Annotated in this window: 117 protein-coding genes, 7 tRNA genes and 1 rRNA gene (1 of these 125 only partly in view); 76 read left to right on the forward strand and 49 right to left on the reverse strand. The window is 53.1% G+C overall.

Translation table 11 applies throughout. The annotated features are described in order from the left end of the window. From M1158_00715 to M1158_00725, 3 genes are all read left to right on the forward strand, one after another. Positions 1-1166: ribosomal RNA gene (locus tag M1158_00715) — 16S ribosomal RNA — on the forward strand; the annotation flags it as partial. Between the two features lie 143 nt (positions 1167-1309). Further along, on the forward strand, positions 1310-2032 hold the full coding sequence (locus M1158_00720; protein MCL5099630.1) for an SIMPL domain-containing protein: 723 nt from the start codon (positions 1310-1312) through the stop codon (positions 2030-2032). 125 nt (positions 2033-2157) lie between these two features. Beyond that, a complete protein-coding gene (locus M1158_00725; GenBank protein MCL5099631.1) occupies positions 2158-4140 on the forward strand; it encodes a sodium-translocating pyrophosphatase in 1983 nt (660 codons plus the stop codon). 27 nt (positions 4141-4167) lie between these two features. Here the strand turns inward: M1158_00725 and M1158_00730 are convergent, their stop codons facing one another. Next, the gene (locus tag M1158_00730) at positions 4168-5967 is read right to left on the reverse strand and encodes an alanine--tRNA ligase (GenBank protein MCL5099632.1); all 1800 of its coding nucleotides are present in this window, start codon (positions 5965-5967) and stop codon (positions 4168-4170) included. 23 nt (positions 5968-5990) lie between these two features. Next, positions 5991-6857: an exonuclease V gene (locus tag M1158_00735; GenBank protein MCL5099633.1), complete on the reverse strand. Its 867-nt coding sequence runs from the start codon at positions 6855-6857 to the stop codon at positions 5991-5993. Positions 6858-7028: 171 nt separating this feature from the next. Here M1158_00735 and M1158_00740 point away from each other — a divergent pair, with 171 nt between their 5' ends. After that, positions 7029-7490 carry a hypothetical protein gene (locus tag M1158_00740; protein ID MCL5099634.1) on the forward strand — a complete coding sequence of 154 codons (462 nt, stop codon included), beginning with the start codon at positions 7029-7031 and terminating at the stop codon, positions 7488-7490. Between the two features lie 33 nt (positions 7491-7523). Here M1158_00740 and M1158_00745 read toward each other — a convergent pair whose 3' ends face one another. Beyond that, positions 7524-8147 (reverse strand): DedA family protein, encoded by a 624-nt coding sequence (locus M1158_00745; protein MCL5099635.1) that lies wholly within the window; start codon positions 8145-8147, stop codon positions 7524-7526. Between the two features lie 105 nt (positions 8148-8252). On the opposite strand from M1158_00745, the gene M1158_00750 reads away from it, so the two are divergent. Next, the gene (locus tag M1158_00750; protein MCL5099636.1) at positions 8253-9281 is read left to right on the forward strand and encodes an mRNA surveillance protein pelota; all 1029 of its coding nucleotides are present in this window, start codon (positions 8253-8255) and stop codon (positions 9279-9281) included. A gap of 147 nt (positions 9282-9428) precedes the next feature. Further along, the gene (locus M1158_00755) at positions 9429-9569 is read left to right on the forward strand and encodes a hypothetical protein (protein ID MCL5099637.1); all 141 of its coding nucleotides are present in this window, start codon (positions 9429-9431) and stop codon (positions 9567-9569) included. Between the two features lie 7 nt (positions 9570-9576). On the opposite strand, the gene M1158_00760 is transcribed toward M1158_00755, so the two are convergent. From M1158_00760 to M1158_00775, 4 genes are all read right to left on the reverse strand, one after another. After that, positions 9577-10509 (reverse strand): hypothetical protein, encoded by a 933-nt coding sequence (locus M1158_00760; GenBank protein MCL5099638.1) that lies wholly within the window; start codon positions 10507-10509, stop codon positions 9577-9579. Positions 10510-10782: 273 nt separating this feature from the next. Beyond that, on the reverse strand, positions 10783-11229 hold the full coding sequence (locus M1158_00765) for a hypothetical protein (protein ID MCL5099639.1): 447 nt from the start codon (positions 11227-11229) through the stop codon (positions 10783-10785). Positions 11230-11289: 60 nt separating this feature from the next. Further along, positions 11290-11529 (reverse strand): hypothetical protein, encoded by a 240-nt coding sequence (locus M1158_00770; GenBank protein ID MCL5099640.1) that lies wholly within the window; start codon positions 11527-11529, stop codon positions 11290-11292. Between the two features lie 96 nt (positions 11530-11625). Then, positions 11626-11877, reverse strand: a complete 252-nt coding sequence (locus tag M1158_00775; GenBank protein MCL5099641.1) for a hypothetical protein — start codon at positions 11875-11877, stop codon at positions 11626-11628. Between the two features lie 118 nt (positions 11878-11995). Here M1158_00775 and M1158_00780 point away from each other — a divergent pair, with 118 nt between their 5' ends. After that, positions 11996-12538, forward strand: a complete 543-nt coding sequence (locus M1158_00780; protein MCL5099642.1) for a hypothetical protein — start codon at positions 11996-11998, stop codon at positions 12536-12538. 2 nt (positions 12539-12540) lie between these two features. On the opposite strand, the gene M1158_00785 is transcribed toward M1158_00780, so the two are convergent. Beyond that, entirely contained in the window at positions 12541-13713 is a 1173-nt protein-coding gene (locus M1158_00785) for a DDE-type integrase/transposase/recombinase (protein MCL5099643.1), read from the reverse strand. Positions 13714-14120: 407 nt separating this feature from the next. Between M1158_00785 and M1158_00790 the strand changes: the two genes are divergently transcribed. From M1158_00790 to M1158_00800, 3 genes are all read left to right on the forward strand, one after another. Next, positions 14121-14915: a hypothetical protein gene (locus M1158_00790; protein ID MCL5099644.1), complete on the forward strand. Its 795-nt coding sequence runs from the start codon at positions 14121-14123 to the stop codon at positions 14913-14915. A 418-nt stretch (positions 14916-15333) separates the two neighbouring features. Then, positions 15334-15717: a hypothetical protein gene (locus M1158_00795; GenBank protein MCL5099645.1), complete on the forward strand. Its 384-nt coding sequence runs from the start codon at positions 15334-15336 to the stop codon at positions 15715-15717. A 178-nt stretch (positions 15718-15895) separates the two neighbouring features. Next, positions 15896-16819, forward strand: coding sequence for a branched-chain amino acid transaminase (locus M1158_00800; protein MCL5099646.1), 924 nt, complete (start codon positions 15896-15898; stop codon positions 16817-16819). Positions 16820-16823: 4 nt separating this feature from the next. On the opposite strand, the gene pth2 is transcribed toward M1158_00800, so the two are convergent. Together pth2 and M1158_00810 are read right to left on the reverse strand one after the other, a co-directional pair. After that, positions 16824-17180, reverse strand: a complete 357-nt coding sequence (gene pth2 / locus M1158_00805) for a peptidyl-tRNA hydrolase Pth2 (GenBank protein ID MCL5099647.1) — start codon at positions 17178-17180, stop codon at positions 16824-16826. 44 nt (positions 17181-17224) lie between these two features. Further along, on the reverse strand, positions 17225-17989 hold the full coding sequence (locus M1158_00810) for a hypothetical protein (protein MCL5099648.1): 765 nt from the start codon (positions 17987-17989) through the stop codon (positions 17225-17227). A gap of 42 nt (positions 17990-18031) precedes the next feature. Between M1158_00810 and priS the strand changes: the two genes are divergently transcribed. The 20 genes from priS (at position 18032) to M1158_00910 (ending at position 31558) form a co-directional block, all read left to right on the forward strand. After that, positions 18032-19198 carry a DNA primase catalytic subunit PriS gene (gene priS / locus M1158_00815; GenBank protein ID MCL5099649.1) on the forward strand — a complete coding sequence of 389 codons (1167 nt, stop codon included), beginning with the start codon at positions 18032-18034 and terminating at the stop codon, positions 19196-19198. A 9-nt stretch (positions 19199-19207) separates the two neighbouring features. Next, positions 19208-19747, forward strand: a complete 540-nt coding sequence (gene pyrE, locus M1158_00820) for an orotate phosphoribosyltransferase (protein MCL5099650.1) — start codon at positions 19208-19210, stop codon at positions 19745-19747. Positions 19748-19765: 18 nt separating this feature from the next. Further along, on the forward strand, positions 19766-20245 hold the full coding sequence (locus M1158_00825; GenBank protein MCL5099651.1) for an NUDIX hydrolase: 480 nt from the start codon (positions 19766-19768) through the stop codon (positions 20243-20245). Between the two features lie 77 nt (positions 20246-20322). After that, the gene (locus tag M1158_00830) at positions 20323-21540 is read left to right on the forward strand and encodes a DUF373 family protein (protein MCL5099652.1); all 1218 of its coding nucleotides are present in this window, start codon (positions 20323-20325) and stop codon (positions 21538-21540) included. 11 nt (positions 21541-21551) lie between these two features. After that, positions 21552-21890, forward strand: coding sequence for a ribonuclease P protein subunit (locus M1158_00835; protein ID MCL5099653.1), 339 nt, complete (start codon positions 21552-21554; stop codon positions 21888-21890). A gap of 114 nt (positions 21891-22004) precedes the next feature. Continuing rightward, complete coding sequence (locus tag M1158_00840) at positions 22005-22301, forward strand: 30S ribosomal protein S17 (protein MCL5099654.1); 297 nt, start codon at positions 22005-22007, stop codon at positions 22299-22301. After that, on the forward strand, positions 22298-22696 hold the full coding sequence (locus M1158_00845; protein ID MCL5099655.1) for an uL14 family ribosomal protein: 399 nt from the start codon (positions 22298-22300) through the stop codon (positions 22694-22696). Before M1158_00840 ends, M1158_00845 begins: the two co-directional genes overlap by 4 nt. Then, the gene (rplX, locus tag M1158_00850) at positions 22696-23172 is read left to right on the forward strand and encodes a 50S ribosomal protein L24 (protein MCL5099656.1); all 477 of its coding nucleotides are present in this window, start codon (positions 22696-22698) and stop codon (positions 23170-23172) included. Before M1158_00845 ends, rplX begins: the two co-directional genes overlap by 1 nt. Then, positions 23165-23845 carry a S4 domain-containing protein gene (locus tag M1158_00855; GenBank protein MCL5099657.1) on the forward strand — a complete coding sequence of 227 codons (681 nt, stop codon included), beginning with the start codon at positions 23165-23167 and terminating at the stop codon, positions 23843-23845. The genes rplX and M1158_00855 overlap by 8 nt, the downstream gene beginning before the upstream one ends. 5 nt (positions 23846-23850) lie before the next feature. Then, positions 23851-24384 (forward strand): 50S ribosomal protein L5, encoded by a 534-nt coding sequence (locus tag M1158_00860; protein MCL5099658.1) that lies wholly within the window; start codon positions 23851-23853, stop codon positions 24382-24384. A 2-nt stretch (positions 24385-24386) separates the two neighbouring features. Further along, the gene (locus M1158_00865; protein ID MCL5099659.1) at positions 24387-24545 is read left to right on the forward strand and encodes a 30S ribosomal protein S14; all 159 of its coding nucleotides are present in this window, start codon (positions 24387-24389) and stop codon (positions 24543-24545) included. 5 nt (positions 24546-24550) lie between these two features. Continuing rightward, on the forward strand, positions 24551-24931 hold the full coding sequence (locus tag M1158_00870) for a 30S ribosomal protein S8 (GenBank protein MCL5099660.1): 381 nt from the start codon (positions 24551-24553) through the stop codon (positions 24929-24931). A 7-nt stretch (positions 24932-24938) separates the two neighbouring features. Next, a complete protein-coding gene (gene rplF / locus M1158_00875) occupies positions 24939-25460 on the forward strand; it encodes a 50S ribosomal protein L6 (protein ID MCL5099661.1) in 522 nt (173 codons plus the stop codon). Positions 25461-25465: 5 nt separating this feature from the next. After that, the gene (locus M1158_00880) at positions 25466-25849 is read left to right on the forward strand and encodes an eL32 family ribosomal protein (protein MCL5099662.1); all 384 of its coding nucleotides are present in this window, start codon (positions 25466-25468) and stop codon (positions 25847-25849) included. Further along, the gene (locus M1158_00885; protein MCL5099663.1) at positions 25846-26319 is read left to right on the forward strand and encodes a 50S ribosomal protein L19e; all 474 of its coding nucleotides are present in this window, start codon (positions 25846-25848) and stop codon (positions 26317-26319) included. Before M1158_00880 ends, M1158_00885 begins: the two co-directional genes overlap by 4 nt. Positions 26320-26324: 5 nt before the next feature. After that, positions 26325-26867 (forward strand): 50S ribosomal protein L18, encoded by a 543-nt coding sequence (locus M1158_00890; GenBank protein MCL5099664.1) that lies wholly within the window; start codon positions 26325-26327, stop codon positions 26865-26867. 4 nt (positions 26868-26871) lie between these two features. After that, positions 26872-27540 (forward strand): 30S ribosomal protein S5, encoded by a 669-nt coding sequence (locus tag M1158_00895; GenBank protein MCL5099665.1) that lies wholly within the window; start codon positions 26872-26874, stop codon positions 27538-27540. Positions 27541-27623: 83 nt separating this feature from the next. Beyond that, positions 27624-27983 (forward strand): 4Fe-4S dicluster domain-containing protein, encoded by a 360-nt coding sequence (locus M1158_00900; protein MCL5099666.1) that lies wholly within the window; start codon positions 27624-27626, stop codon positions 27981-27983. Between the two features lie 138 nt (positions 27984-28121). Continuing rightward, complete coding sequence (locus M1158_00905; GenBank protein ID MCL5099667.1) at positions 28122-30809, forward strand: ATP-dependent helicase; 2688 nt, start codon at positions 28122-28124, stop codon at positions 30807-30809. After that, on the forward strand, positions 30806-31558 hold the full coding sequence (locus M1158_00910; protein MCL5099668.1) for a metallophosphoesterase: 753 nt from the start codon (positions 30806-30808) through the stop codon (positions 31556-31558). The genes M1158_00905 and M1158_00910 overlap by 4 nt, the downstream gene beginning before the upstream one ends. 4 nt (positions 31559-31562) lie before the next feature. On the opposite strand, the gene M1158_00915 is transcribed toward M1158_00910, so the two are convergent. Continuing rightward, the gene (locus tag M1158_00915; GenBank protein ID MCL5099669.1) at positions 31563-33044 is read right to left on the reverse strand and encodes a site-2 protease family protein; all 1482 of its coding nucleotides are present in this window, start codon (positions 33042-33044) and stop codon (positions 31563-31565) included. 84 nt (positions 33045-33128) lie between these two features. On the opposite strand from M1158_00915, the gene M1158_00920 reads away from it, so the two are divergent. The 3 genes from M1158_00920 to M1158_00930 all read left to right on the forward strand — a co-directional run bounded on the left by M1158_00920 (position 33129) and on the right by M1158_00930 (position 35288). Further along, a complete protein-coding gene (locus M1158_00920) occupies positions 33129-33572 on the forward strand; it encodes a multiprotein bridging factor aMBF1 (GenBank protein ID MCL5099670.1) in 444 nt (147 codons plus the stop codon). A gap of 8 nt (positions 33573-33580) precedes the next feature. Further along, positions 33581-34630, forward strand: coding sequence for a flap endonuclease-1 (gene fen / locus M1158_00925; GenBank protein MCL5099671.1), 1050 nt, complete (start codon positions 33581-33583; stop codon positions 34628-34630). 82 nt (positions 34631-34712) lie between these two features. Beyond that, positions 34713-35288: an Hsp20/alpha crystallin family protein gene (locus tag M1158_00930; GenBank protein MCL5099672.1), complete on the forward strand. Its 576-nt coding sequence runs from the start codon at positions 34713-34715 to the stop codon at positions 35286-35288. Positions 35289-35434: 146 nt separating this feature from the next. Here M1158_00930 and M1158_00935 read toward each other — a convergent pair whose 3' ends face one another. Next, the gene (locus M1158_00935; protein MCL5099673.1) at positions 35435-36022 is read right to left on the reverse strand and encodes a hypothetical protein; all 588 of its coding nucleotides are present in this window, start codon (positions 36020-36022) and stop codon (positions 35435-35437) included. A 71-nt stretch (positions 36023-36093) separates the two neighbouring features. Here M1158_00935 and polX point away from each other — a divergent pair, with 71 nt between their 5' ends. Continuing rightward, positions 36094-37821 (forward strand): DNA polymerase/3'-5' exonuclease PolX, encoded by a 1728-nt coding sequence (polX, locus tag M1158_00940; protein ID MCL5099674.1) that lies wholly within the window; start codon positions 36094-36096, stop codon positions 37819-37821. A gap of 219 nt (positions 37822-38040) precedes the next feature. Then, entirely contained in the window at positions 38041-38889 is an 849-nt protein-coding gene (locus M1158_00945; protein MCL5099675.1) for a LamG domain-containing protein, read from the forward strand. Between the two features lie 541 nt (positions 38890-39430). On the opposite strand, the gene M1158_00950 is transcribed toward M1158_00945, so the two are convergent. The 11 genes from M1158_00950 to M1158_01000 form a co-directional block, all read right to left on the reverse strand. After that, on the reverse strand, positions 39431-42889 hold the full coding sequence (locus tag M1158_00950; protein ID MCL5099676.1) for a DNA polymerase II large subunit: 3459 nt from the start codon (positions 42887-42889) through the stop codon (positions 39431-39433). Continuing rightward, entirely contained in the window at positions 42886-44409 is a 1524-nt protein-coding gene (locus tag M1158_00955) for a DNA-directed DNA polymerase II small subunit (GenBank protein ID MCL5099677.1), read from the reverse strand. Before M1158_00955 ends, M1158_00950 begins: the two co-directional genes overlap by 4 nt. Positions 44410-44414: 5 nt before the next feature. Next, positions 44415-44681, reverse strand: coding sequence for a UPF0147 family protein (locus tag M1158_00960; protein ID MCL5099678.1), 267 nt, complete (start codon positions 44679-44681; stop codon positions 44415-44417). Positions 44682-44732: 51 nt separating this feature from the next. Continuing rightward, a complete protein-coding gene (locus M1158_00965) occupies positions 44733-45317 on the reverse strand; it encodes a methyltransferase domain-containing protein (GenBank protein ID MCL5099679.1) in 585 nt (194 codons plus the stop codon). Continuing rightward, a complete protein-coding gene (locus M1158_00970) occupies positions 45314-45793 on the reverse strand; it encodes a PadR family transcriptional regulator (protein ID MCL5099680.1) in 480 nt (159 codons plus the stop codon). The genes M1158_00965 and M1158_00970 overlap by 4 nt, the downstream gene beginning before the upstream one ends. Positions 45794-45879: 86 nt before the next feature. After that, complete coding sequence (locus tag M1158_00975; GenBank protein ID MCL5099681.1) at positions 45880-46800, reverse strand: hypothetical protein; 921 nt, start codon at positions 46798-46800, stop codon at positions 45880-45882. A 9-nt stretch (positions 46801-46809) separates the two neighbouring features. Continuing rightward, the gene (locus M1158_00980) at positions 46810-47226 is read right to left on the reverse strand and encodes an HIT family protein (protein ID MCL5099682.1); all 417 of its coding nucleotides are present in this window, start codon (positions 47224-47226) and stop codon (positions 46810-46812) included. Positions 47227-47321: 95 nt separating this feature from the next. Beyond that, a complete protein-coding gene (locus M1158_00985; GenBank protein MCL5099683.1) occupies positions 47322-48098 on the reverse strand; it encodes a nucleotidyl transferase AbiEii/AbiGii toxin family protein in 777 nt (258 codons plus the stop codon). Continuing rightward, positions 48095-48688, reverse strand: coding sequence for a hypothetical protein (locus M1158_00990; protein MCL5099684.1), 594 nt, complete (start codon positions 48686-48688; stop codon positions 48095-48097). The genes M1158_00985 and M1158_00990 overlap by 4 nt, the downstream gene beginning before the upstream one ends. Before the next feature lie 124 nt (positions 48689-48812). Then, on the reverse strand, positions 48813-49766 hold the full coding sequence (locus tag M1158_00995) for a VIT1/CCC1 transporter family protein (protein ID MCL5099685.1): 954 nt from the start codon (positions 49764-49766) through the stop codon (positions 48813-48815). Between the two features lie 7 nt (positions 49767-49773). Then, positions 49774-52020, reverse strand: coding sequence for a hypothetical protein (locus M1158_01000; protein MCL5099686.1), 2247 nt, complete (start codon positions 52018-52020; stop codon positions 49774-49776). Positions 52021-52171: 151 nt separating this feature from the next. On the opposite strand from M1158_01000, the gene M1158_01005 reads away from it, so the two are divergent. The 7 genes from M1158_01005 to M1158_01035 all read left to right on the forward strand — a co-directional run bounded on the left by M1158_01005 (position 52172) and on the right by M1158_01035 (position 60791). Further along, the gene (locus M1158_01005; GenBank protein MCL5099687.1) at positions 52172-52699 is read left to right on the forward strand and encodes a nucleotidyltransferase family protein; all 528 of its coding nucleotides are present in this window, start codon (positions 52172-52174) and stop codon (positions 52697-52699) included. After that, positions 52696-53034, forward strand: coding sequence for a DUF86 domain-containing protein (locus tag M1158_01010; protein ID MCL5099688.1), 339 nt, complete (start codon positions 52696-52698; stop codon positions 53032-53034). Before M1158_01005 ends, M1158_01010 begins: the two co-directional genes overlap by 4 nt. A 179-nt stretch (positions 53035-53213) precedes the next feature. Continuing rightward, the gene (locus M1158_01015) at positions 53214-53537 is read left to right on the forward strand and encodes an NUDIX domain-containing protein (GenBank protein ID MCL5099689.1); all 324 of its coding nucleotides are present in this window, start codon (positions 53214-53216) and stop codon (positions 53535-53537) included. Between the two features lie 135 nt (positions 53538-53672). Beyond that, entirely contained in the window at positions 53673-56588 is a 2916-nt protein-coding gene (locus M1158_01020; GenBank protein ID MCL5099690.1) for an S-layer protein, read from the forward strand. Between the two features lie 185 nt (positions 56589-56773). Next, the gene (locus M1158_01025; GenBank protein MCL5099691.1) at positions 56774-58876 is read left to right on the forward strand and encodes a hypothetical protein; all 2103 of its coding nucleotides are present in this window, start codon (positions 56774-56776) and stop codon (positions 58874-58876) included. 8 nt (positions 58877-58884) lie between these two features. After that, a complete protein-coding gene (locus M1158_01030) occupies positions 58885-59439 on the forward strand; it encodes a hypothetical protein (protein MCL5099692.1) in 555 nt (184 codons plus the stop codon). A gap of 65 nt (positions 59440-59504) precedes the next feature. After that, on the forward strand, positions 59505-60791 hold the full coding sequence (locus M1158_01035) for an ATP-binding protein (protein MCL5099693.1): 1287 nt from the start codon (positions 59505-59507) through the stop codon (positions 60789-60791). Positions 60792-60796: 5 nt separating this feature from the next. Here M1158_01035 and prf1 read toward each other — a convergent pair whose 3' ends face one another. Continuing rightward, entirely contained in the window at positions 60797-61996 is a 1200-nt protein-coding gene (gene prf1, locus M1158_01040) for a peptide chain release factor aRF-1 (GenBank protein ID MCL5099694.1), read from the reverse strand. Between the two features lie 63 nt (positions 61997-62059). Then, the gene (gene serS / locus M1158_01045; GenBank protein MCL5099695.1) at positions 62060-63358 is read right to left on the reverse strand and encodes a serine--tRNA ligase; all 1299 of its coding nucleotides are present in this window, start codon (positions 63356-63358) and stop codon (positions 62060-62062) included. A 221-nt stretch (positions 63359-63579) separates the two neighbouring features. Here serS and M1158_01050 point away from each other — a divergent pair, with 221 nt between their 5' ends. Continuing rightward, positions 63580-64140, forward strand: coding sequence for a methyltransferase (locus M1158_01050; GenBank protein ID MCL5099696.1), 561 nt, complete (start codon positions 63580-63582; stop codon positions 64138-64140). A 44-nt stretch (positions 64141-64184) separates the two neighbouring features. Continuing rightward, positions 64185-64269, forward strand: a tRNA-Leu gene (locus M1158_01055). 17 nt (positions 64270-64286) lie between these two features. On the opposite strand, the gene M1158_01060 is transcribed toward M1158_01055, so the two are convergent. Together M1158_01060 and M1158_01065 are read right to left on the reverse strand one after the other, a co-directional pair. After that, positions 64287-65090: an NFACT RNA binding domain-containing protein gene (locus M1158_01060; GenBank protein MCL5099697.1), complete on the reverse strand. Its 804-nt coding sequence runs from the start codon at positions 65088-65090 to the stop codon at positions 64287-64289. Positions 65091-65123: 33 nt separating this feature from the next. Then, positions 65124-65321, reverse strand: a complete 198-nt coding sequence (locus tag M1158_01065) for a protein translocase SEC61 complex subunit gamma (GenBank protein ID MCL5099698.1) — start codon at positions 65319-65321, stop codon at positions 65124-65126. A gap of 106 nt (positions 65322-65427) precedes the next feature. Between M1158_01065 and thiI the strand changes: the two genes are divergently transcribed. The 5 genes from thiI to M1158_01090 all read left to right on the forward strand — a co-directional run bounded on the left by thiI (position 65428) and on the right by M1158_01090 (position 70422). After that, the gene (gene thiI / locus M1158_01070; protein ID MCL5099699.1) at positions 65428-66567 is read left to right on the forward strand and encodes a tRNA 4-thiouridine(8) synthase ThiI; all 1140 of its coding nucleotides are present in this window, start codon (positions 65428-65430) and stop codon (positions 66565-66567) included. Positions 66568-66628: 61 nt separating this feature from the next. Further along, positions 66629-66904 (forward strand): hypothetical protein, encoded by a 276-nt coding sequence (locus M1158_01075; GenBank protein MCL5099700.1) that lies wholly within the window; start codon positions 66629-66631, stop codon positions 66902-66904. A gap of 128 nt (positions 66905-67032) precedes the next feature. Next, positions 67033-68190: a hypothetical protein gene (locus tag M1158_01080; GenBank protein MCL5099701.1), complete on the forward strand. Its 1158-nt coding sequence runs from the start codon at positions 67033-67035 to the stop codon at positions 68188-68190. Continuing rightward, positions 68187-69767, forward strand: a complete 1581-nt coding sequence (locus M1158_01085; GenBank protein ID MCL5099702.1) for a hypothetical protein — start codon at positions 68187-68189, stop codon at positions 69765-69767. Before M1158_01080 ends, M1158_01085 begins: the two co-directional genes overlap by 4 nt. Before the next feature lies 1 nt (position 69768). Further along, positions 69769-70422, forward strand: coding sequence for a 60S ribosomal export protein NMD3 (locus M1158_01090; protein ID MCL5099703.1), 654 nt, complete (start codon positions 69769-69771; stop codon positions 70420-70422). A gap of 6 nt (positions 70423-70428) precedes the next feature. Here the strand turns inward: M1158_01090 and M1158_01095 are convergent, their stop codons facing one another. The 5 genes from M1158_01095 to M1158_01115 all read right to left on the reverse strand — a co-directional run bounded on the left by M1158_01095 (position 70429) and on the right by M1158_01115 (position 75426). Beyond that, a complete protein-coding gene (locus M1158_01095; protein ID MCL5099704.1) occupies positions 70429-72318 on the reverse strand; it encodes a threonine--tRNA ligase in 1890 nt (629 codons plus the stop codon). Between the two features lie 243 nt (positions 72319-72561). Beyond that, a complete protein-coding gene (locus M1158_01100; protein ID MCL5099705.1) occupies positions 72562-73035 on the reverse strand; it encodes a hypothetical protein in 474 nt (157 codons plus the stop codon). Beyond that, positions 73035-74171 carry a CBS domain-containing protein gene (locus M1158_01105; GenBank protein MCL5099706.1) on the reverse strand — a complete coding sequence of 379 codons (1137 nt, stop codon included), beginning with the start codon at positions 74169-74171 and terminating at the stop codon, positions 73035-73037. Before M1158_01105 ends, M1158_01100 begins: the two co-directional genes overlap by 1 nt. Before the next feature lie 163 nt (positions 74172-74334). Beyond that, the gene (locus M1158_01110) at positions 74335-74913 is read right to left on the reverse strand and encodes an NAD(P)H-dependent oxidoreductase (protein MCL5099707.1); all 579 of its coding nucleotides are present in this window, start codon (positions 74911-74913) and stop codon (positions 74335-74337) included. Positions 74914-74985: 72 nt separating this feature from the next. After that, entirely contained in the window at positions 74986-75426 is a 441-nt protein-coding gene (locus tag M1158_01115) for an archease (protein ID MCL5099708.1), read from the reverse strand. A 133-nt stretch (positions 75427-75559) separates the two neighbouring features. On the opposite strand from M1158_01115, the gene M1158_01120 reads away from it, so the two are divergent. From M1158_01120 to M1158_01130, 3 genes are all read left to right on the forward strand, one after another. Then, entirely contained in the window at positions 75560-77071 is a 1512-nt protein-coding gene (locus M1158_01120) for an exosortase/archaeosortase family protein (GenBank protein MCL5099709.1), read from the forward strand. A 10-nt stretch (positions 77072-77081) separates the two neighbouring features. Continuing rightward, positions 77082-78038, forward strand: a complete 957-nt coding sequence (locus M1158_01125; GenBank protein MCL5099710.1) for an NUDIX domain-containing protein — start codon at positions 77082-77084, stop codon at positions 78036-78038. A gap of 65 nt (positions 78039-78103) precedes the next feature. Continuing rightward, complete coding sequence (locus M1158_01130; protein ID MCL5099711.1) at positions 78104-78841, forward strand: class I SAM-dependent methyltransferase; 738 nt, start codon at positions 78104-78106, stop codon at positions 78839-78841. Between the two features lie 17 nt (positions 78842-78858). Here the strand turns inward: M1158_01130 and M1158_01135 are convergent, their stop codons facing one another. The 4 genes from M1158_01135 to M1158_01150 form a co-directional block, all read right to left on the reverse strand. Continuing rightward, the gene (locus M1158_01135; GenBank protein ID MCL5099712.1) at positions 78859-80247 is read right to left on the reverse strand and encodes a radical SAM protein; all 1389 of its coding nucleotides are present in this window, start codon (positions 80245-80247) and stop codon (positions 78859-78861) included. Positions 80248-80359: 112 nt separating this feature from the next. After that, positions 80360-82246 carry a Fic family protein gene (locus tag M1158_01140; protein MCL5099713.1) on the reverse strand — a complete coding sequence of 629 codons (1887 nt, stop codon included), beginning with the start codon at positions 82244-82246 and terminating at the stop codon, positions 80360-80362. 388 nt (positions 82247-82634) lie between these two features. Beyond that, positions 82635-83171: a hypothetical protein gene (locus M1158_01145; GenBank protein MCL5099714.1), complete on the reverse strand. Its 537-nt coding sequence runs from the start codon at positions 83169-83171 to the stop codon at positions 82635-82637. A 175-nt stretch (positions 83172-83346) separates the two neighbouring features. Next, complete coding sequence (locus tag M1158_01150) at positions 83347-84261, reverse strand: hypothetical protein (protein MCL5099715.1); 915 nt, start codon at positions 84259-84261, stop codon at positions 83347-83349. Positions 84262-84337: 76 nt separating this feature from the next. Here M1158_01150 and M1158_01155 point away from each other — a divergent pair, with 76 nt between their 5' ends. The 3 genes from M1158_01155 to M1158_01165 are packed head-to-tail and all read left to right on the forward strand — an operon-like array spanning position 84338 to position 87859. Further along, entirely contained in the window at positions 84338-85837 is a 1500-nt protein-coding gene (locus M1158_01155) for a glycine--tRNA ligase (protein ID MCL5099716.1), read from the forward strand. Positions 85838-85841: 4 nt separating this feature from the next. After that, entirely contained in the window at positions 85842-86765 is a 924-nt protein-coding gene (locus tag M1158_01160; GenBank protein MCL5099717.1) for a hypothetical protein, read from the forward strand. A gap of 29 nt (positions 86766-86794) precedes the next feature. Next, a complete protein-coding gene (locus tag M1158_01165) occupies positions 86795-87859 on the forward strand; it encodes a radical SAM protein (protein MCL5099718.1) in 1065 nt (354 codons plus the stop codon). 120 nt (positions 87860-87979) lie between these two features. Here M1158_01165 and M1158_01170 read toward each other — a convergent pair whose 3' ends face one another. Continuing rightward, positions 87980-88165: a DUF1059 domain-containing protein gene (locus M1158_01170; protein MCL5099719.1), complete on the reverse strand. Its 186-nt coding sequence runs from the start codon at positions 88163-88165 to the stop codon at positions 87980-87982. Positions 88166-88251: 86 nt separating this feature from the next. Next, a tRNA-Leu gene (locus tag M1158_01175) sits at positions 88252-88336 on the reverse strand. An 80-nt stretch (positions 88337-88416) separates the two neighbouring features. Between M1158_01175 and M1158_01180 the strand changes: the two genes are divergently transcribed. From M1158_01180 to M1158_01190, 3 genes are read left to right on the forward strand one after another with little or no spacing between them, the layout of a single operon-like run. Beyond that, positions 88417-89736 carry an APC family permease gene (locus tag M1158_01180; protein MCL5099720.1) on the forward strand — a complete coding sequence of 440 codons (1320 nt, stop codon included), beginning with the start codon at positions 88417-88419 and terminating at the stop codon, positions 89734-89736. Between the two features lie 19 nt (positions 89737-89755). Continuing rightward, positions 89756-90925, forward strand: a complete 1170-nt coding sequence (ychF, locus tag M1158_01185; protein ID MCL5099721.1) for a YchF-related putative GTPase — start codon at positions 89756-89758, stop codon at positions 90923-90925. A 38-nt stretch (positions 90926-90963) separates the two neighbouring features. Then, positions 90964-91119 (forward strand): preprotein translocase subunit Sec61beta, encoded by a 156-nt coding sequence (locus M1158_01190; GenBank protein ID MCL5099722.1) that lies wholly within the window; start codon positions 90964-90966, stop codon positions 91117-91119. Positions 91120-91129: 10 nt separating this feature from the next. Here M1158_01190 and M1158_01195 read toward each other — a convergent pair whose 3' ends face one another. After that, positions 91130-91870 (reverse strand): hypothetical protein, encoded by a 741-nt coding sequence (locus M1158_01195; protein MCL5099723.1) that lies wholly within the window; start codon positions 91868-91870, stop codon positions 91130-91132. Between the two features lie 174 nt (positions 91871-92044). On the opposite strand from M1158_01195, the gene M1158_01200 reads away from it, so the two are divergent. The 8 genes from M1158_01200 (at position 92045) to M1158_01235 (ending at position 98923) form a co-directional block, all read left to right on the forward strand. Then, positions 92045-93589, forward strand: coding sequence for an NAD(P)H-hydrate dehydratase (locus M1158_01200; protein ID MCL5099724.1), 1545 nt, complete (start codon positions 92045-92047; stop codon positions 93587-93589). An 11-nt stretch (positions 93590-93600) separates the two neighbouring features. After that, positions 93601-95484 (forward strand): arginine--tRNA ligase, encoded by a 1884-nt coding sequence (locus M1158_01205; protein MCL5099725.1) that lies wholly within the window; start codon positions 93601-93603, stop codon positions 95482-95484. A 55-nt stretch (positions 95485-95539) separates the two neighbouring features. Then, positions 95540-95614 (forward strand) — tRNA-Arg (locus M1158_01210). 18 nt (positions 95615-95632) lie between these two features. Further along, the gene (locus M1158_01215; protein ID MCL5099726.1) at positions 95633-96673 is read left to right on the forward strand and encodes a DsbA family protein; all 1041 of its coding nucleotides are present in this window, start codon (positions 95633-95635) and stop codon (positions 96671-96673) included. 4 nt (positions 96674-96677) lie between these two features. Beyond that, positions 96678-97154: a DUF460 domain-containing protein gene (locus M1158_01220; protein MCL5099727.1), complete on the forward strand. Its 477-nt coding sequence runs from the start codon at positions 96678-96680 to the stop codon at positions 97152-97154. Between the two features lie 59 nt (positions 97155-97213). Next, positions 97214-98005: a hypothetical protein gene (locus tag M1158_01225; protein ID MCL5099728.1), complete on the forward strand. Its 792-nt coding sequence runs from the start codon at positions 97214-97216 to the stop codon at positions 98003-98005. A 48-nt stretch (positions 98006-98053) separates the two neighbouring features. Then, a tRNA-Glu gene (locus M1158_01230) sits at positions 98054-98128 on the forward strand. A gap of 90 nt (positions 98129-98218) precedes the next feature. Next, entirely contained in the window at positions 98219-98923 is a 705-nt protein-coding gene (locus tag M1158_01235; protein MCL5099729.1) for an NAD(P)-dependent oxidoreductase, read from the forward strand. A gap of 167 nt (positions 98924-99090) precedes the next feature. On the opposite strand, the gene M1158_01240 is transcribed toward M1158_01235, so the two are convergent. From M1158_01240 to speD, 5 genes are all read right to left on the reverse strand, one after another. Further along, a complete protein-coding gene (locus tag M1158_01240; protein MCL5099730.1) occupies positions 99091-99540 on the reverse strand; it encodes a 3'-phosphoesterase in 450 nt (149 codons plus the stop codon). A 21-nt stretch (positions 99541-99561) separates the two neighbouring features. Next, positions 99562-99633, reverse strand: a tRNA-Thr gene (locus tag M1158_01245). Between the two features lie 58 nt (positions 99634-99691). After that, positions 99692-100807: a tryptophan--tRNA ligase gene (trpS, locus tag M1158_01250; protein MCL5099731.1), complete on the reverse strand. Its 1116-nt coding sequence runs from the start codon at positions 100805-100807 to the stop codon at positions 99692-99694. Between the two features lie 54 nt (positions 100808-100861). After that, positions 100862-101140 carry a CDGSH iron-sulfur domain-containing protein gene (locus M1158_01255; protein MCL5099732.1) on the reverse strand — a complete coding sequence of 93 codons (279 nt, stop codon included), beginning with the start codon at positions 101138-101140 and terminating at the stop codon, positions 100862-100864. A 71-nt stretch (positions 101141-101211) separates the two neighbouring features. After that, positions 101212-101613, reverse strand: coding sequence for an adenosylmethionine decarboxylase (gene speD, locus M1158_01260; protein MCL5099733.1), 402 nt, complete (start codon positions 101611-101613; stop codon positions 101212-101214). 227 nt (positions 101614-101840) lie between these two features. Between speD and M1158_01265 the strand changes: the two genes are divergently transcribed. Genes M1158_01265 through M1158_01275 form a run of 3 tightly spaced genes read left to right on the forward strand, consistent with a single transcriptional unit; the run spans position 101841 to position 102713 of the window. Then, entirely contained in the window at positions 101841-101993 is a 153-nt protein-coding gene (locus M1158_01265; protein ID MCL5099734.1) for a 50S ribosomal protein L40e, read from the forward strand. Positions 101994-102025: 32 nt separating this feature from the next. Beyond that, positions 102026-102247, forward strand: coding sequence for a transcriptional regulator (locus M1158_01270; protein MCL5099735.1), 222 nt, complete (start codon positions 102026-102028; stop codon positions 102245-102247). Between the two features lie 4 nt (positions 102248-102251). Continuing rightward, on the forward strand, positions 102252-102713 hold the full coding sequence (locus M1158_01275) for a DUF2666 domain-containing protein (protein ID MCL5099736.1): 462 nt from the start codon (positions 102252-102254) through the stop codon (positions 102711-102713). Here the strand turns inward: M1158_01275 and M1158_01280 are convergent. The 5 genes from M1158_01280 to M1158_01300 form a co-directional block, all read right to left on the reverse strand. Further along, positions 102710-104398, reverse strand: coding sequence for a hypothetical protein (locus tag M1158_01280; protein ID MCL5099737.1), 1689 nt, complete (start codon positions 104396-104398; stop codon positions 102710-102712). The genes M1158_01275 and M1158_01280 overlap by 4 nt on opposite strands. A gap of 381 nt (positions 104399-104779) precedes the next feature. Next, positions 104780-104923, reverse strand: a complete 144-nt coding sequence (locus M1158_01285; GenBank protein ID MCL5099738.1) for a hypothetical protein — start codon at positions 104921-104923, stop codon at positions 104780-104782. Positions 104924-105004: 81 nt separating this feature from the next. Then, a tRNA-Gly gene (locus M1158_01290) sits at positions 105005-105077 on the reverse strand. A gap of 90 nt (positions 105078-105167) precedes the next feature. Next, the gene (locus M1158_01295; protein ID MCL5099739.1) at positions 105168-105623 is read right to left on the reverse strand and encodes a hypothetical protein; all 456 of its coding nucleotides are present in this window, start codon (positions 105621-105623) and stop codon (positions 105168-105170) included. A gap of 88 nt (positions 105624-105711) precedes the next feature. Then, positions 105712-105783, reverse strand: a tRNA-Phe gene (locus M1158_01300). A gap of 89 nt (positions 105784-105872) precedes the next feature. Between M1158_01300 and M1158_01305 the strand changes: the two genes are divergently transcribed. From M1158_01305 to M1158_01335, 7 genes are all read left to right on the forward strand, one after another. After that, a complete protein-coding gene (locus M1158_01305; protein MCL5099740.1) occupies positions 105873-107435 on the forward strand; it encodes a DEAD/DEAH box helicase in 1563 nt (520 codons plus the stop codon). Continuing rightward, on the forward strand, positions 107435-108733 hold the full coding sequence (locus M1158_01310) for a cation:proton antiporter (protein MCL5099741.1): 1299 nt from the start codon (positions 107435-107437) through the stop codon (positions 108731-108733). Before M1158_01305 ends, M1158_01310 begins: the two co-directional genes overlap by 1 nt. A gap of 51 nt (positions 108734-108784) precedes the next feature. Further along, on the forward strand, positions 108785-109189 hold the full coding sequence (hjc, locus tag M1158_01315; GenBank protein MCL5099742.1) for a Holliday junction resolvase Hjc: 405 nt from the start codon (positions 108785-108787) through the stop codon (positions 109187-109189). A gap of 277 nt (positions 109190-109466) precedes the next feature. Continuing rightward, positions 109467-110981 carry a DNA primase DnaG gene (gene dnaG, locus M1158_01320; GenBank protein MCL5099743.1) on the forward strand — a complete coding sequence of 505 codons (1515 nt, stop codon included), beginning with the start codon at positions 109467-109469 and terminating at the stop codon, positions 110979-110981. Between the two features lie 102 nt (positions 110982-111083). Further along, positions 111084-111476 (forward strand): PadR family transcriptional regulator, encoded by a 393-nt coding sequence (locus M1158_01325; GenBank protein ID MCL5099744.1) that lies wholly within the window; start codon positions 111084-111086, stop codon positions 111474-111476. A gap of 7 nt (positions 111477-111483) precedes the next feature. Beyond that, positions 111484-112479: an ATP-binding cassette domain-containing protein gene (locus M1158_01330; protein MCL5099745.1), complete on the forward strand. Its 996-nt coding sequence runs from the start codon at positions 111484-111486 to the stop codon at positions 112477-112479. Between the two features lie 4 nt (positions 112480-112483). After that, positions 112484-113382, forward strand: partial view of an ABC transporter permease gene (locus M1158_01335; GenBank protein ID MCL5099746.1) — the 5' portion only. The gene runs 226 nt beyond the window's last position; only the first 899 of its 1125 coding nucleotides appear in the window; it begins with the start codon at positions 112484-112486; its stop codon lies off the right edge, out of view.

The raw sequence follows: 113382 nt of genomic DNA on the forward strand, positions 1-113382 counted from the left end.
GCCTGGGGAGTACGGCCGCAAGGTTGAAACTTAAAGCAATTGGCGGGGGAGCACACAAGGGGTGGATGCTGCGGTTTAATTGAATCCAACGTCGGAAATATTACCAGAAGCGACGGCAGGGTGAAGGCCAGACTGAAGATCTTGCCTGACGAGCCGAGAGGTAGTGCATGGCGACCGTCAGCTCGTGGTGTGAACTGTCCGGTTAAGTCCGGTAAGTTGACAGAGTGATGCTATGACACAACGATTGAGGTTGACCCCAAACACAAGCTACATGCTTGGAATGTATGTGCAGAGCACTCGTGAACGCATTGGCGTCACGTCAAAGAGAGACGAAGTTATAGAGAAGTTCGTGAAACTCTCGATGGATGAGTTCGGCGTAGAGCCGAACAAGATCCTTTTCGAGGAGCAGGCGCAGGGAACTAGCGCGTTCTTCTACAACTCGAAGCTCAAGAGGCGTTTCGACAAGGCGCTGGAAAGAAGGGATAAGCTCTTCAAGTACGGGAACGAGTACTCAGGCAGCTACATAGCCGGCATGTTCGATGTCAGCGGCGGCAAGGACAGGTACGGCCTGTATTTTGGCAGGCTTGAGCCCGTCGACGCACTGATACTCGAGAAGCTTGGGATACACACAACAGGCAGTGCGCGCGTGCGGGTCGCAAACCCGAGCGCGCTCGTGACGCTTATACGCGGTCACAGCCTAATCGTTGCGAGCATTATTCGTTGACCCGGTAACGAGCGAGACCTTCGCCAACAGTTGCAACCTTGGCAGAGATGCCGGGGGCACTCTGTTGGGACCGCCTCTGTTTAAAGAGGAGGAAGGAGAGGGCGACGATACGTCAGTATGCTCTGAATCTTCTGGGCTACACGCGGCATACAAAGGTCGGTACAATGAGATGCAACGTCGAAAGGCGAAGCAAATCCCCTAAAACCGGCCTAAGTTCGGATTGAGGGTTGAAACTCACCCTCATGAAGCTGGAATCCCTAGTAATCGCATGTCACTATCGTGCGGTGAATCTGTCCCCGCTCCTTGCACACACCGCCTACCAACTCACCCAAGTGGGGTCTTAGTGAGGCAGCGACTCTGTCGCTTTCGAACTAAGGTTCCGCGAGGAGGGGTAAGGTATAACAAGGTATCCGTAGGGGAACCTGCGGATAGATCACCTCAAAAATAATGTGTGCAAAAGCAGGCATTTCGGTACCTGCATTAATCCTCAAGACTGCGTTTTTCGCTTCCCAGCGTGAGCGCTGCGAAACCTAACGCTCTGCGCATCATATTAATATATTGAATGCGCTAGTCAAGCGTGGTAAGATGGCCAAGGTACATGAAGGCGGGCAGACGGTCCTTGTTGTAATAGCATTCCTCATCGCGATGGTCGCAATAGTATACGCGCTGGCCGTGCTCCAGAACGGGATAGGAACGCACGCGAAGGCGCGCATCATAACTGTTGGTGCGACTGGTTACGCCTCCGCGTATCCAGGCGAAGCCGATATATTCCTGCTTGTCAACGGAACTGGTGCGAGCACACAAGCTGCTGTGCAAAACATGTCAACGACCATGGCCGCCCTGAACAATACGCTGCAGCCGTACATATCCAGAAATGTCAGCAACATGAAGACCATTTCATATGCGGTCAGCAAGCCGGTGAACAGCACGCTCTACGTGGCTAGTGAGGGGCTTGAGGTGACAGTGCCGGGAATTGCCAATGCGACATCAGCGCTGCTCGCCTCAACTTCTATGGCCAACGTGTACGTAAGTGGCGTGCAGGCCGCGCTTACGCCAGCCCAGACCTCGGTGCTCAGGGTCGAAGCCGTGCAGCTGGCGCTGCAGAACGCCACAGCGCAGGCATTGGCCGTGTCTAAGAGCATATCGTTGCAGAACGTGAGCATAAGCGGCTTTTACATACACCCGTTTGCCGAGCTTACCGGGGCGGAACTTGCCGCCGGCGCCGCGCCCTCGAGCATCAACTCGCTGTTCTACGGAGGCCTTGTGGGCGTCACGGTGAGCGTCAGTGCGCAGTTCGCCTATAGCTAAGCGCAGCACGTGGATCCCGGATGGGTGCGCGCCCGCGGCCAGCAACCGGCCCGCCTGCGCTCCCCACAGAATCTTTTTAAACCTTCACAGCGAATACCAGCTGTCCTTTTTGATTCGGGGATAAAATGAGTTTCTACATATATACCCTAGCAGCCGGAGTAGCCGCGCTGCTGTTCTCGCTGTTTGCGGCGTACTTCACGCTCAGGCAGCCCGAAGGCACTGCAAAGATGCGCGAGATATCTATGGCGATACGCGCTGGCTCGAAAGCCTACCTCAACAGGCAGCTCAAGACCATAGCCACGTTCGGCGTCATACTCGCTATACTGTTCTACTTCATACCACACGGCGGCGAGATTGATATCGCGTTCGCTACCGGTGCAATCGCATCTTACCTGACGGCCTACATAGGCATGAACGTGGCAGTGCGCGCCAACGTGCGCACGGCCAAGAGCGCCGAGAAAGGCGTGAAGCACGCTTTCAGCCTCGCGGTGATTGGCGGCTCGGTAACGGGCTTCGTTGCCGTGGGCCTCGGCCTCATAAGCATATCGCTGCTTCTCCTTTACCTAACGCTTTCGAAGGTCGCCATATTGATAGGATTCGGCTTCGGGGCCTCGCTCATCTCGCTGTTTGCAAGGGTCGGCGGCGGCATATACACCAAGGCTGCGGACGTGGGCGCTGATCTTGTAGGCAAGACTGAGCTCAACCTGCCTGAGGACGATCCTAGGAATCCAGCAGTCATTGCGGACAACGTGGGCGACAACGTGGGCGACTGCGCCGGAATGAGCGCAGACGTATTCGAGAGCTACGCGGTGACGCTCGTTGCAGCATTGCTCATAGCGAACAGCATCAAGAGCGTGACAACCTCCATGTTTTCGTATCCATTGCTCATTGCCGGCGTCGGCATAGTCGGCAGCCTTATCGCGATGGTGCTCGTAAAGTCTTTCGCCAAGCCTGTCAGAGCGCTCTACGCCATAATACTCACGGCAGTTGTAGTTTCTGGCATTCTTGATCTCGTACTTACAGCCGTGATGGGCTTGCCGCTAACGTACTTCGTGTCCGTGGCATCCGGCCTGGTCATCGCAATACTAATATTCTGGATTACTGACTACTACACCGGCAACGTCAGCAAGCCGGTGATAAAGATAGCAACAGCAGCGAAGGGCGGAGCAGGGACTGACGTTATCATGGGCCTGGCTGTGGGCCTAAGGAGCACGTGGATGCCTGTGCTCATAATAGTCGCGGCCATATTCGTCAGCTACTTTGCGGTCAACAGCGTCTACGGCATAGGCATAGCCGCAGTTGGCATGCTTTCACTTACAGCAACGATTCTTACGATCGACTCGTTCGGGCCGATAACCGACAATGCCGGCGGCATAGCCGAGATGAGCGGCATGGCGCCGAGCGTCAGGAAGATAACAGATCATCTTGACGCCATAGGCAATACGACCAAGGCCACGACGAAGGGCTTCGCCATAGGCGGCGCGGCCCTGTCCGCTGTAGCGCTCTTCGTTGCTTTTTCAAGTGCTGTAGGCCTGACGTCGATAGACGCGCTCACTCCATTGGTGACGATCGGCATATTCATAGGCGCGCTGCTGCCGTTCATATTCTCCTCTTTCCTCATGGAGGCTGTAGGGCATGCAGCAAACTTGATGGTCGAGGAGGTGCGCAGGCAGGTCAAGACAATAAAAGGCCTGCTCCAGGGCAAGGCTAATCCAGACTACGCAAAGGCCGTGGACATAGCAACGGTAAACGCGCTCAAGTCGCTGATAGTGCCAGAGGTGATAGCGATAGGCACGCCAATAGTGGTGGGCCTGGTGCTCGGAAAGGCAGCGCTCGGCGGCCTGCTAGTCGGCATGATACCCACAAGCTTTGTGCTGGCCCTGTTCATGGCCAATGCGGGCGGCGCTATGGACAACGCCAAGAAGTACGTGGAGAGCGGCAACTTCGGAGGCAAGGGCAGCGATGCGCACAAAGCTGCAGTAGTGGGCGACACGCTCGGCGACCCGCTCAAGGACACGGCAGGCCCGTCGCTGAACTCGATGATAAAGGTCGTTAGCACCATAAGCATACTGCTGGCGCCGATATTCGTCGCGTACACGCTGCTCTGATTCTTCTGCCCGGCCTGCGTGCCGGGCTCATTTCTGTTCCACGACTGCCTTGATGCGCCTGATTCCCGCAGCGACAGCCTCCTGCTTGATTATCCTGAAATGGCCGAGCTCGCGCGTGTTCTTAACATGCGGCCCGCCGCAGATCTCTATTGAGTAAACGGTGCCGTCTTTCGCGATCGTATAGACCTTTACCGTGCTCTCGTACCTGCTTTCGAACACTCCCTGCGCTCCGAGCCTCTTCGCCTCATCAACGCTCATCGTGCGGAACGAGACGTCTGCACCGGCCTTTATCACGTTATTGACCCAGTCCTCTACCTTTTTTATCTGCTCGTCGGTGAGCTTCTTGTCATAGTTGAAGTCGAACCTGAGCCTTTCAGCAGTGATGTTCGATCCCATCTGGTGTATCGAAGGGTCTACGACCTTCCTAAGCGCCTCGTTGAGGAGGTGCGTTGCTGTGTGGAGCTTCGTTGTCTCGGCACTGTTGTCCGCGAGTCCGCCCTTGAATTTCTGCTCTGCCCCCTTCCGAGAGAGCTCCTGATGCTCCCTCATAAGCGCGTTGAAGCCCTCGCGATCGACCTTAAAGCCCCTCTCAGTGCATATCTCTGCCGTTATCTCAAGTGGGAACCCGAATGATTGGAATAAATCAAATGCATCCTTGGCGCTCAGTTCCTTCTGGCTGGATTTGGCGAGCTTGTCAAGTATGCTTTCGAGATGCGCGGTACCGTTCCCAAGCGCGGCAGAGAACTTGTCCTCTTCCTTATCGAGCTCGGCAAGTATATGCCCGCTGTTTCGTTTGAGTTCTGGATAGTACTCGCCCATAACATCTATCACTACCTTGGCCACCTCAGAGCAGAACTTTCCAGTGAGGCCGAGCCCCCTCGCATGCCTGATGCTCCTCCTTATGAAACGGCGCAGTATGTATCCCTGCTCCACGTTGCTCGGCACGATGTGCTTGTCTTCGCCTAGAATCATTACCGCGGCGCGAATATGATCGGTAATTATGCGCGCGCTGCGGTTGGTCCTTTCAATGCCTGGTTTTGACAGCGACAGCACCTTGCCAAGGATGGGCGCGAGCGTGTCGCATTCGTACACGCTATCAAAGCCGTTGAGCGCGGCGATCGTGCGTTCTACACCCATGCCTGTATCGACGTTTTTCTGTGACAGCGGCTCGAATTTTCCATCCTTTGTCTTGTTGTACTGCATCAGCACGTCGTTCCATATCTCGCAGAACGCTCCGTTGCCCGTGAGCTTCAAAAAGTCTTCTGTGTTTTTCTCTTGGATCTCCTGCACATGGTAGAACATCTCAGTGTCTGGGCCGCACGGCCCTGTCTCCCCAACAGGCCCCCACCAGTTGTCCTGTTTCCCGAGGAAGTGTATCCTGTTTTTTGGCATGCCCAGGCTTTCCCAGATGCGTGCGGATTCATCATCGCGCGGTGCATCATCATCACCTGCAAAGCATGTAACGCTTATCTGCTCTGCAGGTATGCCGAGCTGCTCGGTGAGGAACTCGAAGCTCATCTTTATGGCTTCGTCCTTGAAATAGTCGCCCAGCGACCAGTTCCCCATCATTTCGAAGAAGCTGAGATGCCACAAATCGCCCACATCATCTATGTCCACGGTGCGTATGCATTTCTGTATGCTGCAAATGCGCCTGCCGGAAGGATGCGGCTCGCCTGCCAGGAACGGGGCGAGAGGCTGCATTCCTGCCATTACGAAAAGCGCGCTCGGATCGTTCTCCGGTATGAGCGATGCGCTATCAATCACCTTGTGGCCATGCTTCTGGAAAAACTCAATATACTTCTTCTTCAGCTCAGAAGTTGAAATCATCTCAACACCATGGGTATATCAGATCACGAATCAAGCTTCTTCTGCGGCCACCACACCTTGCACTGCTTGCCGAAGAAGATGCAGTAGTCGCACTTCCATTTCTCTTCGAAAGGTACAGGCACGGCCTTGCGTTCCCCAGTCCAGTACTTCATCGCAAAGGCCGTTATATCATTGAATTCCTGCTCTGTATACTGCAGCCTCATGGTTTTCAGCGTCTTTCCGCTGAACTGGTCTATGTAGTGCAATTGCACCGTGTTGCTCAGCCTGCCCAGCTTCGTGCACTTCTCGAAGAACTCATTGGAGGCATGCCTTATGCTCCTCGCATCTTTGGCCACGCCGATTGCATCCAGCTGCCTGGTAAACTCGTCGGTCAGAGAGAGCCTGTCTACTCCATAGCTCCTGCAGAAATTCTCTGAAGTGTAGAGGCCGTCGCGCAGGTCCTGCAGCATCTTCCTGTAGAGCATGACCTGCACCCTGTGCGGCCTTATCTGGGGTTCGGAGAACTGGCTCCTCTCGGACTTGGTCTTGTCCTCGCTCACCATTATCCCATCATCATGAACGAGCAGCTCGTCTATCTTGCCTACTAGCTTGTAGCCGTTGACCGAGCCGTAGACCTGCACCTCGCGCGTGCGCCTGTTCTTGTGCAGGGAATCGAGCGCCATGCTGTTCGTATAGAGCATCTTGTACAGATAATCTGCATAGCTCTTCGGCTCCAAAGGCAGGGGCTCGTTCACCTCGTTCTCGAGCTCTTCGTGCATGCTGCGCCCCTTCCGCATCTCGGCCGTGACCTTCTCGCCTACGGTGTAGCCGAGCTCCATCTTGAGCTCGCACCAGTACTGCGAGGCTATGTCCGTCGCGCGTATGCTCGTCTTGTGCAGTCTCTCAAGCACGTTCATGAAAAGTCAGCCCGCCTACTTATCGTCATAGCTAAAAGCTCAGCGATTACCTCACTCATCACAATGGTAATTAACGTCATGCGTATAAATAGGTTTTGACGGGAAATTTATCCAGACGGGCAAAGCATAAATATGTGGATATAGTGAGTAGGTGCTGGTGAGGCCATGTTAGGCTCGAAGGAAAATAAGAACACTGCAACTGATGAGTACTATTCAAAACGGTCGGATGCAGCTAATGCGCGCGCAGATAACGCTCGCAATGCAGTCGAAGCGTTAAACGCAGAAAGAAGGCAGCAGCGTCTCCTAAGAAAGGAGGAGAAGAGGGCCGAAAGGGAGGAGTTTAAGCTTGAAGTGAAAAAGGCAGGATACCACACAAGAATCAGCTATCATATATCTGGGTTTATAGATGGCATTGCGAATGCAACCAAGATCTCAAAACCAACGCTAATAGCAACATTTGTTACGGGAGGGGCATTTTTAGGTTCAGTGGCTGCGATATATGCGGGGGCTGCCACAGGAAACGTGACACTGGTGAATGCTTCAATAATCTCACTTTTTGTCTCTTTTGGTACGGCAGGGCCCCTATGGGGCCGATTTCTTGGCAGCTTGCCTGTCGCATCCAATTAAATATGAAAGTAGCTATGTAAAGCTGAGACCAACCTACTTGCTAATGTGTTTCAGCGCGAATTTATACACGATATATAGTGCTATCGCGAATATGCCAACTGCTGTTAGCGTTATCACTGCGTTGTTGGTTGAGAGCGCCTTCATCCCGAAAATCAGGAGCACGGCATCGTATATCGCCGCGCCTGCAACCGAATACCCGAAGAACCTCTTCGGCTCCATCCGTGCAAAGCCCGCCGGGAAGCTCATTATCGTCCTTATGACGGGCACGAGCCTTGAGAGGAACACGGCCGCGAGGCCGTTGCGTGCGAACCATGCGTCGAAGGCATCCAGCCTTTCCTGCGTCACGTGGAAGAACCTGAGGTGCCTGTAAACTACATCCTTGCCCAGGAAGTAGCCTATGTAATAGTCTATCGCTATGCCTGCAAGGCTGCCAAGCAGCGCCGCAATGTATGCAGGCACGAAACGCAACGTGCCGTTCGCCACGAATATCCCAGCGAGCGGGAGTATCACCTCGCTCGGCACGGGAATCGAGGAGCTCTCGAGGAGCATCAGCCCGAAGACCGCAAGCAGGCCGTAATGCGACATGAGCGTTTGTATTGTGGCGTAGGCGTTGCTGAAGAGGGAAGAAATTATGCCTAAGATTATGTAACTAACCATAAGTAACACGTCTGCAATACTTGACTATCAAGGTTTATGAATGTTGGGGCGCATCTGAAACGCGCAATCTTTAATGCTAAATATGTTTCCTGAGATGGACTGTTGATGCGCATCATAAAGTTCTACGAGAACGACGGGACGCTTAAGGTCAAGGTCGACAGGCTGGAAGACCTATGGACCATACAGCGCGTCATATTTCCCGGAGATCTCGTGAAGTCGCAGAGCCTGCGCCGCTTCAAGTCCAGCGAAAGCGATGTTGGCGAGCTCAAGGAAGTGGTGGTGCGCCTGCGCACCGAGAAGACCGAGCTGGACAAGAACGCGGAGCGCCTTAGGGTGATGGGCAAGATAGTGGAGGGCAAGCCCATGGACTACATAAGGCTCAATAGCTACCACACCCTCAACGTGGCGCCCGGTGACACGATAGAGATCACAAAGCCGAGATGGCCCAGTTACATGCTGGAAGTGGTGCGCGACTCTGTATCGGACATGAAAAAGCCGAGGCTCGGCATAATAGTGGCAGATGACGAGAAGGCCCAGCCCGCATATCTGCTCGGCTACGGCATAGAGTTCAAGAAGGAGATATACAGCGGCCTGAGCAAGAAGATGACGCCCAAGGACTTCGCCGAGCAGGAGAAGAAGTACTTCAAGGCAATATCTGATGCCATAGAAGAGATGAAAGTAGACACGGTGATACTCGCAGGGCCGGGCTTCACCAAGGACGACGTCAAGAAGTACATGGACGAGAATGGCATAACAAAAAGGCTCACCAAGCGGCTAATGCTAGAGCAAGCGAGCACCCCGGAGCGTTCCGGCGTCTACGAGCTCATAAAGGGCGAGCGCGTGGCGGAGATACTGGAGAAGGAGCGCATACGCGATGAATTCCTGCTCATGGAGAAATTTCTGCAGGGCCTGGACAGCAAATCATCGCGCTATGGAGCGAATAACGTAATGGAGGCGATAGGCGCGTATGAAGCCTCGACAGTCCTCGTGAACGACAGTGTGCTGGGCGCCAGCGAAGTGCAGGAGGCGCTGGCCGCTGCCGAGGAGAAGAAGTTAACCATAAAAGTCTTCAACTCTGACGACGAGGTGGGCCAGCAGCTCCATTCCTTCAAGGACATAGCGTCTATCGTGTGAGACGCTGGCCAAACCTTGGACAGATTTTAATGCAGGGGATAGGCTCAGACAAGGCTTCTATGGCGCAATATGTTCCATTACTTCGAATACTAACAGGACGAGTTCCTTACTCACTACCACAAAAGAAGCAACGTAGAGACAACGAACATGGCTATAAAGACCAAGCTCGGCGACTTCCTCAAGAACAAGAACTACGTATCTCAGGCTAATGAACTCCTGTGCAAGCTGATAGCTTACAACATAACAGTCTTGATAAGTGCGATGTATGAGTTGGGGGATAGAAACTGATTTAGGATTAAAGCCTGTTATTAAGGTAGATTAGTCGCTCTATTAGTTCAGGTATTTTTAGTGCGTCTACCTCATTCTTATTTGAATAAAAAGTTAGAGAGTGCGCACCAGAATTAGAGGTTTCTCTTATTGGTTTAATCAACGTCAAAATAACTTCAACTACTGGCACATCTGGTGCGAAATTTGCCTTTCTTGTCTCCAATTCATCTATAAGAACAGAAAAATCCTTGAAGCGACGTTTGTTGGTAATGTAATACACATCAAGACCGTTAATTGCAACAGGATATTTTTTCCTTAAAATATCAATTAGTAAATTCTCCACTAATTTTCGTGATAACATAAGCGCAGAAGTAAACAAACTATAACTGTAAGCCTTATTTATCTCATTTTTTAGATTCTCATATAACGGTTCACCTAAATCCATCATTATAAATACATTTGATAGATACGGTGTTATAGAGATTGTAAGCGTAGTGTCTGCATAACTGAACTGCTTTGAGGTTTCGTCATATTGTATTCCATTTTCCTTTAATGACTCTATAAGCTCTGGGCGCCAATATTTAATCTGTTCGCCCTGTTCATTCCAACTGTTCCAAGTATATCCTTTTACAGTATGGTCTACCAGTACTTCTTTTGCAAACTTTAATGTATCTTCAGTAGTTAAAACTGCCATTAATGTTTTTCTCAGTTCGCCCCTCAATATGCCTCTTTTGTCCCTATCAGATAATCCCTCGTAAAGCTCGGATGGTGGATTTTCCATCTCCGACATGAATTTTTTTAAAATTGCAGTAACATCTTTTGATAATTGTAAAGACAATAGCACTTTTGCTCCAGTAGTACCTACGGTAAGCGGTCTTTCATAGTCATACCTAAAAGCTAATATTTTAATGAGAAGCTCATTTATCCTTGGATTAATTACTATGTCATTTACGTTTGGCATAAGCTCACTAATAGATAGTATCACATTCTGCTCATAAATTATTAAATCTGCTCAGTAATAGGATTTATGAGCAGCATTTATTAGCAAAGCCCTCCTGGACGGCCTTGTTTAAAAACTCTGAATCTGTCTAAAAACTCATTTGTTTGTCTAAAAAGTGTCTAAAAACCCTACCTAACTATGAGCCTGTATTTTATGCCCCTCTTCTCGCACCATTCCTTGGCTTTGTAGAAATAATACGATTAATTCTACAGATTTATGATTAAAACGACAAAATCAGTTTTCGTGTCCTTCTTTGCATATTTTATACAGTGTTTCTATGTTATTGATGGCTTTATCACCATCATTAATTATTATGTTATCCTTTTTATCCTGTTTTTTAAGTGCTTCATAATCACTTAGATTTCTATTAGCTGTGAAGATTATACTCTGAAATGGCGGGTCTTTGGAACTAACATAAAGCGTATGCTCCCATATTCGCTTTACTTCATCCTCAATAGCTTCAATATCTAATGGCTCATTCTGTGGTCTTATTGCTGGTTCTAAGATATTGATTGTAGAATCATCTATTTCATTAGTAAGCTCTGTTGCAAAACGATCAAACGATTTTTTAGAGGTTATAATTTGTTTCCTCTTATTTTGCAATGTATTTGTGTTGATATACATAAGTTTATACACAAAGTTGGCAAAAGTTGTGCCATTTAATTTCTCCTTTATCTCCATTATCCCATTAAAATCAAAAATAATTCTATACGGAATAAAAGATCTGGTCATAGAAATAGCCTACTTTAGATATTTGCTAATGAAAGTAGGGTCAATTTTTGTTATATCAACTATTTTTATAGCACCACTCCTAACTTTCTTAACTAATAGCAGATCATCTGAATTAAGACCGTCCATCTTATTGATAAGTGAATTGTCATCAAGTATCAACGGATCTATTTTTATAAGGTCTTTTATATCGGCTACACTATCAACATCGTAGAACGTAACTGATGCAGGAATAGTGGCACCATCGGTCATCATATCACCTTGATATAATTATCTCATTTAGATATGAGAAGATATGTTTATAAACCTTAACATAAGCATCAATTTGAAGAAGTTTGGATCAAACGACTATTTTCTCTCCAAGTTTGCTTTTGTGTATCCGTGTTCATTTAAGAATGCCTCGATAATGCTGGCACAGACCTTAGAATCTGAATCTGTCTTATAGACTCTATCTTTAAGATCTTGGACTATCTCATAAATACCTAAATCGAAAGTAACCTGAATTTTCTTCGAGCCTTTATCTTTCTCCATAAAGCCTTGAAGTTGTCCATAAAGTAGTAGTTTTTGAACAAGGCTCTCCTGGACAGGTATTGTCCACAAACTCGGCACCTAAATCAGGATGTCGTATTCGGCACCTTAAGTTTTGATGCTAATAAAGTGTTAGGCTATGTTTCCGCTATTATTAAACCTTTTTAAAGATAGCATGTTTAATCTGACTATGGCAATTTGGGTATTTGTATCTCTTTTTGTGCTTGCTGTATTTATTGTATCTTTTGTCTTTGTATTAGCTTACTTCATAATGGATATTTATAGAAGATTCCATAAGCGTTTTAAGAATCCACTCGAAGATATACTTAGCATCTTGATTGTCATTTACTTTGCAAGCCTGCTTATTCTCATAGTATCTGCCTTTGAAATTAATTACCTACACGACCCACTAAACGCAAGCACAACAAATACTATATATGACCAATTTGCATCTTTCATAAATTGGATTGTAGATAACCTTGTGCCTATAGTGGGTTCCAGCATTGTTATAGGTATAATTGTGGCGAGCTTCTCTGCGGGTAGAGCATGGAATAGAGTATCAAATGTATTAAAACAATTTGAACCAGATAATCCTGAATCTATCCCGAAGCGATTAGAAAAAATGGGAAACTCATTAACCAAAATAGAATCTAAAGTGGATAGAACAAAAGAGGACATTGACAAACTTGATGGCGAATATAACGAACACATAAGGATTCACCACTCTAAATAAGGTCACTGACTTAATTTTATCAGGCTCAGCCACCTATTCCTGTTCGCACCTATGCTTATCCCAGCAACCTCAGAAGGTGTCAGTCCGTTAAAAGTCATGTGTGGTTTTATGAAGTTGTAATACGTCTTCCAATTCTCTATGTATTGCTCGGCGGTCTTTTCGTTCTTTAGACCTCTTATTACCTTGTCTCGCTCCCTAAACGTCGCATGATATCGCTCTATGAGCTGGTTGTCCACCTTCTTTGTCATGTGATAGACCCTCTCATGCGGCTTGTCCCTAAGCCTCTCAGGGACAAACAAGCGTCCATGTGTCGGGAACTCTTGACGTATCGCCTTTTTGTAGAACTGCCCTTTGTCTGTGGCAATCTCCTTAGGCTTCTGCGATAGGTAAGGCTTTGCCTTCTGTATTATGTTTCTTGCATCGTTTATGAACCTTGCCCTTGTTATCTGGTTAGCCAGCAGAAACCTTGTCTTATTGTCAAGGACGTTCCAGCACCACTCGTTCTCCTTGCCGATTTGGACTGACTGCTCGTCTATGTGTATCCTCTCACTTGTCTGTGGTTTCAGGTTTGCTGTGTAATCGTTTATCCTTGCCATGAAGCGGTTAATCCAGCGTCTTACTGTCTCATTGTGCAGTTTCAGCCCGAAGTTCTTGTAGAGCGTGTCCTGAATGTCCCTTAGACTATTGCCTTTGTAATACATATCAAGGGTAAGACAAACTATCCGAGCGTTGCCCTTTATGCCCTTAGTTGGGTCAAGGACGAAGAAGGCACCGCACTCTAAGCACCTGTATTTCTGCTTTGCTCCCGACTTGTTCTTCCTGAGACCCTTCTGTATTATCCTCTCGCTCTTGCAGTTGGGGCACATCTTCTCGTCCATTATGCCCTCAACGTCGAAGTCGTCCATCTCGACCTTGTTCTTTAGCTTGTTGAACAGGATTATGGCGTCTATGTGCTTGCAATAGAGACCCTTGTCCTTGCACCTATATATGAAATCAGGGCAGTCGCAGGAATAGGTATCTATGTGGCTTACCTTGTATCTCTTAGTCCTATCGGAAGAGGGCACCAGATAAACCCCTTCGTCAAGCACTTCTGGCACCGCTTTGTTGAGCAACGCCGACGCCCTCTCTTTCCTGACATTAGACTGCCTTTTCAAGACATTGCAATCCGCATTCATAATCTCACAGTAATACTACGCAATAGAAGATATATATACCTATTGGTATATTATTTATACTAAAGAATACGACGATAAGTTTAAATACTTATTAGTATAATACTTCTAATATGGCAAAGGTAAAAATCGACGGGTATAAATGCGAGAGGTGCGGACATATTTGGTTTCCGAGAAGCTATACTACGCAAGAGCCCAAAGTATGTCCTCGCTGTAAATCACCCTATTGGAATAAGCCCCGAAATGTGAAATAAGCACCATATACATTGGTTCTTCTCTCATGCCTGAATTGTATGGTACTCTGACGATATCAAGAGCTAACTATTAACCTTTTGTATAGTCTGATGGATAGCTTTAAATAGTTATTTCTTCACAATACTGTACGGGGAATTGTCCCATAGGTCGATAAATTGACTGAAACAGAAAAACCGTTGGTGTTGCCTTATAACGTCAATATAGACGTCTTGTTCAAGGTAGTGGATGAGCTTCGCACTGCTGGTCAAGGGGGCGAGAAGAAGGCAGTAGTGTGGCAACACATAGGTCAGGACAAGAAGGCGAGTTATAGCTACGTCTTCAATATGGCTAAGGCGTTGGGGTTCATAGAAGATGACTATACTACGGCAAAGATAACCTCTTTTGGTAAGAGTGTTGGCTTTCTATCTGGGGAAAAGAAGAATGAAACACTTGCCAGAAATCTGCCTGCTCTGTATAACACCATATTGAAGTGGGTTTATTATAGCGATGCAAAGGAATTGGAGACAAACGACATTAAGTCACGCCTAAGTTCGTCAGGAATTACACTACCTGACAGTGTACTGGATGCTGGTGTAGGAACGTTTGCTCATTACTGCGAGCGGTTGGGTATCTTGAGATACATCGGGAGAGGGAAGGGAACGAAAGTTGTCCTGACGGACTTCGGTAAGCGAATATTTGGGAGTAGTACTACAGATATGTCAGCACAGGATAACAAATCAGAAGAGGTAGATACGTCGCGGTCGGGAGACACCCCGCAACAGAAACAAGGTATTGCAGTTGCAGGCGAATACGTTGTCCGCATAATAACTCCCGATAGGGATTTCGTTTGGGACATCAGGGCAATCTCTGATTTGCCACAATTCAAGGCAATACTTGACGCGACGGAGAAAGCGATAGAAGAGGACTGGAAGAGGAAACACCAGAATAATACGGAAAATCACGCTGATTAATCAGGATACGGGATGAACACGGGGGGAACACCTGTCCACCAGATAGGCAGTTCCCCTCGTGTCTGTATCATACAATATTTTTTATCCTCGATAATCTATATACCTTTCGGTAATATCGTGCTGGGTGCCGAATGCGACATTACATCACGGGTGCCGAGGATGCGACAGAACCCCTGGACACAAGCTTTAAATATGATGCGCCTTCACAAGATATTGACAGAGGGGCAATCATAGCTCCGCATATACAACCAGGCAGTTAGCCGGTGTGAAGATGCAGTTGCAAACGTTGCGCACGTGGTATATAGGCTCATCCTTTAGGCGCAGCGTCAGCATCGATTGCATCATGAAGCTCACACCAAACAACTACCACCTGGCTGCATAAACACTTTCCAGAAAAGAGGTGTTTCATGTGGGCCGGATGGTAGTAGAAACTAGAGTATATTCTAAGGCGGTTGTGCTTACTGAGCGCGAGCAGCTGCTCATGCTCGAGATAGGCACCGATAGCATAGACAGCGCCAGCTCGTTCGTCAACTACATCAGCGAGATGTATGGCTTTTCGAAGAGCTCGGTGTGGTACACGCTCAACAAGCTGAAGGAGCGCGGGCTTGCCGATTTTGCGAGCAAGGAAGAGCCTGGCAAGGGGCTCAGCCTGACGCAGTCTGGCATGGCGGGGATGCGCGGTATGGAGCGCCAGAAGGCCGCAATACTTGACAAGTTCGCCAACTCTTTCCTGAGCGGAGCTGATGCTCCACTCCAGGACGACAGCACCTGGGCGAGGATGAGCATAAGGACAAGGGCATAGGTGGTGAAGCAGCGCGCAGGGGCAAAGCCCCTGCGCCACTACCAGGCTTCGCATGCGCCCTCTCAAAAGGTATCGGTTATGACCCTCTTCTTCTTACGATTCGTTTCCCTTCAATCGCCCAAATCCGCAAAGCAAATAATTAATAGCTGCACTGCATGTTAGTGTTTAGGCGCATGGCATGGCTGAGAATATCAAAGGAAGAATGGTGTGGCTAGACGGCAAGATTGTCAGCTACGAAGAGGCGAAGGTCCCGATACTGACCCATTCGTTGCAGTACGGCAGCGGCATCTTCGAAGGCATTCGTGCATATCAAACGAAGAAAGGTGCCGCAATATTCAGGCTTCCAGAGCACGTAAAGCGATTCCAGCACAGCGCCAAGATATACTCAATGGAACTCGGCCGATCTGATGGAGAGCTGTCCCGCGCCATAATAGACACGGTGAAGGCCAATGGCCTAGATTCCTGCTACATAAGGCCCTTCGCATTTTATAACGATGACAAGATAGGCATGAGCACTACCGGCAAGAAGATCAGCGTGTACATTGCCGCTGTGCCGTTCGGCGCGTATTTCGGCGCGGCAAAAGAGCGCGGAATAAGGTGCAAGGTGTCTTCATGGAGGCGCATAAACTCCGATATACTGCCTGTGGAAGCCAAGGCGAGCGGCAACTACATAAACTCGATAATGGCCAACAACGAGGCGAGGGCATCAGGGTTTGACGAGGCCATACTGCTTTCAAGTAACGGCTACGTAGCAGAAGGCCCAGGCGAAAATATATTCATAGTCAAGGATGGCGAACTTATCACCCCTGGAATAAGCTCAGACATACTCCTGGGGATAACCCGCGACAGCCTAATTGAGATAGCTGATAAGCTGGGGATTAATGTGGCGCAGCGCGAGCTCCATCACGAGGAGCTTTACACGGCAGACGAGGCATTCTTTGCGGGCACCGCAGCTGAGATTACCCCGATAGTGAACATAGACGGCATGGGCATCGGCGAAGGCAAGCCAGGCCGGATTACTATGATGCTGTCAAAGAAATACGACAGCATAGTTCGCGGCAATGAGAAGGCCTATGCCAGGTGGCTGACCTACGTAAAATGAGCAGTCAAAGGAGCTTCAGCCCCTTGGTGAACTGGTCTATCTCTGCGCTCTTCCACGGACCTATGCCAAGGGCAGTCTTGCTGCCTGGTGGTATTTCAGTAAGGCCGGCATCGGTCACCAGCGCGCACGGCACGCCCTTGTACTTGAAGGCGTTGTAGAGCTTGACCAGCGCTTCCTCGTCGCTGACCTTGAGCACTATCTTCTTCTCGCCGCTGTCAAGCCACTCCTTGGCTATTCTCTTGTCAGCTTTCTCGGCCTCGAAGTAGCTCATGAGCGATGCATGCGCAACCTGCGCGGCCGCCTTGCCCCTGCCCATATCAAGGTCGGTCCTGACAACTATTGCCTGCTTTATCTCGTCCACGTTGACCGCTAATATTTTGCATGCAAAGGAATAAGAAGCGTCAATCAGGTCGCATTCCTTGAGGGCGTCTTGGCGCCCCGCAGCTTGACCGGCAACGTACCGTCGAAACCCTTTGTCAATTCGGTATCCTTGCCCTCCAGACGATCAATCATGTAAGTTACTGCCTTTGGCAGGTCTTCATGCGTGGTTACGATAAGGCGCCCGCTTCCCATCGACTTCAGGACACTGTCTTCAATGAACTGATAGCCCTCAATCACGAGTATCGTAGGCACCCTTTTTATCCCTGCGAAGTAAATTGCAGCAGGACTGTAATCTTCAACTATGAAGGATGGGGGCTCGCCGTCTATTTTGCGGGCCTTGCCGAATACCCGCTCCCATCTGACCGTTGCTCTTATATGCTCCCTCTCAAGCCTCGCCTCCATGTCCACGCATCTTCCGGCTTCATCACGGTAAGTAGGATTGGCGGTTTCGATGTATATTTGATAACCCCTGTCCTGGGCTATGCCCATGGCAATCAGGTTCTGCCTGTCAAAGGACAGCTTCTGGTCCAGATGGTTGGAAATAGGGCCGCGGGCGTTCGGTGGCAGCATCATAATGCTGCTGAAAATCCCCTCAGTGGGGAGCTTGAATCCGAAATGCTTGTTGGGTATGCCGTCGCCGCGCCGCAGCATAGTTGTTATCGCTGCGTCAATGGTAGGTATGGTAGGGCCTTCCAAATCCCATACTGCGGCATGCGCCATCTGGATCGCTGAAGAATACAATGAATTGCCAGATTTATATTCGTCTATGTCTTGTTCGTCGATTGTCAAGTATTATTAAATTATGCGTCAGGCATTTAGTTTTTGAAGGTCATGATATCCGTGAACCGCATGCCGACTTCGAACGAGGCTGAATCCATAGCTTCAAAGTACATAAGGGATTACTACTCAAAGCACCCTATCAGCGTGGCGAACATCGCGTCGCGGGAGTTCGGCTTCGGCGATTTCGAGAAGAAGATAAAGGTCAGGCACCTATCTTTCGCGAGCGACAAGGAGCTAAACCGCTACCTTGTCGACAACGCACCGCCATTCGTTTCTTGCTCTTCGGCGCTCTACGAACGCCCGGCTGCGCAGCCCATGGAAGCCAAGGGCAGGAAGGGCGCGGAGCTCGTCTTCGACCTCGATGCGACCGACATGCGTCTGGCGTGCCAGAAGGAGCATGGCGCCTCCTGGGTGTGCGAAAACTGCCTTTCTGCGGTCAAAGCAGAGACCGTCAAGCTTATAGAGGATTTCCTTGTGCCAGACTTCGGCTTCTCTGCCGACGAGATATCGGTTAACTTCAGCGGCAACCGTGGCTACCATGTGCACGTAAACAGCGAGGAGGTGTTCCAGCTTGACGGCAATGCCAGGAAGCAGATAAGCGACTACATAACGGGCACCGGCATGCGCATCGAGAGCTTCTTCCCGACAATAGGCCAGCGCGGCATGCGCCTCGAGGGCCCGAAGCCAACGGACTTCGGCTGGGGCGGCAAGCTGGCCAAAGGCATAATCGCGGCGCTCAACAAGGGCACGGACGCGCTCACTGTCCTTGGGATAAGCGCTATAGAGGCCAGGTTCCTGGAGAAGAACAAGGCTGCGGTGATACTCGGAATAACGACCGGCAATTGGGACAAGGTGCGCATAACTAAGAAGGCCGAGTTCTGGGCCAACGTAGTGAAGGGCATGACTATAAAGCAGAGCGACTCGATAGACAGGAACGTCACGAACGATCCATCGCACATGCTCAGGGTGCCTGAGACGCTCCATGGCGACACGATGCTCGTAGCAAAGCGCATCGGCTCGGTCAAGGAGCTGGAGAAGTTCGAGCCGATGAGGGACTCGATAGCATTCCAGGGAGGCACGATGCTGGTGCACGCCACAAAGGCGCCTACGCTAACTATGGATGGCAAGGTGTTCGGCCCATATGAGAACAAGGACGTTGCGCTGCCGACATATGCGGCGCTCTACTTGCTGATGAAGCGCGCCGCGGTGCCGGCATGAGGCGATGACATGAACGCGAATAAAGAGCTGGTTGAAAGGCTGAATAATTCCGGCGCCGCGAAGAGGGCGCCGGGCAACGAATGGTACAAATTGCGTTCTGGCGATAAATCGAAATATTACATTGACGTCAAGACGTTCGATGCCGATCCTGCCAATCTCAAGCTTATCGTGGCTGCACTTTCAGGAATGATACGCGAAAATGCAGTCGCAGGCATAGAGATGGGCTCGGTACCTATAGCGGTAGGGGTGTCGCTCGCGACTGACAAGATGTGCTACATAGTCAGGAAGGACAGGAAGGCCCACGGCGATACCTCATTGCTGATGGGCGGCGATGTGTCAGGCAAGAACGTTGCAGTAATAGACGACGTGGTGACGAAAGGCGGCTCTGTGCTGTATGCAGTCGATGTCCTGAGGGAACGCAAGGCGATAGTCGAGCACGCGTACTGCGTGGTAGACAGGGAGGAGGGCGGAAGTGATGCAATCGGGGCTGCAGGCGTAAGGCTGCATTCATTAGTTAGGAAATCCGAGCTTTTCGGGACTGATCATTGAATCGCGTTTGGGGATTGAATGGAGATAAGCGATAAAAGGCTGGAAGAGCTGGTAAAGGCACGTGCGAAGAAATACATGGAGAGCCGCATAGTTGAGGTGCTGCCCATCTTCAGCGACGGCACGGTTCTGGTGAACCGGCAGTACAGGAAGACATCCGGAGAATGGGGCTTCGAGCTTCCGCGCGGCAAGATAGACGAAGGCGAGAAACCAGAAGATGCTGCCGCGCGAGAGCTGAGGGAGGAGACCGGCTTCAGGGCCGACAGCCTGAAGCTGATGTTCGCCACTCGCCTCGTCGCGAACATAGACTCGATGAAGAGCTACTACTACCTGGCAGAAGGCCTTCACGAAGGCGAGCCTAATAGGGAGGAAGGCGAGCAGATAGAGACTAATAGGGTAAGCATGGGAGAGCTGATGGCGCTCATAAGGGATGGGAAGATGTCAGACACATCAGGAATGTCGGCGGTGATGTACTACAACATGTTCCTTGCCAGGCATTGACCGGGCTGGGGCCGTTCCCCTTTCCGCAACGTTCCTGATAGGTATTTATTCTGATGCCTGGATATTGTTATGATAGAATGGCCGAACGGCTGCTTGTGCTGGCAGTGGACATAGACAACGACCTCTACCGCAAGGCGAAGAAGACCGGCCCTGTGATAGGCAGGGACGCAAACGTCAAAGCGGCTACGTCGCTCGCGCTTGCAGATCCACAGGATACAGACTCGAACACGATGTTTGAGGCGGTGCACAAGTATGAAGAGCTCAAGAAGCAGGGCTATGATGTCGAGATCGCAACGATAACTGGCTCTGAGAACGAGGGCTATACGGCAGATGCGGAGCTCTCGAGGCAGCTGGACATGCTGCTTGACAGGCTCAAGGTCGATGCCTGCGTGCTGGTAACCGACGGCGCCAGCGACACGCGCGTGCTCCCCATACTGAAGACGCGCATAAAGGTCAACAGCGTCGACTTCGTGCGTATGAAGCAGGCCGAGCAGTTCGAGAACGCATACTTCGCGGTTCTCGAGAAGCTCAAGGAGCCACATTATGCGCGCATAGTGTTCGGCATACCGGCCGTATTGCTGCTGCTGTTTGCGGTAAGCTACTACCTGAACTACGGGTGGCAGCTGCCCGTCGCGCTAATAGGATTATATCTCGTCATAAAGGGCTTCGGCCTTGAGGATGCGTTGGTATCGTCGTTCAGGGGCTTCGGCTTCAGCATAAGCAGGCTGAGCTTTTTGTTCTACGTGAGCGCCCTGCTCTTCTTCTTCATAGGCCTGGTGCTCGGGTTCGGTGCTTTCGTGCACAACCCGGTTGCAAACCAGCTGTCGAGGGATTCCTATGCTGTGCAGGGCTTCCTCCTGGTATTCCCGATAAGCATAGGCCTGTATTTAATCGGCCGCATAATGGACCTGGAGAGCAGGCACATGCGCTACAGGGCGATAAACCAAGGCACGTACATCAGCTATTCGATAGTATCTCTCGCCATACTCTACATACTAACCGAGTGGTTCATAGGCCAGATATACTTCTGGCAGTTCCTGCTCTGGGTGGCGGGGCTCATAGTGATAGGCTATGGCATATCGGTGCTGAGCGGCATGGTCAAGAGATACGCTGTTGAGCGCTCCTCGCTGAAGAACAAGAGCGTCATAAACGACATAGGCGCCTACATAGGCAAGGTCACTGGCGTAGACACGAAGCGCGGTGTCATGTCAGTGCGCACAGACTACGGCAGCACTATAAGCCTCGAGATCGACCGCATAAGCACTTCGGAAGCTGACCGCATCATAGTGCGCTGACGGGGCTAAACATGCCACGGGGCCTGAACATGCATGATACCGACAGCAACCCGGCAATCCTAGATAACAGGAACATAGTGTTGCACGAGCTCATAGGCCTGAAGGTAAGGGTGCTGAAGGGCCCCTACGCAGGGAAGAAGGGCTCGCTCAGGGGCATCGTGATAGGCGAGACGAAGAACACCATTGTAGTAGAAACGAGGCACGGCGACAGGACTGTGCCAAAACTTGGCAGCATCTTCGCATTCGAGGTAGGCGCACAGCGCTTCGTCGTAGAAGGCAGGGAGATAAACTTCAGGCCCTTCGAGCGCACAGAGAAGGCCCTCAAATTCTACAAGGCCCGAAGAGCATAGTTTTTATATATTAATACCATCATATTAAACGCAATTCATACCTTTTGGTTTTTTGCTTTGCTACAGCAGAATGTGCGGAACTGCATCATGTCTGCTTTTCATGCAAGTGATTGATTGGAATGCGAAGACCCTAAATGCCCGATTCACGGCAGCCTCAAGACGCACGGCAGCGAGATTGAGGGCGTCGTCGTCAGCGACCGCGCCGCCAAGACCGTCATAATCGAGAGGCCCTATACTACTTTCCTCAAGAAATACGAGCGCTCGCTCAGGAAGACCTCGCGCATAGCCGCGTACAACCCTGCATGCATAGGGGCCAAGACTGGCGACCGCGTGGTGATAGCCGGCACCAGGAAGCTCAGCAAGACAAAGTCGTTCGTAGTGACGAAGATAATAGCCAGGGCGGTTGCATGAAGGGTTTGGCCACAAAGATATCGAAGAGCCTGGTTCCGGGCAGCATACTCACCTGCGCCGACAACAGCGGCGCCAAGACCCTCATGATAATAAACAAGATAGGAAAGGCTGGCTCGCACAAGAGGATGGCATCGTCAGGCATAGGTGACATAGTGCTGGCCAGCGTGAAGAGCGGCACGCCGCAATACATAAAGAAGAAGGTGCGCGCAGTGATAATAAGGCAGCGCCAGCCCATGCGCAGGGCATCAGGCATGCGCGTCAGGTTCGAGGATAATGCAGCAATACTAATAACGGACAGCGACCTGCCGGTCGCGACCGAGGTCAAGGGCGCTATGGCGCGTGAGGTCATAGAGCGCTACATCAAGCTGGCAGGCATAGCCTCGAGGGTGGTATGATGATAAAGAGCGGCAAACCACGCATGCAGAGGAAATACCGCTACACCGCGCCTATGCACTCAAGGCAGCATTTCCTGCACGTGCACCTGAGCAAGGAGGCGCGGCAGAAGCTTGGGATAAAGATGAGGGCGGTGCAGGTGTCGAAGGGCGACACGGTCAAGATAATGAGCGGTTCGAAGAAGGGCACGACCGGCAAGGTCACGCGCGTAAGCCTGCGCGGCGGAGTGCTCTACATAGATTCGTATAAGAGGAAGGACGCCAAGGGCAAGGAGCTCAGCGTGGCTGTGAACGCCAGCAATGTATATATAACCGATCTCAATCTATCGGACAAGCTGAGGGTATCGCGCCTCAAGCCGACGCAGCGGGTCCAGGCTGCAGCAGCCGCGCCCACGGCCGAGTCGGCGCCAAAGGCAGCGCCGAAGGCAGAAGCAGCAACTGCAGCTCCGCCGAAACCAGAGAGTGATGTTCATGGCTAACAAAGGCAACAAACGGCACATGAAGAGCCTTCACGCGCCCCAGTACTATGGTGTGCATAGGAAGGAGCACGCCTACGTGGCGAAGCAGAGCCCCGGCAGGCACACGCTCGGCAAGAGCGTGCCTTTGAGCGCTGCCCTCGCTAAGCTTGGTATTGCCGGCAGCATGACCGAGGCGAGGCGCGCAATAAAGGAAGGCAGCGTTACGGTCGGAGGCAAGCCCCGCCGCAGCCCATCGTTCCCTGTGGGCATAAACGACATAATAACAATCAAGGGCGGAACCAAATACCTGGTGTCGATAAACGAGCAGGGCAAGGTATCGTTCAAGCAGGCAGACGCAGACACTACGCACTACAAGGTGGTCGGCAAGTACAAGGCGAAGGATGGCCGCATAATGGCAAGGCTGCATGACGGCTCTGTCCTCGCGTTCAAGAGCGCCAAGGAATTCTCTGTGGGCGACTCGGTGCTCGTCGACGCCAGCAGGGCCTTCAAGGGCGTGGTGCCGCTAAAGGCAGGCGCCGAATGCTTCATAGTAGACGGCGTGCACACAGGCGCGAAGGGCAGGATCGCCGAGCTCAAGCCCGGCAACATGCACACCGGCGCATCTGCCGTTGTCGAGCAGGGCGCAGGCGACAAGTTTGAGACGCTGGTAAGGAACATCATAGTGGTCGGCTGATAGGAATGGCAGGAACTGGAAACGCAACGAATAAGATGCGCGAGGTCAAGGTAGACAAGCTGGTCATAAACATAGGCAGCGGCAGCAACGACCAGCAGACCAACAACGCCAAGCGGCTGCTCGAGATGATAACAGGCGCGAAGCCGACGTACGCGCTCGCTAAGAAGCGGAACCCTACATTCAAGATATCGAAGGGCAGCAAGATAGGGGCGTTCGTAACCCTGCGCGGCTTGCGCGCCGCGCAGCTGCTGCCGAAGCTTCTTGCTGCAGTTGACAACCGCATAAGGCCCAGCAGCATAACCAACAACACCGTCAACTTCGGCATAAAGGAGTACATAGACATAAGCGGCATAAAGTACGACCCGAGCATAGGCATGCTGGGAATGAACGTTAATGTATCGTTTAGGAGGCCGGGCCTCAGGACCGAGCTCAAGAAGCGTGCTTCTGGAAAGGTGAGCAGGAGCCACAGGATCATAGGCAGGGAAGAGCTCGAAAGATACCTGGGCGAGCGTTTCAAGGTAGAGGTGCAGGGTGCATAATCATGAAGGTAAAGACAGAAGAGAAATTCAAGGGCAAGGGTGTACGCAAGTGCAGGATATGCGGAGGCACGCGCGGCCTCATAAGGTCCCATAACCTCTACATATGCAGGAGGTGCTTCAGGGAGGTGGCAAAGGACCTAAACTTCAAGAAATATGGTTGATGCTCATGGACAGGCTTGCAGAGGCAATAAATACGATAAAGGCCAACGAGCGCGTAGGCAGGCGCGGGTGCACTGTGCTCTCCACAAAGCTGGTGCGCTCTGTGCTCGATGTAATGCAGAAGAACGGCTACATAGACGGCTACGAGGAGCGTACGGAGCGCTACGCGCGCGTGCTAGACGTGAAGCTCTCGAGGAAGATAAACAGCATAAGCGTGGTCAAGCCGAGATACGCGCTGTCGAAGCTCGACATACAGCGCTACGAGGAGCGCTACATACCGAGCAAGGACTTCGGCATACTTATAATATCAACGCCGAAAGGCATGCTGACCAACCGCGACGCGAGGGCCGCGGGAATAGGCGGCAGGCTTGTGGCATACGTGTACTGATGGTATAATGGAAGAGGTAGCGGTGCCGGAAGGCATCGAGATAAGGATCGACGGCGACAAGGTCATAACGAAGGGAGCCCTCGGCATGAACGAGCGCGCCTTCAACCATTTGCTGCTCACAGTCGAGAGCGGCGCAAAATCGGTGAAGATAAGCGCCATTGACGACAAGAAGCTCGCCAAGAAGGCCAACCAGGCGGCTGTGGCGCTGGCCAACGAGGTCAGAAGCGACATCTCCGGTGTTACAAAGAACTTCGAGATCGTGATGGAGGCCGTATACGCCCATTTCCCGATGACCTTGGAGGTCAAGGGCAGCGAGCTGCTCATAAAGAACATGTTCGGAGAGCGCATGCCGCGGCCCGCCGCAATAGTCGGCTCTACCAAGATCGAGATCAAGGGCAAGGACGTCAAGGTGTACGGCACGAAGCACGATGACGTAAGCCAAACGGCAGCAAACATACGCCAGGCATGCAAGGTGCACGGCAAGGACACGCGCGTCTTCCAGGACGGCGTTTATTATGCAAGCGAGTGATGTTCATGGAATCAAAGCCAAGAATAGCAAAGAAGCACCATCCGAAGTTCAACGTGCCCAATTACGGCACGAAGAACAGGAAGCGCGTAAGGGAGCGCTGGCGCAAGCAGCGCGGAATAGACAACAAGAAGCGCATAAAGAAGTCGTTCACGGGCGCGGAGCCGACTATAGGCTACAGAAACCCTGAGGGCATCAGGGGCAGGCGCGCCGACGGCAGGCGCGCCGTGCTTGTCCACAACATAGGCGAGCTGCGCACGCTGCTGGAGAATCCAGAAGGCTCAGGCTTCGACATAATGATTGCAGGCGCTGTAGGCGCACGGAAGCGCGCTGCGATATCTTCGCTTGCCGCGCAGAACGGCATAAAGGTAACGAACGGTGGCATTGCATGAGCATAAGGCTTACGAAAAGGGTAGCGGCCTCGATCATGGGCAGGGGCGAGAGCGCCGTGAGGATCAGCGCGGCATCGATAGCCGATGCCAAGAAGGCGATAACCCGCGAAGACGTCAGGGAGCTGATCAAGAAGGGCGCCATCTACGCGATCAAGGAGAAGCACAACATAAGCGCGCACGGCAAGGAGCTCTCGAAGAAGCGCGCTGCAGGGAGGAAGCGCGGCCCCGGAAGGAAGCACGGAACCTACAAGGCGCGCGCAGGCATAACGTACATGAAGAAGGTAAGGGCGCAGAGGCGCGTATTGCTGCAGCTGAAAAGCGCCGGCACCATAAACAACGAGATGTTCAAGGGCTTCTATGCGCTGGTCAAGGGCGGCACGTTCGCGAGCAAGGCGACGTTGCTCAACCACATAAGGAGCAGGGGCGTTGCGATAGACGAAGAGTCATTCAACAAGCTTAAGCATGCGTGATGTTCATGAAGATAAGGAGAATAAGACGCGCTAGGTCGCTGACCGACTACAAGAAGCGCGTGGCGCTGCTCAAGGGAAGGCTGCTGCGCGTAGTCGTAAGGAAGAGCAACAGGTCAGTGACCGCGCAGCTCGTGGCATACGAGCCGGACGGCGACAAGGTCATTGCAAGCGCGCACTCGAGGGAGCTCGCGCAGCTCGGCTGGCCGCCGAGAGGCAACATTCCAACCGCATACCTGACCGGGATGCTACTGGCCAAAAAGCAGAAGGCGAATGGCGTGGGGCGCGTGGTGCTCGACACTGGCATAAGCAAGCCTGTAAAATCTAACGTGCTGTTTGCAGCGGCCAAGGGATGCGCAGACGGCGGCCTTGAGCTCATCAACTCCATAGAGTTCGATCCGGTGAGGCTGGCCGGCAAGCACATATCGGCATATGCGGCCTCGGCCGCAGGCCAGGGCAGCATGTTCTCCAAGTACAGGAGTGCAGGCATCGACCCTGCCAAGATAGACGTTCTTTTTGAGGAAGTGAAGAAAAAAATATTGAGCAAGTGATTGATTGCGCAAATTTGCACCGCGTAGGGAAAATGAAAGGGAGCGCTTCAACATAGAGGCGTGGGAGCCGGCCACCGAGCTCGGCAAGGCCGTGAAGGCGCGGCAGATCACGTCCATAGAAGAGATATTCGCCATGGGCAAGCACATAGAGGAAGTCGGCATAGTTGATGCGCTACTGCCAGAGATAAAGAGCGAGATAATCGACATAGCAAGCGTGCAGCGCATGACCAGGAACAACCGCAAGCAGAAGTTCAGGGTCACGGCCGTAGCAGGCGACGGGCACGGCCATGTAGGAGTCGGGGCGGCCAAGGACACCGAGGTGAGGGCAGCCATGGACTCGGCTATAAATGCCGCGAAGCGCAACATAGTGCCTGTTGCTCTGGGCTGCGGCTCATGGCAGTGCACATGCGGCCAGCCGCACAGCCTGCCGTTCGCAGTCAAGGGCAAGTGCGGCGGCGTGTCCGTGCTGCTCAAACCTGCTCCGAGAGGCCTGGGCATAGTTGCAAGCGGCCCGATCAAGACCATGCTGCAGCTTGCTGGCGTCAAGGACGTGTGGAGCTTCTCAACCGGCAGGACGCGAACCAAGTACAATACGCTCATGGCGGTGCAGAACGCGTTCGAGAACATAATCAGCATGAAGAACCTGCCGGCATCTGCAATCGCAAAGCAGTAATTGTACAACAAGTATGCCTGCGCTGGCTAAGTTTTATATAAACCTACTGACTATCGGATTCGTTAATGTTTAATGGTGTTAGCATGAAGGTTTGGGTCGATAAACCACTGTGCACCGGCTGCCAGCACTGCAAGGACGTGTGTCCTGTGGCTGTATTTGAGATGAAGAGCAGGAAGGACATGGAGGGCGCCAATTCAGATGTAGCACCGGAAGAGCACAAATGGAAGGGCACGAGCGATCCGGCCACAGTGCAGAAGTGGAAGGACGTCCAGGACGGCCACAAGCACTTTGCAGACGAGAACGACGGCACAAGCGGCGGCATATCTGTTGCAGTGAACGGCGAGGCCTGCATACTCTGCCAGGCATGCCTGATACAGTGCGAGGGCGAGTGCATACACATAATAGACGACACCGGCACCGAGTACAAGTCTATATACGCCTAGCCGTTTCCCTATTTTCTTTATGTCATGCTTCGCTAATAGCTGTGCCCGTTTACCTGATTGGCGCCGCGCGACACGCACCGCTAATAACTTTTACGCCTTACTGGTAATGCCGCAGCGCGGCCGCATTCTGGTGCTGGAATGATAGAATACGCAGGGGAGCCTTACAGCGACATGGAGAGCCTTGCAGCTCTCAACCCATTCGTCAGGAAATGGTTCGAGAAAGACTTCGCGGAGCTCACCCCGCCCCAGAGATACACCTTCAAGCTCATAGCCGAAAGGCACAATCTCATAGTCTCTGCGCCCACCGGCTCGGGCAAGACGATGTCCGCATTTTTATCGATAATGAGTGCGCTGTTCGACAGGGCGCTAAAGGGCGAGCTGGAGGAGAAGGTTTACTGCATATACGTATCGCCGCTCAGGGCGCTCAACAACGACATCTACCGCAACCTTAACGTGCCCCTCAACGAGATATACGCAATGATAAAGAAGCAGAAGGGCGTCGACATAATAAAGGGCAACATCCGTGAGGTGACCATAGCTGTGCGAACGGGCGACACGGACCAAAAGGAGCGCAGGAGGCAGCTCGCGCACCCCCCTAACATACTTGTCACGACGCCCGAGAGCCTTGCGATACTGATAAACTCTGAGAAATATGCAGAAAACCTGAAGACGTGCGAATACATAGTAATAGATGAGCTGCACGAGCTCGCCAACAACAAGCGCGGCGTGCACCTCTCGCTGTCTGTGGAGCGCCTCGAGTCCTTCATCGGCCACGGCACAGTGCGCATAGGGCTCGGCGCAACGCTCTACCCGCAAGAAGAGGCGGCCAAGTTCCTAGTGGGCTATAGCAACGGAGCCCCAAGGGACTGCATAATGGTCGACGCATCATGGAGCAAGAAGCTCAATGTAGTTGCAAAGAGCCCGGTCAGGGACATGATATACACCGACAGCGCAGTAGTCGAGAAGAAGATGTATGACGAGATAAACAAGATAATAAAGAAAGCAAAGACCACGCTCATATTCACGAATACCAGGAGCGGCACCGAGCGCGTCGTTTTCAACATCAAGCGCAGGTTCGGCTACAGCGAGGACATAGCGGCGCATCATGGCTCGCTGTCAAGGGATTCGAGGCTTGAGGTCGAGGATCTGCTCAAGAAGGGCGCCCTCAAGTGTGCGGTGTCGTCGACCAGCTTGGAGCTCGGCATAGACATAGGCACGATAGACAACGTCATACAGCTCGGCTCGCCAAAGAGCGTCTCAAGGGCTGTGCAGCGCATAGGCAGGGCCGGTCATTCGTTCAGGGCTGTTGCCAACGGCGAGATGATCGTGCTGAACCGCGACGACCTGGTAGAGTGCTCTGTCATGCTCGACGCGGCGCTCAAGCATCATCTCGACGCGTTCGTGGTGCCGAAGAACCCGCTCGATGTGCTGGCGCAGCACATCGTCGGCATGTCGCTGACCAAGAAATGGAATATAGACGAGGCATACGATGTCATAAAGGGAGCATACGCATTCTCGAATCTCGATAAACAGGAGTATATGAGCCTGCTGGCCTACCTGGCCGGAAGCTACGTCGGCCTGGAGAGCAGGCACGTATACGGCAAGATATGGTACGACGATAAGGAACGCGTCTTCGGCAGGCGCGGTAAGCTCGCAAAGCCTATATACATGCTCAACCTTGGCACGATACCTGATGAAGTCGCTGTCAACGTCTTCCTCATGGGCTCGGACAGGTGGATAGGCAACATCGAGGAGGAGTTCCTCACCAAGCTGAAGCCTGGCGACATATTCACGCTGGGCGGCAGGCTCTACCGGTTTGACCATGCCAGGGGCATGCGCGCCTATGTGGCTGAAGCAAAGGGCGCCTCGCCGACGATTCCCCCGTGGTTCTCTGAGCAGCTGCCGCTGAGCTTCGAGCTCGCCAATGCGATAGGCGAGTTCAGGAAGGGCATGGCAGACGCGATAGGCGCATCTACGAGCAGCAATAGGCAGACCGGCATGATGGCCTTTCTAAAACGAGGTACAATACCGAAGAACGTCGATGCGCTACTCAAAGCGATGCCAATAGACGCCAATGCGCGGCACGCCATATTCGGCTATTTCGTGGAGCAGGTGCTGTTTGCGGGCGCAGTGCCGAACAACAGGTTCATTCTAATTGAGGAGACTTCGGAGGAAGACTCAGATTCAGATTACATAGTCTTCCACTCGCTGTTCGGGAGGCGCGTCAACGACGCGCTTTCTAGGATAATTGCGATAGAGCTGGGCGACATCCTGAACGAGGACATAGGGGTAATGATAAATGACAACGGCTTCGTTCTGAGCATCGAGAAAAGCAAGCGCTCCCTTGGCGGGCAGGTGGCCAAAGCGATAAGCATGGCAATGAAATCAGACGCACGGCAGCTGCTAAAAAGCAACATAAGAAGGACCGAGCTGATGAGGCGGCGCTTCAGGCACGTAGCTGCACGCAGCTTCATGATACTAAGAAATTACAAGGGCTATAAGCTGCCTGTGGGAAGGCAGCAGATCAATGCGCAATTGCTGCTAAGCGCAGTAGAGAGCATCGATCCGGACTTTCCCATACTGCGAGAGACCTACAGGGAGATACTCGACGAAGTGATGGACCTTCCGCGGACGAGCGAGGTGCTTGAGGGCCTGAAGAGCGGCGCCATAACATACGACATAATCAAGACGCCGAGCCCCAGCCCGTTCGCGCACAGCATGCTGACGTTCGGCCATGCTGACGTCATACTAATGAAGGACAGGCAGGCATACCTGAAGAAGCTCCACAGGCTTGTGATGAAGCGCATAAACGGTGCAGCAAAATGATGCTCAACAGTGACATAGAGCTGTTGGAAGGCATGCCGATAGCGCACATAAAGAGCATGAACGCGCTGGCTGTAGCTGACATGCACCTTGGATACGAGGGCGTGATGGCCAAGGGCGGCACCATGGTGCCTAAGGTCAACTTCAGGAAGATGACGGACATGCTCTCAAAGGCCTTGCTTAAGACAGGAGCGCGCAGCATAATAATCGATGGCGACATAAAGAACGAGTTCTCTACAGTCGACATAGAAGAGTTCAACGAACTCTACGACTTTATACAGTTCGCCAAGTCAAAGGGCGTGCATCTCGTCCTGATAAAGGGCAACCACGACAACTTTGTCGAGCGCTACAAAGAGCCGTTCAAGCTCGAAATCTACAGGCAGGAAGCCATGATAGACGGCTACCTATTCTTCCATGGCGAAGAGCTTCCGTCGAAAATACCATCAAAGGCCAAGCTGCTTGTGATGGGGCACGAGCATCCCGCCATAGCAATATACAATGCCATAGGCAGGAAGGAAAAGTTGAGGTGCTTCCTGTACGGTTCGTACAAAGGCAAGCGCCTGCTGGTGCTGCCAGCCATAAACTACTTTGCGTCCGGCACTGAGATAAACCTTCACAGCAAGGATGAGCTCCTGTCGCCAATCTTTCGGCATGCCGATATAGAGAGCATGCATGCGATAGCGATAGGGTACGGCTCGACCATCGACTTCGGCACGATAGGCCAGTTGCGCGAAGCTGCATACGCCGATTGAATCCTCATATCCACGGCAGCACGTTAACAAGAAGGAAGATTACCACGAGCGCTGTCAGCACCCTGACGATGCGCCTGTTTTTCACGCTGGTAGCATAGATGCGCCAGCCGTCAAGGCCCGGTATCGGGAGCAGATTGACCACCGCTACCAGGAAGTTCAGCATGAACAGGAGCGCGAACAGCGTGTACAGGAAATACACCGACTTGTACCATAGGTTAGGCGTTACGGCCTTTGTCACTACGCCTACCTCTATGCCTATCAAGCCGTGCGTAGAGATGTTTGAGCGCATCGACGTCAGTTCGTACGAGCCTGAGCTGGTAGCTATGTTGATGACAGAGCCTGGGCTTTCGTTTGACGCGAATGCCTCGAAGCCGGCCAGGTCGCTGACGCGGTAGCCGTTCCACGATATCACCTGCGAGTCCACTTTTATCACGTTGTAGGCCGGATAGCCAGGTATGGTGCCGGTTATGACAACGCTCTGCTGGTAGACGTGCTGCACCATGTAAGGTATCATGACCACCATGGGCACAAGGAACACGAGCATGAGCAGGAAGTTCGACGATACCCCTGCGGCGAGTATCTCGTTCTGCTGGATTGCCGGCAGTTTGGCCACCTGCTTCTCCTCCGGCTCTACAAAGGCCCCTACAGGTATCAGGCCAAACATCAGAAGGCCGACCGACTTCAGCTTGACCTTGAACATCGCAGCCAGCACGCCATGCGACATCTCATGGAATATGAGTATGACGACCAGCGCTATTATGCCCGCAAAGAGCGGCGTGTCTACTCCAGGTATGAGCGGCGCTACGCCTGGCACCTGGCTCGACAGCGGGGCAAGCGACGAGGTGCTGATTGACGCAACCACCGAGTTCAGTATGTTGTAGGAATTGAGGGCCAGCAGGTAGAACATGTAACCTGAGAATCCTGCTATGAATGTGGCAGCATGGAGCGCGTATTCTGACACGCCTCCGCTTAACGCTTCTGCAACGTATGACGATGGGGAAGGCAGCGCCTGCGCCGCCGGCACATACCTCTGCAGCGGGGCTATGTTTATGAACAGCACCGAGTAGCTAAGGAGCGGCAGCACGAAGAACATGATAATGAAGAGCGACACCAAGCCCACAGCATAGAGGCGCTTGCTTATCCTGCCCTTCAGCAGAGGGTAAGCCAGCACGCCGAATCCCAGCACTATGCCCCAGAGGGCAAGCGCTTGCCAGAAACCTGAATGGCTCTTTGCGATCCTGCGCACAGTCGCTATGCCGCGGGAGCCGCTCAGCATGTACATTCCGTAACCGCCGTGCAGCGAGAATATCGTCTTGATGGCGGTGCCGCTGAGCACCAATGCCACAAGTGCACCGATCCACTGCACCGCAGCGCCAAGATACGATGCGAAATACAGGTAGTAAAGGGCTGCAATCGTTACGATGGCCACAGCGGCTCCGGAAGCATATCTCAGCCTGCCGTCAATGTGGCTATTTTTATCTAGCATGAGGAATCAGCTGTAGCAACGCACCTATATTTGGGAGGCAAAAGGATTTATAGAAGCTGGCAGGAAAACCTATTGGGGGATTTGATGGAGGACTGCGAGCTGTGCGGCCGGCCTACCGAACGCGTGTATGTCGTTGATGTGGAGGGCGTAGAGCTGAGGGTGTGCCCGAAGTGCGCCAAGGGCAAGAAGGTGATAAGGGATGCGTCTGTGCCAATTAAAACGTCAAAGCCCCGGAGTGCGCCGCGTGCGCAACACGGAGAGCTCCAGCTTGTCGATGACTATGGCGCAAGGATAAGGAGCGGCCGCGAGGCGATGAAGATACCTCTGAAGGTGCTGGCTGAGATGCTCAACGAGAAGGAGACATTCCTCTCCAGGGTGGAGGAGCAGAAGACAGCGCCGCCAGAGGCCCTGGTGAAGAAGCTCGAGAAGGCCTTGGGCATAAGGCTTCTGGAGGAGCCGCCCGCCGAGGCGCAGGAGAGCGCGCGCCGCGGCAAGGAGAACGCTACTCTAGGGGACTTCGTGGGCTAGGCGTTGAAATGGCAGTCGACCTGAGCAAGCTGGTGGTAAGGCGCAAGATAACTGTCGATGAGCTGAACGACCGCGTGGTAGCGGTCGACGCCTACAACGTGCTCTACCAGTTCCTTTCGATAATAAGGCAGCCTGACGGGACGCTCCTCACCGACCAGAACGGGAACGTTACCAGCCATCTGTCCGGGCTTTTCTACCGCACCATAGAGCTGATAGACCACGGCGTCAAGCCTATATACGTATTTGACGGCGTGCCCTCGATGCTCAAGCAGAAGACCATAGAGGCGCGCATGCAGAGGCGCGCATCCGCATACGAAGCGTGGCAGCAGGCGAAGGAAGCAGGCGCCGTAGAGCAGGCGCGCTCCTACGCCCAGCAGAGCTCAAGGGTCGACAAAGCAATAGTTGCGTCGTCGAAGCGGCTCCTCGAGCTTATGGGAGTGCCATACATAAACGCGCCCAGCGAGGGCGAGGCGCAAGCGAGCTACATGTGCGCCCATGGCCTGGCGTATGCCGCGGCCAGCCAGGACTACGACACATTGCTCTTCGGCTCAAAGAACGTGGTGCGCAACCTGGCGCTTTCCGGAAGGAGGAAGCTGCCAAAGAAGAACATATACATAGAGGTGCAGCCGGAGCTCGTGAACCTCGACGAGACGCTTTCGAGCCTCGGCATAACCCGCAAGCAGCTCATATGGGTAGGCATACTGATAGGCACGGACTTCAACGAGGGCATAAAGGGCGTCGGCCCTAAGACGGCGCTCAAGGCGGCCAAGGCAGCGAGCAGCCTGGCAGACATAAAGGCCTTCGCGAAGTCGAAGGGCGGGGAGTTCGAGCTCGACGTAGCAGAGGTCGAGCAGCTGTTCATGAATCCTGAGGTTACAGAACTGGAAAGGTCGTACATTTCTGCTGCGCTCGACTCAAAGGCAGATGCGGACGGCATAGTGCGCTTCATGTGCGACGAGCACGGCTTCAGCAGGGAGCGTGTCGCAAAGTACGCGCAGCTTCTGGAGAAGCGAAAGGGATCCGCGCGGCAGGCCGGCATCTCATCGTGGGTCAAGTAAAACGCTATGAACCCTTTTCCCAAGAAACGACCAGTTCGTTATTTAAAGCAATGCAAGGAAAGTAAGCTCTGGAGGATGCCAAATGGCCAAGAATGGGGGAAGCATGAAGATAGACCTCGGTGCGGTCCCTGACATAAACACGCTCTTCAGCAGCATAATAAAGGACCTCTCCAAAGAATTTCCCGAGTTCGAGAAGTTCGACGTGCCTATTGTGCTGTCGTTCAGGCTGCGCATAGAGAACGGCGTTGCAGTGATAGAGGACATCAGCGCCAGCTCTTCGCCGCCGCAACCGCAGCAAGACGCGCAGCGCCGCACGCGCAATAAAGTACCACAGGGCCCCACGGCGAGCAGTTTAGAGCAGATAAACAAATACCCAAAGGACAGGGAGCCGCTTGTCGACGTGTCTGAGAGGAACGGCGTCGCGTCTGTGACAGCTGAAATGAACGGCGCTGCCAGGGAGTCGATACAGGTTACGGCAAATGGCAATACATTAACGATACAGGCCTCAACCAGGTACGGGCCATTCGATCGTAAGCTCGAGCTGTCAGGCAGCATAAATCCGCAAGCAGCGGTCGCGCACTACACCAACGGCGTGCTCGAGATCACTGCACCGCTTGACGGCAAGCGCCATGGAAAGGCTATTATAAAGGTATCTTGAAATGCTTCTTCTGTAGGTGTTTTCATGCAAAAGAGGGTTACGAAATCGAACAGGAAGATCGGCAAGAGGTACAGGAGCGCCAAGAAGCTCAAGCGCATCAGGAAGCCGCACAGGAAGCGGCTCAAGGCAGTGATGCGGCGCTGAGCTCACACGATGTCTACATACATCTTGTCGTTGAACTCATAGGCGGTCGAATTCTCGTCTATCCCAAGCGCCTTCAGCATCGCGTCCTTGCCTGGCAGTTCCCTTATGCCGTCCTTCATGTCAAGCAGATAGAGCTTGCCGCTGTATTCGTAGTACACCAGCACGTTCCTGGTGCTGTCCCTGATGCTCATCAGCACCTTGGCCGAAGGATTGCCAAGCTTTATGAGCAGGCTGCACAGCAGCACGCACTTGTCAACAATATCACCCATGCCGAACGTCAGCGTGTCGGCCGGCGAGAGCCAGAACTGGAGCGGCAGCGTCGCATCGGCAATCTTATCTCTCACGAATTCCAGCGCCTCCACGCTAGCGTCGTAGAAGCTGCCCTCATAGGTGTAATGGTCGAAGTCGTCCATTACCTCCTTGGCCTTTGCAGCTACCTTTTCATTGTTCGGCGTCACAAGCGTGGGCAGCTCCGCTACGGACAAGCTCTCCTGCTCCTCTATGTAATCCTTGTAGCGCTGTATCACGGCCAGGTAGAGCTGGCCCAAATCGCCCTGCCTTTCGGCCATAGGCTGCGCATCAATCGCCATACATCACATACTGCGCTGGAAAGGGATAAAATGGTTCCTTGTTCTATTAGATCGGCAGCAGGGGCGTAGCAATGAGGAACAAGGAGCTGGCAGAAATATTCGACGAGATAGCAGCCATGCTCAGCATAGAGGAAACAAAAACATCGCGGTTTGAGGTCAGGGCGTACCAGACGGCCGCACTGAACATATCGGGCCTGCAGGAGGACATAGAGGACATATACAGGCGCGGCGGAACGAAGGCGCTCATGGAGCTGCCTGGCGTAGGCAAGGGCATAGCCGGACACATAGAGGAATACCTTAAGACCGGGCATATCAGGAAGTACGATGCGCTGAAGAAGAAATACCCTGTCGACTTCAAGTCGCTCACAAAGCTGGAAGGCATGGGGGCAAAGAAAGCAATGCTCCTTTACAGGAAGCTCAAGATTAGGGACCTTGCCGACTTGCAGAAAGCCGTAGCCGCGCACAAGGTGCGCGAGCTGGAGGGCTTCGGCGAGAAAAGCGAGCAATCGATAGCAAATGGCATCAGGCTGCTTGAGGCAGCAGGCACACGGATGCCTCTAGGCGAGGCGCTGCCGGAAGCCGAATCCATCGTGAAGGCGCTCCTCGGCAGCAGGCTTGTTGAGGATGCGCTTGTGGCAGGGTCTGCGCGGCGGATGCGCGAGACCGTTGGCGACATCGACATACTGGCGCTTTCTAGGAAGGGCGAGCCGGTCATGGACTTCTTTGAGAAGCTGCCCATGGTCATGGGCACGGTGTCAAAAGGGCCTACAAGGACCACAGTGCAGCTCAAGATCGGCTTAACGTGCGACCTCCGCGTTATAAAGCCGGAGAGCTTCGGCGCTGCCGTGCAGTACTTCACGGGCAGCAAGGCGCACAACATAGCGACGCGCAAGATAGCAATAGCGAAGGGCTACAAGCTGAACGAGTACGGCCTGTTCAGGAAAAACAGGATTATAGCGAGCAGGGACGAGCGCGAGATATACGCCAAGCTCGGCATGGAGTGGGTGCCGCCTGAGATGCGCGAAGACCGCGGCGAGATAAAGCTAGCGCTCGAGCACAGACTACCTAAGCTCGTAGAGCTGGGCGACCTCCAGGGCGACCTGCATACGCACACGAAAGAGACAGATGGTAACAACACATTGGAAGAGATGGCCGATGCGGCCGTCAAAGCAGGGCTCAAGTACATCGCTACCACAAACCATACGAAGAGCCTGCGCGTGGCAAGGGGCATGGACGAGAAGGGATTCGCGAAGTTCTTCGAGCAGGTCGACAGGCTCAACGACAAGTACAACGGCAGCTTCACGATCATGAAGGGCGCAGAGGTCGACATACTGAAGGACGGCAGCCTTGATCTGGAAAGGAAGGCGCTCATGAGCATGGACTGCGTTGTTGGCGGAGTGCATTCAGCGTTCAACATGCCTGAGCGCGAGATGACCAAGCGCATCGTTACTGCAATGGATTCGGGCCTTATGCACATTCTGGCCCACCCTACTGGCAGGGTAATAGGCGTGCGCGAGGCGTATCCTCTCGATCTAGCGGCTGTCGCAGAAGCGGCGGAAAGGAACGGCGTTATGCTCGAGATAAACGCGTATCCATTGAGGCTGGACCTCAATGACACCAACATACTTAGCACATCCAAGAGAAATGTGACGTTCGCGATAAATTCAGACGGGCATAACGTTACCCATTACTCAGTGTTGAGGTACGGCATAGGCACAGCACGCAGGGGCTGGCTTGGAAAGGAGCGCGTAGCCAACGCACTGCCTCTCGAGAAGCTCAGGCGCCTGCTGAAGAAATGAGCGTTGCACATGCAGTTGCCCAAGCAATAAACCTGCAATCCGGAAACATGCCAACGGGAAAAGCACATTGCAATCATTATGAAGCGTTCAAAAACGATCCAGCAACTTTGGGTGTTGATGCATTGCCAAAAGAGGAAATAATAAATGACTTGCGTGCAAGTATGATAGCTGTTAGGCAATCGGCAGTTCGTGCTAGTAAGTGAGTCGACCATGCATGCAATGAAAGCGCAAAGCGCTATGGAATACCTGATGACCTACGGCTGGGCCATCCTAATAATAGCAGTAGTGCTTGCAGCGCTCTATGCCACTGGCGTATTCAATCCAAACACGTTTGCGCCTAGAGCCCAGCCTGGTGCTTGCAGCGTCTACAGGCCATATGGCCCCGGCAGCACGCAGTTCATAAGTACTGAGGGACCGTGCAACAGCGAAGAGCCAAAGTTCGTGGCTCAGTTCAGTGGTGTGAGCTATATAACGACGCCCTCAACAAACATGCTTAAGGCCACAATGCCACTCACGCTGACTGCATGGATTATGGCATCGTCAACCTCCGGAACTAATGTAATAGTGCAAGAGGGAACTGCAGCAACTGATGAATCGGCCCACATATGGACAAGCTCAGGCACTTTGCAGGTAGGATTCTATGGCGATAACTGTAACACTGGTGAGCCTGTTAGCGCTGGGAAATGGTATTTCGTGGCAATGAACTGGACAGGAGGCACAAGCAAGACAATGGGATGGACTATTGATGGTACATCTGGCACATGCGCTATAACCGGGACTCCAAGCATACTGTCGGGCACATCCTATATTGGATGGGACGGAAGCGCCGGAGATGAATGGTCTGGAGACATATCAAATGTCCAAATCTACAACACATCCCTTTCGCAACCAGGCATCCAAGCCATCTATAAAGAAGGCATAGGCGGCCCGCCTATTAAACTGCAAAATCTTGTTGGCTGGTGGCCGCTCAACGGCAACCCCACTGATTACAGTGGTGATAACCTTAATGGCATAGCTGCTAATGTTATATATACATCGTCGTGGGACTCTGGATACGTCGCGCCATGATGTCGCTACTAAAACTTCGAGATATTGACCTGCTTTCCTGGAATTCATGTTCCAGTTCAGGCTTGATCATGCACTTGTATCATAACATACCTGCGTTACCTAGCGCCTTTGAGACCTGCTTGCTAACATATGCCTAATCTTCGAGTTGGTGTCTTACAAAAGGCTTTAGGTGCGGCCATGTTTTTTTTTCAACTCCGAGGATTGCACCTTTTAGCGCTCCTGCTGTCGGTTTCAGTGCAGAAAAAGAGAGGCATAGTTCTTGCTTTTTCCTATGATTCTCGCTGCATCAACTACTCTTATCACGCGTATGCCATTCTTTGATAAATACGAGTTGAATCCCGAGGTCTTCATTGCTTTATTCCGCGCATGCAAGATATAGATTTTTGTATATCTCATTATCAAATATGATAATTAATATGACATAAATAACAACAAAGAAACTAACCCGTGCTTGCAAACGTTGAAATAAGATACATTGATAATAAAGATTATGTTTATTATACAATTTTTATTGAATTAACTAAAATATAAAATGCACGATTTACAGGAACTTCGACAAGTTGAACTGCCTGTCTGGGACTTCCTGCACTGCGCCTATGCCGCCAAACACAGTCTCTATCTCGTCCTTTAAGAGCGCGATGCGTTGCTTGATGTAAGGTTCAAGGTCGTACCTGTCGGCTAGCTTAATTGCGGTGTCAAGATATTTTTCTATGCCCCCCTTCGAGATCGTGAGCAAGAGTTTGCCGCCGCAGCGCGTGCACTTGCCTATCAGCGGCACGCGCCTGTACTTCGCATTGCAGTTCACACACCTGAACTCCTGCCTTGAATAGGAATGGAGGTTGCCCATTAAGTCAGGTATGAAATGGCTGAGTATCAGCCTGCGCGCCGTGTCCTTCCTGTCGACAGAACACAGCCTGTCGGTGAGCTCGAACTGCATCTCTATCTTTTCCTGCATGGTCTTCAATGTCGTGTAGGAGCTCTTCTTCGGTGACTCTGCTATTGCGCCTATGCCGCTCGCATGCGTGAAGTCCAGATTGCTGAACACGCCGTCGCTGCCTAGCCTGTTGCCCACGAGCTCCACGCTCATCTCCCCGGGCGGCACGTACTGCATGCTCTTGTCATAGAAGCCGAGCCCGTAGCCCTGCACTACTTCCATCGCATGCACCTCGTCATCGACTTCCTCCGGCCTTATGTTTACCGATAGTATGAGCGGCGCGTCCATCGTGCCGCCTACTGTCGTTGGCAGGTAGCTTCTCGAGAAATTAAGCAGCGCATCAAGGAGCAGCATTGTCGTGTCTTCGTCGCCGTCGCAGTTGCGCCTGCGCGCCGATATCGTATACGGGTGCGCCAAGCCGACATTTGCCTCGGTGAAGCCTATTATCCTGTTGAGCACGCCCGCTGAAGTATGCGGCGCCAATGTAACCACATACTGGCCAATTAGGTCTTCTATCCTCTCTGCCCTGTAGAACGGCTCAAGCTTGTAGTACTTCTCGAGTAGCGAGTCAACGAACTCCGCCACCCTGAGCATGTACTGCGCGCCCCTCATGTTCAGCACGACGTCCTGATGCCTCAGCTCGAGCAGCTGATTTTCATCGACAAGCTCGCTGCCGGTGTAGTCTTTGGTATAACCAAGCTCTTTCAGCTTTTCTATGCCTGTGCCGATCTCTTTGGGGTAAAAGTGCGTCATAGGCGCGTCTGTGGCGTCGAACCTTGCGGTGCCGTCCTTGAAGATGTAGACATTGTTTATGCTCCGCAGTATGCCCTTCTCCAAAGGCTCGGCCACCTTGTCGCCGTTCATTAAGCCCTTGACGCCTTTCACCAGCTTCGGCATTCCGGATATGCTGAGATTGGCCAGCGCCTCGTTTATCTCGCTGACTATATCTATGGTCTTGGATTCGCTCGCTTCTGCTATTCCTCCGCATCTGTCGCATGTCTTGCTGGTCACCAGCGCGCCGCAGCTCCTGCACCTGTACATGATTTCAGCCCTGCTGCCGTGCTTGTGGCAGTAAGGGCCGTTGATGTACTCCCCGCCCTCCTTGCACCTGTAACGCGCCATCTCTACAGTTATGCCGGGAGATCCGAACTTTCTGGATTCCTGCGCATAAGCTTTCGACAGGCTCCTCTCCTTGCCGCCGTATTCCCCAACCGGGAAGAGTATGTTAGGCGCTGGCTTCATGAGCCTCTCCTTAGCCTTCTCGGGCCTGCCCATCCTGCCGCCTATCCTCGTCGAGCGCCTCATTATCGTGAACGGCGCTACCGCATTTAGCACATCCAACGCTTCCTTCCCAGCACTGTAGCTCTCAAGCACGCTTGCGTCTATTCTAAGCTTGCCGTCCTTAGCGAAACCTAGGGCGCAGAGCAGGCTCTGCGCATCGTCCCCGTGCACCTCTATGCTTGCGCCCTTGTCGATGTGCGGTATGCACATGCTCTCGAAGGCCTCGCGCGCTTTCGCGGTGTCATCGCCCCCTATGGCTATGCTCTTCACGTCGAACACGCTGTCGGAATCAGCCTCAATCTTGGCCCCGAGCATCGTCTCGGCCAGGTCCTTAAGACCTGCTATTCCAACATCATCGTAGTCGTATATGTAGAGCGGGTGCATAGGCACCCCATACCTGCTGGACAGCTCGTATGCGTCCTTGAAGCTTTTTACTGCCGGCATGCTTCCACTATAGCCGGATTCGCGCAGCTGCGCATACCAATATTCTTCTACGTAACTGGAGGGCAGCATGGGGGTGTTGGTCTTCTTGAAGTCCCCGTATGTTATGAGCACGTCGCCCACGGCCAGTATCTTCTTTATATGCCCTTTCAGGTCCCTCACCTGCTTCGCATCGTTAATCCTGAAGGCCTCGCCGGTATCGAGCTTCACGAACGGCCCCTCTATGCTGTCGACAGGCATCGCAATGCAACCCTTGCCGGGCTTCTCGACCTTCAGTTGCGTCCCAACTGCTATGAAGTCGTCAAGGATGCACATTGTGGCAGGGCTGAAGCCCTTCGCGGCTATGCCCGTGAGCCTGCTCCTTCCGTAGCGCAGCCTGAACGCGCCCGCATGCTCCGGATATGCGAATACGGGCCTGCCTGCTACCAGCTCCTGCAAGAACACGGCGTCCTTTTTCTCCTCTGCCTTGTCCTGAGGCTGCGCGCTCACGTGCTTCTCGACCTTTATCACGTTGTTCAGCCAGCCCCAGTCAAGGCCCGCATTCTTCGTGTGCTTCAGCACGCTCTTCGCCTTCTGGGCTATGCCCTCGCACGTCACCAGGCACACGCCGCTGCGTATCCTATTCGAGAGCATGACGGTCTTGCCTTCGCCGTCGAGCCTCTGTATGTTCCTGCGTATGCTGACCTCGAGCTGCTCGTTCGGAAGCCCGTCTATGCAGACCGGGCAGTTCTCTAGTATGGAGCGTATGTCCTCTTCCGGCGGCTTGTACTGCAGCCTCGCTACCCTCGCGTCGTAGATCTGTATCTCCTCTATGTAGCGCTCTATCTCGCTCTGCTGGGCCTTGTAGTTGCCTATGCCAAGCAATTTCCTGCCGTAGTCCGCAAACGCGACAGAGAGCGCCGCGGCCGTGCCTCCAGCTCCCCTTATCGGCCCGGCATAGAGCACCGCCGCGTAGTCGCTGCCGTCTGCATTCCTGTGCAGCTCTACGCCCTGCACGCCTTCCGTAGGCGCCACGAGCACGCCCTCTGTCATCACAGCGAGCCCTACCCTGACTGCCATGAGCAGGCGCTTGTCGTTGGGCATCACGAAGCGCTCGTTAGTGCACAGCTCCTTTACCATCTCGAACGCGAGCTCAGGCCTCGACTTCCCGTTCGCCTTGCTGCGCACTATTTCAGCCAGGCCGTCTATGCGCATTATGCCCTCTACCCTCGCCGCCAAGTCGGGCGCAGGCCGTATCTCTACCTCAGCTTCAGGATCATAGCCTAAGGACCGCGCCTTCGCTGCCACGCCGTACGCCTTCTGGAAGTCCCTTGAGAAAAGCTCGAAGTATTCGTTGGTGTTCATGCGATGGCCTGGCTGAAGTCTATGCTCTCGAATGTCATGCTTTTCGTGTCGTAAACCGGCAGTATGCACGGCGTCGGCATGTGGCCCTGCTTTATTTGGAAATCAGTGCGCGCCTGCCATGTGCCGCTGTTCACTATGCCAACGCCGTGGTAATTGGCTGTGCCGTTCTTGTGTATGTGGCCCATGTGGAGTATGTCCGGCACAGTATCTATTACCAGCCCGTCGCTCTTTGACGGCACCACTATGTTGCCCGCGTATATCGGCGACAGGTGGCGCCTCCTCAATATCTCTATCATCGCCCTTTCCGGCCTAGCGTAGCTCATGTTCGGCACCGCGCTTATTATTGAGTCGAGCGAAGTGCCATGATAGGCCAGCACGTCAAGGCCGTGGAGCCTGAGCATGCTGGGATTTGACACCATGTGCACATTATCTTTCTTGAAGCTCCCTATCAGTTCCTGGGTGAGCGGCGGCTGCGGCTCCGCGCGCTGTACCGCGTCGTGGTTGCCCGTAAGCACGAACACGTGGATATAGTCGGGTATCGCGTCCATGTACTCGAAGAACATCCTGTACTGCGTATACATGTCGAGCACCGCGAGGTCGCGGTCCTGGTTAGGATACACGCCTATGCCGTCGGCTATGTCGCCCCCCACCACAACGTACTTGACCCTGCCGGCGAGCTCGCTGCGCCTGCCAGAGCCATCGCCGTTGAGCCATCCTATCATCTTCGAGAAGTTCTTCTCCATGAAGAGCTTGCTGCCGACATGCACGTCCGATACGAAGGCTATGGCAATTCCGTCGTCGATGCGCTTCGGCGTCCTTATGGGCACGTCGGGCCATATGAGCTCGTTCGCTATGACGAATGGCCCGGATATCTTGCCCTTGACTGCTACGGCTTCATCGTTTATTATCAAGGCCGATTTCTCGAACAGCTCTCTCGCTGCCTGCGAGGTGCCGTTCATGAACATGACCTTGGCGCTGCCGGTCTCGTCCTCTATCTCGACGAGCACGTTCCCGTTCTTCGTCGTGAATTTCCTTGACACGAGGCCCATGATGTAAACCTCGCGGCCGCTGGCGTAGTTTTTCAGCGCCTCAAGGTTCTGCAGCGCATTTCCCATCTGCGCAACGTGCTGGGCCATTATGGTGCGCATGCGCCTCAGCCTGTCATTGAAATAATCCACGAAATCGCTTACGGAGCCGTGTGCGTGCTCGACCTGCCTGTTGCGTATTGCGTAATCGGCATCTATCTCGGCAGCCAAGGGCTTGAACTCCAGGGGCCTATCTATCTCTATCGGCATCGGCACCTTCTCGTTGAGTATGCCCTGCACGGTCTCGGTCAGCTGCTCGTTGCCCACCACAACCAGCTCGCCCTCCTTGCCGAGACCTGCGAGCCTTGATGCCAGCGCATCGAGGTCTATGCCCCTGATAGGAGATGCGTCTACGTCTGCGGCCAGCAGCAATCCGTACTTCGAAAGCTTCGCGGCGAGTTCCCCCACAAGCCGCGCGAGCTCTTGGTCTTCCATGAACGTTACTGCTTGATTGATTCAAGCGTGCTCAATATGCTCCATATCACGGTGCGCGCCTGCGCCGGCAGGTTGATGTCGTTGCTCACCGCGTCGAGGCTGTATATGGCCGCCGATACCCTAACAATCACGTCGCCGCTTTCGTTCAGCTTCGCTTTAGCATCAGTTACTGCGCCCCTGACATTCTTCGGCACGCTCGTGTCACCTATGAGCGAATCCATCTGCACGTTTATCTGGACTATAGCGTCGGCTGCCTGCTTGTCACTCCCCATGAAACTCACCTAGAACTAAGTTCCTACTGTAGTAGTTTCCCGAAAACCTATTTATGCATTTGCGATTTTCGGCTTTCTGAAAACCAATAGGTAATGCGTGCCGTAGCCCTTCTCCATGATTTTGACGAGACCAACGGCAGCAAAGCGCTTCTCTACGGTTTTTGCATCAAGCCTGATCTGCATGGGTGGGCCGAATTCCGTACGCACCCTTTTCCAATCGAATACGATTGTCGTGCCGCCGTCCCTAAGCACACGTGCTATCTCGTGCTCGTAGCCCTCAGGCAGATCATGGAACGAGCTGCTCGAAAATACCACGTCAACGCTGCTGTCATCCAGCGCCATCCTTCTGCTGTCGGAAGGCACCGGCACAATGTTTTTTATGTCTGCGCAGTTCTTGGCAAGCAAGCTGTTGAGCTTGTGGTCGCTGTCAACCGCATATACTGTTCTGGCATGCTTCGCGATAATCTTTGTTATGCTGCCATCGCCAGCGCCCAGGTCCACGACATCTTTACCTGCAATATCACGCTCTATGCCGTTGACTACGAGTTCCATGAGGGCCAGCCTCTCCGGAGTTGCCGAGCCCCAGGCCCAGTGCGCATGGCTGCCATGCCTAGTAGCTTCTGCCATGTCGGTCATAATTTGTCTATCCTGTCCTTGAGCTTCTTTACCCTGTCCTTGTACTTGTCGAGCAGATCCCTGTTGTCCTGCAGGTAGTCTACAAGCCCCTCGAGCTCAGAAAGCGCGCGCTCCATGTAGAAGCCCTTGTCCTTCCGTATGCCCATGGCTTCTAGGCCCTTGTCAGTCATAGCATACCTGCCGTCCTCTCCGCGGCTCAGCACGCCGTCCTGGACGAGCTCGTTCAGCATCGGGTATATTGAGCCAGGCGAAGGCCTCCACCAGCCCATGTTCTGCGACTCCATCGCGTCCATTATCTCCGCGCCTGTCATCGGCTTGTCCTTGAGCAGGTACAGCGCCCAGTACTTTATGCCTCTTGACCTGAAGCCGCCTATGTGCATGCCGGCGCCGCGGCCGCCGTAGCCTGCCCCACGCTCGCCATACTCTTCGTCGTCCTCATATCCTGATCCATGCCCGTACATCCTGTGTGGTCTCATTATATCACTTCGTTATCAATTTGATATTATTTAGATATCAAATAGATATTTAAGGCTTGCGCTGCATGTGCGATATCCAATGGCGGTCATTCGCTGGGCTGCGCCATCTTCGCGAAGTCCCTGTCGGGTACCTGTATGTACAGGCAGTAGCCCTGGTTTTTCTTGAGCGCGCCGCTGAGCTCCTCTCCTGGTATCGATTCTACTTCCTCTTCTGTGTAGGGCGGACGCCTTTCAATGAACCACGGCTCGCCGGCATGACGCGCCCTGGTGAGGGCCTCCGCATCGCTTAGCGTGCCTTGGCTGGGAAGCTTGCCAGAGAATTTGCCTTCTGTAACCTGCTTGAGTATTTCGTCCACTGCAAGTTTCTTTGCGTATGCATTCCTCTCGGCATGGTCCACGCTATCAAGGCACTTGCCCAGTACACTTATCATGTTTGGCGCGTTTGCAAGCGCCGAATACTCTGCGTAGGTACCATTGCCTATCCTCCTTTCCCTTAGCGCCACGCGCTCGAGTATCTTGTCTACGTTATACTTGTCTATGAGAAGCAGCCCGTGCATGAGCGCGCTCTTCACGCCCCAGAATATCGCATGGCTCGCTATTACCTTGTCGTTGACGTTTATCGTTGACGCCCTGTTGTCGACCCGCACGTCGTCCACGCCGAGCTCTGCGAGCGCGTCGTATATGCTCTGCGCAAAGTACTTCCTCATGTCCTCGAAATGCCTGAAGCTTCCGTCCCTCGGCACAGTGAACGAATAGGCGATGCAGCTGCTGTCGAACTGCACATGCGAGCCTCCGGTTATGCGCCTCGCGATGTCGAAGCTGCTGTCAAGCTTCTTGATGTTTGATGCATCTTCGCCGTAGCCCAAGACCACCGCGTCTTTCTCGACGTTCCAGAAGCGCACTGTTGCAACATTCTTCGATTCTGACCTTGCGAGCAGGTACTCCTCGAGCGCCATGTTCTGCTTTATGCTCAGGGTGCTGTTGCCCCAGTACTCATAATCAAACATCCGATCAGCTCATCCGAACTCTTGCGCCAGCGCCTTTGCAGCCTTGCCCAGCTCTTCCGGCGCGTAATGTATCTTCCTCTGCTTCGGACCCGTTACAAAGTCGCTCGTGCCCGGTATGATGTGCCAGTGTATGTGCGGTATGGTCTGGCCTGCAGCAGCGCCGCTCAGGCGCATTATTTTGTAGCCGTCTATGCCTTTGCTCTTGTAGAACATTTCGACCCTATGCACCGCCTCAAAGATGTCGTTGATCTCCTTGCTGCTCAGCTCCTTTGGTTGCTCGGCGTGCCTTATCGGAATTACAAGCATGTGGTACGGCGCTACGCCGTCCATCGCAAGCACTATTCTTGCACTGCCGACTTTCACCACTGTCGAACTGCCTATTATCTCCTCCCTGCAGAAGACGTCCTTCTGCGTGCTCTTTTCCACCGCACCACCCAATTCAATTATGGAAAAGATAAGCTAAATAGTTTTAGGCATTCGCGGGCATTGCTTCGTTACCATGGCACCAAACACCACAGTGCCTATACCATGCCAGCTTCTGTGAAGCCTTCAACAACTGTGGCTTTGGCCGTTTTATAACCTATAAATTTGTCCTTGGGCAGAAGCCTCTTCAGCTCCCTGTCCCATACATTTGCCAGTGCATCGACTCTGTTGTGGAACCGCTCTGAAGAGAACATATGGCCATGTTCGCGCATCTTCTCGTCTATGAGGCCAGCGTCTACATATACGCGCTTGCCTAACAGGAAGCTCAAATCGTATAGGTCGCGGGCTTTAATGTTATGCCTAAACAGCAGGGCCACCACCTTTTCAGCCAGAATCTCCTTCTCGTTCATGACCAGGGCAAGATACGGCCTCAAATCTTTGTATACTGGGTTCCTTCTAACCTTGCCTAGTGTTTCCCTTACAGAGGAATTTTTGTCTATCTCTATCTTGAGGTGCTGGTACTTGTTCAGCATGCCAAACAACGGCCCCCTTATGCTCAGCTCCCATACCAGCATGTCCTTAGCGTTCTTCTTTCTCATAACTCTTGTCGAATACTCGTCATTCAATGAACCAACAACCCTATCGACTTCTTTGGCAAGCCTGCCAATAATCGTGCCGGGTACGACAGAAAAATCCAGGTCGTCTGAGAATCGCGGAGAGCCGTAGAATTTGGACAACGCAGTGCCTCCTTTGAATACAATGCTGCCCATGTAGTTGAATATGCCTGATAGCGCCATTTCCTGGATGTAATCCTTTTCAGCTTGATACGGCTGGTCGTAGTGCCAGGCAGCAAGCAGCGATTCCTTGTCTATCATTTCGCCATCCCAGCCTGCGAAAGCAGCCTTGCCTCTTTCTTATAGCCGTGCTCGGCGAGAAGTTCGGCCGTACGCGAAATGACTGTCTTCCTGCCGCTCATCAACGCATATTCTGCGAGCCTTCCAACGTCTATCCTGCTCGGCTTGTCGAGCATTGTCTCGTCAAGGTCGTTGACATCGTTGAAATAATATATGTCGACTATCGCCTTCTCCGGATCTGCTATCGATATGTTGCCATTAGCTTCCTTGTGATAGCCGAACATCATGCCCTTTGAGATATGCTTGAACAAAATATCATACCCCATCACGTCCCTCACGGCCCTATGCCTCTTAGTCGAAACCACATATACCATATTTGGTATCTGCGTCGTAAACCCATAGTACGCCAACGCCGAAACGAGGCTTATATATGACGGCGCCACTATGCTTGATGCTACCTCGTATTCGTTGGACCTTTCCTTCAGATAGTATAGGCCCCGTTGGACTCTGCCTACCTTGTTCTGCTTTACGCATCTGTTCAGAAAAAGCCAAGTGTATTCCTTGGGTTTCCTCAGTATCTTTGTTGCATCCTTTACGCTGAACACCGGCATATGATTGTCCCTAAGGAACCCAATAAATTCGCTGGTTTGCACATATAGATTGCATGCGCAAAATATTTACGTGTTTCGTTAAATATCAAATGATATGTATTGATACATATATACTTCAAGACCGCTACGTTATCACTACGCCGAACACTGTCCTCACGACGAAGCCTATCAGTGCAGTGGCGAAGGCCGTGCCTAGCGATATCGAGATCATCTCGAGCACGCGCGTCCTTATACCCGTGTCGCTCATTACCGCGATGAGCGCCGAGGCTATCGCCAGCACCGCGCTAACCGATACGACTGAAACTGCAATGCCTGCATAGCCAGAAATGCCAAGTATGAACGGGTATGTCGCTATGAGCGCCCCGACAAAGTAGAAGATGCCTGTGTAATATGCCTCTTTCCTTGGGCTCGTCGGCATTGCGCGCTCCTTCTCGAGCGCGTGCTCCACGACCTTCTCCGACTTTGACGATATGTAGGCGCCTGCTGCCATGCTGAGCGTTCCGGCTATGCCCACTATTATGCCCGTGAGCGCGACCACGAAGCTCGTAGTTGCGACCATCGCCACCCCGGCAATTACCGCAAGTATCTCAACAAGGCCGTCGTTCATTCCGAATACGATCGAGCGCGTGTAGTTGAGCATAGCCTCGTGCTTCTGGGTCTGCATGAGCAGAACTTTCTCATGCTCCTCCTCGTCCTTTATTATGCTGCGTATCTTGCCGAGCGCAGCGGGGCTGAAGCCCTCCCCTTCGGCCAGCAACTTATAGCCGTTGAGGCCCTCGCTCTCATGCCTCTCAAGGAGCTTTGTCACGAAGGCTATGCCCATGAACCGCCTGACCAGCACGTACAGACTTACTTTCATCCTTATTGACAGTGGCATGCCCAGGCTTCTCACGTCCTTTATGCCAAGGAGCCCGGCCCAAACCATTGCGTGCCGCAGCTCTGTTTTCTTGAGCTTTCCTACGAGCTTCTTGAGCACCGGATCCTTCTCGTGCCTCTCGGTGCTCTCGTACAGCGCGTAATCCGATAGCTCGTCCCTGAGGAATTCCTCCTCTATGTGCCTTATGCGCTCGCTCGTCATCGTGCCACTAAGAGTAGTTTATCTTGAATATGCGCGTGTCAGAATTCTGGTAGACAAGCTGCATCGATACGTTAGTGCCGTTGCCGTAGCTGCACGATACGTTTGTGCACGTGAACGTGAACTTGAACGCGTTGCTCGAGAAGAGCTTCGGGCCAAGTATGGTGCCGCCAGTTATCGTCCTGTTGGCATATGACACCAGCAGCGTGTAGTTCAGCGAAGGCAGCGTCGCGTTGTATAAGGTATAGTTGCCCGTATCTGCATTGTACAGCATGACCCTCTTTATCCTGGTGAGCTGCGAGGAGTTGCTCAGCCCTATGCCCGCGCTGATGCCCCCGCTGGTGTTAGCCAGCAGCACCGCCCTGTATGGCGAGGAGGAGCTCGAAAACTCGTACTCCCTGCCGTTCGTCACGTTGACTATGTTGAGCCCGGTAAGCGCGCTGTAGCCGTATGCTGTGGCGTTGGTGACGTTGCCCTCCTGCGCTATGCCCGCGAACTCGCTGTACCAGTAGCCCCTCGCAACCAGGTACTGCGGCTCATGGGTCGCATAAAGGTACTGCACGTCAGGGCTGTCGTTGAGTATGAAGTCAGCAAACCCTGCTATGAGCTGCGAGTTCTGGCCGCCGACGCTGTCCGTGACGCTCGTGCGATTTGCCCAGCCCTCAATCACCGAGCCGTCGGGCCACACCGCAAGCACGGTCGCGTTGCTCGGCGTGTTGGTCTTGAGCCATGTCATCGCCTGCAGGAAGAGCGAGTTGATGTCGTCGGCCTGCACTGCCGTGTAAGACTCTGCCGCTGCAAGAAGCGTGCCATACGCCAGCAGGGCTATTATCAGCCCGGTATATACAATATTGAGATGCGCCTTCCTGAGCTTTCCTGTAGCTCTAGAGAGAAGCACGTATATGCCCCATGCGCCGTAGGCCGCGAACACGGCTATGGGCACTGCGACTAGCGAGTTGAACCTTATGGCGTTGGCTTGCAGATAGCCGGTCACTATGAAGTAGCTGAGCATGAGCAGGAAGGCGGGCGTTATGCTGAGCTTGGCCTTGCCAACTATGCTGTATGCGTAGTTGCCCAGCCTGTGCGCGCCGAAGAGGTACAGCAGCACGCCTATCGGCGCCAGGAAGAGCGCGAAGCCGAAGCTGCCCCAAAGGAATGCGAACGTGGGCTTCTGCAATTCCTGTATGGTCAGGTTAAGTGCCGAGTTGGCCACGACCAGGCCGTCTCCACCAGCTATCCTAACTAAGTAGGAGCTAAAGAGTCCAACGATTGCTATCAATGCAATAAATGCAATTGCTACCAGGAACCCGAGGCGCCTCTTGGCGTTCATTGCAATGGCAGCGAAGCGCTCGCGCTTCGCCACTATGTACCAGAGCAGAGCTGCGCCAGCAAGCAGCGGCGCATAGAATATCAGGAAGTGCGTGCTGGAGAGCGCCTCTTGGCCGCGTATTATGCGCAGCGCCATCCACATGTGCTGCATCGCATAAGTTACAAGCAACGCCAGCGACAGAACTACGCCGCTTGCCAAAAGCTCTCTCTTCGCCGTGATGAAGCCGTAGGAAACGAGAAGCATCACTCCAAATATATACACTATTACGGTATAGGGCGCCCCGCCCCAAACCATGGTGCCGACGCCAAGTATGAATGCAGCTCCTACAGCCCAGAGCGCCTTGCGCCTCATGTTCCCAGACTCTATCGACCTGAGCATCAGCAGCAAAGCCACGATCATGAATATTGTTATGAAGCCGTCGCCCCTGTAGACCAGCGCCGCAGTGCGCGCTATGTCGCCCGATGATACTGCCACGAAGAATGCGCCTGCCAAGGCCAGCACGTTGCTCTTCGCCAGGTGCCTCATGAGGAAGAACGCGCCGATCGCGTCAAGGACGCCGAAGAGCACCGGCACCAGTCTCTGTATCGTATAGTAGCTGACGGAGTGCATGAGCAGCGCGTAAGGAACGAGCGTCATGAAGTAAAAGCCAAGGGGCTCGGTGATGTTGTTGTGAACAGGGAAGCCGGACAGGCTGAGCGTCATAGGTATGGCAAGATGGTTTGCAACTGCGGCCCTTATCACGGCGTAATGGAAGAAGCCGTCTGGTTCGAAGAAACCCTGATAGCCGAGCATGCCAAGTCTCATATACACTGCAAGCACTACCACCAGCGCCAGCAGCGCCACCACGACGTATCTGCTAGTGAGAGCCCTGCCCTGGCTCGGTCTAGCAGTCGCGTTATTGCCTTCGGTATGCTCCTGCCCTTCCATCAGACTCCCAATTTCAGCAATAATGAAAGGTAAGATTATTAATGCGTTGCAGCCATCAATGGCCCTCCCGGCCATGCATCGGCCGATTTCCGTTCTCCTCCAACCAAGCAGTTTATATACTTATTAGGTGATAAATTTATTAGGGGACAATATGGAAAGGCTAATCGCCGGCATTGTACACTACCCTAGCCTGAAGACGGTGCTCGCAATAGAGGATGTTTTGCGCAAGGCCAATGCGCCTCTCAGCCGTAACCAGATACTCTCAAGGCTTCCAACCCCTGTTATGCGCTCCACCCTCAATCTTGCACTTTCATATCTGGAAAAGAGAGGCATCGTGCGCAACGCCGGTGCAGGATTCACATGGAGCCTTGATGAAAGCAGACTCGACGCTATAGCGGGCGCCATACGCACAATCAGGGAAAAGGCCGTGCCTCTGCTCAGGCAGGGGAACGTGAAGCACGCCGCGGTGTTCGGATCTGTAGCGAGGAACGAGGCCACGCCCAGGAGCGACATAGATCTCTTGGTTGAATTCAGGGGCAAGCCGACCCTGCTTAAAATAGGGGCGCTGAAGTCGAGGCTGGAAGAGAAGCTAGGTAAGAGCGTAGATCTCGTGATGTTCAATACGATAGACAGGCGCCTCAGGAAGCAAATAATGCGCGAGATGGTGGGCATACTATGAAGAAGGATCCAAAGATACTGCTGGGCGACATGCTGTACAGCATAGAGCGCATAAACAAGATGACCCTCAACATGTCGTTCGACGATTTTTCGAAGGACCTGACAAAGCAGGATGCTGTGATAAGAAGGCTGGCTGTCATAGGTGAAGCCGCTAACAGCCTGCCCAAGGATTTCACAGAAAGGCATAAAGGGGTAGAATGGCGTGGAGTCATAGGCATGCGCAACTTTCTCGTGCACGAGTACTTCGAGATCGATATGGAGGTCGTATGGAACACTATAGAGAAAGATATACCAAAGCTCAAGGCGGAGATCTCAAAGATACTGAAAGAGGCCTGACCGGCAAGCCTCTCCGCACACGAGCGCGACAGGTTCTTCGACCAAAGGCGCTGGCTTGCCTCCGTTGGCGTGAAGGCGCTGATAGCCAACAATGGCAAGGTATTGCTGCTCAGCTCAGGGCCCCTAGAACTGTCGTCGACCATGCCAGCCGCAGGTTCTGGGACCTGCCAGGCGGCAAGATGGAGCGCGGCGAAGGCATGGCAGAGGCACTGGCGAGAGAGGCGAGCGAGGGGCTCGGCATGCAAAGGAACGAGCTCGCCATAGGCAGGCTGCTCGATGTCTCGCTCTCCAGGTTCAAGACCTCGCACGGCATGCGCATACCGCTGGTATTGGTTACATACGTATGCTCTCTGAGGCATCCAACAAGGAGATTCAGGCTGACGGGCGAGCACGCCGCATACGAATGGGCCAGCGCGGCAGTTGCTGCAAAGCGCCTGGCCGCAAAGTTCGGGCCTGAAATGGCAAAGAGGCTCAGCACGACTTCCCTCGGTGGCATACGTTGATAAAAGAGCAGATATATGACAAAAAACGTAGTTTGTTATGCAACGTATAAAGAAAATTTTAACTATGGCACAACCTTTATATACCTTTCACTTCATGTTATGTCAGCAACGTTCAAAGAACGTTTACGTGATAGAATGAAAAGTCTAAATGGAAAGAGGATAGCAGCTGTCGCAGCTGGCGCAGCTCTATTAGGTTTGGGACTTGCGTTCGCAGGTCCAGTGTCATTCCAGAACGTACCAATAATAAGCAACAGCGGCCAACCGGTAGTGCAGGTGGTAATAGGATCCACGGCTAAGCCGAGCGACGGTGCTGCTGCGGCAAACATCGCGGCTGCAATAGGCAACCTTGCATACACATCGGTGCCAGTCACTGCAACGGTCAACATGACACAGGCCGCGAAGGTGCTGCACGCTGTGCTTCCATCAAATGCAGGCTACTCGCTCAGCAACGTCAACGTCTACCTGAATGAGAGCAGCACGGCATACGTGTCGGGCACATACTCGTTCGGCGCATTGATTGGTTCAGTACTGAACGGAGCAGTCCAGCTCAGCTCACCGCAGAACACCAAGTCCACGCAGCCGTCATACGCATCTTCTTACGCATACCCATCAAACACCCCATATCTAACTTCATCTTCTCCAACATACAGCCCGTACACCTCAGCAGGATACGTGCCGTTCAGCTCTGTATCAACATCTAGCGGCGGCGGAGTTTCGTTCTCCTCATTCAGGAATAACGGAGCTGACAACATAATGGAAGTTACAAGCGCACAGCTCCCATCGCTCCTGAGCAACTCAGGAACATATGGCGAGACAGAGACTCTGTGGCTGACCGGCTTCCCAGTATACAACCAGCAGAAGAACACCTTCCAGCTGCAGAGCGCTGGCGGAGCATACCAGGTGACATTCAACAAGCCGATATCATACAGGACATCATCTAACAGCATAAACAACGCAGCGTTCACACTGCTCGGCGAGAACTGGACAATAATAAACTATAAGCTTCCTGGCACAAGCGCATTCAATACTCCAACAACTTCTATAGCAGGTAGCTCAAATGCAATAAACGGCGGAGAGATACAGCTAGCATCTTCACTGACTCCGATAACTACACTATATGTAGGCCAGAACGTGACTAGCGGCGCGTTCAAGCTGCAGCTCACGGACCTTGGACAGCCAAACGGCAACGGCATCAGCCCAGCAGGCTTCAATATATACTACAATAATGTACTGACAAACGTCACATCCATCTACCCGAACGACACGACCCAGCTGTACAACGTCTCAGGCCACAACCTGTACGTAAAGGTCTCGAGCACATTCGCCGGACTGTATGCGTATGAGAAGTACGCGAAGGTGCAGCTGTATGCGAACGTCTACAACGTCACTGACAGCAAGGTCTTCAACACAACGAACGACAACGGATGGTCTACGACCCTCCTTTGGACTAACACCAGTAGCAGCGGCCACGCAAGCCAGCTCTACGGCATCGTACTGTACAACACCACACCAACAACGCTAGCGCCAGGGCAGAGCTTCTCATTCATCCAGAACCCATCAGCGTACAAGCTGACGTTCGTCGGTGAGTCGCTCGGCAGCGCAAACTTCGATCCGGTGACCGCAACCCTGAGCACAGGCAGCGAAACATACGAGAACAGCCCTGGTACCTCATTCACAGGCTCAGGAAACATAAACAACATAACAGAGCCGGCGCAGCTGCTGACAATAACCAGCTCGATATCGAATGCATTTACCAATGCAGCAGGCCAGATAAGCAGCTCAGTGCTCTACGACCTGACGCCATATCAGCTGAGTGAACTGTCGAATTCAGTAACAACTCCCGGAACTGCAAACGTGGTCATGACTGAGTATTCGGGCAACTTTATATCGCCAACCAACAAGCTGACAGTAACAATAAGCGGCTACCCAACGAGTACCTCAAGCGGCCCAGTAACAACCTCAGTAACCTTCAACAGTCCAAGCCAAACCTTATCTGCCGGTGAAGCGTTCTACAACATAACGGCCATACAGCTGCAGAGCAACAGGGCGTTGCCTGGCTTGACAGTGAATGTGATCACTACAAATGCCCTTGCTCCAATGGCATCACTTACAACACTATCACCAGACGTCCTATACTCACAGACTGGAAAGAACTACCTGGAGACCACAACCGGTACATTAACGTACAACCAGCAGAATGGACAGCCAACATCTTCGTTCGCCATATCTGGCGCCAGCACGACACCTGCAAACACCATCTCGTCATCCACTGAGTTCTTCTACTACACTATGAACGAGATTGCGGTGCCAAGCCAGTCCAGCTACCAGGATCAGCTTGCCATGGACATCTACAACAGCACTGCAGGCGCGGGCGCATCTCCACTGTTCCAGCTGAACACATCGACTAGCGGCAAGAACAGCTTGGTGTACACAGCAACCTCAGCAACTGGCGGCGCAACGGTCAATGCATCAGTAGGCTTCAGGACAGAGCGCGGCAGCAAGGTGGCTTCGATAAGCCCAAGCAGCGTCACGGTCGACTTCGCCAAGAGCGTTGACAACCTGATGTTCGCGGTAGGCCCATCAAGCACGACTGCAGCAACCTCGACTGAGAAGATGTACGGGCCTTATGGCATCGGCCAGAGCACCAACATACCGAACGTCAGCATAGCGAAAGTCACTGCCAACATATCGGTCAGCTCGACTGGCGGCGCAACGGTAGCTGGAATCAGCAACCTGACTGCAATACCATCAGTCAGCGTCGCAACAACGCCGGTACTGCTGAACAACCTGCCAACATCGCCTCTGGTGGTGCTTGACTCTGCAGCCAACCCGAGCAGCAACCTGATACTGGTCGGATCTGGTTACGTCAACACACTGTCGCAGCAGCTAGAGACATCGCAGGGCATCAGCATAACGCCGACAAGCGCACCGATAACACAGGCCTACGGCACGAACAGGATATTGGTAGCTGGCTATTACGCAAACCAGACAACATCGGCAGCAAACACATTCATCCAGGACCTGTACGCGAACGCAGCCTCGAGCACGTAACAACAGTAGCAATCATGCAGATAGAGGAAGGGCTTTTAGCCCTTCCTACTTTCTTTTTCTTTGTTTTCAAGCGACAGGGGCGAAGCTCTGCCTCTCGTCAAAACCGCGGCCTTTCCGGAACGTGACGCACACTTTTTATATATTGCCACTCAATATCATGCAACCATGCGGCAAGGTGCACGACCATGAAGCCTGTATTTGCTCTAGCAGTTGCGGCCCTGTTCATAATTTTCGCTGCCCAGATGGGCAATGCATCTAGCGTTTCTGTCAACGCATCAATGCAGTCGTTCCTGTCAGCGTACGTCTCTAGTGCCGTCATAGCGCAGTCGAATTTCACCGCCATAAGCTACGGCAACGGCTCATACCTGCTCATGCAGATCTCTCCTAACAATGAGATGCTGATAAACGTGACGCATGGCCGTTACCAATTCGTGCTCCAGAACAATCAGATCGCGGCCATATTAACCCCCTACTTGGAGAACAAGTACTATCCGAGCAGCGCAGCGCTTGCGCAGCTCAACGGCACATTCAATTCGTATGTCAATCAGACGTCCTCGCAGCTGTCCAAGTGCGTCGATGTGAGCGGTTTGAACAGGATTACAATCTCCAAGGCTACAATAAACGCCAACAACATGACACTAGCCTGCTCATACGTGCCGCTGTGCAAGAGCACGTTCTCAGGTACTGGCGGCCCAACAGGGCCTCTGGTCGCAGGCATGCTGAACTTCTCAGCGCATTACCTAAACTATACATCGGCAATAAGCGCCTTCCACAGCGCGCTTTCGAGCCTAAACGCCTCTGACTATGGCACTGAAATGTCAAGCGCCTCGAGCGCAATAAGCTCCTTGATTTCGCTTTCAAGCACCATAACCCTAAACCAGCTCTTTCCACCAACAAGCAGCATATCCTCAGCAGAGTATGATGCTTGCGCTAACTATGGCAGCGATCTGGCCGCAGCGCCATGGTATTGCGGCTCTGTAGGGCTTTGCCCCCCAACGACCATCAATACAGCTGCTCTGGATAACGCCAGCACGCAGGTGTCTGCCTTGGAAGCCTTGCCGGTAGGCAGCGCCTCAGTCAACGCGTACGCTGCCCAGGTCAATTCCACGGAGCAGCAGTATGTCGTTCCTGTCTTGAAGAAGATAAACTCAGGCCTCTACGCCTCGCTTATAACCCCACTTTTGTCGAAGTACAACGCCACTATACCAAATGTCACGTTCCTGCTCGGCCATTTCAAGAGCCCTGGCCTTAGCGCGGCGTTCTCTGCGCTCAAGAACGAGTACAACAGCGTTACAAGTGCAGGCCTGGACCAGAACGTAACTGATGCCGCAATCGCCTTGGGCAGCGCGCTTAATGCGACCATCAAGGCATATGGGAATGCATCAGTCCAGTATATGCCGACCTACAGCGCATCGCTGAACGACACCGCAGCTATAATGCTCGCGGAGCTCAACTACAGGCATGTGCCGAGCTCGCTCTTGAGACTTGCGTCAATGCAGTCAAGCATAGAGTCCAGCCTTTCCGGGGCAGTCAACGGCACGCAGCTCGTATCCCTGTCGTCGCAAATCAGCAACGTAACAAGTAAGGTCGCGACGTTCTCCGCACCGATGAGCACAGCCGTATTCGTGAAGGGGATTGACGGGTCGTTCATAGGAGCTTTGACGAGCCAAAGCACAAGCACAGCCGCAAAGCTGGCCAGTGCCCCGCTCCTTGCTGCGATACTGTCGGCCATAATAGGCATAATATTAGTATTTCTGTTCTACCTTGCCACATATCATAGGCTGAGGCACAGGCACCGCATAAGGCATTCACGAAGGGTGCGCAAGGCCTGGCTGGTCCTGTTCGTGGTCCTTGCCGTGCTCGTATTGATCTATTCGTATTCGACATACGCCATAGCTAGCTCTGGCAACTCTTTCCTGCCCGCCAGCTCGTTCTTCTCAGCGCTCAATGCCCACCATTCCGTTGCAGTAGTGCTGAATGAATCGCCTGGCAATGCCGTCAATGAGTCTGTGATCCTGTGCGCCTCGTCCCTATATAAGTCCCTCAATGCCGCCGGCAAGAGCGTAATAGCGGTGCCGATACTCAACGGCACGTGCCAGGAGGGCTCACCATCGTGCTATCCATCGCTGCTCGCCAACAATACCCCGATCATACAGCTCAACCCGCAGCCCGCCAGTTCTATCATCTATAAGGGCATGTACGGCACTGTGCTCTATGCGTCAGGCAACGCCACATACGGCTCTTCGTGCAGGCTGAACTCGGCAGTGCAGCTGGCGCTGCGCAAGTAGGTGCTCAAATGACAAGGAAGTCGAATCGGGCTAAGAAGGAACCAACTAATGGTGCAGGGCTTTCCACCAAGGCCAAATATGCCGTAGTGATAAGCATAGTGGTGATAGTGGCGGCAATCGGCAGTTCCATTTTCTACGGGCTGCATCCAGCGGCTCCCTCAAACTTTTCGGCATTCCAGCACAGCTTCCTTACAGCAAAGAACGTTGGCATATACGTGTATGACCTGAACGCCAGCGGCTATGTTGGCGCGGTGGGCTGCGCGACCGGCCTGATCGAAACGATAGTTTCAAGCCCGCAATACCATCGTGACTCCAGCACGATAAACTTCTTCGTCGTCAACCAGAGCACGTGCACCTACTCTTATGGTCTTGGCACCCCATCTTCAAAAACAAGCGTGATAAACCTGACGCAGTGCATGGGCTATGCATCGAGCGAGCCGAGCGTCTTCATAAACTATAGCACAACGAACAGCACCGTTGTGAAGGGCAATGCGCTGTACGTCAATGGCGACCTGAAGTTCCTATCAGAGTGCGGCATATCGAGCGAGATCACCACGACGTGAGCCTTGAATGGGCGTCACCTGCTTATAGAAATCCTTAAATACTTTTAGGTTTAACATAGTTAAACATGAAATACATTAAGAGAATATTATTTGACGAGATTAAGAAGTGGATAGGAAGAAGAGAGATAATAGCAATCAGGGGTCCGCGCCAATCAGGCAAGACCACGCTGCTGAAGATACTATCCGAGTGGATTATAGCCGAGAAAAAGGTAGACCCAAAGCATGTAATATACGTTACCTTCGAGGATAGGGAGGAACTTGATTCGTTTTCTCAGAACCCTAAAGATTTCACTGCCCGGCACATCAGTGGGCCAGGTAAGCATTATCTGCTAATAGACGAAGCGCAATACTGCAAAGACCTGGGCCAGAAACTAAAGTTGGTCTATGATCTGTTCGATGACCTGAAAATCATAATTACCGGATCTTCGTCATTAGAACTGAAGAACCAGACCGGCAAATTCCTTGTCGGACGTCTGTTGGAGTTCGAGCTAATGCCATTGACCTTCTACGAGTATCTCAGCCATGCAGACATAGGCCTCGCTGAGATGTATCATCAGTGGAATGAGAAGATAATATCTTCGGTTTCAGTCGGCAAAGCGCTTTCCGTAAAGAAAGCTGCGGAAATATTTAATGACGAGCTCCTGAAGCACCTCAACAATTTCATGAAGTTTGGCGGTTACCCTGCCGTTGTGGCAGCGCGCAACGAGGAAGAAAAGGTCATCTTGCTAAAGAATCTGATTAACACGTACCTGGATCGTGACATCTTGTCGTTCCTCCAGATTACTGACACTATAAAGTTCAGGAAACTGATGACCCTTCTGGCCGCGTCCGACGGTTCGCTTATAAAGATCGAGAAGTTCGCAAACGAGATAGGCAGCTACTTCGTGGAACTTACTAAGTTGCTTGATGCTTTAGAGCAGACGTATGTGATACGCAGGATCGGCCCATACCACAAGAATAAAGTCACAGAGTTGAGGAAAGCGCAAAAGACGTATTTTGTAGATACAGGCCTGCGAAATCTATTGGTAGAAAACTTCTCCAGCCTGGAAAAGAGACCCGATGCCGGAGCTTTGGTAGAGAATTTTGTGCTAAATGAGCTCTATCCCTACTGCACGCTGCGTTTTTGGCGTACAACGATGAAATCCGAAGTTGATTTTGTCGCAGAGCACAAACAGCCGCTGCCTATAGAGGTGAAGTTCCAGCACTATTCCAAGCCTGAACTGACAAAGAGCCTGTACGGATTTTTGGACGCATACAAACCAAAAGAATGCATCGTCATTACTAAGGATTTCTGGGGAGAGCGCCGCGTTGCAGGTTCAAAGATAACCTTCGTGCCTGTGGTATACCTATAACGGCTTCAGCCCCTGTACTTGAGCATTGCTGCCACTCCGCCGAAACCGAGGAGAAGCTGCTTGCCGTACTGGCTGTCAGACGAAACGAACACGACATCAACGCCGTTTTTGTCGGCCAGCTCTATGAGAAGCTCTATTGCATCCTTGTCGCTTACTATGGCGAGGCTGCCTCCGCAGTCGTGGTGTGTCTTTCGCTCGTTGCCGCGCTCTATCTCAGATAGCTCTGCCCCACAGTTGCTGCACTTGTAACTGACCTCGTAGAGCTCCGCATCGTCGCTTATGATGAGCTTCGATACGTTGTTGCTCATGAGCGCAGCCTTGACCTTCTCGTAGCCGCTCACAGCCAAGCCGTTCCTTGCGACCTCGCTCATGAACTTCTCCATCACGTTGCGCTCCTGCGTTACCGCCTGCTCGGAAAGCAGGTCCTTGGCGTGCTCAAGGAGCTCGCGCGCCCCCTCATTCTCGTCGGTATAGCCGGTGTCGAATACGCCAAGAACCTTTATCTGGTAGTTGAGCACCTTGGCCCTGACGAAGTTGTCCTTCGTCGGCCCCGGGCCACCTACTATGAGCCCCTTCGGCTTGAACTCGTACTTCGCGAACATGTCGTTTATCGTATCGCCTACCACTTTGTAGTAATCGTCTATGCTCTCCTCCCTTGCCCTGTCGTATCTCGCGGCGCTCTGGCCTCCCTTATGCACCTTCTGGTGCGCGAAAGAGCGCAGCTTTTTCTCGACGACGAACTGCGTGCCCTTCAGCATCGCCACAGTTGCCTCCCTGCCGTCAAGGAGCACGATCCCGTATATGTCCTTGGCCTCCATCATGCGCTCTATGGGCTCAAGCAGGAACGACGAGTCGCACCTGTAGATGTTGGCCTTGATCGGCTGCGGCGGCTCCATGGAGAACAGCTCTATGTCCGGCTTGGCCTGCTCCTTTGATATGTTGCCGCAGAAGATCGCCAGCCCGTTCTTTGGCGGAGTCTTGTAGAGCTTGAGGTACTGCATTATCTTCTCGAGCGCCCCCTGGACGTTCAGCCTCGTCGTCTTCGACTTGATGTTCGAAGCTTGACCATGCTCGTCCCTGAGCTTCGCTATCTCGTCTGAGATAAGGAAGCCAGGCGGTATATAGACGCTTATCAGCTCGGTTCCGGCTCCTTTTATCGATGAGAGCCTCTTGAGCTCCCTCTTGACTTCGTATTCCTGTTTCATGAATATCACGGTTTACAGTTCCAGCCACGCTGCTGATGAATTAGTGCGCATGCGCGCCCTGCGCTAGGCTTTCGCTGCGCCTATGAACTCCTTGCCCATGTAGGGCACGAGCGCCTTCGGCACGGTTATCGTGCCGTCGCCGTTGGCGTAGGTCTCTGCAATCACCGCAAGCGCACGCTCTATCGATATCGCGGTGGCATTCAAGGTGTGCACGTATTTGCGTTCTCCCTTGTCGTCGTATTTTATGTCAAGCCTCATGCTTTGCCAGTCCGTGCAGTCCGATGCGGATGTTACCTCCCTGTAATTCTGCTGGCTCGGGAACCATCCTTCAAGGTCGATCTTCTTGGCCGCCACTATCCCTATATCGCCCGTGCACATCTCGATGACCCTGTATGGTATGCCAAGCTTCTGGAAAAGTTCCTCCTCGTTCGCTACGAGCTCATCGTAGAGCTTCCATGAATCTTCCTGCCTGCAGAATATGAACTGCTCCACCTTGTCGAACTGGTGCACTCTGAATATCCCTTTCGTGTCCTTCCCGTGCGATCCTGCTTCGCGCCTGAAGCAGGGGCTTACCCCAACATACCTGAACGGCAGATCCTTAGCCTGCAGCAGTTCTCCGGCATGCATCGCCGCCATGGGGTGCTCAGACGTGGCTATCAGGAACAGCTCCTCGTCGTTTTCGGTATCCGAGCCGGCCTCTTTAGGCCTTCCACCTACATACAGCGCGTCCTCGAAGTCGCCAAGGCCTGTCACTCCCTTGTAGTACTCCCTTTTCATTAGGTAAGGCGTCTGGACCGGAATATAGCCTTTTTTAGCCAATTCATCAAGCGCGAACCTTTCAAGCGCTTTTGCCATGAACACAAGGTCGCCTTTCAAATAATAGAACCTGGCGCCTGCAACCTTTGCGGCACGCTCTATATCGACAAGACCGTTTTTCTCCAAGAGCTCTGCGTGCCCTTGCGACATGCCGCCTTTCGGCTTGCCCCACTTCCTGATTTCCACATTCTCGGTCTCATCCTTGCCGTATTTTACCGACTCGTGCAGCACATTCGGCATGTTCCAAAGCAAGTCATCTATCCGCTCCTTGAGTGCAGGCAGCGCGCTCTCTATCGTGCCTATGGAGTTCTTTGTCTCTGCCAGATCCTTTATCATGGCCGATGCGTCCTTACTATCTTTCTTGAGCTTTGCTATATCCAAGCCTGCCCTGTTCCTCTTCGCCTGCAGCTCTTGGAGCTTTGTATTCTGCGCCCTCCATTCGACGTCTAGCTTCAGCAGCTCCTCTAGCGGGTAGTCGCTCTTCCTCTTCTGGAGCGAGGCCCTTATCTCGTCAATATGCTCTCTGACATATCTTGTCGTTATCATGGTTCCACGTTACCATAAAAGTTCAAAATTAAAACCCTTGCCTTTGCATGGCGCACGCTGCGTCATATGCAGACCTGGAAAAGCAGCCGCTACCTTGGTTCGCGCGTAGTGCGCACAGAATTCGCAGAAAGTGATTGGTACACATCACTCACATCCATACTACGCTAGGCATGGTATTTAAGGCTTGCGTTCATTCAAGATAACACGGCGTGGGTGCTTGCATGATATACGACAGCCTGGTCATAAACGACTGCACGGACGTGTACAAGCCCAGGGAAGACACCGTCCTTATGGCAAAGGCCGTTGAGGAGCATGCCTTCGGCCAGGTCCTCGACCTAGGCACAGGCACTGGCGCGCTCGGAATAGTCGCAGCGAAGAAGGGCTGCAGCGTGACGTTTGCAGACATAAGTGCATCAGCGGTCGAATGCGCAAAATCGAATGCTGAACTGAACGGCGTTTCGGGCAAATTTGTCGTCAGCGACCTTTTCGATAGCATACGCGGCAGGTTCGACACGATAATATTCAATCCGCCATATCTGCCTTCAGAAACTACACCAAACGACCCGAAGCTGGTGCCTCTCGAGGGCGGAAGCCGAGGTCGGGAGGTGATAGACCGGTTCCTGGAAGAATACAAGCAGCATGTAGAGCCTAAGCACAAGGTCTTGCTGCTTGAGAGCTCTATGAACGGATACGAGGGCGACATAGCCCGCCTTGGCGCGAAGATAATAGGCAAGACCCATTACTTCTTCGAGGACCTTGTAGTGCTCCTGCTTGAGCAGTAACCGACCGTAAAGCTTAATACCTGTTTACGCAACTATACCTGCATGCAGGGGTAGCAAAGCATGGCCAAATGCGGCGGGTTTAGGGCCCGTTCCCGTAGGGGTTCGAGAGTTCAAATCTCTCCCCCTGCATTCATGCGCATGGCGCTCTACGCATGAAGGCTCCCACTCCCTGACTTCTTTACCATGAAAGAGCCGCTCGGCAACTGCTGCATTACAGCATCTATATTGTTGAAGTCCAAAGCAGCCGCAATGCTTTTCGCTGCATCTGACTTCTTCTCGCTGCCTTGCTCTACCGTTACGTATGTGCCAGGCTTCTCATTTCCATTCATGGCCTCGAATGTCTTGGCCGGCACGGCATTGAGCCTGCCATCCTTTACGAACAGGCATAGAGCCAGCCTCACGCCCCGGTACCATTCCCTCTCTCCTCTGAGCGAGAAGCTGCCTGTCCCTAGCGCGCCTTTGTTGGTGAGCTTGCCCACCTGGTCGCGCTTCATGGCATAGACGTCTATCGTGCCAAGGCCCTTCTCCCATGCGCTGGAATAGCAGGCGGCGAACTGCGCGGCCTCTTCCCTGACCGCTGTTGGCGCGCCGGTTCCGTTCTTCAGCACCACGACAGAGGCGCCGAATATGTCCGAATGGAAGAAAAGATCGTTGTCATCGAAATGCTTGGAGTTTATAGCTTCGTTCTGCCTTGCATCGCGGCCCCCTATGGCGAGCATACCGTTGCTGGCAAGGAACCAGTGGAACTTCTCGTACCATTCCTTCGCAGTCACTGTAGTTATGCTCCTCTTTTTAACTTTCTGCGCAGCTCCGGCTTCCTCAAATCTCTTCTCCAGCTCCGCCATGGCTTTCTCCGCGCCTGCCCTCTTGCGCTCGAGCTTCTTGGCTTTCTCGTAGTAGGCATTGGCGTTGTCCTGCGCGCTCTTGGTGAAGTCTATGTCAACATCCATCCGCGCCACCAGCGCACGGCAATTGCTGCCGCTTCATATCAGAGACAAGGTGCCGGTAACAATCAGCGAGACAACTATGGCGAATACAAGGCCCAGCACCCCGATAAGCAGTATGCCAAATATTATTATCTTCGCGCTCTTGTTGAACTCCACCTGTGAGGGCTTGTAGCTTATGTTTATTATGTGCCTCGAGTTCTGTATGAAGCTCCTGAGCGATGCCTTTGTGAACATTAAATCCCCATGTATGCATTGTCCGGTAATTGATTGTCGCAGGTGCTTAAATAGCTTGCGCCAGGCCAGATATGGGTTTTTAGCTGTGTAAAGCCATTGACGAACCATGTACAAGTATGAGCATGCAGTTGTGCATTTCGGCGAGCTCTGGCTGAAGGGGAGGAACCGTGAAGCCTTCATACGGTGCCTAGTATCGAATATTCGCACGTCGCTCGATGGGACAGGCGCAAGCATAGAGAGGATGCGCGACAGGCTGATGGTGAACGTTGCTGAACCGGCAGGCATGGATGAGGTGCTGTCCAGGCTGGGCCACGTGTTCGGGATATCGTGGTACGCGCCTGTTGCCATTGCACGCAGGAATGCCGATGATGCCATTGCCATGGCAGCGCGCCTAGTAGACAAAGGAGCTAAGATCAGGCTTGAGGCGCACAGGTCCGACAAGAGCGTTCCATTCACGTCCAAGGATCTTGTCGGCGAATTCCTGCGCCGCAAAAACGAGCTTCAATTCACGCTCGACAAGGATGCCAAAGATACGCTCTTCATAGAGGTCACGCGCGAAGGCATGCTGATGCACACCCAACATATCGCAGGCCTGGGCGGGCTGCCAGTAAGAGTATCGGGCAAGGCTGTTGTGCTGATGTCAGGGGGCATAGATTCGCCGGTCGCGGCCTTCTACGCAATGCGCCGCGGCCTCGAGCCCATATACCTGCACTTCCATGCGTTCCAAAGCAATGACGATGTGAAGGGCACGAAGATACCGTTGATACTAGATATTTTGGAGCGCTACGGCCCTGCCAGGACCTACTATGCGCCTGCGCATGTCTTCCAGAGCATAGCAATGAAGCTGCCCCAGAAGTTCGAGCTCGTCCTGTTCAAGAAATTCATGCTGGCTGTTGCGGAGCGCGTGGCGCTAAAGGAGCATGCGGTCGCCATAGTGACCGGAGAGAGCCTTGGCCAGGTGGCTTCGCAGACGGTCAAGAATCTCACTGCGTCAGAGCGCAGCACCAAGATGTTCATAATGCGGCCGCTGATAGGGATGGACAAGTCCGAGATAATAGGTGTTGCAAAGCGCATCGGCACGTTCGAGCTATCGGTGCAGAAATACCGCGACGTCTGCTCCATACGCGCCAAGAACCCTGCAACTGGCGCATCAGCAGAGGCAATCGGCAGGCTCTACAAAGACTCAGGCATGACCAGCGCAGTCAGCCAAACCCTAAAAAGGATGGGTGGCGCAGTCAGGGCATAAACCCCAAACTTATCTATTTAAAGCTTGTCATTCAATATTGTGCAGTGCATAAGGTGTGATAATGGCAGAGAGAAAAATGGTAGTTACATTAGACCCGAGTATGCAGTACTCGAGACAGCTGCATCATGCAGAGAAACACTCAGGCTGGCACATCTTTAGGGCCCTATACTGGGGCATATACCTATTCTTCATCGGGTCAATCCTGTACGTCTATGTGCCTCTCAGGATTAGCGTCGCGCAATTCTTCGGCATGTCCCTGCTGGTCTTCTCAATTTTCTTCATAGTGTACGGCTTCGTTACGGCGCTTCACCTGAAGCTGATGAAGAGGTACGCATAAGCGTACTCTTTTCCTTTTCTTTTTTCTTTAATTTCCGCTCTATCAATGGCTTTTATATCTATCCTGGAAAATAACAACAGAGGGCAGAGACCTGCAGGTCTGCTTTGCCCGCATTACAGACTGATCCCATGCGAAATATCTACGAAGCCAAGCACTACAAGCTCTTCATACTGATACCGCTGTCGTTGCTTCTCATCAGCCTGTATTTCATACCGAAGATACAGCTCGATTCATCGCTTGCCGGGGGCGTGAGCATAAGCTTCAGCACCTCAAACGCAGTCAGCGTGCAGAACCTTACCAGGGAACTCTCGGCGCATATACCTAACACGCAGGTCTCGAAATCATCGCTCAACGGGGTTACCAGCCTGCTCGTGACGTTCCCTGCAAACTCGAGCTTGGCGGCCGGAAGCGCCTCGCTGCTTGATGTCTATGGCTGGTATTCGAACTACACTGTCGCATCAGTTGACGTGGCCTCCTTGCAGTCGCAGCTCTCCACCCAGCCAGGCAACGCCACCGTAAAAGCGGCTCTTGGCGCTTGGCAGGCGAACCAGACAAAGGCGCTGTCAGCGATGGGTGCATCGCTAGGCGCCGAATTGTCCGACCTGCGCCCTGTCACGGGCAGCAACTACAGCCCGTCATACAACTCCAGCAGCGCGGCATCTATGCAGTCTGCCGCGCAAGCAGCCTACTCGAATGCATCTTCAATCTACAAGGCGCATCTGGTAAAGCTGCTGGGCTCTTACGTTACGCTGTCGAATTACTCGTATAACGACGTAACGCCCACACTCGGCAGCTACTTCCTGGCGCAGATACGCAACATAATAATCGTCGCCTTCATTCTTGTGGCAATCGCTGTATTCTTCATATTCCGTACGCCAATCCCATCGCTGGCCGTAGTATTCGGTGCAGCAAACGACATAATCGTGGCGCTGGGCGCCATGGGCGCCTTCCACATACCGCTAGGCATAGCTTCGGTAGGCGGCATACTGATGCTCATAGGCTTCTCTATCGATACCGACCTTCTCTCGTCCATAAGGATTCTCAAGAGGAGCGAAGGCACGCCGACCGAGCGCGCCATGTCTACGTTCAAGACTGGCATTACAATGACGAGCACTGCCATAATATCCTTCGCGACGCTGTTCGCCATCTCGTATTTCGCGTTCATAACTACGTACGTAGAGATATCAGGCGTAGTTCTATTCGGCCTGCTGGCCGACATATTCACCACGTGGTTTGGCAACACAGTAATGGTGGTATGGTATAAGAAGCGCAGGGATCGCGTATGAGCGCAATATCATACTTCAAGGACATGCGCATACTGGCATTGGTAGCCATATTCGTGGCTCTGCTGGTTCTTGATCTCCATTACGGCCTGCACTTCGGGATAGAGTTCCTAGGCGGCACGCAGATACCCGTGACGTTGCAGCACAGCGTCAACTCCACGCAGATGTCGCAGCTCATATCGGATTTGGACCAGCGCGTCTCGACCTTCGGCCTCAAGCAAGTCACTGTTGAGGGCGTTGGCAACTCCGAGGTGTATGTCACAATCCCATCGGTATCGCCGAGCGAGATAAACCATACAATTTCGATAATAGAAAGCCAGGGAAGGTTCGAGGGCATAGTGGCAGGCAGGCAGGCTGTCAACGGCACTGACATACTGCCGGGCAGCATAGGACAGGTGCCTCCCATACTTGTCAACGGAACTGTCGAGTGGGAGGTAACTTTCTTCATAAAGGAGAGCGCAGTCAACGCCTTCGCAAAGGCGGTGTTCGGCCAGGCCAACCAGCCGTTGTATATGTTTCTGGACAGGCCGGCCAACACCATACTGGTGGTGAACTCTTCAATACTTGGCAACGAGTCATTGGGGCTCTCGCAGAGCGCCGCGCTGAGCGCAATAGAGGATGCGCTCGCATACAACGCAAGCCCAATACCTGTGCTGACTGTGTCCAACACGGCATCGAGCGAGAACGCGACTCTCGCGTACCTGTCGGCCAACAGGCAGCGCTATAGCACTATATTTGCCAGCTCAAACCTCAACAGCGCCTTCCTCGCAAGGATAAAGGCATATAACTACACGGTCATGCTAGAAAGCGCGGCCAACATGACGCCGTCGTACTTCAACCCCACGATAAACCAGACCGTGGTAAGCTCATGGCCGCTAGTGGGGCTTCTGGAGGCGCCATCGCTAAGCCCGTCAGTGACGAACGGCACCGCCGGCGACAGCTACATAATATCCGGCTACGCTCCTGCCGGCCTATCAACCACACAGAAAGAATCGTATGCAACGAACCAGACCAAGACAATAGCGAGCATACTGAGCGGTGGTGCGCTTCCGGTCAGCGTGATAGTAGGCACTCCGACCAATGTCTCGCCCACGCTTGGCAAGAATTCCCTAAACGTGAGCGCCATAGCGCTGATAAGCGCAGTGGTGCTCATATCCGTCTACATAACGGTTAGGTACAGGCGCATCTTCCTCGTTCTTCCAATACTAGCCACCACGCTGATGGAGCTATTCATAATAGTTTCGATAATAGGCCTTGTCGGCACGATAGACCTGTCGGCGTTCGCTGGCATGATCGCAGTAGTGGGCACAGGCGTAGACGCGCAGATAATAATAACTGACGAGATGCTCAATCGCGGAGAGTCCGGCACATCGAAGACGGTGCTAGGCAAGGCCTTCTATATCGTCTGGGCGGATGCGACCCTGCTTATAATAGCCATGCTGCCGCTGTTCTTCTCCACTTCGCTGGTAACTGTCATAGGCTTCTCGGAATCAACGATAATCGGAGCCCTTATGGGCGTCCTGATAACAAGGCCCGCTTACGGCGCCATACTGGGAAGACACTTCAAAGAAGCTGAGTGAGATGATAAAGTACTGTCCGACCTGCAACAGGTCGAGCAACGAGGCGCGCTTCATAGGCGAATTCTGCGAGTTCTGCGTAGCCGACAAGATAAGCGCATCAATACTAAGCAGCGCAGAGGTAGAGAAATGCAGGAGCTGCGGGCGCATACGCGCCCCTGAAGGATTTGTTGACATGGACGATGCAACGCTAGCCGCAGCGCTCATGAAGAGCATGCACTTGACGGACTGCAAGCTTGAGGTTAAGGGTGTTGACGAGAAGCGCCAATCCGCTACAGTGCGCATAACGTGCGGTGAAGGCGGAGATCGCGTGTCCTTCGACAAGACAATACACGTGAAGTTCCTTAGGACAATGTGTCAGTTGTGCTATAGGCGGAGCTCCGGCTACTATGAAGCACTTGTGCAACTGCGCGGGAGCCCGCGGAACGTCGAGACGATAGCAGAGAGCATCACGAAATTTGTTGAGGCCCGAAATGGAGTAATAACGCGAACGGAGCGCGTTCCTCATGGCTACAACATGTACATTGTTGACAAGGAGCTGGCCAATGCGTACTTCATGATGCACAGGTCCCTTTCGCCGCACCGCTCTTACAAGCTGTTCGGCGTGAAGAAGGGCAAGCGCCTTTTCAGGAACATATATTCGCTGCACCTTGCCTGACCCTGTTCAGCCCCTGAAGATAGGCCTCTTCGACAGGAGCATGGGCAGCGACATCTTCGCCTTCGGCATTTCACCCACAGCCTTTAGGATCTCGCTCTCCAGCTCCTTCGCATCCATCTCCTTCCGCCCACCAGTATTCCTTATCCTCACAGCAAGCTTTCCGGATTTTGCCTCCTTGTCGCCCACGATGCAGATGTACGGAACCCACTCCTGCTCCGCGTTCCTCACTTTCTTGTCCAGGGTTGCGTTCGTGTCGTCCACATCAGCCCTGACCCCATTGGCAATCATGGCTTCTGATATCTGCACGCACTTTTCAACGTGTTTGTCCGATATGGGCAGGAGCCTTACCTGCGTGGGCGACAGCCAGAGCGGCAGAGACGGCACCCTGCCTTCCTTCTCATCAATGCCCGCCTTCTCGAGCAATGCGTAAATCACCCTCTCTATTGCGCCGCTGGGAGAATCGTGGAGCACTATTGGATATTTCTTGTTGCCATCGCTGTCCACGTAAGCCATGCTATACCTCTTTCCGTTCTCGTGGTCCATCTGGACTGTTGACAAGGCTGTAGCCTTGTCCATCGAGTCTACCACATTGAATTCGAACTTGGGGTCGAAATACGCGTACCTGAAGTTCCACATCTCTACCAGTATGGGCTTGCCGAACCTCTTCGCAAGCTTCTCGACGAAGCCGCCGTTCTCCTTCCAGAATCCCTCGGTGAACCTGATTGCCGCCTCGTACGAATCCTTATGTATCCCTATGTCTCCTAAGACAGAGATGCAGAAATCGAACTGCCTGTTGAATTCCTCCTTGGCCTGGTCGACGTTTGCGCAGAGAGTATGCATATCCGGCATTGTGAAAGCCCTAAGCCTCTTCAATCCTGTCACCTCCCCGCTCAGCTCCCTCCTGAAGCTGTATCTGGTTATCTCGTAGAACTTGAAGGGCAATTGCTTGTATGAGACGGTCGCGTCCCTCATGAGCAAGAATTGGCCGAAGTCCCCGGAGAACCTCAAGAAGAACTCCTTGTCATCGGATTTCACTATGTAATGTCTCGCCGGGAACCGATTGAGATACTCCTTCAGTGCAGGATGGGCGTAGTCATACATTATCGGGGTCTCGACCTCTATCGCCCCGTAGTCAATGACCCTGTTGGTGACGTACCTCTCTAAAAGACCCTTTATCAGCCTACCATTGGGATAGAAGCGCATGTTCCCAGCATCCGATCCTGGCTCATAATCGACAAGCTGCAGCTTCTGCATCAGCTTTATATGGGCGGGCACCTGCTGGTAGCTCCTTACCTTAGTTATCTCGTAATCCGCGAGCTTCTTCAGTGTATCGTGCCCCTTGAAGTTGAATTCTTTGACAGGCACCATCTTTCCTTCCGGCATCAGTATGTACCAGATCGATACGACCTTCTCCTCCTGCGTCAGCGCTTCAGAAACCTCATCCTTCTCGCCCTTCTTTGCGGGAGCCGCTGCCTTATCTGATTCGGAGGCTGAATACCTTCTTGACTGCTCGGCCAGAGGATGCCCCTTTATGCTGATTTTCCAGGCCTTGTTCCAACCAAACGGCGCGCGCACGACCTCGAGTCCGCTCTTATCTGCATATCTTGCCATTCCGTCAAACAGCTCCATAGCTTTTGCGGGCGATTCGAGATTGTCGCTCAGGTGCGCGAATGGGTAAAGCACCAATGTCGGCACCTTCTGCTTAGCGGCGAACGCGACTGCCTCATCTACCGCCTTCTGGGCTGCGCCTGCCGTGTCACCCTTCTCTATTGATACAAACATAACTACGGCGTTCTTCACCTTTACGCTTCTCTCATCGCTCTTCTCATAGACCTTCAGTTCCGGCTCTATGAGCTCATAGTCCAGCTCATTCACGTCAAGCTGCAGTATCCTCATGGTAATCCCTGAGTATCAACGATAGCCATTGGTGCCAAAGTTATATTAATGTAGAAGTGGCCGTTCAAGATGCCGTAATGCTGACGCACGCGACCCTTGCTGTAATGCAGAAGAAGCACTAGATGCGCCGCGCAATGCGTCGCCATACTGTTTGGAAGTTACCGCCCGCCATAATAACACCGATATATCTTTGTGATTGCAGAGTATTTAAGTGTTCCGTGCAAACACCTCTCTCGGCTTGGCTCACGTTGACTGTATGTAGACGCATGAGACAGAGGTGTCGGCCGGGCAGTACGTCTGCGCGCTGACGTTTACTAGGTAAGAGCCGGAAGAGGCTATGCCTCCAAGCGAGCCGCTGACGTTTACCGGAGTGTACGCGGTCACGTAGCTCAGGCCTGCGTTGGTCCTTATCTCTATCACGATCTCGTGGCCCACGCCTCCGGAGAGCGTGCCCACTTCTATAGCCGCGATGTCGGGCGGCATCTCTATGAGGGTCAGCTGCTTTGCCGGATAGCCCTGCGCGCCTATGTATGTCGCGGTGTCGGCCAGCTTGCTTGCGGTCTGCTGCGCCTCTGTCGTGGCAAGCGACGAGGACGAAGTTGAGATCTGTATGAACGCTAGCACTACTATAGGCAGCAGTATTATGAGTCCAAACGAAAGCGTGACCAGCAGCTCAAGGCTGGACTGCGCCTTCGCATTGCTGTGCCTGGCATCCATCACAACTCCTCCTTGACGAACCTGTACTTGTACGTGTCGACCTTATCCTTCCTCTTGAGTATCTCGCTCCGCATCTTGTCCAGCAGCTCGCCGACCGTCCTGTCCAGCATGAAGCCCGTGTGGTCCATAGCCACCGCGCCGTATTTGCCCAATATGGCGCGCATCTTGACCTCATACCTGCTGCCCTTCAGCTTCTTTATCCTAATGGTCACGTAATCCGTCTTCAGCTTCTGCAGCTTCTCTGCCTTGTCCATGAACTCGCGCACCATCTCCCTCACTTCGTCCTCGTACTGGTATGAGTCCGCGTCGAAACCTGAGAGGATTATCCTGTTCTCGCTTATGCGCCGCCTCGATATCAGCGCCTCAAGCACGTCGCTGATCGTTATTATCCCGACCGGCTCGTTCCTTGCGGTCACTATGACGGACGATATGCGCCTCTCTATGAAATTCCTGACGCACTCCTCCAGCTTCGCCGTCTGATCGACTAGCACGGGGTTGCCCTCCATCACGCTGCCCACGGGCACGTTGGCCGGCGAATAGACCTTCGTCTTCATCTCCGGCAGGCGTTCCTGAGGCTTTGAGTATTTAGCGACTATGTCGTGATTGGTAAGCAAACCTACGAACCTTCCGTTATCCATGACGATCAGCCGATTTAGCTTATTGCCCGCCATCGCGGCCCTGGCCTGCGAAACGTTCGCGTTAACGTCTATGGCCAGCACCGGGCTCGTCATGACCTCGCTGGCCGTCATGTCCTTGAGATAGCCGAGCGAGAGCAGCATCCTGAGCAGCGTGTACCTGTCTAGCACTCCCTTTATCTTGCCATTGCCGATGAACGGCATAGCGGTGCTCTGCGATTTGTAGAAGTATGCCACCACATCGTCTATTGGGGTGCTCGCAGTTATCTTCGGGGTGCGCACCGCATACTTCTCGACTGTCGCGTTCTTCTTTATCGCGAGACTCTGATTAGACCTGTACATCGCCCTGGAGTCGACTATGCCATAGAACTCGCCGGCCTTAGTCACCACAACCGTACCGTGGCCGTCTATTATCGGGATTATTTTGGTCACTGGGGTCTTCACATCTAAAACGGGCGCCCGCGAGAGCAGCCCCTCTGGTATTACCTTATTTTCAGCCATTACAGCACCGATGCCGCACCTAGCCGCGGCGACAATACCTTAAAGCACAGAAACTATAAATAGCAGACGTTGAATAACCCTACTGCCGATGCCAGGGTGGCAGATCAGCTATGCAGCCGCCTGCAGAGCGGCGTAGGAGGGTGCAACTCCCTCCCCTGGCTTCTCAGGCGCTTTCTGCAGCGCTTTTGCCAACGCCTATCCTAATGGTCCATGCGACAAGGGTCTCGAGCAGCTCCCTTATCTTGTCCCGCGTGTGCGGGTCTGCAAGTTTCCCATCTGCGCCTATCTTCTCCTGCGCGAACGGCACGATTACTTCGGGTTTGTTGATAGGGTGCATGTCGAGGAATACGAAGACCTGCCTGAGGTGGTATTGCGCGCGTGAGCCCCCCAGCATGCTTCCCGAGGCGCTCATGATTGCTGCAGGCTTGTCCTTCAGCACGTTGTCGCTGTATGGCCTCGATGCCCAGTCGATCGCGTTCTTCAGAACTCCAGGTATGGAATAGTTGTATTCTGGCGTCGCAATCAGCACGGCATCTGCTGCACGTATCGCATCCTTGAACTCAGTGACTCTCTTCGGCATTTCGTTCTCAAGGTCCTGGTCGTAAAGTGGTATGCCGTCCAGATCGAAGATTTTAAGCTCGGCGCCCTTCGGCACCAGCTCCTTGGCTGCGCTTATCAGCGCCTTGTTGAATGAGTCCTTCCTGAGGCTTCCTGCAAATCCGATTATTTTGATTGTTTTCATTGTTACACCAGAAAAAGGGAATTGCGCCAGCAAGGCTATTAGATGTTATTGCGGGAATTTTGGAGCTCGCTACTACACGTCCAGCACTGCACTCGCCCTGTAAGTCCTCCCAACTTTCCATACTTTGAGATCGTATCTGGATACGCCCTTCACGTCGAGCTTGGCGTATCTTGGTTCCTTGTCCTTTCCTAGCAGCGTGGCGTCTGCCTTATATCCGCCATCCGTTCTTTTGAAGCTAATCCCACTCACCCCATACAGGAAGAAGCCTTCCGCATCAGCGACAGACAGCGCATCTTGCAATACATACCACAGCAGCGTGCCCAGATCCGGCGCAACGTCTCTCACAGTTATCGTTTTGGTCCTGCCTTTGCCCTTGCAAACTGCAGCTGTATCAGCAGCCGTATCAAACATAGCTAGCAATGCGTTCCTGAAGAGCATTGCTGGCGTGCCACCGCTCGCCACAAACTCAACGTCGGCCGTGTGCCCCATATACCTATAGCCTTTCCTCGGCATCTTCAGCCCTGGCGCATCTTGTGTGCGTGCTATTTATACATTGCCTGCCTATATAAACCCGTCCGATGAAGAAAAGAGTAACTACTGACAAATGATGAAGCCCATTACGGCCGAGGACAAAACGGTGCGAGCTATGGAAGGGAGGCAGGCGAAGCTCTTCGGCGTTCTAGTTCTTGTCGTCGCATTCGTAGTTTTTGCAATCAACTCGCTGCGTGCGACGCAGTTCAGCATACAAGACAACAACCCGGCCTCGTATGTTATAGTCGTAATGCTGATGCTGCCTTTAGCCATAATATTCGCGCTGAAGGAGGATCTGCATTTCGGGTTTACCGCAAAGGGCACTGCAATCGGCGTCTCCGCGTTTCTTGTATATGTTGTTGCGGTTTCGTACCTCCGCGCAAGCCTCTCGTTCGTATTCCAAGCGTATCGCATCGATGCCTTACTGTTCCCGTTGATACTCGTATCATTAATATCGCTGCTCTTCGGCACCGGCGGATTGTCAAAGATGAAGTTTCCTATAATATATTCGATATTCGCCAGCCCGATACTGCTGATTCCTGTGATGCTGCTGAACGGCGGCTTTGCCTCCGCCAACGCATACTTGATATTCAATGTCCTCAAGGCACTCGGCATACCTGTCGTGAAGAGCGGCCTGACCATATCTGCTGGCAGTGCGTCCAGCATATCTATCGCTACAACATGCGCCGACATCGGCGCGTTCATTGCCCTGTTCATGTTCCTAGTACCTGTGGCATATATGCTCAACGGCAGGCCAAGGAACAAGGCGCTGTGGCTTGTATCGGGCATAGCCCTTATGCTCGCGCTGAACATAGGGCGCATGCTCGCCATATCGCTGCAATGGGCCTATTATGGAATAAGCGTGGCCGTTGCGACTCTGCACACGTTTGCCGGCCAAGTCCTGTTTGACATAGCGATAATAGTGATGATACTCATAGCCGGAAGATACTCGCTCTCTGTCCCGAAAATAAACGCAAAGCGCAATTCGGCCGCCAAGCGCACCAGGCACGCCAAGTCAAAAACGATGCTGGACTATGCAGTGCCTGTAGCGTGCGCCTTGGTGATAGCATTAGTGGGCTTCTTCGTAACCGTACCATACACCACATCTGTGTACGCAAATCCTTTGAATTTTACAGGCAGAGCGCCAAGCAACTCGCTGATACAGCAATCTCTCGCAGCGCACCTCAGTAATGCCCATTCCAGCATCGAGGCCATAGGAAGCGTGTCCGGCAGCATGCTTTTCATGCTGCAAAACTCTTCATACGGCACGGTTTATATACTGGCAGGCATGGTGCCGAAGCCGACGAATGCAAACATAAGGCTTAACTCTTCCACCATACGCTCAAGGAGCGTGCTACTGCTCGATAACGGGATTGCGTTGACCCGCATAGAGCTTGAGGCCAACAGCACTACTATTTACATAAACTATTTCTCGATGCCGGTACTTGTCGGCGGCAATTATACCACAGCCTACTACGAGTTTGTCTCTAACTCGAGCGAATCCACTGCATGTGTACCGCACGTCAGCCTGCAGAATTCCTTCCAGTCGTCGATATATAACCTGCTGCAAGGAAACAGCGACAGCGGCAAGCTGATCTGTGCGGCATATGACGTTGCGATGAGTTGATGGTGGTACTATGGAGCTAGCGTTCGACGGTGGCTGCATAATCTACAGGTATGTCGATGGAGAACGCCAGTTCCTGTTCCTGAAGAGGGCACCTGGCGGCTGGCTTGACCTGCCGAAGGGTCACATTGAGAAGGGCGAGACTGCCGAGGCTGCAGCCATCAGAGAGACAAAGGAAGAAGCAGGGCTCACAATAAAGCCTGACAGGTTCTACAGGTATCACGAAACATACTGGTTCATGTCGAATGGCACTAAGATAAAGAAGCACGTAACCTATTTTCTAACTAGGCAGGCAGCCAGCGCTAAAATAACGGTTTCGCATGAGCACACTGGCTACGTATGGCTCGACTTCAAGGCTGCGATGAGGCTTGCACGCCTCCAGAGGCCGATGATAAGCGACGTCAACGATTATATCGACAGATTGGAAAGTATGGCTGCACTGAACGCCGAATACGCCAGCCTCCCGAAGACAGGGCATTGGGATCTCAGCCGCACGTTCGTGCCTGGCGAAGGCCCTCTCAATGCAAAGGTGATGCTCGTGGGACAGGCTCCTGGTGCGCAGGAGGACGCGCAGCAGAGGCCGTTCATAGGCAGGAGTGGAATGCTGCTGACGCATTTGCTGAGGCTCGCAGGCCTGGGCAGGGACAAGGTTTACATAACGAGCGTCGTGCAGTTCTTCCCTCCGAAGAACCGCATGCCCAGCCCAGAGGAGGTACGCCTTTGCAAGCCCTTCCTGCTCAGGCAGATTAAGATTGTCAACCCAAAACTTGTGGTGCTTCTGGGAGCACTCTCAGCGCGCGAGGTCATGGGAGAGAAGAAGGTCATGGACGCCCATGGAAAGACCATAACTACCGGCGGCCGTACATATTTCGTGACAATACACCCGGCCGCGGCAGTCCGTCTGAAAAAGAACATTCCGCTGATAGAGAACGATTTCAGGAAGCTGAAGGATGTGCTTGCGGCAATCTGACGCTATAATGCGTTTTATCAAAAGCTTAATAATTATCTTAACCACTCTGAAGTGGAGTGATGCTGATGCCGAGGCGGCTGGACTATAGGAAAATTGCAGAGTATTACGACATGGTCGAATCTGGTCCAGGTGAGCTGGAGGAGCGGGTCGAGAAGGCACTCAGACATCACAAGGTCAAAACAGTCCTCGACATCACTGCCGGCACTGGAAAGCAGAGCCTATACCTAGCCGAAAGGGGCTATAAGGTGATAGCGAACGATATAGAGCCATCAATGCTCGAAGTTGCAAGAAGCAAGGTGAAGTCCCATAGAATAAGGATGCGGTTCAATGTCGGGGACATGCGCAGCGCCAGGTTAGGCACGTTCGATGCAATCATATCGATGTACAATTCGGTGGGGCACCTGAGCAAGAGCGGATTTGCGGCGGCGCTCTCCAACATAAGTAGGAGCTTGCGCGCAGGAGGTATATACGTGTTCGACATAGTGGCAAGGGAGTTCGCCGAAGCGGGGCTCCCATCTCACGAATTTATAGGGACCGCCAAGACAATAGGGGGCACAAAGCTTGTAGTCTTCATAAGGTATTCGTACCGATCGGACGAGCTGGACGTACACCAAAGGCTCGTGGTGCAGGAGGGGTCTGCCTTGCAAAAAACGATAACGAACTCGTGGGGCATGAAGGTCTACTACTACAAAGAGTTAGAGGAGCTGCTCTGGAGGTATGGCTTCAAGGTGCTAAAAGAGGAAAGCGTAAGAGGAGGTGCGGACGGCAGGCGCTCCCACTTCGTTGTTGCGATGAAGTCGTGAACGCGCTCTTATGGGTGTTATGCAAGCGCGCACCTGATGTACTCGGCGAGAGCCTCTCGTCTCGAACTGCAAAGTTCCTCCGATTCCCCTCCAACATCTATAGAGCCGTACGTAGCAAGAGATTCCTTCGTGCATCCGCCCCCGCATTTAACTGGGCATTCACTGCAATTTTTGAGATTTAACGCATAGCGCTTGTTCGCAAACTCTGTGAGCTTGTCGTAATTCACGTCAATCTCGAACCCGTCACGTCGATGCTCCATCGCTCCGACCCTAAAGATCGGCAGCGGATCATCGCATGCATAGAAGTTCAAGTCTGGACCTAAAGCCAGCATGTAACCTGCCATGAAACCGCATCCGTAGCATGCCATAGACCAGCTGCTTCCGGCTGGAAGCACCCTCGAGTCCACATTTATGCCCTGCTCTTTGCCATTTGCTATAGCCCTAGCAATGTTCCGTGCGAAGAGGTCCAAGTCTGGAAGCTTGACGTTGTCAACGGCCCTGCCACTCATCTCGACTGGCTGGATGCTTATCGTTTCAAAGCCAAGGCTGTGCAGATAGTCTACGCATTCCTGTATGCGATTCTCCATGCCTCCGCATACGGTTGCTCTGACGGTTGCAAAATCTGCAAGCCTGCCATATCTCTTTATCTCTTCGATAGTCTTGAGCACCTCAGACGCCGAGCCGCCACCGTTGGCCAGCGGCCTGTACTTGTCCTGGAACTCAGGCAGACCGTCGAACGATAGCTCTATCCGTATGTGGTGCTCAACCAGGTATCTCACAATTTCCTCCCTCTTAGATAAGTAGACTCCGTTTGTGACTATCTCGACTTCGATCTTTGCCGTGTCTATGCCTGCTACTATCCTCTTGAGGCTGGAGAGCGCCATGGTCGGTTCTCCCCAACCAAACAGCACAATCTTAGCAGGCTTGAAGTGCCTTACTGCATATAGAGCTGCATCCGGGTCGAGTTCCTGCCTAAGCCCCGAAACTCCTTTCTGTTCCTCTATGGCCGCACTCTCACCCCCTAGTGCAAAACAATACCTGCATCTTAAGTTGCAGGCGGTCGATACTATGAGCGAGAGCTCTCGAATTTTGTCCTTGTCTATCTTTGGGCTGAAGGAAAGTGCAGTCCCGCTCGGATACGCGGCATTGACGGATTGCACAGTATACACGAAAGAGTCTAGCAGCTCCTCCATGCCTTCGACATTCGAATTCACAAAGTTGTGGGTCCTCGCAAATTCGTATTCGCTGTTGCTGAGCAGCGCAGCTATGTTGCCAATTGGAGTGTATGCGCATATCCTGCCGTCCTCGGTTCTGAAAAAGTAAAGCTGGGTGTTTATCCTCTTCGGAAAACCTCTCTTGCGTGTCAACGGCACGTCCTTGAAACTTGTCAGGTTGATCTGTCTCATCCCATCGACCTCGTCCTTTTGACGCGTTTTCCGCGCAGAAGCGCGGCCGCACCTCTTGTCTGGGCTATAGCGCCATTTACCTCCGCCTCAAGCGCCCTTACTATGTCTACCATCAGCTGATCTGAAGCGCGTCTTTCCAAGCGCGAAAGCTTCTCCTGCACAGCAATAAAAAATCGGTGCCGAAAGTTCCGGCGCCAAGCATCTTGCCCATGCTGGCAGCCTCTATCATGTTTAGTGAGTTGTCCTCAACATCAAGTGCCTTGAGCATCTCATTCTCGCGACCCTTCTCACCAGTCATTGACAGGAAGACGGCCATGTTCATAAGCAGGTCGTTCGAGCCGTTTACTTCCAGGCTAGTCCTGGAATGGAGGTAGCCATAGCCCATGTTCCTGCCTAAAGAATACGCGGCGTAGGCTCTCTCGGTTTTGTCTGCGTTTGCGTCATTGGCAATGCCAGTGAGCATGTTGACATAGATAGGGTTCAGACCTTCTGCAATTGAGAGATGCCCGAGAAGCAGTTTCCTGACCCTGAAGTCTCGAGCAGCTGTCTCCACAAGTGTTTCGGCTATGCCGTCAAGATTGATCATGTCCAGTTGCTTGCCGTTCTCCTCCCTCCTGAATCGGACAAGCCATTTTATCACCTCGTCCTTTATCTCATCGCGTTCTCTGTCTATGGCTCTCAAGTGATTTTCCACGTCTGAGGTCGGAGCATTGGCGATGAACGCAAGCAGGGCGTTGAGGCTTATGTCGAGCTCCTTGTTCTTGGTATAACTATCCATTATCGTCAATGAATCAGAATTGTGCGAGGCATACCTCAGCGCGTTGAACGTCTGCGCCACCACCCGCGCATCCTTACTGTTACTGAGTATCCTGGATACAATATCCTTATTGAGCATCCACATCTTGCCAAGTGTGCTTATGGCAAGAAGCCTCTCCAACTCAGAACCTTCCAACGCTATGGCTCTTATCCGCTCTGCCTGTCTCTCCAACTCCGCCACCCCTCCTTTTCTCCCATCGGTAGCCCTCTTCTGCATGGAGAGCATTGCCATAGACACCAAGTCTGGATTTTCGCTGTGTATGGCATCGACAAGAATGTCCGCATGAGTCTCAAGGTAACCTGCCATCCACACCACGCCGAGTTTTGTCCGCTTGTTTCCAGAGGAGTACAGCGCAGAAATCTCACCAGCAAGGGCGTCCTGATTCATCTTGCTATCAAAAATCATGAGGTAGTCCTTTATCAGGCGTCCCTCGTCAGTTTCGCCAATTCCAGCAGCGAACTCGCCTACGTCCATCCCTGCGCCTCTGATCATCGCGTAGAGCATGAACGACGCAAATGCATCGTAGTACTTGCAGAAATGGGTCGGGGCCAGGCTGTTGAAATAATATTCCTTCTCAGCCTTTGTCACCAGCACAGGCGCCAGTCCGTTCTTGAGCAGATACCAGTTCATGAGCACCCTGACTGTCCTTCCGTTTCCGTCCTCGAATGGGTGTCTATAAATAAACTCTATGTGGAAGTCAAGCGCATTGGAAAAGGCTTCAGCTGCGTTCGAGGCTTGCCTGTTCAGGACCCCTGACAGTTCCGCAAGCTCATAGAGTATTTTTTCAGAACCCTCGGTTATGAAGTCTGCGACAGAGGTCATGCTCCTTCTGGGTCCGACATAGAGGTTGTTGAGCAGGTTAGAAAAGAGGGTCTCGTGGATTCCTATTATGTCCTGCGGTGTAATCTCCCTGTCTCCTATCTCGGTGATGCGCTTGTACATCTCTTTATGGTTTAGAAGCTCTATATAATCGACAAGCCTGCCGTCGCCCACTTCGAGGTCGCCGTTTATCAGCATAGAGGCCGTCGAATCGTCAAGTCTGTTGCCCTCTATCGCGCTGGAATAGAGAACCGTCTTGGCCATGTTTTCTTTTAGGAGATTTGAACCATTCGATTTAGCGGCAAACCTGTCAGAAATCTTACCGAACAGGTAGCTTACGTAGTCGATGCCCTCACGGTCCACAGAATCCCCCTGCCATACGACGAGCATAAGCAGACCTGAAAGGCAGGTCTGCGGAGTCCGTTACTTGGTACTGCATTCGTTTGAGCAGCCGAAGCAACTGCCCACGGAAGATATCTTGTCCAGATCGACCTCTTCGGACTTTTCGTTGTACTTAGAGGCGATCCATCTGTTCTTCGAGTTCATTGCATCCCTATTTGGGTTTATGAAAAACGACAAATATAAGCTTTTGGTTACATCTTTGCAGTTGACGATGCAATCTTATTTGACTGGCGATGTGCGGGTAGCGATGGTTTCTACTCTTCAAGAAGCATACGGCTCTATTATTATAGCCTTCCGGCCTGTCTTCAAAATTGGGTTGGAGCCTGCCTGTAGGGGGCAGGCTCCGTCCTTACTGTGGGGGTGAAACAATTAGCAGGTTGGTCGCCTTGCCAGCATCATATTTGTAATAGACCTTGTGGCCTAGCTGAAGGCGCTCTATGGCGCCCATCTTGTAAAGCCTGTTTAGTCTAGCGCTCGCGGCATTCCTGCCGTTGTAGTTCATGCGCTTGCGTATGTCGTCCGCGCAGGCCATGCTGTTCGGCGAGAGCTGTATCGCCTGGAGGATCCTGGCATCGACGTCGCTGACGGGAAGCTCCTTTACGGCATTTTTCGAGGCCTTGACCTCAGTTTCCTCTTCAGTCCCTATCGGCTCGCTCACGACGCTCTCCACCCTGGCGAGCATCTCCGAGATGCTGCCCAGAAGCATGGTTGTGCGCTTGTTTTCGTCTATCATGTACTTTAGGAGCGTGAACAGCTGCGAACTAGTCTTGTCGCTGCTCTCCTTCTCGGCCATCAGGCCCTTCATGTTTTCATTCATGGTTGACAGGTCGGAGAGCTGGCGCTTTATCTTGGTGAGCTCCTCAACAGCTGCTTTCCTCTTGTCCATCGCACCACGGGCCTTTCATGAAACATGCATATGCATATCATGATCCGCACATGTAAGAATCATGATTGAGTCACGGTAAGTAAGTGAAAAAGCACCTATAAAAAGCTTTCGCAAATGCGCGCCTTCGCCTCATTAGCGGAACGCGCACGGTTCCGCTATTATTTCGACGACAAGCTTACCTTGCCTGCATCTCGTGCCTGTTTCCGCGGCTTTGGCTCCTCCTGAAATCGCGCCTCTCCCTGTGAGGCCTGTACGGGCCCTGCTGCGTCGGCCTTTCCCTCTGCGGCGCCTCGTCTATGCGCTTTATGCTCTCCTCTAGGTCCTTGAGCAATCTGTCCGCTATGCTGTTCTTCGTGAAGTAGTCGGCCTTGAGCGCTATGGCTATCTTCGCCGCATACGCCCTGGCATACCTGCCGCGCAGGTCCTTCCTGCCTGAGTTGATCTTGGGAAGCTTGAACAGCACGCCGTACTTCGGGGGCTTGCTGCCGTACTTTATGTGCTTGAATAGCGCCTTCTCAGCTCCGAGCAGCTGTATTGTGCTTGCCGGCATGAGCGCCAGCCTTTCCATCGAGCCGGCCTTGGCGAGCAGCTCCGCCGCTATCTTCTCGTCGGTGAGCTTTGTGGTGTTGGGCAGAATCCTTTCCGAAGCCACCTTGAGATACGCCTCAATGCTCTTCAGCGCGGCGCCCATGTCCTTGCACATGCCGGCATAGCCGATTAGTGCCGCCTTCTCGTCGCCGTTCATCTGCCTGCCTATGGTCGACTGCGCTTTGGCGTATATGCTCTCTGCCTTCTCCTTGTCCTTCACAACTGCCAGTATGCTATCCTTTGTGATCGATGGCTTGTCGTTGAGTGCTATGGCCAGATCTGCCAGCGTGTCTGGGTTGCTCATGCGTATCTCAGGGAAATAGATGCCATACCATTCGGTGAGACGTTCGTAGGCCAGATTATAGGATTTGCTCGTCTCCCTGTAGGCGTTGACGGCCTGCATCAGCGCATACTCCTCGCTAGTGTATGCACTCTTTATGCCCTCCTTCGCGGCCTTGAGCATCTTTTCTCTCAATTCGTCGATGTTCCTCCTCTCTGCCAAAATAACACCCAAGAACAGTAAGTATGCACTGCAAACCTTAATAAATGAATTAGCAGATTCTATAGTGCGTGTTGCAATGAATATCGAAGAGCTCATAGCCTTTGCAAAGCGCCGAGGCCTGTTCTGGCCCAGCGCCGAGATATACGGTGGCGCTGCAGGCACCTACGACTACGGTGACGTGGGCGCGCTCCTTAAGAGGAACTGGGAGAACGCATGGCTGGCATTCTTCGTGGATACCAATCCCGACTACCATCTAATAGAGGGCGCAGTCATACTGCCAGAAGCGCCGCTCGTGTTCTCTGGCCATGCCGCGAAGTTCAACGATGTGGTGGTCGAGTGCTCGAAGTGCAGCACCTTCTACAGGGCTGACGTTCTGCTTAAGGAATCGGGAGTTGCTGTGTCGGAGGGCGCAAGCTCCGCGCAGATTGACAAGGAGCTGAAGGAGCATAAGGTAAGGTGCCCGCACTGCAAAGCCGTGGCATGGATGCCGTCGAAGCCGTTCAACATGATGATGGACGTTGGCTTAGGCCCGGAGCGCGCTACGAAAGGCTACCTCAGGCCGGAAACTGCGCAATCCGCATACCTGAACTTCTTCAGGGAGTTCAACGTGCTGCGCAAGAGCCTGCCGCTCGGCCTTGCCATAATAGGCAGGGCCTTCAGGAACGAGATATCACCCAGGCAGGGGCTCTACCGGATGCGAGAGCTGGTGCAGGCCGAGCTGCAGATATTCTTCGATCCCGAGAGCTGGAAGGTCGACTTCAAAAGCGTTTCAGGAAGGAAGGTCAAGGTGCGCCTGTACGGCAAGGCTGCCGACGAGACAGTGACGCTAGGCGAACTGGTCAAGGAGCACGGCATACCTGAATTCTATGCCTACCACATGGGCCTTATAGACGCGTTCTACAGGGATGCCATCGGCGTGCCTGATGGCAAGCTCAGGTTCCTAGAGAAGGGCGGCGACGAGAAGGCATTCTACAACAAGGTGCACATGGACATCGAGGCCGACATAGAGAGCTGGGGAGGCTTCAACGAGATCGGCGGGCTGCACTACAGGGGAGACTACGACTTAACCCAGCATTCGAAGGGCTCCAAGCAGGACCACTCCGTGCTTGCCAACGGCAAGAAAGTGATGCCGAATGTGCTTGAGCTGAGCTTCGGGGTCGACAGGAACGTATGGATGCTGGCAGACATGTTTTACAAAAAGGACGGCGAGAGGGCCGTGCTGCAGATAAAGCCGTTTTTAGCCCCGTTCAAGGCCGCGCTCTTCTCCTTGCAGAAGGAGCCGGAGCTTGACATTGCTGTGGGCGAGCTCTACAGGGCCCTCAGGCCGCATTTCAAGCTCTTCCTCGACCAGTCCGGTTCAATAGGGCGGAGGTATGCCAGGATGGACGAGATAGGGACGCCGTTCTGCATAACAGTCGACTACGATACTGTCAGCAAGGACTCGCCCAACTATGGCACCGTGACCGTTAGATCAAGGGACGACAGGAAGCAGATCAGGCTCAAGGTATCGGAGCTTGAGGGCTACATATCAAAAGCAATCACGTTCAATCCCTATGACTTCTTTGCATTCGATTGATCGCATGTACGAAACGCTATCTTCAAAAAGCATCGGCGTGTCGCTGTTCGACCTAAAACACACATTCGAGAGCGCGCAGCCATTGGCTTTCCATGCAGACTACAATGCGCAGAGCAACACGCTCACGTACGCGAGCGGCGCCCACATAATAAATGTGGGTGCAGGCGGCAGCGTCGATAGGGGCACACTGCTTGTCGTGGGCAAAGACATCGGCTATGCGGCGAGGGAAGTGGCCAGGCGCTTCAGGCTCGGGGACAACATGCGCAGCATATACAGGCAGATAGCAACTGACAGCTTCGTGAAGGCAAGCATAGAGAAATACAAGGGCATGCGCATAACGCTTAACGACCCGTGGGAAACCACCTTGTGCTTCATAATATCGCAGTTCAACAACGTCAAGCGCATAAGGCTCATAACAAAGAACATATTGCGCACATTCGGCCCGTCGATAAAGGACGACCGCGACAATGTCGTTGCCAATTCTTTCCCTGAGCCCGGCAGCCTGGCCAACGCGACAATAAAGGAGCTCATGGCGTGCGGCACGGGCTTCAGGGCCAAGTACATAAAGGATGCGGCTGATTACTGCGCCAACAACCTCGATCTATCGAGCCTGCGCACAAAGGGCTATGCCGAGCTGAAGGAGGAGCTCATGCGCATAAGCGGCGTGGGTGACAAGGTTGCCGACTGCATAGCGCTCTTCGGTTATGGCAATACGCATGCCTTCCCTATAGACGTATGGATGCAGAGGGCGATGGAGCGCACGTACTTCAACGGCAAGAAGACCAGCGCAAGGAAGATCCACGAATTTGCAGAAGAGCGATGGGGCGCCTATGCAGGGTTTGCGCAGCAGTATATCTACCACTATGCCAGAAGCTCGCGAATGGGAGCGGAAGCCAAGCGCAGCCGGGCAAGTAATAAATATCTTTGACAGCCCTATACTCGGGAGGGTGAAGCATAATGCCAGGCGCAGCAAAGTTCATCGGTCTGGGCATTACGGCATTGAAGAGCAATTTCTCATCGCTCAGGGTGCCGTACAAGCTCAATTTCGCAATAACTTACTGGTGCCAGAGCCGCTGCCTTTCATGCAACATCTGGCAGTTTAAGCCAAAAGGCGAGCTTACCCTAGAAGAGATCCGCGAGTTCGCGAGGAAGAACGCATACTTCAAATGGATAGAGCTCACTGGCGGCGAGCCGTTCCTTAGGCCCGACATTACTGAAATAGCAAGGGCCTTCTACGAGACCTCGCGCGGCCTTTATGTCATGACGATACCGACAAACTCGCTCTGCAGCCACGAGATGGTGGTGAGGCGCGTCGAGGATATACTTATGCTGGGCATACCGAAGCTTGCAGTGACCGTGAGCCTTGACGGCTATCGCGAGCTGCATGACAAGATACGCGGCGTGCCGGGCAACTACGACCGCGCCATAGAGATGTTCAAGCGCCTAAAGGAACTGGGCATGCGCCACAAAAACCTCTACGTCGTGTTCGGCTACACAATGAGCAAGTACAACCAGTGGCAGCTGGAGCGCACCTATACAGAAGTAAAGAAATCCATACCGAGCATAACGCGCAACGACTTCCATATAAACGTGGCGCAGGTATCTTCGAACTACTACGGTAACTCCAGCATGAGCCTCGTTGCCGACAGCGATGCGATGATGCACGAGCTAGCAGACTTCGTGTCGCTGCGCAGGCGCGAGTTCGGCATCATAGGCACGATTGAGAACGCATTTCTGCGCACTCTCCTCCAGTATCTCAAGACCGGGAAGATGCCATTGAAGAGCCGCAGCCTCGACGCCTCTTTCTTCCTCGACAGCTACGGCAACATATTCCCGTCTATAATGTGGGACCGGAAGATAGCCAGCCTGCGCGAGATAAACTACGACGTGCAGAGCGTATGGCGCGGCGAGCTTGCCAACGACGTCCGCAGGGAGATAGCCGAAGGCAAGGAGCCCAAGCAGTGGACCGCCTGCGAGGCCTTCCAGTCCCTGACCGGAAGGATTACCAGCTTGATAAAGTAATTGCAATGGGCAATTGCACCATCGCAAAATCCAGCATCGGCGAAACTGCGAGGCTCGCGCTATCCCAATGCTGATTTCAGGCGACGTGCCGCTGATCTGTTGCGCCTGTGCTTGAGCTTGTTACATCACGGGCGCGTCCTTTATCGCGGCCTTGACCTTGGCCATCGTGCCCGCATCTATCTGTTGCATGTTGTGTGCGGTCTTGGCGTGCTCTGCTATCTTCTTCATGAGCTCGTCCTCGCTGTTGGCCCTTGCCTTGAAGCCGCAATTCATTCCTATGTCCCTGCATGCGAATGTCTTTGCCATAAAGTTCCACCGATTATGTTTACGCATTGAAGGCTTATTAGCGTTTTCGTCCGCGAGAAAAAGTGTTACTAATGCATTCCTTCAAGTGCAGGGGGTGAGATTTGAACTCACGAACCCCTACGGGACCAGGCCCTGAACCTGGCGCATTTGGCCATGCTCTGCCACCCCTGCATTGCAGTGTATTCTTGATGCAACAAATATAAAAGCTAACTGCCATCTTGTCCATTGCATTGGATTGGTGCGTGCTTTTCATGGCTAAAGGTAGTGAGATAAGCGTCGCTGTGGCTATGGCGGTCGGCCTTGGCGCCATAATAGGCGCAGGCATATTCGTGCTCAGCGGCACGGCCATAGCGCTATCAGGCGCCTACTCTCTCATAGCGTTCGTGTTCGTCGGCATCGTCGCACTGCTCGTGGCATTCGAGCTCGGCGCCCTTGGCATGCTCATGCCCCATGCGAAAGGTGCCTCGTACTCCTACGTCTACGAGGCCTTCGGCAGCGAGATGGGTTTCATAACTGGTATAATGCTATACTTCAGCTTTGCGACCGCAGTCAGCGCTGTCGCTCTCGGCTTCGGCTCGTACCTGGGGAGCATGCTTGGCGTCGCGCAGCACACCTATGAAGTAATATTCGCGATGGCGCTGATATTGGTGCTGTCATTGGTAAACATAATCGGCATAAGGAAGGCTGCCAAGGCAGACGCCGTCCTAGTTTCAATCAAGCTTGGAGTGCTCTCCCTGTTCATACTGTTTGCGGTCCTGTTCCTGCTGCTGCACCCCCATGTGATACCGGCCAACTTTGCCACGCCCGCATCCGAGCAAGGCATAGGCGCCATATTCGCTGCCAGCGTAGCCATATTCTTCGCCTATACGGGTTTCCAGACAATATCAACATTCACGGACAGGGTGAAGGGCGGCCCGGCCAAAGCCGCCAAGGCCATAGTGCTATCTGTAGTGGTGAGCCTGATAGTGTATGTGCTCGTCGACGCATCGCTCATGTTCCTCGCGCCCGCAAGCTCGTACAAGATAGCCGCCGACCCGTTGGCATTCGCGCTGAAGAGCGCCGCTGCCCCGTCCTGGCTCTCCATCACGGTTGACATCGGTGCGTTGATAGCGACTGTCTCGGCTACCATAGCCATGATAATGGCGGCGTCGCGCACCGTGTACCAGATAAGCAAGGACCATCTGCTCCCGGGAATGCTGAGGAAGTATAACACCAAGCGCGATGTTGCGGCTAACGGCGTCATAGTCACTGCAATTGTCGGGATAATAATGCTATTCTCGGGCAACATATACATAATAGCGGCGATAAGCAACTTCGGCCTGCTTTTCGCCTATATCATGAGCAGCCTGGCCGCCATACAGCTCAAGCGCACGCATGGCGACGCCCTGCGGATGCCTGCCCACCCATACCTGCCGCTGGTGACGATAGCGGCGCTCTTGGCCCTGATCATAGGGATGCCGAAAGAAGCCCTGATACTCGGCTCAGCGCTGATCATGGCGCTCATAGTGGTATATTACTTCTTCAGGGCATACGAGAACAAGAAGGTAATAAGAATAAAGCTTTTCAAATAGAATGAAGGTGTGAACTGCCATGCTCGTAGGGATAATAGGCGCGCCTAACAAGGGGAAGAGCACGCTCTTCTCAGCGCTCACGCTCCACGACGCAGCAATAGCCAACTATCCGTTCACTACCCTAGATCCGAACAAGGGCGTGGCGTATGCGACGGCCCCATGCCCAGAGACTGAGCTTGGCCTGCACTGCAAAGCAAGGAACTCCCTCTGCAGCAACGGCGTGCGCATGCTGCCTATCAACATAATAGATGTCGCGGGCCTCGTGGAGGGCGCGCACGAGGGCAGGGGCATGGGCAACCAGTTCCTGAACGATCTGTCAGCCGCTGACGCATTCCTGATAGTTGTCGATGCAAGCGGCAAGACCGACGGCTCAGGCAATCCATGTGACTCATGCAATCCGGTCGACGACGTAGTCATGGTAAAGGACGAGCTCATAGAATGGGTGGCCGGCATAATCTCGAGCCACATGCGCGTCATCACGCACAGCGCAAACGGCCTAGAGGCGCTCGAGGGTGTGCTCTCCGGGCTGAAGCTGCGCCGGGACGATATAGAGCGTGCGGCCGCGAAGCGCTCTCTTCCGCTCGACAGAATAGAGTGGAACGAGGACGGCATACGCGCTTTCTCGGAGGAACTGTTCTTCAGCACGAAGCGCGTGATGGTGGTGGCCAACAAGTATGACGAGCCGGGCGCGGAGCGGAACTTCGCAGAGCTCAAGAAGGGCGTTGGCGAAGAGGTTGAATGGACGTCCGCAGCCATAGAGCTAGCGCTCAGGAAGGCGGAGCACCAGGGCATCATATCGTATGAGCCTGGAGCAAGGGAGTTCAAGGTGCTGAAGGAGGACATCCTGCAGGAGCAGAGGCACGCCCTCGATTACATGGCCAGCTTCATAAAGCGCAACGGCACAAATGTCCAGAACGTGATCAACAAGGCGGTGTTCGAGCTCCTGGATTGCATAGTTGTTTATCCCGTGGAAGACGAACACAAGTACACTGACCACTTCGGGAACGTATTGCCAGATGCAATACTAGTTAGAAGGGGCTCGACGGCCCAAGACCTGGCAGCTGCGATCCATACGGACTTGGCGCAGGGCATGCTCTACGCGATAGACGCAAGGAGCAAGATGCGCCTGGCAAAGAACTACGTCCTAAAGAACAATGACATAATAAAGATAGTCAGTGCCACTAAGTAACCTATAAAAACGTTCACTGAGAAGAAAGCGTGATACGGATGGCATCCTTATATTCACCTCAGTCGCAGGCGGGCGTACTCAGCTTTTATGATGCGCCTTCGAAAGGGCCAAGGATGAACCCTAAGCTCGTCATCGCGGTTGTGGTCGTCGTAGCGGCGCTCATAATCCTGGCCAACCACCTGATATACTACTGAGACTGGCTGCTCAGGCCTGCCTGAAAACGTCTTTCCTTACCTCAGTCACGTCGCCGTTCTCTGATAGTATGTAAAGCACAGCCCTTACGCCGTCCTCGTCTACGCCGACGGTGCGCGCTATGTCAGATACGCCAAGGCTCTTCTTCTCTATTGCCTTCAGTATGCCGGGGCTGTTCTTGTTCAGGAAGCCTCTCGTGGCGATGTAGAAGCGCTTGTTGAACGCCCTCGTCCCCAGCACAAGGCCGCGGCGTATGCTCTCTTCCATGGCCAGCGATACGTTCTGTGCCTCGGCTTCTGTCGGGATCACTATGAAGCCGTCTGTCTCGAGCTTGCTGATGTACTGCTCTGCGCCCTCCGCAGCCAGTTCACGCGTCGGCCTGAACTGCACGACGGCGCTCTTCCTTTGCTGAGGGGCCTGTTGCGCATCTGGCCTCTTCCTCATCAAGAACCTGTCGTATATGCGCTTCGGTATGCTGTATCTCGCAGTGGCACCCGCTTTGGAGAACAGCTCGACGAAGCCCTCCTTCATAAGCCTCTGCAAGATCTGCTTCTCCTGCGCGATGAGCAGGCCGTTCACCTTGTCTTCGGTCCTGTCATTGTACCTTAGCGTATCGAGCTTCTTGAGCACCGCTATCTCGTCAGGTGTTGGCATGCCTGCCTGGTGCTGAGGCCCTGGCTCGGCCATCGCCTGCTGGCGCTTGGCCCCACCAAGCTCGGTAAGCAGCTCTGCTATGTCGCTCTTCTTGGCCATTATGTAGTACCGATCGCGGTACTTGAAGAAGTCAACCTCGTCGTTCTCCTTGAGGTCGAGGCCGTCCTGTACGTCCCTTGGTATGTAGACGATAAGCTTGTCCTTGCTGCGGTATATTTTTGATATGTTACCACCACGTAAGCATTTTTAGTTGTGCGTTGCAAGAATAGTATCATGCAAAGCTTAAAAGGGTTTACAATATACACGAAGCCCCGCCTGACCGTCGAGGAATCGTATGCACTCTATGCGAACATAGCTGCGCTTGGCACGACCCAGGAACTGATGGACGAGGATGCAGGATTCGCAGTCGCATCTGCCTTGATGCACAAGCACAGGCAAGCCCGCATGCTGTTCGTGTGCGGGACAGGCGGCAAGGGCTCTATAGGGCTGTCAGCAGCGAGGCACGCCATGCTGCATGCAGACGTCGAGGTTGTACTCATAGGCTCCCCTTCCGAGATCGAGAAGAAGTCCACGCGGCTGAACTACGACCTGCTCAACGACATGCTGGACGTGCACATAATAACGCGCGACGACATCCAGGAGTTCAGGCGCCTTGTGAAGCAGTCTGACGTCATAATTGACTCGATAATGGGGGTGGGGATGAGAGGAAGGCTGTCGTGGCTCGTGATCAACGCAATAAAGGCCATAAACGCATCAGGCAAGTATGTGGTGTCTATAGACGTGCCCAGCGGCGTCAATGCCAACACCGGTGCAATGAACGTGACAGCAGTCGAGCCAGATCTGGTGCTGGCGATACACAAGATCAAGGTAGGGGTGGAGAAAAGCGTATCGTCGCGATCTGTGACCGTGCTTGACGGATGGATTCCAGCTTCAGCAGAGCTGTTCACCGGTCCGGGCGATGTAATGCTGGCCACCGAGCCTCGTTTGCTGCTCACAAACAAATACGGACACGGCAGCGTCCTGGTCATAGGCGGCGGCCCTGTGTTCAAGGGTGCGCCAATCCTTGGCGCATACGGCGCTGCTAACACATTCGCAGCCTTGCGCACCAACTCTGGCTATGTGACGCTCATGGCCCCGAAGTCGACCGCGCCGGCTATGTCATCCATGTCTGCCGGGCTGATAGTCAGGTCGATGGCCTCTAACGCGCTGCAGCTGCAGGACGTAAGCGCGGTCAGGGAAATAAAGCATGACGTGCTCCTCTTCGGCCCGGGAATCGACATCGACATGACGGGCTACAGGGCTTTCAAGGCGCTTCTTGACTACGAGGAGAGCGCTGGGAATACGGTCGTGGTCGATGGAACTGGCCTCAGGCTTCTTGCAAAATACAAGGACCTTATAGGCAGCAACATGGTGCTCACGCCGCATGACAGCGAGTTCAAGGCCCTAAGCGGCGCAGAAGTGCGCGACGCGCCGCTCGAGAAGCGCATTCTGGCAGCAATAGACTTCGCGAAGAACTACGGATGTACGCTAGTCCTGAAGGGCCACGATACGATAATAACGAACGGCAAGCTGCTGAAGATAAACAGGGCCAAGACACCCGCTCTTGCCACTATGGGCACCGGCGATGTGCTTGCCGGCATGATAGCAAGCTATTCTGCAATTCACAAGGACCTCATGGACAGCGCTGCAGCCGCAGTCTACGTGCATTCGACTATCGGCGACATGCTGTATGCGAAGAAGGGCTTGCACATAATAGCTGATGACATAATAGGTGAACTTCCGGGAATGCTGAAGCAGTTTGACGTGATAGCACATTGAGCGATGGCATTATGAAATCACCATACACAAAGATATTGAATGAGATAACGGCGCTGCTAGAGAACGCGCTGAAAGATTGCGGCTACTCTTGCGATGTCGCTCCTACCATTGACGTATCGAGGGGCTTCGGCGACATAGCGTCGACGTGCGCGCTGAAGATAGCAAAGCAGATGTCCCTCAGCGCAGTTGACGTGGCAGGTAAAATAGCAGCAAAGCTGCAGAAAGGCAGGTACATAGAAAACGTCACGACCGAGAACGGATTTGTCAACATAAAGCTCAACAGGGACGAGGTCTCAGGGCTCCTAATGTCGACCATACGGGCAGAGCGCGAAGCCTACATCAGATCAGGCATTGGTGCGGGCAAGCGCACCATAAGCGAATACATAAGCGCTAACCCTATACATCCCCTCCATGTCGGCCAGGTGAGGAGCGCACTGCTTGGAGATGTCGTGTCCAACCTATATTGGGCCTGTGGCTACACTGTCGAACGCGAAAATTACATAGACGATTTGGGCCGCCAGGCGGCCCAAGTGGTATGGGGCAGCGCGCACCTTGAGCTAATAGGCGTTGGGCAGCAGAGCGGCGAGAAGTACGACCACTATCTGGGCAAAATATACGTGGCAGTGAACGAGTACGCCAGGAGCCACGACATAGAGAATGAGATAAGCAACACAATACTGCTGATGGAGCAGGATGGCACCTACGAGTCAAAGTTCCTTGGGGAGATGGTAGAGCAGTTCATAAATGCAGAGTACGCCACAGCGTTCGGTCTTGGGGTATATCAGGACGTGCTTGTGTGGGAGAGCGACATAGTGCGCAACAAGCTTCTGGAAAAGTCAATGGAGATGCTTGACAAGAAAGGCGTCGCTAAGAAAGTGTCCGACGGCAAGTATGCGGGCTGCACGGTAATAGACTTCAAGGACGTGAAGGACCTGCCGCAAGAGTTCTTGAACCTCAAAGAAGACATGAAGGTGCTGATACGCAGCAATGGCACGCCCAACTATGTGGCTAAGGATATAGCTTTCCACCTGTGGAAATTCGGGCTCCTCCCAAATACGTTCAGATACAAGGAATTCATACACGCCCAGCCGAACGGCAAGCCGCTGTACACCACAGCACAAGAAGGCGAGCCGATGGACTTCGGCAATGCAGACATAACGATCAACTCTATAGACGTGAGGCAGAGCTACGAGCAGTCGCTAGTGAAGCTGTCGCTCGATGCCCTTGGCTACCCAGACAAGGCGGCTGGCTTCCGGCACCTCTCATACGGCGTCGTGGAGCTGGAAGGCTCGGTAGCGCTTGCCGGCAGGAAGGGCACATGGCAGGGCTACACGGCCGACGACCTGGTGCGGGAAGCGCAGGAAAAGGCCAAGACCCTGATAGGCACAAGATTCCAGCTTGGCGAGGATGAGCGAGAGAAGATAGCCAAGGATGTAGCGGTGGCCGCGATAAGGTTCGAGTTCCTGAAGCTGTCGCAGGAGAAGAAGCTGGTTTTTTCGTGGGAACGCGCATTGAACTTCGAGGGCGCGTCTGGACCGTACTGCCAGTACATGTTCGCACGTGCAGCGCGCATACTGGAGAGCGCTGGAGCCATTGAAACGAATCCAGGCTCGAAAATCTCGCTGCCGAGTGAAATAGAGTTCAGCGTAGTGAAGCTTCTGACGCGGGCGCAGAACGTGGTGGAGAAGGCGTGCATAGAGACGAAGCCGAACGTGATCATCGATTACATAACAGACTTGGCCGTAGAGTTTGCCAAGTTCTATGAGCAGAAGCCGGTATTGAAGGCCGAATCAGAGACAGAGCGCAGCTCAAGGCTTGCGCTTGTCGGAGCCTTCAAGCTGGTGATGGACAGCATGCTAAGGATATGCGGCATAACGCCTATAGAGCGGATGTGATTGCGTCACAGCAAAACTTTATAAAATGCCGAGTGGAATTAATGTCTGCTTATGTGGGCCCGTAGCTCAGCTTGGATAGAGCGACGTCCTCCTAAGACGAAGGTCGCGGATTCAAATTCCGCCGGGCCCGCTTAAGCACGGTGGTATAATGGAGAAGAGAACAAAGCAGGCAGACAATCAGGCGAAGAAGCAGGAGCCGGTATTTTTGGTTAAGCCGGCCTCGAGGCTCGGCGGCCTTGACTACCTGCACGTCTCGCTGATTGCGCTGGTCGTGATACTGGTGGCGCTCGCGTTCGTGCTCTCCAACTTCAGGAGTACGGTAGTATGTGCATCAGGCGAGCTGAACGGCACGTGCGTCACCCCTGCGCACAACGCCTCGCAGGCGAGTTTGGCTGCAGACCGCGTGCTGGCCGCATACGCAACGGTCAATTCCACGCTCGCGCTGCTGCCGTATTACTCGTTCGTCAACCAGTCATCAGTCTCGTACATTGCGAACCGCGCCGAATGGCTTGTCGTCATACCATACCTAGACCCGTTCACCGATGAAACGTTCAACGTGTCCATGCTGCTATATGACTCTAACCTGACGCTCGTGCAGCCTTTCATCCAGACAATAAAGCCGCTGCTATACTCCAACAACAGCGTCGTAGCTCCCGGTGTAATCGGATTAAGCGGCAAGAGCTACTGCTCATACAAGCCTCCAATACCCGTCTACCTGATGGTTGACCCGTATGCGCCAGGCTCTATGGCCAGCATAATGCAGGCGATAAACGTATCGAAGCTCAACCCCGAAGTCAACGTGAGCTACGATTTCCTGTTCTCGTCATACGCGATAAGCAAGTACGGTGCGTACGGAGTAAACGCAACGCAGCTGCTCGGCGGCTACCTTGCTTGCGCTTCGGTGCAGCCGAAGTTCGAACAGTTCATCAGTAATCTGAGCACCGTCTATTCCGGCGAGCCGCCCGGCGCCATGCTGCTCTCCCAGATCGCCAGCTCGTCCGGGCTGAACATGTCGGCATTCAACCTATGCATGGCCAACATAGCTCCCGCACTGGTGCACCAGGAGCAGCTGGCCAGCTTCTACAACGTAACTGCCACGCCGAGCTACATAGTCAACTGCAAGTACTCTACCATACCGCAGAGGCTTAACACCACCATCGGCTATGCCCTGAAGCAGCTGGGATCCTGATCCAATGCATATAATAGTAGGGATAGACACCGGGAAGACCTCGGCAATCGCCTGCCTCAACCTTAACGGAAAGCTTGTGCACTCGTCGCACATGGCAGATGCAGGCGTTGGCCGGCTCGTCGAGGCAATACGCGCGGTCGGCGTGCCCGACATAATAGCCACTGACAAGCCCGCGTCGACCAGCTTCATAATCAGGAAGGTCAATGCAGCGTTCAATTCGGTGCTCTATGCACCCAGAAAGAGCATACCGCTGAGCGAGAAGAAGACCGCCGCCAAGGAGAACAACATAAAGAACCAGCACGAGCGCGATGCCTATGTCGCTGCGATTGGCGCATACAACGCCTACGCTAACAAGCTGAAGCAGGCCGAGCGAGCAGCCAAGGAACGGAACTTCGATGACATCGACGCGTTGAAGTCCAAAGTCATCCACAAATACTCCGTGGACGAGGTAATGATGAATAGGAAGGCGAATAGGCAGTGACGCAACTAATTAAATGCTTTTCATCCATTTAATCGGGACCATTACTTCACGGCGATGTTTTGCAAAAACTCAAGGAGAGGCCTGCCCCGAAATCCCGCTCTAACACTGTGCGTGCCCGCCGCGTGCTCTTCAGAGTCAATCTGCTCTCTATAAAATCGATGCTGTTTGCCATAGATTATGCGCTCAATGAAGCGCCAACCATGTTCGCCAAAGAGCAGGAAAGGGTGGAGCGCGACAAGCGTAGGCTGGCGCGCCACATGAGGGCGCTTCGCACGCTTGCAGATAATCACTACGCATCGCGGCACGTCAGCCCCACTGATTCATACAGGGCCATACGGACAAGCATAACCGCATACGTGAACCTCTTCTATGATGCGAACCCCTCGGAGCTGGACGTCTACATAGCGAAGTGCAAGGCATCGGGGCCAGGTAAGAGACTCAAGCCAGAGCAGAACATGCTGCTCATACCGGCCCTTATGGCCAGCGCAGGGAAACCAAAGAGTGCTGCAATATCGATGCTGCTGTCAGGCGTTTACAAGAAGCCATTCAAGGCCCTATACGATTCAAGCAAGGCCTCGTTGCACATGGAGTTCTTCAAGCGCTCCATAGCAATAGCCAACGCGCCCAAGGCTTCGCTTGAAAGCTTCTCGCAGACGCTCGACAGGATGTCGGCGCTGATAAAGAACATAGACGGACAAGACATACGCCCAGAGGATGACGATGCGAGCAAAGAGGAATTCATGGAGCAGCTTCTCAAGCTCAATGACGAGACTGGCATAGACACAATGTCGCTTCTCGAGGAAAAGCTTATGCCGTACGAGTCTGCGAACAGGCGCGTGATTAGGAAGTGAATGCCGTTCCTCACTAATAAATATGTTGCTGGCAAATAGAAGTGTGCAGCTCCTATCGTCTAGCCCGGTCAAGGACACGGCCCTCTCAAGGCTGAAACCCGAGTTCAAATCTCGGTGGGAGCATCGAGTTAATGGGTTATATACAGTTAAGGAAACATCCACCAAAAACAACATTTTAGCTAATTATTTAGCCTTTCATGATAAAAGGTAAGTATGCGGATCTTCGTAACAGGCAGCAACGGATACATAGGCAGTGAATTCATAAAGCATGCTTCAATTAACAAAGAATTGGAAATAGTAGGGTACGACCTTAAAAATGGGCAGGACGTCCTAGACTACGGTGGATTGAAAAAAGCAATGAAAGGCTCTGATGTTGTGGTGCATTTGGCCGCAATACGCGGACCGGATCCTGACAAGACATTTTCAGAGTATTTTAAAGTAAATTGCGAAGGCGCATTTAACGTTGCGCATGCAGCACTGGAAAATAAAGTAAAACGGTTGGTATATTCAAGTTCAACTTCTTATTATGGCCTTGAACGCGGGATTCCTTTTGTGAAGCCTATAAAAGAAGGGAATCCTATAATTACGCAGCATGTCAAGCCCCAGGACCTGAATTGCAGGGACTGCGACATAGCCTATTCTACGAGCAAGGTGATAGCCGAACAAATCCTTGCGAATTTTGGATTGATGAAAAAGCTTGATGTGATAATACTAAGATTCGGGCCGATAGGTGGAAGACCGGGGGAACGATGGGAACTTGACGGGATAAGTCTAAAGATAGAAAATTCGGCGAAGGCGCTAGAGCTTGCGGTGAGACTCAATAGAAAGCTCTGGTATGAAGTGTTTACTATTACAGACGCAGTCCCAAACGTAGACCTGTCGAAAGCAAGAAGCATATTGGGTTACAACCCTGTATAAAAATTGAAATGAAATAAAAATAGTAGGAAAAGGCACCCATTGACCTCAACCTAACTAGAATCGATTTTCTATGACTTATATATAACCCCAGCATCGAGTTAATGCAATATTGCAGAAGATTCATTCTCATGCAAAGCAGACGTATGCAAGCATGTCGAAGTGCGGCATCATTCGCTCGACTTGAAGAACAGCCAATTGCTCTTTGAGCCGCTGAACGAAGCCTTGACCAGTATGTATTTGCCCTTGAGCTTCTTGCCTTTCAGGTTCACAACAATCTTGTTTTCGCTTCTCTCCAGCGTCTCGAACGTGCCGGTGTCCCATATCTTTACTACGCCTGCGCCATAGTTGCCCTTCGGTATTGTGCCTTCCCACAAGCCGTAGAGAAGCGGATGCGGCTCTACCTGCACTGCGAGCCTTTTCACGCCTTCTTCGGCAGGCGGTTCCTTCGGAAGCGCCCAGCTTTCGAGCACGCCGTCGAACTCCAGTCTGAGGTCCCAGTGCAGCCTTGTGGCGTGGTGCTCGTGTATTACGTACAGCGGCCGCGGAAACTTCTTGCCTTTCAGTTTCGGCAGTATCTTGTCGTAGAAACTCTTGCTTGCCTCCTCAGTTTGTGGCATCTAAGCACCGCAGTATGCCAAAGCCTCAGGAGGGATTTGAACCCTCGGCTTCCAGTTTACAAAACTGGCACTCTACCACTGAGTTACTGAGGCGCAATACGCTTAAACAATAGCCTGTAGCATATATAAAATTGCATGCAGCACGCAGCCTTCAATCCCTTACCATGAAGTCATCGAGCCTGCCCTTTATCATTTCCCTGTTGCGTCTGTGCTGCTCCAGGAACGCGTTTATGCGCTTCGCCAAATCTGCTTTGTGCTCGCCAGCGAGCATCGTGCCGTTTCTTTCAGCATCGAAAATCGCTTCGAGCTTCTTGTCGTCAGGCTCGAACATATACTTGTAGTTTTGGCACACGACGCACTTTTCAGGGTCGCCCCCATGCTTCCTCTGCAGCTCTGCCGTGGCCTGCTGGCCTGTGAACATTTTGTTGACCTTCTTCCTCACGGTCTCCTCGGTGTCATGCAGGTATATTGTGTCGCTCGCTGTGCTCGCCGACATCTTTGCACCGCCACTAACTCCTGGCAGGAACTTCGCCTCTATTATCGCTGGCTTGTAGTAGCCAAGTTTTCCTATCACGTCCCTAGCTATCCTGAAGTGCACGTCTTGGTCAACGGCCAAAGGTATCAGGCATGGCACGTTGTGACCCTCTTCCACGCTCTTGAGGAACGCGGGTACAGCCTGCATGCTGGTGTAGAATATCCAACCTATATTGGCTTCGTTCGTCATGCCGAACGCGTCCTTCACCATCGAGAAAGTTATGCGCTTCGCGACGCGGACCGCATTCTTGTACATCGTCTTCGCGTATTCAGTGTCAAGAAAGATTTTCGTCCTCTTCGGATTGAAGCCGAGGGCCGCGATGTTCAGTGCAGCGTCATATGAGAGTCTGTGGACCTCGTCAAGCGGCACGCCCCTAGCCAGGAATTTCTCCTCGTCAGGTATCTGTATGTACGCCTCGGCGTCGAATTTCTCCTGCAGCCACTGTGTCAGCATGAACGGTACGAGATGCCCGATGGTCATCGGTCCGGAGGGCGCTATGCCTGTGTATAAGTAGAACTTATTGCCTTTCTCGTATTCGTCAAGAAGCCAGTCGAGCTCTCTATGGGCGTAGTATATGTGCCTGCGTATCATGAAGTGCAATTCGCCTGTGTGCTTCTTGATGCGCTTTTCAAGCTCTTCATCTATAATCTTGAGCCCGAAGCGCTTCGCAAGTATGTCGTAGTCTATACGACCCTCTACCTTGTAGGGCGTCACGCTGAAATCGCCAGCCATTCAATCACAGATAGAGGGACGTCAAAGCTTTATTTGCTTGCGTGCAGCGCCATCTTAGCCCTGGTACTCGTTCGGCAGTGCTTCCAGGTTCTCGATTGCCTGTACTTCCTTCCCATTGCCGTCGATGTCGTAGATGTAGAACTTTCCGGCCTTCTCGTTGCTGGTCTTGGCATGGCTGCCATCGCAGAACGGCTTGTGCCTTGACAGGCCGCAGGCGCAGAGGTGAACCTCATAGTTCAACAGCTTTTCGTCAGTTGCCAGCTTGGCAAAGCCAGGCGCATCGCGCATCTTTACCACAAACGGGTGGTTCCTGTCATGTCTTATGACTCTCATGCGTATCACATCAACATGTACATCAATATAAATAAATCATGAACCCTCGCATTAATAATCTGAGTAAATGCTCAGTTGCCCCTGTCGATCGTGCTCGTCTTGTAGTTCTTCGGTTTCAGCTCCCCCAATACGTACCTGAACGCGAGCTCCGGGCTGCTTTTCGCGCCGCAGCTGTATATGTCTATAGTGGCATACGCGCTCTCCGGCCAGGTGTGCAGGGCTATGTGGCTCTCTTCAATGAGCGCAATGACCGAAACGCCGCCATCTATGCCGTTGTAGCTGTTGAACTTCCTCGTCATAAGCTCCAGGATATGCATGTTGCCTACCTGTGCAGACTTTATCACGATTCTGGTCAGCCTGTCTAGGTCGCCTATAAGTTTCTCATCAATCCCGTACATGTTAGCATACACGTGCTTGCCTATCACTCTAGGTATCTGTTTTGTCGTCTGTATGGTAATTGCGTTCTTTGCCATCTGTGTTCACCTGGGCGTTTGCCCATGATGTTTTCATCAATCAACAAATATTCTTTTAAGCATATGCCCGTGGCGACTTGTACAATATGATTCGCGTCTTTATCGCGATGGAAGGCCCATCGATTCGTGGCCATAGTTAGATATTTATTAGTTGTTGCGTCTAATGTATGCTTGATTCATGCTTAACGCCTTAATCGGCGGTTCGCCAATGCATTGATGGTGCTTTTATGGGGAAATTTCCGATAGCAGATGCAGCGCAGTCCAAAATTTGGATCTGTAGGCGCTGTAAGGCCAGAAACAAGGCAGGCAGTACCACATGCAGGAAATGCGGTTACCACGCCCTGAGGCCGAAGCGCAAGAACACGCGCGTGAAGAAGTAACGCTGAATCTTGTATGAGCGAAAGGTGTCAGTATGGCAGATCTTAATCCAACCGAACAGCTTGTGGTCAAGGCGCTGCAGGACCTCGGCGCGACAAAAGACTCTTCGATAAAGACGGCGGATGACATAACCAAGAAGTGCAACAGACCGAAGGGCCTTGTCAACAATACCCTTGTTGCGCTGGTCCAGAAGGGTGTCATAAAGCGCGTGGCGCGCGAGAAGGCGTCAGGCTACTATATACTCGGGGAAAAGTGAAAGCATGAGCACGCCAGAAGAATACATAGATTTCTCTGCCAAGTACAAGGACTGGCTATCGATAAAGAGGCTGGCCATCCATCCTGACACCAAGCCAGAAGAGGTAGTGTTCCACCTTGCAGGCGTCCGCAGCACCATAGACGGCAAGATGTTCAAGATACTTGGCGTGAAGACTGAGGTGTTGGACAGCTTCGCGGTCAGCAAGACCTCGTCGCTCAGGGCTGGCTATTCCTCGCTCGCAGAGGCGCTCCACCACGTCGACAGCGCAGATGCCAAAAGGGCCATTGAGGAATCATGCGAGAACAAGACTCTAATGCCGTTCGCGAAGACCTATCTTCTCAACAGGCTAATAACTTCGCTCAAACTCGACACAGGCATCAACCAGCAGGCTATGTCAAAAGTGTTCCCGAACCTGAAGCCCCCGAAAGCCCCTGGCAGGATGGGTAAGGCAAAAGCTCCTGTCTAATACCTTGGCAGTATGTCAACAATATTGGTCCCATCTGAGTATGCCGCGTTCCACGTGCCGTCCACGTTCCTGTTCCTGAGGTAGAAGCCCTCCGGAAGGACTTTCTCTTTCCTGTCCCTCAACAGCATTAGCATGTCCTTGTTGATCAGGTCTATCTTCCCTGCATTCATGGTGCGATCCGCATCGCCCCTGAGCAGGTTCTCGTGGACCGCAATGTATTGGCTGGCGTCTAGCGGTATGTCGTGCGATCCGAAGGTCACTATTATACCATTCTCTATCTCCTTCCTGCTCTTGGCTGCCAGCTTGGCGTAGAATGCTTCCGTGATGAGTCCGCTGCCGTAGTACGCCACCACGAAATCGGTGCCGTTGCCATACAGAAGCTCGCTCGCAAGCGCGACGTGCGTGGAGCCGGTGTAGGAGTTGCCCACTTCAGCAGGCAGTATGAGCGCGCTGTCTATATTAAGCCTTTTGATGAACTTGTCGAATTCCAGCCATCTCACGTGCCTCTTTTCTGTGGCATCTGAAGAATCTGGCATCTCCCTGAGTTTCTTGAGCCAGTCCCAGTACGCCTTTATCTCCTTATCCTTGGTTATGTAGTCGACTATATCGCTGTCCTTGCCACGGAATGCTACAAGCTTCTCCCTAACGAGGTCTGTGAATTTTCTGCTGTCTATCGGGCTAGGGCCTATGTCCGGCTTGGCCTGCAGCTCGTCGAACAACTCCTTGTCGTAGGTCTTCAGGTAGTGCTCGAAGAGGAAGCTGGCAAAGTATATTGCCTGCTTCGGGAACGGCACGTGGCTGATGAACGCGTTGATTACGGCTATGAGGCCCTTTCCATTCCCATATTTGTTCTCAAGCTCCTCAACGGCCTCAGCCGCAGCGTAAACAAAGCCTATCTCAGAGAACGTCCCATAGGTCAAGGGGTTGCGGTTCCCGAACTTTGTGAAATCAGGGTATGACAGCGTGAATTTGCCATAGCCTTTGCTATACTCTATTTCGAGCAGCTTCGGGTTTCTGGTCACCCATACCAGTGTAGCCGATGAACCCTGAGTGGATTCTGCGTTTGGCGACCTAGCGTTATCATAAACTGCGGTATCGGTCGACAGTATAATTGCGGATTCCTTCCTCCCAAATGTGTATGCTGCGTATATGCTCTCCAGCGCATTGGAAAGCGAAAGCCCCGCGCCTGCGCATGCGAACGTGACCTGCTTGAGCTCAACGTGCCTCAGCATGTCGATGTACGGCCTATATAGCGTCTCGTTCTCGTTGAGGAGCCGCGATGTAGCCATGCTGAGCGCGACGACTGCCTCCGGCCTGCTGAAGTCGTCGTTGCTCTCGGTCGCATAATAGATTGCGTTTATAGGTTCGGCGAAGAACCTCTCTCTGTCATCGTCGTTTGCTGCAACGCTCTTGATGAACTTGTATACCGCATTTGCAGCAAGGGTCGCGTTGCTTTGCGAGTATGTTGGCAGCCGCGCCTTATTCACGCCGAGGCCTATACTTATCCTATCGGGATCAAGGCCCGTGGCCTCTCCGAGCACCTGGCTCGACACGTAAGTGTCAGGCGCAACTACTATCATCTTGTTGAAGCCTATCTTAGGATACGATTCCATGCCCGACTTCCTTGCCGCACTGCCTGCCCTGTTTGCGGCTTCTGTATCTATTCTCTCAACGGTTGTCATCATCGCATACGCCTTTTTTTGTTGCTTTCCCCATAGGATTGCAGTGGCATGGATGGCAACATTAATAAACGACGAATTGTGATTAGACGATTAGCGAATATAGGAAAAGATGCTACAAGGTGCAGGCGCCTGAAATGGCCCAAGATTCGGATAAGCCAGTCTACATGAGGAGTCTTAGATACTCACTGCCTGGGATGGCAAATGCAACGCTCTCCTACAATGGCCCCATACCTGAAAACTAATATGTCTTCCCTCTGAATTTTACATCTGAAAACTATACTGTTACTGTGCTCACAAGCGCCGGCAAGGTCCAGCGGAACTTTACGTGATAAAAAGTTATAATCAAGTAGTCCCCCGGAGGGAAAAAGAATGGTTTTCAGCCATTCATTTGAGATCTTTCGGGAAGTACTGTTCTAGCCTTCCTAGATCCCACTTGTCTATTTTGCAAGACACACCTTCTTCGCCTGGAATGCGTTCTCTGAGCAGCCCGGCCAGGCCCGGCTGCTGTTTGTCCTTTGATTCGCTCATTTCTTTCACCTAAGCGTAAATCAAAGGTGTGTCTGCGATTTTGTTTACATGCACAGATACTTATACCTAACTGTAGGAAGATGCGACCTCCGGGATTTGAACCCGGGTCGCTGCCTTGGCAAGGCAGCGTCCTACCAGGCTAGACTAAGATCGCATGCAATTCTGACTGCAAAAAGCAGTATATATTATGTGGCAGGATTTTAAACCTTGTGCCGGCATGTGCACGGCTGGCCTGATGGCGCCATTACTTCTGTGCAGGTTTGAAGAGGGGGTTGGCCTTGAGAAGCAGTCGCTGGCCTTCTCCGATACTGAATGAGTCTGCGACACCCTCATCGATGAAGATCTCATTAACGTAGGGGCTGCGACTGTTCTCTTTCGGCAGCTTATCTCCAGCTACACGCAGCAGTTCCACATCCTTCATCATCAAGCTGAACGTATACATATACTTAAGGAACGCGATGTCTGTTATGGGCTTAGCCTCGAAAATGTGCCCTACAAGCTCTTTATTCAAAGCGTAGCCTATGTATGCCCTGCCTCTGATGTAGTAGTTCGGGTGCACTGGACTCTTGGTATTGATCGTGCCTGATATCTGTTCGATTTCCGGCAAACCCGACCTGTTCAGACGCACCAGGTATTCCTCTTTGTCGTCACGGAGCTTGTGGACTATCCTGCAGCTTGCAAGTAGGACGCTCTCTACCATTGAAGCACTGCTTGGCACATCTGAGCGTCAAGATATATAGAGCTTTTCTACGGCCATGATTCTGCGCTCTGCACAAAAAAGCATAAATTGCCGCTGGTCGGATTTGAACCGACGACATTCCGCTCTTCAGGCGGACACTCTCCCACTGAGTTACAGCGGCATTGGCGCTTCTATTATTGCGCGGTTAGATTTTAATACCTGCCCACGCACCTCTTGCAATTAAAAGCCTTCCAACACAACTACTAATGCATGGCGGAATGGAAGGAACTAGAGCCCTACTCAAAGCTCGTCAATGTCTCGGAGCTTGAGCCGCGCGCCTATCAGATCAACATAATACGGAGCGTACTCTCAGGCAAGAACAGCCTTGTAGTCCTGCCAACAGGCCTTGGCAAGACACTGATAGCGATATTTGCGATAGCGAAGGCGCTGCATGAAGGCAGGAAGGCCATAATACTGGCTCCTACGAAGCCTTTGAGCGAGCAGCACTACAATTCGCTGCTTAGCATGCTAAACGTCAGCAGCGAAAGCGTGCTGCTTCTCACCGGTGCGATATCGGGCAAGAAGCGGAAGGCGCTCGAGGAGCAGGCAGCAGTCCTTGCGGCAACTCCCCAGACGATAGCCAACGACCTTGCCTCAGGCCGGCTCTCGCTTGATGGCTTCGGCATAGTCATATTCGACGAATGCCACAAGGCCGTTGGCCGGTACGCATACACGTACGTCGCGAACGAATGCAAGCTAAAGGGCGTGCAGCTTCTCGGCCTGACGGCCTCGCCCGGCAGCGACAGGAAGCGCATCAATGCGCTCATAGAGACGTTCGGCATACAGAACATAGAGATACGCGGCTCCCTCGACGGCGATGTGGCACCGTACGTGATGGGCAAGTCAGTATACACCCAGTACGTCGACAAAAGCCCGGCCATCAACGGCATACTGCTGCGCATCAAGCCGGTCATAGCTGAGCACCTCATGAAGCTCCACTCAATGGGCCTTAGCCCCTACACCTCATTCGAGCGCATGCCAAAGGGGAGGCTCATAGAGATAGGCAGCAACATCGACAAAATACAGGCCAGGAACTATAAGTTCGGGGCGCTTATGCACTATGTGTACGTGCTCCACCTTACGCACGCGTACGACCTGCTGGCTACTGAGGGCATATACCCATTCCTGAGCTACATGGATGCGCTGCAGGCCAAGGAGAAGAAGAGCAGGAGCGTCGAGGGCCTGCTCAGGAATGCGAACGTCATGGAAGCCGTGCGTATGGCCCGCGAGGCCCAAAGCAGAGGCGAGGAGCACCCTAAAATGGCTAAACTCCTAGAGCTGATGGCCGGGCCGCTGAAGGGCAAGAGCATCATAATCTTCGTGCAGTACCGTTCCACAATAAAGCGGCTTGTAGAGCTGCTCAGTGCCAGCGGCGTGAGCGCCAGGCCGTTCATGGGCAAGAAGGAGGGAATCACGCTGGAGCAGCAGAGCGGCACAATAAGCGATTTCCGCGAAGGTGCGTTCAAGGTGCTTGTCGCCACCTCTATAGGCGAGGAGGGCCTAGACATACCGAGCGTAGATGCTGTCGTGTTCTACGAGCCAATACCAAGCGAGATAAGGAACATACAGCGGAAGGGCAGGGCCGGCAGGATAAGGTTCGGAGAGGTGGTGATACTTGTCACAAGGGACACGAAGGACGAGGCCTATCTGATGGTGTCGCGCGTGCGCGAGAGGCGCATGGTAGAGCTAGTGCACCGCATAAAGGAAGGCATCGAAAAAGGAACTTATAGGTTTGCGGCCAAAGAGAAGCAGAGCCAGAAGAGGCTGTTCTGATGCTAAACGTAAACGTGCTGTTCGCGTTCCTTGCCGGAGTCGTGTTTCTTGGATTCATACTCAACGCCCTGTTCGACAAGCTCAAGGTCGCCAGCGTGCTGCCCCTGATGCTCATCGGCCTGCTCATCGGGCCCGTTTTCAAGGTTGTAAGCACAGGTCCATCGAGCACGATCGTGCAGCTTACCCCTTACATCACCGCACTTGCCTTAGCATTCATACTGTTTGACGTCGGGCTGAACATGAGGTTCTCGCATCTCAGGCGCGTCGTCGTGACGGCCACGAAGTTCACGTTCAGCCTCGAGATAGCTACCGGCATAGTAGTGGCAGTTGGCGCGTTCCTCGCAATGCACTTCTCTTTCGGCTGGTCGTTTGCTGAATCGCTGATATTCGGGTTTGCGTTGGCCGGACCGAGCGCAGTGATCGTCCCAACCCTGATGAAGCTGATCAGGATGCCTGAAGACCTGAAGACGTCGCTGCTGTATGAGAGCGTGTCTTCCGACATGCTGGAGCTGATCGTGCCCATAATGCTGCTGCAGTTCATCGCCAGCACAGGCATAGGCCTTGGTGCTGCGATAGGCACGGCCTTTGCATCAATCATATTTGGCGCTGCTCTCGGCTTCATATTCGCAGTCGTATGGCTGGTCGTGCTTAACAGGTTCAGCAAGATTAGCAAGAGCTACAGCTGGATGCTTACCATAGCCATGGTGCTGGCGACGTACGGAGTGGCAGAGCTGCTGGGCCTGTCCGGCGCCATAACAATATTTGTGTTCGGCCTTGCGTTTGGGAACCTAGGCTCAGCGAAGCCTGATGGAACCATAGAGCACGAGCCGACCTTTATTGAACGCTATCTCTCCATGCCATACGACATAGAGCACGTGCGCAAGTACCAGCGCGAGATCGTGTTCTTCACGAGCACCTTCTTCTTTGTGTACATAGGCATGCTGTTCAACGTATCGCAGCTTAACCTAATGATAGTCGCGCTGGCATTGCTGCTCACGCTCATCTTCGTGCTGCTGCGCATCCTGTTCGCGCCGATGCTGAGCAAGTACATGCATGGCGGTACGGTGCGCAGCCCCGAAGGCTCAATAGTGTACTACAACGTGGCGCGCGGCTTATCGCCTGCCATAGTCGCCACGCTGCCGCTTGCATATGGGATAACAATACCCTCCTTCCTCGACGCAATATTCCTGGTCATACTTGTGAGCAACATAGCCGCTACCGTTGGCATTTTCGCATTCTATAAGCCAGGGAAGGACTCGCAGCAGGGCACCAGGCCAGCTGTCACCCCTGCCGCATAAGGGCTCAGCAACCTATTTATACAGCTCACTGCATATCATAGCGGCGAGCCGGTGCACAGGTATGTCAAGGGCGCAAGAAGCGAGCGCGAACTGCTTGAGATATTCCACAGTAACGGCTATTCGGTGATGCGCTCGGCAGGCAGCGGCGTCAACTCTGTGAGCCCTGACATCATCGTGTTCAGGCAGCACAGGGGCATGGCGTTTGAGTGCAAGGCTTGGGACAGGACAAGCCTTGCGATAGAGGCAGAGAAGGTGGATGTGCTCCGCAAGTGGGAGCTCAATACCGGAATGGAGTTCTATGTTGCATGGCGCATGAACGGCAAAGGCTGGTTTTTCATAAAGCTATCGGAGCTCAGCAAGGCCGACAAGAACTACACTGTGACAATGAAGAACGCCGTATCGATAAACAGGCGCGTAGAGCATCTCCTTGGTCAAGTTCCGGCCGTCAGCCCCTGAATGGCAGTGCATGAAACGGCCGTAGGCAATACTTATATATCTATCCAGTCCATACCCCTGTGTAACGATCCGCAAGTGTGTCAGAAGCAACAGCTATGTAGGTGCTTAAAAATGTGGCAAAGTGCAAAAATTCATCCTTATCGTCGTGCAGACGATGGCCTGGCGGGCGTGCCTCTGGCGCGCCGGCTTGACCCACGATGCCTCCTGGCGGCAGCGATGCTGCCTGCTTAAGCCGTGTGAAGCATAGCTGATTCTGGCACCATGCAAGGGTGTCAACATGGCAAAATCATACATAGACATAGTCAAGTACATGGTGGAGGCGAAATTCGAGATATCGGGCTCGGTGGAAAAGCCCGACATAATAGGTGCAGTCTTCGGCCAGACGGAAGGGCTTCTCGGCAGCGACCTTGATTTGCGAGAGCTCCAGAAGAACGGTAAGATAGGCCGCATAGAGATCGAGTCCGGAAGCTCGGGCAACAAAACATACGGCAAGCTGCTCCTGCCGTCATCTCTCGGCAGGGTCGAGACGTGCATACTTGCTGCCGCAATAGAGTCTGTAGACAGGGTTGGCCCGTTCGACACCTCATTCAAGATAGAAAAGATAGAAGATACCCGGAACGAGAAGCGCACGAAGGTAATAAACCGCGCCAAGGAGCTCGTCAAGAACCTTATCGAGACCGTTTTGCCTGATAGTCGGGAGATAAGTGACCTCGTAGAGGCGGAAGTCAAATCCGACACTGTCGTGACGTACGGCCCAGACAAGCTGCCGGCCGGCCCGGACATAGACAAGAGCGATGACGTAGTAATAGTCGAGGGCAGGGCAGACGTCGTGAACCTGCTCAAGAACGATGTGACTAACTGTGTTTCAATAGGCGGCGCCACTGGCACAATACCAAAGAGCGTCGTCGACATGTGCAGCAAGAAGGAAGTTACCGTGTTCCTTGACGGGGACAGGGGCGGCGACATAATACTGCGCAGCCTGACTAATGTGGCCGAAATCGACTTCGTGGCTCGGGCTCCCGACGGCAAGGAGGTTGAGGAGCTGACGCGCAAGGAGATCATAAAGGCCCTGAGGTCGAGGGTTCCGTACGAGCAGTCCCGCAGCAATGGCCAAGACCGGCAGCAACAGCAGCACTTCAGGAACGACCGCAATGCACGCTTCGAGCAGCAGCAGGCGCAGCGCCAGGATATGAGGCAGGGGCAGTACAGGGAGCAGCGCGGCCAGCAGCCGCAGCATACCATGCAGCAGGCCCCGCAACCAGAGCAACGCACCGCGCAGCAGGCATACGAGGAAGGCGTGCTCAGCCCTTCAGAGATATCGAACAGGATGGAGAGGCGTGCGCCAGAGCCGCGCGAGCAGATGGAACGCCCTGCCGCACAGCGCGCCCGGGGCCCAGAACCGCTAGGGATAACGCGCATAGGCTCGGAGGGCCCTGAGAGGGGCACTGAGCTGGAGCATGTCGATTTCGGCCAGAAGCCTGCGCAGGGTCAAGGGGCGCAACCTAATGCAACGTACGTGGCTGCGCTCAACGAGCTCAAGAACACGCTCAGGGGCAGGCTCTATTCCATGGACGGCACGATGCTCTCAGAGATACCGATAAGGGAGCTGATGCAGACTGTCCAAGACACAAAAGGGACATACTCGATAGTGTTCGACGGCATAGTCACGCAGAGGCTCATAGAGCTAGCGTATGCGAACGGCGTGCGCGAGGTGTATGGAACAAGGGCGAGCCAGATATCAAAGAAGTATCCGGATCTCCTCGTATACACCGGGGAGCGCGGGGTCGTCTGAACGCTGCACCGGTTTTTTTACGCAGGGTTACTCCCTGCACCGCAACATTTATAAGCGCGAATAGTTTAATTATAAACTAGTTTAATTTTAAACTATGGTGCGATGGTGCACGGGAAAGCGATGGGGGCAGCAGGCATGCGCAGCAGCCTGATAAGCCGGGGATTCATGGGCAAGGGGCCAAGGCAATTCATGATAAAGGCAATGCTGCTCGTGAAGATCAGTCGCGAGCGCACCTATTCCTACAAACTGATGAAAGAGCTCTTGGTGTTAGCGAAAGCGCGCCACCTCGAAACAGACATGCTAGGACTGAAGAACGAAGTCTACAACTCAATCGCATCGCTGGAGAAGGCTGGATTCATAAGATCCTCGACAGACTTCAGCTGGGGCAAAACGAGGAAGTACTACTCGCTCACGCCGAAGGGGAGGAGCGCGCTGCGAATGATGCGCACGACCATACGGAATGCCGTAAGGGGCATGAGCCAGATACTAAAGTAGCGATTGCATGGCCAACATAATAGAAATAAGCAATGTAGTCAAGAAGTTTGGCGACTTTACGGCAGTCGACAATGTGTCCATTTCTGTTAAGGGGGGCGAGATATTCGGGATTCTAGGCCCCAATGGCGCCGGCAAGACCACCACGATAAACATGCTGCTGAGCATACTGCCGATGACGTCAGGAACCATACATGTGGCCGGCATAGATCTAGCAAAGCATCCTGGGCAGGTAAAGCAGCTCATGGGCATGATGACACAGGAAACAGTTGTAGAAGCTGACCTTACAGCGAGGCAGAACCTCGATATATTCGCGGCGCTCTACCACATAGAAGAACCGCTCAGGAGCTGGCGTGTAGCCGAGGCGCTGAAGGAAGCCGAGCTGGTGAAGTTCGCTGATGTCAAGGCCGGCACGTTTTCGGGGGGCATGCAACGCAGGCTTGAGCTTGTAAAGTCTATGATCCAGGACCCGAAGATACTGATACTCGACGAGCCGACTACGGGGCTGGACGTCCAGAACAGGCTGAGCATGTGGGAACGCATACGCGCCCTGAATGGCAGCGGCGTCACGATAATACTCACTACGCAATACCTTGAGGAGGCCGATGCGCTCTGCGACCGCATAGCGATAATAGACCATGGCAAAGTGAAGGCCATAGGGACCCCATCAGAGCTCAAGAGCATGGTGAGCAAGGGCAACATACTAGAGATAACGCTCAAGCTCTCTGATGCGGAGAAGGCATACCGCGTCCTGAAGGACAAGCTGAATGTGCCCCTTGAGATCAGGGGCGACCGCATATTGGGCAGCCTCGAAAAGGCGGAGCCAAGCGTCATAAGCAAGGCCATATCAGTGCTCGAGCGTGAGCATATACAGCCCTTAGCCATAGGGACGCACCTGCCGACGATGAACGATGTGTTCGTGAAGCTTACGGGCGCGACGCTGCGTGACGCTACAGGCGAACAGACAAGCAACATTGTGAAGATGAGACGCGGGATGCAGAGGTAGTCGCATGAGTTTCATTGGTGATACGTTTACCCTGTACAAAAGAGAGATGCTGATATTCGCAAGCAGGATGAGAACAAACGTCATTCGCTCAATAATGTTCCCGCTCATCCTGATACTCCTGCTTGGCAACATAGGCAACAGCTTCCAGCACGTGCCAATAGTTGTAGTCAATTATGCGGACAACCCTACTGCCGGATCGTTCATAAGCGCTCTCCAATCCCAGAATACACTGTCGGTTATCGCGATAGCGCCCCAGGACGTTGCGATGGCTGACGTATCGAACAACAATGCGGTGCTCGCAGTTGTGATACTACCGGGCTTCCCGGGCCATACTGGCGGAGCGCCAGCCATAGACCTATACTACAGCAACACCGAGGTAACAGAATCGGAGACCGCGCTGCAGACTGTCGAGTCTGTTGCATCTTCATACGGTGCGACCCTGCAGGGTGATCCGCCTTCTGCTGCTACGCCCTCGGCACCTCCAAGCATGTTCTCGTTGCTGCCGCTGGCAGGCGCAACAAGCACATACAGGACGTTCCTAATCGGCGGCATAATAATCATGGTGGCCGCATTCGGGGCGATGTTCGGCGGTGGAATGTCAATAATAACCGACCGTTCGCTCGGGAACCTTAAGGCTTTCCTGATAACCCCTATAAACAAGAACACAATAGTGCTGAGCAAGATACTGTCCGGTACGACGCAGTCGCTATTCTCAGGATTCCTAGCCCTCGGCATAGGGCTGCTGGCCGGAGCTGGAGTGGCGATGGGAGTGCTAGGCTTAGCGTGGATAATCCTCATAGTGTCGCTGCTGTCGCTGGGCTTCTCAGCTCTTACTGTGACTATAGCGTCTAGGACTTCGAGGCCCGAGATTTATGCAATATTCGCGCAGACCATAACGCTTCC

The organism is Candidatus Marsarchaeota archaeon (assembly GCA_023473665.1).
Classification (GTDB): domain Archaea; phylum Micrarchaeota; class Micrarchaeia; order Micrarchaeales; family Micrarchaeaceae; genus JAMCYM01.

What these genes read in the sequence shown, in the direction of transcription:
- M1158_00720 (MCL5099630.1), top strand. Translation starts at nt 1,310, where the DNA reads ATGGCCAAGGTACATGAAGGCGGGCAGACGGTCCTTGTTGTAATAGCA.
- M1158_01215 (MCL5099726.1), top strand. Translation starts at nt 95,633, where the DNA reads ATGGAGAAGAGAACAAAGCAGGCAGACAATCAGGCGAAGAAGCAGGAG.
- M1158_00825 (MCL5099651.1), top strand. Translation starts at nt 19,766, where the DNA reads ATGGAGATAAGCGATAAAAGGCTGGAAGAGCTGGTAAAGGCACGTGCG.
- M1158_01205 (MCL5099725.1), top strand. Translation starts at nt 93,601, where the DNA reads ATGAAATCACCATACACAAAGATATTGAATGAGATAACGGCGCTGCTA.
- M1158_01160 (MCL5099717.1), top strand. Translation starts at nt 85,842, where the DNA reads ATGTACGAAACGCTATCTTCAAAAAGCATCGGCGTGTCGCTGTTCGAC.
- rplF (MCL5099661.1), top strand. Translation starts at nt 24,939, where the DNA reads ATGGAAGAGGTAGCGGTGCCGGAAGGCATCGAGATAAGGATCGACGGC.
- M1158_01220 (MCL5099727.1), top strand. Translation starts at nt 96,678, where the DNA reads ATGCATATAATAGTAGGGATAGACACCGGGAAGACCTCGGCAATCGCC.
- M1158_00900 (MCL5099666.1), top strand. Translation starts at nt 27,624, where the DNA reads ATGAAGGTTTGGGTCGATAAACCACTGTGCACCGGCTGCCAGCACTGC.
- dnaG (MCL5099743.1), top strand. Translation starts at nt 109,467, where the DNA reads ATGGCAAAATCATACATAGACATAGTCAAGTACATGGTGGAGGCGAAA.
- M1158_01280 (MCL5099737.1), bottom strand. Translation starts at nt 104,398, where the DNA reads ATGATGACAACCGTTGAGAGAATAGATACAGAAGCCGCAAACAGGGCA.
- M1158_00755 (MCL5099637.1), top strand. Translation starts at nt 9,429, where the DNA reads ATGGCTATAAAGACCAAGCTCGGCGACTTCCTCAAGAACAAGAACTAC.
- M1158_00885 (MCL5099663.1), top strand. Translation starts at nt 25,846, where the DNA reads ATGAGCATAAGGCTTACGAAAAGGGTAGCGGCCTCGATCATGGGCAGG.
- M1158_00955 (MCL5099677.1), bottom strand. Translation starts at nt 44,409, where the DNA reads ATGGAAGACCAAGAGCTCGCGCGGCTTGTGGGGGAACTCGCCGCGAAG.
- M1158_00950 (MCL5099676.1), bottom strand. Translation starts at nt 42,889, where the DNA reads ATGAACACCAACGAATACTTCGAGCTTTTCTCAAGGGACTTCCAGAAG.
- M1158_01130 (MCL5099711.1), top strand. Translation starts at nt 78,104, where the DNA reads ATGCCGAGGCGGCTGGACTATAGGAAAATTGCAGAGTATTACGACATG.
- M1158_01305 (MCL5099740.1), top strand. Translation starts at nt 105,873, where the DNA reads ATGGCGGAATGGAAGGAACTAGAGCCCTACTCAAAGCTCGTCAATGTC.
- M1158_01265 (MCL5099734.1), top strand. Translation starts at nt 101,841, where the DNA reads ATGGGGAAATTTCCGATAGCAGATGCAGCGCAGTCCAAAATTTGGATC.
- M1158_01200 (MCL5099724.1), top strand. Translation starts at nt 92,045, where the DNA reads ATGCAAAGCTTAAAAGGGTTTACAATATACACGAAGCCCCGCCTGACC.
- M1158_00800 (MCL5099646.1), top strand. Translation starts at nt 15,896, where the DNA reads ATGGCTGAGAATATCAAAGGAAGAATGGTGTGGCTAGACGGCAAGATT.
- M1158_00970 (MCL5099680.1), bottom strand. Translation starts at nt 45,793, where the DNA reads ATGAGACCACACAGGATGTACGGGCATGGATCAGGATATGAGGACGAC.
- M1158_01270 (MCL5099735.1), top strand. Translation starts at nt 102,026, where the DNA reads ATGGCAGATCTTAATCCAACCGAACAGCTTGTGGTCAAGGCGCTGCAG.
- M1158_01020 (MCL5099690.1), top strand. Translation starts at nt 53,673, where the DNA reads ATGAAAAGTCTAAATGGAAAGAGGATAGCAGCTGTCGCAGCTGGCGCA.
- M1158_01000 (MCL5099686.1), bottom strand. Translation starts at nt 52,020, where the DNA reads ATGGAAGGGCAGGAGCATACCGAAGGCAATAACGCGACTGCTAGACCG.
- trpS (MCL5099731.1), bottom strand. Translation starts at nt 100,807, where the DNA reads ATGGCTGGCGATTTCAGCGTGACGCCCTACAAGGTAGAGGGTCGTATA.
- M1158_00785 (MCL5099643.1), bottom strand. Translation starts at nt 13,713, where the DNA reads ATGAATGCGGATTGCAATGTCTTGAAAAGGCAGTCTAATGTCAGGAAA.
- M1158_00865 (MCL5099659.1), top strand. Translation starts at nt 24,387, where the DNA reads ATGAAGGTAAAGACAGAAGAGAAATTCAAGGGCAAGGGTGTACGCAAG.
- M1158_00830 (MCL5099652.1), top strand. Translation starts at nt 20,323, where the DNA reads ATGGCCGAACGGCTGCTTGTGCTGGCAGTGGACATAGACAACGACCTC.
- M1158_01285 (MCL5099738.1), bottom strand. Translation starts at nt 104,923, where the DNA reads ATGAGCGAATCAAAGGACAAACAGCAGCCGGGCCTGGCCGGGCTGCTC.
- M1158_01030 (MCL5099692.1), top strand. Translation starts at nt 58,885, where the DNA reads ATGACAAGGAAGTCGAATCGGGCTAAGAAGGAACCAACTAATGGTGCA.
- M1158_00965 (MCL5099679.1), bottom strand. Translation starts at nt 45,317, where the DNA reads ATGACCGACATGGCAGAAGCTACTAGGCATGGCAGCCATGCGCACTGG.
- M1158_00985 (MCL5099683.1), bottom strand. Translation starts at nt 48,098, where the DNA reads ATGATAGACAAGGAATCGCTGCTTGCTGCCTGGCACTACGACCAGCCG.
- M1158_01075 (MCL5099700.1), top strand. Translation starts at nt 66,629, where the DNA reads ATGGCAGAGAGAAAAATGGTAGTTACATTAGACCCGAGTATGCAGTAC.
- serS (MCL5099695.1), bottom strand. Translation starts at nt 63,358, where the DNA reads ATGATAACGACAAGATATGTCAGAGAGCATATTGACGAGATAAGGGCC.
- ychF (MCL5099721.1), top strand. Translation starts at nt 89,756, where the DNA reads ATGCTCGTAGGGATAATAGGCGCGCCTAACAAGGGGAAGAGCACGCTC.
- M1158_00795 (MCL5099645.1), top strand. Translation starts at nt 15,334, where the DNA reads ATGGTAGTAGAAACTAGAGTATATTCTAAGGCGGTTGTGCTTACTGAG.
- prf1 (MCL5099694.1), bottom strand. Translation starts at nt 61,996, where the DNA reads ATGAAACAGGAATACGAAGTCAAGAGGGAGCTCAAGAGGCTCTCATCG.
- M1158_01115 (MCL5099708.1), bottom strand. Translation starts at nt 75,426, where the DNA reads ATGCCGAGGAAAGGCTATAGGTATATGGGGCACACGGCCGACGTTGAG.
- M1158_00990 (MCL5099684.1), bottom strand. Translation starts at nt 48,688, where the DNA reads ATGCCGGTGTTCAGCGTAAAGGATGCAACAAAGATACTGAGGAAACCC.
- M1158_01240 (MCL5099730.1), bottom strand. Translation starts at nt 99,540, where the DNA reads ATGCCACAAACTGAGGAGGCAAGCAAGAGTTTCTACGACAAGATACTG.
- M1158_00910 (MCL5099668.1), top strand. Translation starts at nt 30,806, where the DNA reads ATGATGCTCAACAGTGACATAGAGCTGTTGGAAGGCATGCCGATAGCG.
- M1158_00770 (MCL5099640.1), bottom strand. Translation starts at nt 11,529, where the DNA reads ATGACCGATGGTGCCACTATTCCTGCATCAGTTACGTTCTACGATGTT.
- M1158_01330 (MCL5099745.1), top strand. Translation starts at nt 111,484, where the DNA reads ATGGCCAACATAATAGAAATAAGCAATGTAGTCAAGAAGTTTGGCGAC.
- M1158_01120 (MCL5099709.1), top strand. Translation starts at nt 75,560, where the DNA reads ATGGAAGGGAGGCAGGCGAAGCTCTTCGGCGTTCTAGTTCTTGTCGTC.
- M1158_00855 (MCL5099657.1), top strand. Translation starts at nt 23,165, where the DNA reads ATGGCTAACAAAGGCAACAAACGGCACATGAAGAGCCTTCACGCGCCC.
- M1158_00975 (MCL5099681.1), bottom strand. Translation starts at nt 46,800, where the DNA reads ATGTTTGATTATGAGTACTGGGGCAACAGCACCCTGAGCATAAAGCAG.
- M1158_01155 (MCL5099716.1), top strand. Translation starts at nt 84,338, where the DNA reads ATGAATATCGAAGAGCTCATAGCCTTTGCAAAGCGCCGAGGCCTGTTC.
- M1158_00890 (MCL5099664.1), top strand. Translation starts at nt 26,325, where the DNA reads ATGAAGATAAGGAGAATAAGACGCGCTAGGTCGCTGACCGACTACAAG.
- fen (MCL5099671.1), top strand. Translation starts at nt 33,581, where the DNA reads ATGGCAGTCGACCTGAGCAAGCTGGTGGTAAGGCGCAAGATAACTGTC.
- M1158_01325 (MCL5099744.1), top strand. Translation starts at nt 111,084, where the DNA reads ATGGTGCACGGGAAAGCGATGGGGGCAGCAGGCATGCGCAGCAGCCTG.
- M1158_00725 (MCL5099631.1), top strand. Translation starts at nt 2,158, where the DNA reads ATGAGTTTCTACATATATACCCTAGCAGCCGGAGTAGCCGCGCTGCTG.
- M1158_00745 (MCL5099635.1), bottom strand. Translation starts at nt 8,147, where the DNA reads ATGGTTAGTTACATAATCTTAGGCATAATTTCTTCCCTCTTCAGCAAC.
- M1158_00935 (MCL5099673.1), bottom strand. Translation starts at nt 36,022, where the DNA reads ATGGCGATTGATGCGCAGCCTATGGCCGAAAGGCAGGGCGATTTGGGC.
- M1158_01090 (MCL5099703.1), top strand. Translation starts at nt 69,769, where the DNA reads ATGATAAAGTACTGTCCGACCTGCAACAGGTCGAGCAACGAGGCGCGC.
- M1158_00930 (MCL5099672.1), top strand. Translation starts at nt 34,713, where the DNA reads ATGGCCAAGAATGGGGGAAGCATGAAGATAGACCTCGGTGCGGTCCCT.
- M1158_01195 (MCL5099723.1), bottom strand. Translation starts at nt 91,870, where the DNA reads ATGGCCAAGAAGAGCGACATAGCAGAGCTGCTTACCGAGCTTGGTGGG.
- M1158_00920 (MCL5099670.1), top strand. Translation starts at nt 33,129, where the DNA reads ATGGAGGACTGCGAGCTGTGCGGCCGGCCTACCGAACGCGTGTATGTC.
- M1158_01275 (MCL5099736.1), top strand. Translation starts at nt 102,252, where the DNA reads ATGAGCACGCCAGAAGAATACATAGATTTCTCTGCCAAGTACAAGGAC.
- M1158_01310 (MCL5099741.1), top strand. Translation starts at nt 107,435, where the DNA reads ATGCTAAACGTAAACGTGCTGTTCGCGTTCCTTGCCGGAGTCGTGTTT.
- M1158_00740 (MCL5099634.1), top strand. Translation starts at nt 7,029, where the DNA reads ATGTTAGGCTCGAAGGAAAATAAGAACACTGCAACTGATGAGTACTAT.
- M1158_01015 (MCL5099689.1), top strand. Translation starts at nt 53,214, where the DNA reads ATGGAGCGCGGCGAAGGCATGGCAGAGGCACTGGCGAGAGAGGCGAGC.
- M1158_01135 (MCL5099712.1), bottom strand. Translation starts at nt 80,247, where the DNA reads ATGAGACAGATCAACCTGACAAGTTTCAAGGACGTGCCGTTGACACGC.
- M1158_01165 (MCL5099718.1), top strand. Translation starts at nt 86,795, where the DNA reads ATGCCAGGCGCAGCAAAGTTCATCGGTCTGGGCATTACGGCATTGAAG.
- M1158_01050 (MCL5099696.1), top strand. Translation starts at nt 63,580, where the DNA reads ATGATATACGACAGCCTGGTCATAAACGACTGCACGGACGTGTACAAG.
- M1158_00750 (MCL5099636.1), top strand. Translation starts at nt 8,253, where the DNA reads ATGCGCATCATAAAGTTCTACGAGAACGACGGGACGCTTAAGGTCAAG.
- rplX (MCL5099656.1), top strand. Translation starts at nt 22,696, where the DNA reads ATGATAAAGAGCGGCAAACCACGCATGCAGAGGAAATACCGCTACACC.
- M1158_01085 (MCL5099702.1), top strand. Translation starts at nt 68,187, where the DNA reads ATGAGCGCAATATCATACTTCAAGGACATGCGCATACTGGCATTGGTA.
- M1158_01025 (MCL5099691.1), top strand. Translation starts at nt 56,774, where the DNA reads ATGAAGCCTGTATTTGCTCTAGCAGTTGCGGCCCTGTTCATAATTTTC.
- thiI (MCL5099699.1), top strand. Translation starts at nt 65,428, where the DNA reads ATGTACAAGTATGAGCATGCAGTTGTGCATTTCGGCGAGCTCTGGCTG.
- M1158_01110 (MCL5099707.1), bottom strand. Translation starts at nt 74,913, where the DNA reads ATGAAAACAATCAAAATAATCGGATTTGCAGGAAGCCTCAGGAAGGAC.
- M1158_01060 (MCL5099697.1), bottom strand. Translation starts at nt 65,090, where the DNA reads ATGGATGTTGACATAGACTTCACCAAGAGCGCGCAGGACAACGCCAAT.
- M1158_01145 (MCL5099714.1), bottom strand. Translation starts at nt 83,171, where the DNA reads ATGGACAAGAGGAAAGCAGCTGTTGAGGAGCTCACCAAGATAAAGCGC.
- M1158_00730 (MCL5099632.1), bottom strand. Translation starts at nt 5,967, where the DNA reads ATGATTTCAACTTCTGAGCTGAAGAAGAAGTATATTGAGTTTTTCCAG.
- M1158_01295 (MCL5099739.1), bottom strand. Translation starts at nt 105,623, where the DNA reads ATGGTAGAGAGCGTCCTACTTGCAAGCTGCAGGATAGTCCACAAGCTC.
- M1158_00760 (MCL5099638.1), bottom strand. Translation starts at nt 10,509, where the DNA reads ATGCCAAACGTAAATGACATAGTAATTAATCCAAGGATAAATGAGCTT.
- M1158_01100 (MCL5099705.1), bottom strand. Translation starts at nt 73,035, where the DNA reads ATGGATGCCAGGCACAGCAATGCGAAGGCGCAGTCCAGCCTTGAGCTG.
- M1158_01010 (MCL5099688.1), top strand. Translation starts at nt 52,696, where the DNA reads ATGAAGAAGGATCCAAAGATACTGCTGGGCGACATGCTGTACAGCATA.
- polX (MCL5099674.1), top strand. Translation starts at nt 36,094, where the DNA reads ATGAGGAACAAGGAGCTGGCAGAAATATTCGACGAGATAGCAGCCATG.
- M1158_01080 (MCL5099701.1), top strand. Translation starts at nt 67,033, where the DNA reads ATGCGAAATATCTACGAAGCCAAGCACTACAAGCTCTTCATACTGATA.
- M1158_00860 (MCL5099658.1), top strand. Translation starts at nt 23,851, where the DNA reads ATGGCAGGAACTGGAAACGCAACGAATAAGATGCGCGAGGTCAAGGTA.
- M1158_01095 (MCL5099704.1), bottom strand. Translation starts at nt 72,318, where the DNA reads ATGAGGATACTGCAGCTTGACGTGAATGAGCTGGACTATGAGCTCATA.
- M1158_01170 (MCL5099719.1), bottom strand. Translation starts at nt 88,165, where the DNA reads ATGGCAAAGACATTCGCATGCAGGGACATAGGAATGAATTGCGGCTTC.
- M1158_01235 (MCL5099729.1), top strand. Translation starts at nt 98,219, where the DNA reads ATGCGGATCTTCGTAACAGGCAGCAACGGATACATAGGCAGTGAATTC.
- M1158_01255 (MCL5099732.1), bottom strand. Translation starts at nt 101,140, where the DNA reads ATGAGAGTCATAAGACATGACAGGAACCACCCGTTTGTGGTAAAGATG.
- M1158_01065 (MCL5099698.1), bottom strand. Translation starts at nt 65,321, where the DNA reads ATGTTCACAAAGGCATCGCTCAGGAGCTTCATACAGAACTCGAGGCAC.
- M1158_01125 (MCL5099710.1), top strand. Translation starts at nt 77,082, where the DNA reads ATGGAGCTAGCGTTCGACGGTGGCTGCATAATCTACAGGTATGTCGAT.
- M1158_00905 (MCL5099667.1), top strand. Translation starts at nt 28,122, where the DNA reads ATGATAGAATACGCAGGGGAGCCTTACAGCGACATGGAGAGCCTTGCA.
- M1158_00845 (MCL5099655.1), top strand. Translation starts at nt 22,298, where the DNA reads ATGAAGGGTTTGGCCACAAAGATATCGAAGAGCCTGGTTCCGGGCAGC.
- M1158_01180 (MCL5099720.1), top strand. Translation starts at nt 88,417, where the DNA reads ATGGCTAAAGGTAGTGAGATAAGCGTCGCTGTGGCTATGGCGGTCGGC.
- M1158_00915 (MCL5099669.1), bottom strand. Translation starts at nt 33,044, where the DNA reads ATGCTAGATAAAAATAGCCACATTGACGGCAGGCTGAGATATGCTTCC.
- M1158_00870 (MCL5099660.1), top strand. Translation starts at nt 24,551, where the DNA reads ATGGACAGGCTTGCAGAGGCAATAAATACGATAAAGGCCAACGAGCGC.
- M1158_01105 (MCL5099706.1), bottom strand. Translation starts at nt 74,171, where the DNA reads ATGGCTGAAAATAAGGTAATACCAGAGGGGCTGCTCTCGCGGGCGCCC.
- priS (MCL5099649.1), top strand. Translation starts at nt 18,032, where the DNA reads ATGATATCCGTGAACCGCATGCCGACTTCGAACGAGGCTGAATCCATA.
- M1158_00765 (MCL5099639.1), bottom strand. Translation starts at nt 11,229, where the DNA reads ATGGAGATAAAGGAGAAATTAAATGGCACAACTTTTGCCAACTTTGTG.
- speD (MCL5099733.1), bottom strand. Translation starts at nt 101,613, where the DNA reads ATGGCAAAGAACGCAATTACCATACAGACGACAAAACAGATACCTAGA.
- M1158_00960 (MCL5099678.1), bottom strand. Translation starts at nt 44,681, where the DNA reads ATGGGGAGTGACAAGCAGGCAGCCGACGCTATAGTCCAGATAAACGTG.
- pyrE (MCL5099650.1), top strand. Translation starts at nt 19,208, where the DNA reads ATGAACGCGAATAAAGAGCTGGTTGAAAGGCTGAATAATTCCGGCGCC.
- M1158_00995 (MCL5099685.1), bottom strand. Translation starts at nt 49,766, where the DNA reads ATGACGAGCGAGCGCATAAGGCACATAGAGGAGGAATTCCTCAGGGAC.
- M1158_01190 (MCL5099722.1), top strand. Translation starts at nt 90,964, where the DNA reads ATGGCATCCTTATATTCACCTCAGTCGCAGGCGGGCGTACTCAGCTTT.
- M1158_00835 (MCL5099653.1), top strand. Translation starts at nt 21,552, where the DNA reads ATGCCACGGGGCCTGAACATGCATGATACCGACAGCAACCCGGCAATC.
- M1158_01005 (MCL5099687.1), top strand. Translation starts at nt 52,172, where the DNA reads ATGGAAAGGCTAATCGCCGGCATTGTACACTACCCTAGCCTGAAGACG.
- M1158_01035 (MCL5099693.1), top strand. Translation starts at nt 59,505, where the DNA reads ATGAAATACATTAAGAGAATATTATTTGACGAGATTAAGAAGTGGATA.
- M1158_00880 (MCL5099662.1), top strand. Translation starts at nt 25,466, where the DNA reads ATGGAATCAAAGCCAAGAATAGCAAAGAAGCACCATCCGAAGTTCAAC.
- M1158_00945 (MCL5099675.1), top strand. Translation starts at nt 38,041, where the DNA reads ATGAAAGCGCAAAGCGCTATGGAATACCTGATGACCTACGGCTGGGCC.
- M1158_00780 (MCL5099642.1), top strand. Translation starts at nt 11,996, where the DNA reads ATGGCAATTTGGGTATTTGTATCTCTTTTTGTGCTTGCTGTATTTATT.